Annotated in this window: 94 protein-coding genes (2 of these 94 cut by a window edge); 51 read left to right on the forward strand and 43 right to left on the reverse strand. The window is 72.9% G+C overall.

All coding sequences use genetic code 11. The features are described 5' to 3' along the window. On the reverse strand, positions 1-576 hold the 5' portion of the coding sequence (locus ACWCO8_RS06390) for an SCO0930 family lipoprotein (protein ID WP_451031207.1). 402 nt of this gene lie to the left of the window's left edge; 576 of the gene's 978 nt are visible here — the first part of the coding sequence; it begins with the start codon at positions 574-576; the stop codon falls past the left edge of the window. 208 nt (positions 577-784) lie between these two features. On the opposite strand from ACWCO8_RS06390, the gene ACWCO8_RS06395 reads away from it, so the two are divergent. The 3 genes from ACWCO8_RS06395 (at position 785) to ACWCO8_RS06405 (ending at position 2,847) form a co-directional block, all read left to right on the forward strand. Then, positions 785-1,318 (forward strand): hypothetical protein, encoded by a 534-nt coding sequence (locus tag ACWCO8_RS06395; protein ID WP_451031208.1) that lies wholly within the window; start codon positions 785-787, stop codon positions 1,316-1,318. A gap of 20 nt (positions 1,319-1,338) precedes the next feature. Then, entirely contained in the window at positions 1,339-2,103 is a 765-nt protein-coding gene (locus ACWCO8_RS06400) for a bestrophin-like domain (protein ID WP_451031209.1), read from the forward strand. A gap of 183 nt (positions 2,104-2,286) precedes the next feature. Continuing rightward, on the forward strand, positions 2,287-2,847 hold the full coding sequence (locus ACWCO8_RS06405; protein WP_451031210.1) for a hypothetical protein: 561 nt from the start codon (positions 2,287-2,289) through the stop codon (positions 2,845-2,847). 138 nt (positions 2,848-2,985) lie between these two features. On the opposite strand, the gene ACWCO8_RS06410 is transcribed toward ACWCO8_RS06405, so the two are convergent. Further along, the gene (locus ACWCO8_RS06410; protein WP_451031211.1) at positions 2,986-3,513 is read right to left on the reverse strand and encodes a hypothetical protein; all 528 of its coding nucleotides are present in this window, start codon (positions 3,511-3,513) and stop codon (positions 2,986-2,988) included. A gap of 367 nt (positions 3,514-3,880) precedes the next feature. Here ACWCO8_RS06410 and ACWCO8_RS06415 point away from each other — a divergent pair, with 367 nt between their 5' ends. Continuing rightward, positions 3,881-4,531 (forward strand): class F sortase, encoded by a 651-nt coding sequence (locus ACWCO8_RS06415; protein ID WP_451031212.1) that lies wholly within the window; start codon positions 3,881-3,883, stop codon positions 4,529-4,531. A gap of 69 nt (positions 4,532-4,600) precedes the next feature. On the opposite strand, the gene ACWCO8_RS06420 is transcribed toward ACWCO8_RS06415, so the two are convergent. Next, on the reverse strand, positions 4,601-5,467 hold the full coding sequence (locus ACWCO8_RS06420; RefSeq protein WP_451031213.1) for a polysaccharide deacetylase family protein: 867 nt from the start codon (positions 5,465-5,467) through the stop codon (positions 4,601-4,603). Between the two features lie 105 nt (positions 5,468-5,572). On the opposite strand from ACWCO8_RS06420, the gene ACWCO8_RS06425 reads away from it, so the two are divergent. Further along, positions 5,573-6,019: a universal stress protein gene (locus ACWCO8_RS06425; protein WP_362003001.1), complete on the forward strand. Its 447-nt coding sequence runs from the start codon at positions 5,573-5,575 to the stop codon at positions 6,017-6,019. A 24-nt stretch (positions 6,020-6,043) separates the two neighbouring features. Here the strand turns inward: ACWCO8_RS06425 and ACWCO8_RS06430 are convergent, their stop codons facing one another. Continuing rightward, positions 6,044-7,240: a CapA family protein gene (locus ACWCO8_RS06430; RefSeq protein WP_451031214.1), complete on the reverse strand. Its 1,197-nt coding sequence runs from the start codon at positions 7,238-7,240 to the stop codon at positions 6,044-6,046. A 261-nt stretch (positions 7,241-7,501) separates the two neighbouring features. Between ACWCO8_RS06430 and ACWCO8_RS06435 the strand changes: the two genes are divergently transcribed. The 3 genes from ACWCO8_RS06435 (at position 7,502) to ACWCO8_RS06445 (ending at position 9,203) form a co-directional block, all read left to right on the forward strand. Further along, positions 7,502-8,077 carry a sigma-70 family RNA polymerase sigma factor gene (locus tag ACWCO8_RS06435; RefSeq protein ID WP_451031215.1) on the forward strand — a complete coding sequence of 192 codons (576 nt, stop codon included), beginning with the start codon at positions 7,502-7,504 and terminating at the stop codon, positions 8,075-8,077. Between the two features lie 4 nt (positions 8,078-8,081). Beyond that, positions 8,082-8,501, forward strand: a complete 420-nt coding sequence (locus ACWCO8_RS06440; RefSeq protein ID WP_362002995.1) for a PaaI family thioesterase — start codon at positions 8,082-8,084, stop codon at positions 8,499-8,501. Positions 8,502-8,708: 207 nt separating this feature from the next. Continuing rightward, positions 8,709-9,203 (forward strand): hypothetical protein, encoded by a 495-nt coding sequence (locus tag ACWCO8_RS06445; protein ID WP_451031216.1) that lies wholly within the window; start codon positions 8,709-8,711, stop codon positions 9,201-9,203. A 5-nt stretch (positions 9,204-9,208) separates the two neighbouring features. Here the strand turns inward: ACWCO8_RS06445 and ACWCO8_RS06450 are convergent, their stop codons facing one another. The 8 genes from ACWCO8_RS06450 to ACWCO8_RS06485 form a co-directional block, all read right to left on the reverse strand. Further along, on the reverse strand, positions 9,209-10,417 hold the full coding sequence (locus ACWCO8_RS06450; protein ID WP_451031217.1) for a sensor histidine kinase: 1,209 nt from the start codon (positions 10,415-10,417) through the stop codon (positions 9,209-9,211). Then, entirely contained in the window at positions 10,414-12,180 is a 1,767-nt protein-coding gene (locus ACWCO8_RS06455; RefSeq protein WP_451031218.1) for a sodium/solute symporter, read from the reverse strand. The genes ACWCO8_RS06450 and ACWCO8_RS06455 overlap by 4 nt, the downstream gene beginning before the upstream one ends. Positions 12,181-12,195: 15 nt before the next feature. After that, complete coding sequence (locus tag ACWCO8_RS06460) at positions 12,196-12,600, reverse strand: hypothetical protein (RefSeq protein WP_451031219.1); 405 nt, start codon at positions 12,598-12,600, stop codon at positions 12,196-12,198. Positions 12,601-12,683: 83 nt separating this feature from the next. Beyond that, the gene (locus ACWCO8_RS06465) at positions 12,684-13,436 is read right to left on the reverse strand and encodes a LytR/AlgR family response regulator transcription factor (protein WP_451031220.1); all 753 of its coding nucleotides are present in this window, start codon (positions 13,434-13,436) and stop codon (positions 12,684-12,686) included. Between the two features lie 80 nt (positions 13,437-13,516). Next, positions 13,517-14,389 carry an Fpg/Nei family DNA glycosylase gene (locus tag ACWCO8_RS06470; RefSeq protein ID WP_451031221.1) on the reverse strand — a complete coding sequence of 291 codons (873 nt, stop codon included), beginning with the start codon at positions 14,387-14,389 and terminating at the stop codon, positions 13,517-13,519. Positions 14,390-14,426: 37 nt separating this feature from the next. Next, on the reverse strand, positions 14,427-15,797 hold the full coding sequence (locus ACWCO8_RS06475) for a wax ester/triacylglycerol synthase family O-acyltransferase (RefSeq protein ID WP_451031222.1): 1,371 nt from the start codon (positions 15,795-15,797) through the stop codon (positions 14,427-14,429). 76 nt (positions 15,798-15,873) lie between these two features. Next, positions 15,874-17,871, reverse strand: a complete 1,998-nt coding sequence (locus ACWCO8_RS06480) for a SpoIIE family protein phosphatase (protein WP_451031436.1) — start codon at positions 17,869-17,871, stop codon at positions 15,874-15,876. Between the two features lie 202 nt (positions 17,872-18,073). Further along, a complete protein-coding gene (locus tag ACWCO8_RS06485) occupies positions 18,074-19,183 on the reverse strand; it encodes a DUF6777 domain-containing protein (RefSeq protein ID WP_451031223.1) in 1,110 nt (369 codons plus the stop codon). Positions 19,184-19,359: 176 nt separating this feature from the next. On the opposite strand from ACWCO8_RS06485, the gene ACWCO8_RS06490 reads away from it, so the two are divergent. The 3 genes from ACWCO8_RS06490 to ACWCO8_RS06500 all read left to right on the forward strand — a co-directional run bounded on the left by ACWCO8_RS06490 (position 19,360) and on the right by ACWCO8_RS06500 (position 21,656). Next, positions 19,360-19,914: a DUF1990 family protein gene (locus ACWCO8_RS06490; protein WP_451031224.1), complete on the forward strand. Its 555-nt coding sequence runs from the start codon at positions 19,360-19,362 to the stop codon at positions 19,912-19,914. An 80-nt stretch (positions 19,915-19,994) separates the two neighbouring features. Beyond that, positions 19,995-20,165, forward strand: a complete 171-nt coding sequence (locus ACWCO8_RS06495; protein ID WP_362002975.1) for a hypothetical protein — start codon at positions 19,995-19,997, stop codon at positions 20,163-20,165. 33 nt (positions 20,166-20,198) lie between these two features. Further along, positions 20,199-21,656, forward strand: a complete 1,458-nt coding sequence (locus ACWCO8_RS06500) for a lipase maturation factor family protein (protein WP_451031225.1) — start codon at positions 20,199-20,201, stop codon at positions 21,654-21,656. A gap of 31 nt (positions 21,657-21,687) precedes the next feature. Here the strand turns inward: ACWCO8_RS06500 and ACWCO8_RS06505 are convergent, their stop codons facing one another. The 3 genes from ACWCO8_RS06505 to ACWCO8_RS06515 all read right to left on the reverse strand — a co-directional run bounded on the left by ACWCO8_RS06505 (position 21,688) and on the right by ACWCO8_RS06515 (position 24,404). Beyond that, positions 21,688-21,858: a hypothetical protein gene (locus ACWCO8_RS06505; protein ID WP_362002972.1), complete on the reverse strand. Its 171-nt coding sequence runs from the start codon at positions 21,856-21,858 to the stop codon at positions 21,688-21,690. Positions 21,859-22,145: 287 nt separating this feature from the next. Further along, positions 22,146-23,621 (reverse strand): SDR family NAD(P)-dependent oxidoreductase, encoded by a 1,476-nt coding sequence (locus tag ACWCO8_RS06510; RefSeq protein ID WP_451031226.1) that lies wholly within the window; start codon positions 23,619-23,621, stop codon positions 22,146-22,148. A 45-nt stretch (positions 23,622-23,666) separates the two neighbouring features. After that, a complete protein-coding gene (locus ACWCO8_RS06515; RefSeq protein WP_451031227.1) occupies positions 23,667-24,404 on the reverse strand; it encodes a (2Fe-2S)-binding protein in 738 nt (245 codons plus the stop codon). Between the two features lie 299 nt (positions 24,405-24,703). Here ACWCO8_RS06515 and ACWCO8_RS06520 point away from each other — a divergent pair, with 299 nt between their 5' ends. Further along, entirely contained in the window at positions 24,704-25,714 is a 1,011-nt protein-coding gene (locus tag ACWCO8_RS06520; RefSeq protein ID WP_451031228.1) for a DMT family transporter, read from the forward strand. On the opposite strand, the gene ACWCO8_RS06525 is transcribed toward ACWCO8_RS06520, so the two are convergent. The 5 genes from ACWCO8_RS06525 to ACWCO8_RS06545 form a co-directional block, all read right to left on the reverse strand. After that, a complete protein-coding gene (locus ACWCO8_RS06525) occupies positions 25,595-26,920 on the reverse strand; it encodes a transglycosylase family protein (protein WP_451031229.1) in 1,326 nt (441 codons plus the stop codon). The two genes, ACWCO8_RS06520 and ACWCO8_RS06525, sit on opposite strands and share 120 nt — an antisense overlap. Positions 26,921-27,299: 379 nt before the next feature. After that, entirely contained in the window at positions 27,300-27,944 is a 645-nt protein-coding gene (locus ACWCO8_RS06530) for an aspartate/glutamate racemase family protein (RefSeq protein ID WP_451031437.1), read from the reverse strand. Further along, positions 27,941-28,279: a GNAT family N-acetyltransferase gene (locus tag ACWCO8_RS06535; RefSeq protein WP_451031230.1), complete on the reverse strand. Its 339-nt coding sequence runs from the start codon at positions 28,277-28,279 to the stop codon at positions 27,941-27,943. Before ACWCO8_RS06535 ends, ACWCO8_RS06530 begins: the two co-directional genes overlap by 4 nt. 31 nt (positions 28,280-28,310) lie before the next feature. After that, positions 28,311-28,736, reverse strand: a complete 426-nt coding sequence (gene panD, locus ACWCO8_RS06540; protein WP_451031231.1) for an aspartate 1-decarboxylase — start codon at positions 28,734-28,736, stop codon at positions 28,311-28,313. A gap of 114 nt (positions 28,737-28,850) precedes the next feature. After that, complete coding sequence (locus ACWCO8_RS06545; protein ID WP_451031438.1) at positions 28,851-30,110, reverse strand: SLC13 family permease; 1,260 nt, start codon at positions 30,108-30,110, stop codon at positions 28,851-28,853. A 263-nt stretch (positions 30,111-30,373) separates the two neighbouring features. On the opposite strand from ACWCO8_RS06545, the gene ACWCO8_RS06550 reads away from it, so the two are divergent. Then, the gene (locus ACWCO8_RS06550) at positions 30,374-30,751 is read left to right on the forward strand and encodes a peptidase inhibitor family I36 protein (protein WP_451031232.1); all 378 of its coding nucleotides are present in this window, start codon (positions 30,374-30,376) and stop codon (positions 30,749-30,751) included. Between the two features lie 45 nt (positions 30,752-30,796). Here the strand turns inward: ACWCO8_RS06550 and ACWCO8_RS06555 are convergent, their stop codons facing one another. Further along, the gene (locus tag ACWCO8_RS06555; protein WP_451031233.1) at positions 30,797-32,341 is read right to left on the reverse strand and encodes a fused MFS/spermidine synthase; all 1,545 of its coding nucleotides are present in this window, start codon (positions 32,339-32,341) and stop codon (positions 30,797-30,799) included. Positions 32,342-32,452: 111 nt separating this feature from the next. Continuing rightward, entirely contained in the window at positions 32,453-32,905 is a 453-nt protein-coding gene (locus ACWCO8_RS06560; RefSeq protein ID WP_451031234.1) for an Lrp/AsnC family transcriptional regulator, read from the reverse strand. Positions 32,906-33,012: 107 nt separating this feature from the next. On the opposite strand from ACWCO8_RS06560, the gene ACWCO8_RS06565 reads away from it, so the two are divergent. Next, on the forward strand, positions 33,013-33,972 hold the full coding sequence (locus ACWCO8_RS06565; RefSeq protein WP_451031235.1) for an SMP-30/gluconolactonase/LRE family protein: 960 nt from the start codon (positions 33,013-33,015) through the stop codon (positions 33,970-33,972). A 79-nt stretch (positions 33,973-34,051) separates the two neighbouring features. Here ACWCO8_RS06565 and ACWCO8_RS06570 read toward each other — a convergent pair whose 3' ends face one another. Beyond that, positions 34,052-35,431: a tetratricopeptide repeat protein gene (locus ACWCO8_RS06570; protein WP_451031236.1), complete on the reverse strand. Its 1,380-nt coding sequence runs from the start codon at positions 35,429-35,431 to the stop codon at positions 34,052-34,054. 274 nt (positions 35,432-35,705) lie between these two features. Here ACWCO8_RS06570 and ACWCO8_RS06575 point away from each other — a divergent pair, with 274 nt between their 5' ends. Together ACWCO8_RS06575 and ACWCO8_RS06580 are read left to right on the forward strand one after the other, a co-directional pair. After that, on the forward strand, positions 35,706-38,999 hold the full coding sequence (locus ACWCO8_RS06575; RefSeq protein WP_451031237.1) for a right-handed parallel beta-helix repeat-containing protein: 3,294 nt from the start codon (positions 35,706-35,708) through the stop codon (positions 38,997-38,999). Next, positions 38,996-40,267, forward strand: a complete 1,272-nt coding sequence (locus ACWCO8_RS06580) for a S8 family serine peptidase (RefSeq protein ID WP_451031238.1) — start codon at positions 38,996-38,998, stop codon at positions 40,265-40,267. The genes ACWCO8_RS06575 and ACWCO8_RS06580 overlap by 4 nt, the downstream gene beginning before the upstream one ends. A gap of 21 nt (positions 40,268-40,288) precedes the next feature. Here the strand turns inward: ACWCO8_RS06580 and eccCa are convergent, their stop codons facing one another. Beyond that, on the reverse strand, positions 40,289-44,203 hold the full coding sequence (gene eccCa, locus ACWCO8_RS06585; protein ID WP_451031439.1) for a type VII secretion protein EccCa: 3,915 nt from the start codon (positions 44,201-44,203) through the stop codon (positions 40,289-40,291). A gap of 248 nt (positions 44,204-44,451) precedes the next feature. Between eccCa and eccD the strand changes: the two genes are divergently transcribed. The 11 genes from eccD (at position 44,452) to ACWCO8_RS06640 (ending at position 67,900) form a co-directional block, all read left to right on the forward strand. After that, a complete protein-coding gene (gene eccD, locus ACWCO8_RS06590) occupies positions 44,452-45,861 on the forward strand; it encodes a type VII secretion integral membrane protein EccD (protein ID WP_451031239.1) in 1,410 nt (469 codons plus the stop codon). Positions 45,862-45,965: 104 nt separating this feature from the next. After that, positions 45,966-47,429, forward strand: coding sequence for a type VII secretion protein EccB (gene eccB, locus ACWCO8_RS06595; RefSeq protein ID WP_451031240.1), 1,464 nt, complete (start codon positions 45,966-45,968; stop codon positions 47,427-47,429). A gap of 192 nt (positions 47,430-47,621) precedes the next feature. Beyond that, positions 47,622-47,972: a hypothetical protein gene (locus ACWCO8_RS06600; RefSeq protein ID WP_451031241.1), complete on the forward strand. Its 351-nt coding sequence runs from the start codon at positions 47,622-47,624 to the stop codon at positions 47,970-47,972. Positions 47,973-48,077: 105 nt separating this feature from the next. Continuing rightward, positions 48,078-48,401 carry a WXG100 family type VII secretion target gene (locus ACWCO8_RS06605; protein WP_451031242.1) on the forward strand — a complete coding sequence of 108 codons (324 nt, stop codon included), beginning with the start codon at positions 48,078-48,080 and terminating at the stop codon, positions 48,399-48,401. A 67-nt stretch (positions 48,402-48,468) separates the two neighbouring features. Continuing rightward, positions 48,469-48,930: a type VII secretion system-associated protein gene (locus tag ACWCO8_RS06610; protein WP_451031243.1), complete on the forward strand. Its 462-nt coding sequence runs from the start codon at positions 48,469-48,471 to the stop codon at positions 48,928-48,930. 4 nt (positions 48,931-48,934) lie between these two features. Beyond that, positions 48,935-51,616 (forward strand): AAWKG family protein, encoded by a 2,682-nt coding sequence (locus ACWCO8_RS06615; protein ID WP_451031244.1) that lies wholly within the window; start codon positions 48,935-48,937, stop codon positions 51,614-51,616. Between the two features lie 104 nt (positions 51,617-51,720). Continuing rightward, complete coding sequence (locus tag ACWCO8_RS06620) at positions 51,721-52,191, forward strand: YbaB/EbfC family nucleoid-associated protein (RefSeq protein WP_451031245.1); 471 nt, start codon at positions 51,721-51,723, stop codon at positions 52,189-52,191. Then, complete coding sequence (locus ACWCO8_RS06625) at positions 52,184-52,528, forward strand: hypothetical protein (RefSeq protein WP_451031246.1); 345 nt, start codon at positions 52,184-52,186, stop codon at positions 52,526-52,528. Before ACWCO8_RS06620 ends, ACWCO8_RS06625 begins: the two co-directional genes overlap by 8 nt. Positions 52,529-52,533: 5 nt before the next feature. Next, positions 52,534-66,216: a WXG100-like domain-containing protein gene (locus ACWCO8_RS06630; protein ID WP_451031247.1), complete on the forward strand. Its 13,683-nt coding sequence runs from the start codon at positions 52,534-52,536 to the stop codon at positions 66,214-66,216. Next, positions 66,213-66,800 carry a type VII secretion system-associated protein gene (locus tag ACWCO8_RS06635; RefSeq protein WP_451031248.1) on the forward strand — a complete coding sequence of 196 codons (588 nt, stop codon included), beginning with the start codon at positions 66,213-66,215 and terminating at the stop codon, positions 66,798-66,800. Before ACWCO8_RS06630 ends, ACWCO8_RS06635 begins: the two co-directional genes overlap by 4 nt. Further along, positions 66,797-67,900, forward strand: coding sequence for a ricin-type beta-trefoil lectin domain protein (locus ACWCO8_RS06640; protein ID WP_451031249.1), 1,104 nt, complete (start codon positions 66,797-66,799; stop codon positions 67,898-67,900). The genes ACWCO8_RS06635 and ACWCO8_RS06640 overlap by 4 nt, the downstream gene beginning before the upstream one ends. 283 nt (positions 67,901-68,183) lie before the next feature. Here ACWCO8_RS06640 and ACWCO8_RS06645 read toward each other — a convergent pair whose 3' ends face one another. Both ACWCO8_RS06645 and ACWCO8_RS06650 read right to left on the reverse strand, forming a co-directional pair. Further along, positions 68,184-68,924 carry a dienelactone hydrolase family protein gene (locus tag ACWCO8_RS06645; protein WP_451031250.1) on the reverse strand — a complete coding sequence of 247 codons (741 nt, stop codon included), beginning with the start codon at positions 68,922-68,924 and terminating at the stop codon, positions 68,184-68,186. A 342-nt stretch (positions 68,925-69,266) separates the two neighbouring features. Further along, complete coding sequence (locus ACWCO8_RS06650; protein ID WP_451031251.1) at positions 69,267-69,836, reverse strand: ATP-binding protein; 570 nt, start codon at positions 69,834-69,836, stop codon at positions 69,267-69,269. A 212-nt stretch (positions 69,837-70,048) separates the two neighbouring features. Between ACWCO8_RS06650 and ACWCO8_RS06655 the strand changes: the two genes are divergently transcribed. After that, positions 70,049-71,020: an alpha/beta hydrolase fold domain-containing protein gene (locus ACWCO8_RS06655; protein ID WP_451031252.1), complete on the forward strand. Its 972-nt coding sequence runs from the start codon at positions 70,049-70,051 to the stop codon at positions 71,018-71,020. 85 nt (positions 71,021-71,105) lie between these two features. On the opposite strand, the gene ACWCO8_RS06660 is transcribed toward ACWCO8_RS06655, so the two are convergent. The 3 genes from ACWCO8_RS06660 to ACWCO8_RS06670 form a co-directional block, all read right to left on the reverse strand. After that, positions 71,106-72,113, reverse strand: coding sequence for a LacI family DNA-binding transcriptional regulator (locus ACWCO8_RS06660; protein WP_451031253.1), 1,008 nt, complete (start codon positions 72,111-72,113; stop codon positions 71,106-71,108). Between the two features lie 217 nt (positions 72,114-72,330). After that, positions 72,331-73,932: a carboxylesterase/lipase family protein gene (locus tag ACWCO8_RS06665; RefSeq protein ID WP_451031254.1), complete on the reverse strand. Its 1,602-nt coding sequence runs from the start codon at positions 73,930-73,932 to the stop codon at positions 72,331-72,333. A gap of 125 nt (positions 73,933-74,057) precedes the next feature. After that, the gene (locus tag ACWCO8_RS06670; protein WP_451031255.1) at positions 74,058-74,783 is read right to left on the reverse strand and encodes a phosphatase PAP2 family protein; all 726 of its coding nucleotides are present in this window, start codon (positions 74,781-74,783) and stop codon (positions 74,058-74,060) included. Between the two features lie 609 nt (positions 74,784-75,392). Here ACWCO8_RS06670 and ACWCO8_RS06675 point away from each other — a divergent pair. The 3 genes from ACWCO8_RS06675 (at position 75,393) to ACWCO8_RS06685 (ending at position 79,598) form a co-directional block, all read left to right on the forward strand. After that, a complete protein-coding gene (locus tag ACWCO8_RS06675) occupies positions 75,393-76,649 on the forward strand; it encodes an MFS transporter (RefSeq protein WP_451031256.1) in 1,257 nt (418 codons plus the stop codon). Between the two features lie 215 nt (positions 76,650-76,864). Further along, positions 76,865-77,779, forward strand: coding sequence for a 5'/3'-nucleotidase SurE (surE, locus tag ACWCO8_RS06680; RefSeq protein WP_451031257.1), 915 nt, complete (start codon positions 76,865-76,867; stop codon positions 77,777-77,779). 196 nt (positions 77,780-77,975) lie between these two features. Beyond that, entirely contained in the window at positions 77,976-79,598 is a 1,623-nt protein-coding gene (locus tag ACWCO8_RS06685) for a carboxylesterase/lipase family protein (protein ID WP_451031258.1), read from the forward strand. A gap of 66 nt (positions 79,599-79,664) precedes the next feature. Here the strand turns inward: ACWCO8_RS06685 and ACWCO8_RS06690 are convergent, their stop codons facing one another. Next, complete coding sequence (locus tag ACWCO8_RS06690) at positions 79,665-80,762, reverse strand: endonuclease/exonuclease/phosphatase family protein (protein ID WP_451031259.1); 1,098 nt, start codon at positions 80,760-80,762, stop codon at positions 79,665-79,667. A 185-nt stretch (positions 80,763-80,947) separates the two neighbouring features. Here ACWCO8_RS06690 and ACWCO8_RS06695 point away from each other — a divergent pair, with 185 nt between their 5' ends. The 5 genes from ACWCO8_RS06695 to ACWCO8_RS06715 all read left to right on the forward strand — a co-directional run bounded on the left by ACWCO8_RS06695 (position 80,948) and on the right by ACWCO8_RS06715 (position 85,487). After that, positions 80,948-81,730 carry an aminotransferase class IV gene (locus ACWCO8_RS06695; protein WP_451031260.1) on the forward strand — a complete coding sequence of 261 codons (783 nt, stop codon included), beginning with the start codon at positions 80,948-80,950 and terminating at the stop codon, positions 81,728-81,730. Positions 81,731-81,775: 45 nt separating this feature from the next. Further along, complete coding sequence (locus ACWCO8_RS06700; protein WP_451031261.1) at positions 81,776-82,378, forward strand: hypothetical protein; 603 nt, start codon at positions 81,776-81,778, stop codon at positions 82,376-82,378. An 81-nt stretch (positions 82,379-82,459) separates the two neighbouring features. Beyond that, a complete protein-coding gene (locus tag ACWCO8_RS06705) occupies positions 82,460-83,134 on the forward strand; it encodes a 2-phosphosulfolactate phosphatase (RefSeq protein ID WP_451031262.1) in 675 nt (224 codons plus the stop codon). Between the two features lie 134 nt (positions 83,135-83,268). After that, complete coding sequence (locus ACWCO8_RS06710) at positions 83,269-84,384, forward strand: hypothetical protein (RefSeq protein WP_451031263.1); 1,116 nt, start codon at positions 83,269-83,271, stop codon at positions 84,382-84,384. Continuing rightward, entirely contained in the window at positions 84,381-85,487 is a 1,107-nt protein-coding gene (locus tag ACWCO8_RS06715) for a hypothetical protein (protein WP_451031264.1), read from the forward strand. The genes ACWCO8_RS06710 and ACWCO8_RS06715 overlap by 4 nt, the downstream gene beginning before the upstream one ends. On the opposite strand, the gene sigJ is transcribed toward ACWCO8_RS06715, so the two are convergent. After that, positions 85,484-86,419 carry an RNA polymerase sigma factor SigJ gene (sigJ, locus tag ACWCO8_RS06720; protein WP_451031265.1) on the reverse strand — a complete coding sequence of 312 codons (936 nt, stop codon included), beginning with the start codon at positions 86,417-86,419 and terminating at the stop codon, positions 85,484-85,486. The two genes, ACWCO8_RS06715 and sigJ, sit on opposite strands and share 4 nt — an antisense overlap. A gap of 124 nt (positions 86,420-86,543) precedes the next feature. Here sigJ and ACWCO8_RS06725 point away from each other — a divergent pair, with 124 nt between their 5' ends. The 6 genes from ACWCO8_RS06725 to ACWCO8_RS06750 all read left to right on the forward strand — a co-directional run bounded on the left by ACWCO8_RS06725 (position 86,544) and on the right by ACWCO8_RS06750 (position 91,658). Beyond that, on the forward strand, positions 86,544-86,960 hold the full coding sequence (locus tag ACWCO8_RS06725; protein WP_451031266.1) for a hypothetical protein: 417 nt from the start codon (positions 86,544-86,546) through the stop codon (positions 86,958-86,960). 85 nt (positions 86,961-87,045) lie between these two features. Further along, positions 87,046-87,501 carry a hypothetical protein gene (locus tag ACWCO8_RS06730; RefSeq protein ID WP_451031267.1) on the forward strand — a complete coding sequence of 152 codons (456 nt, stop codon included), beginning with the start codon at positions 87,046-87,048 and terminating at the stop codon, positions 87,499-87,501. A gap of 79 nt (positions 87,502-87,580) precedes the next feature. After that, positions 87,581-88,267 carry a GntR family transcriptional regulator gene (locus ACWCO8_RS06735; RefSeq protein ID WP_451031268.1) on the forward strand — a complete coding sequence of 229 codons (687 nt, stop codon included), beginning with the start codon at positions 87,581-87,583 and terminating at the stop codon, positions 88,265-88,267. A gap of 137 nt (positions 88,268-88,404) precedes the next feature. Beyond that, positions 88,405-89,700, forward strand: a complete 1,296-nt coding sequence (locus tag ACWCO8_RS06740) for an amidohydrolase family protein (RefSeq protein WP_451031269.1) — start codon at positions 88,405-88,407, stop codon at positions 89,698-89,700. Positions 89,701-89,998: 298 nt separating this feature from the next. Beyond that, entirely contained in the window at positions 89,999-91,324 is a 1,326-nt protein-coding gene (locus ACWCO8_RS06745) for an amidohydrolase family protein (protein WP_451031270.1), read from the forward strand. 100 nt (positions 91,325-91,424) lie between these two features. Next, entirely contained in the window at positions 91,425-91,658 is a 234-nt protein-coding gene (locus ACWCO8_RS06750; protein WP_451031271.1) for a hypothetical protein, read from the forward strand. Positions 91,659-91,706: 48 nt separating this feature from the next. Here the strand turns inward: ACWCO8_RS06750 and ACWCO8_RS06755 are convergent, their stop codons facing one another. Continuing rightward, on the reverse strand, positions 91,707-92,270 hold the full coding sequence (locus ACWCO8_RS06755) for a DoxX family membrane protein (RefSeq protein WP_451031272.1): 564 nt from the start codon (positions 92,268-92,270) through the stop codon (positions 91,707-91,709). A 203-nt stretch (positions 92,271-92,473) separates the two neighbouring features. On the opposite strand from ACWCO8_RS06755, the gene ACWCO8_RS06760 reads away from it, so the two are divergent. The 3 genes from ACWCO8_RS06760 to ACWCO8_RS06770 all read left to right on the forward strand — a co-directional run bounded on the left by ACWCO8_RS06760 (position 92,474) and on the right by ACWCO8_RS06770 (position 95,162). Continuing rightward, complete coding sequence (locus ACWCO8_RS06760; protein ID WP_451031273.1) at positions 92,474-93,880, forward strand: M20/M25/M40 family metallo-hydrolase; 1,407 nt, start codon at positions 92,474-92,476, stop codon at positions 93,878-93,880. 17 nt (positions 93,881-93,897) lie between these two features. Continuing rightward, entirely contained in the window at positions 93,898-94,563 is a 666-nt protein-coding gene (locus tag ACWCO8_RS06765; protein WP_451031274.1) for an HdeD family acid-resistance protein, read from the forward strand. Between the two features lie 176 nt (positions 94,564-94,739). Then, positions 94,740-95,162 carry a DUF350 domain-containing protein gene (locus tag ACWCO8_RS06770; RefSeq protein ID WP_384511382.1) on the forward strand — a complete coding sequence of 141 codons (423 nt, stop codon included), beginning with the start codon at positions 94,740-94,742 and terminating at the stop codon, positions 95,160-95,162. Between the two features lie 27 nt (positions 95,163-95,189). Here the strand turns inward: ACWCO8_RS06770 and ACWCO8_RS06775 are convergent, their stop codons facing one another. From ACWCO8_RS06775 to ACWCO8_RS06785, 3 genes are all read right to left on the reverse strand, one after another. After that, positions 95,190-95,702 (reverse strand): hypothetical protein, encoded by a 513-nt coding sequence (locus tag ACWCO8_RS06775; RefSeq protein WP_451031275.1) that lies wholly within the window; start codon positions 95,700-95,702, stop codon positions 95,190-95,192. Positions 95,703-95,746: 44 nt separating this feature from the next. Then, positions 95,747-97,273 (reverse strand): glycoside hydrolase family 71 protein, encoded by a 1,527-nt coding sequence (locus tag ACWCO8_RS06780; protein WP_451031276.1) that lies wholly within the window; start codon positions 97,271-97,273, stop codon positions 95,747-95,749. 137 nt (positions 97,274-97,410) lie between these two features. Continuing rightward, the gene (locus tag ACWCO8_RS06785; RefSeq protein ID WP_362002909.1) at positions 97,411-98,388 is read right to left on the reverse strand and encodes an LCP family protein; all 978 of its coding nucleotides are present in this window, start codon (positions 98,386-98,388) and stop codon (positions 97,411-97,413) included. Positions 98,389-98,724: 336 nt separating this feature from the next. Here ACWCO8_RS06785 and ACWCO8_RS06790 point away from each other — a divergent pair, with 336 nt between their 5' ends. Next, entirely contained in the window at positions 98,725-100,200 is a 1,476-nt protein-coding gene (locus tag ACWCO8_RS06790; RefSeq protein ID WP_451031440.1) for a sugar transferase, read from the forward strand. Between the two features lie 21 nt (positions 100,201-100,221). On the opposite strand, the gene ACWCO8_RS06795 is transcribed toward ACWCO8_RS06790, so the two are convergent. Continuing rightward, the gene (locus ACWCO8_RS06795) at positions 100,222-101,190 is read right to left on the reverse strand and encodes a GDP-L-fucose synthase family protein (RefSeq protein WP_451031277.1); all 969 of its coding nucleotides are present in this window, start codon (positions 101,188-101,190) and stop codon (positions 100,222-100,224) included. 126 nt (positions 101,191-101,316) lie between these two features. On the opposite strand from ACWCO8_RS06795, the gene gmd reads away from it, so the two are divergent. The 3 genes from gmd (at position 101,317) to ACWCO8_RS06810 (ending at position 106,015) form a co-directional block, all read left to right on the forward strand. Continuing rightward, positions 101,317-102,330, forward strand: a complete 1,014-nt coding sequence (gene gmd, locus ACWCO8_RS06800) for a GDP-mannose 4,6-dehydratase (RefSeq protein ID WP_362002905.1) — start codon at positions 101,317-101,319, stop codon at positions 102,328-102,330. Positions 102,331-102,516: 186 nt separating this feature from the next. Continuing rightward, positions 102,517-105,240, forward strand: a complete 2,724-nt coding sequence (locus tag ACWCO8_RS06805; protein WP_451031278.1) for a CBM96 family carbohydrate-binding protein — start codon at positions 102,517-102,519, stop codon at positions 105,238-105,240. 79 nt (positions 105,241-105,319) lie between these two features. Beyond that, complete coding sequence (locus ACWCO8_RS06810) at positions 105,320-106,015, forward strand: hypothetical protein (protein ID WP_451031279.1); 696 nt, start codon at positions 105,320-105,322, stop codon at positions 106,013-106,015. Between the two features lie 69 nt (positions 106,016-106,084). Here the strand turns inward: ACWCO8_RS06810 and ACWCO8_RS06815 are convergent, their stop codons facing one another. Both ACWCO8_RS06815 and ACWCO8_RS06820 read right to left on the reverse strand, forming a co-directional pair. After that, the gene (locus tag ACWCO8_RS06815) at positions 106,085-107,230 is read right to left on the reverse strand and encodes a glycosyltransferase (RefSeq protein WP_451031280.1); all 1,146 of its coding nucleotides are present in this window, start codon (positions 107,228-107,230) and stop codon (positions 106,085-106,087) included. Beyond that, positions 107,227-107,763, reverse strand: coding sequence for a WcaF family extracellular polysaccharide biosynthesis acetyltransferase (locus tag ACWCO8_RS06820; RefSeq protein WP_362002897.1), 537 nt, complete (start codon positions 107,761-107,763; stop codon positions 107,227-107,229). The genes ACWCO8_RS06815 and ACWCO8_RS06820 overlap by 4 nt, the downstream gene beginning before the upstream one ends. 158 nt (positions 107,764-107,921) lie before the next feature. Between ACWCO8_RS06820 and ACWCO8_RS06825 the strand changes: the two genes are divergently transcribed. Then, positions 107,922-109,490, forward strand: a complete 1,569-nt coding sequence (locus tag ACWCO8_RS06825; RefSeq protein WP_451031281.1) for a hypothetical protein — start codon at positions 107,922-107,924, stop codon at positions 109,488-109,490. Here ACWCO8_RS06825 and ACWCO8_RS06830 read toward each other — a convergent pair. From ACWCO8_RS06830 to ACWCO8_RS06840, 3 genes are read right to left on the reverse strand one after another with little or no spacing between them, the layout of a single operon-like run. Continuing rightward, a complete protein-coding gene (locus ACWCO8_RS06830; RefSeq protein ID WP_451031282.1) occupies positions 109,463-110,704 on the reverse strand; it encodes a hypothetical protein in 1,242 nt (413 codons plus the stop codon). The two genes, ACWCO8_RS06825 and ACWCO8_RS06830, sit on opposite strands and share 28 nt — an antisense overlap. Further along, on the reverse strand, positions 110,701-112,434 hold the full coding sequence (locus ACWCO8_RS06835) for a lipopolysaccharide biosynthesis protein (RefSeq protein ID WP_451031283.1): 1,734 nt from the start codon (positions 112,432-112,434) through the stop codon (positions 110,701-110,703). The genes ACWCO8_RS06830 and ACWCO8_RS06835 overlap by 4 nt, the downstream gene beginning before the upstream one ends. Next, positions 112,431-113,636, reverse strand: a complete 1,206-nt coding sequence (locus tag ACWCO8_RS06840) for a glycosyltransferase (RefSeq protein ID WP_451031441.1) — start codon at positions 113,634-113,636, stop codon at positions 112,431-112,433. The genes ACWCO8_RS06835 and ACWCO8_RS06840 overlap by 4 nt, the downstream gene beginning before the upstream one ends. A gap of 197 nt (positions 113,637-113,833) precedes the next feature. Here ACWCO8_RS06840 and ACWCO8_RS06845 point away from each other — a divergent pair, with 197 nt between their 5' ends. Next, positions 113,834-114,325, forward strand: coding sequence for an adenylyltransferase/cytidyltransferase family protein (locus ACWCO8_RS06845; protein WP_451031284.1), 492 nt, complete (start codon positions 113,834-113,836; stop codon positions 114,323-114,325). On the opposite strand, the gene ACWCO8_RS06850 is transcribed toward ACWCO8_RS06845, so the two are convergent. Further along, on the reverse strand, positions 114,306-115,064 hold the full coding sequence (locus ACWCO8_RS06850; protein WP_451031285.1) for a CDP-alcohol phosphatidyltransferase family protein: 759 nt from the start codon (positions 115,062-115,064) through the stop codon (positions 114,306-114,308). The two genes, ACWCO8_RS06845 and ACWCO8_RS06850, sit on opposite strands and share 20 nt — an antisense overlap. Before the next feature lie 88 nt (positions 115,065-115,152). Beyond that, on the reverse strand, positions 115,153-115,343 hold the final stretch of the coding sequence (locus ACWCO8_RS06855; protein WP_451031286.1) for an ABC transporter ATP-binding protein. It continues 508 nt past the right edge of the window; the window shows 191 of its 699 coding nt (coding positions 509-699); its start codon lies beyond the right edge, outside the window; it ends in the stop codon at positions 115,153-115,155.

Below are 115,343 nucleotides of genomic sequence, written 5' to 3' on the forward strand. Positions count from 1 at the left end.
CTCCTCGGCGGCAGGTGCGGCCTTCTTCCCGTCGGGGGCGGAGGCGAACCAGGTGCCGCCCACACCCTGCCCGTTGAGGTCGCCGGGCTTGGTGTCCTTGGCGTACCGGTACATCGGCCAGCCGCCGATGGTCAGTTGCGTGCTGCCGTCGGAGCGGGCGACCTCGCCGAGCAGCGAAGGGTCCACCCCGGCCGGGGGCTTGGCGCCCTCGGCGCCGACCACGGGCCACACCGCGGCGCATTCGCCCTCGCAGGTCGCCTTCGGTGGGGAAGCGGAGTCCTTGTCGAAGCGGTAGAGCGTGAAGCCCTCGCTGTCGGTGACCACCTTGCCGAGCTGCTTGGTCGTCGACACCGCCAGCTGCCCGGCCGGTTCGGCCCCGCTCCCGTCGGCGGCACCGGAACCGGAACCGTAGCCCCCGGAGGCGTAGCCGCTGTCGGCGGGCGCTCCGGCCGGGTTCGCGGCTCCCGCCGGCTGACCGCCGAGCGTCTGGTCGCCCTTCTCCTGACCGCACGCCGTCGTCAGCGCGAGTACGGCCGCCGCCGTCAGTGCGAGCGCCGCGTTCCGCCAGGTCTTCATCTCAACTCCCGTTGTTTCCTTGCCAGTTGATGCGGCCGTCGCGGCCGCTTCCCGGCATGGAGTACGGACCGCGCGGGCGTCGCACTCAACGGGTGTCGAAGAATCTTTCGGAGATCGTCAAACCGGTGCGCCCGCAGATCCCCACCTTCCGGGGAATCCGGGCCGATTCGGAGCGTGCGGCGCCAGGACTGTGATCATGCTCTTCGGCGTGTCTCTGTACGGATCTCTCCTCGCGCGGGCCCTGGCGACCGGCGCGCTGCTGTGGCTGCTCGCCGCACCGGCGCCCGCGACCGCCGACGCCTGCGCCTACGCCACGACCGGGCCCGGTGGCTCGAACACCTCGGTCGCGGTCATCGGGCCGGGCGCGTGCTCGCCCACACCGACCCCGCCCCGGCCGCCGCGGCCGACGCCCACGCCGCCCCCCGCGCCGCCGAAGACCGCCCCGCCGCCTCCTCCCGTACGGGCGGACCCACCACCCCCGCCCCGGCCCGCCCCGCCGCGGCCGGAACCGGCACCGACCCCGCCGGCGAAGCCCGTGCCGGCGCCCGAGGCGCCCAGGCCCACTCCCCCGCCGCCGTCGCTGCGCCAACGCCCGCCGGCCGCCACCCCCGTCGCCCTGCCCGCGTACCGCCGCACCGCCCGACCGCAGCCCGAGGGCGGCACCTCGCCCGTGACGATGATGCTGCTCGTCACCGCCCCGGCCGTGCTCGCGACCGCGATCCTGCGTCCCCGTTCCCGCTGAGTCCCGCCGAAGGAATCACCATGTCCGAATGGCTCGTCCTGACCATCGCGATGGCCGCCGCCTGCGCGGTCGTCCTCACCATCGTCGTCATCAACAACCGCCGGGTCCCGGACGACGACGACCCCAGCGAGACGCCCGACGTCATGGAGTACATGACGATGATGATCGGCGTGATCTACGCGATCGTGCTGGGCCTCGCGATCGCCGGCGTCTGGGAGGCACGCGGCGCGGCCCAGGAGACGGTGCGCCAGGAGGCCCAGGCGCTGCACGAGATCTCGGCGCGCGTCGAGGTGTACCCGGCGGACGTACGGACCCGGATCCGCGCCGATGTCGACGCGTACGTCGCCTACGTGGTCGACGAGGAGTGGCCCCACATGTCCGAGCACGGCGAGCTCAGCGACGAGGGCACCCGGCTCCTGGAGCAGGTGCGCCGGTCCGTGACGGACTACCAGCCGGCCACCGACCACGAGGGCCAGGCGTACCAGCCGCTCGTGGACCAGGTGGCGGTGGTGGACGACGCGCGGGGCTCCCGCGGCGAGGGGGCGGGGGCGACCATGCCGGGGGTGGTGTGGTTCGGCCTGATCATCGGGGCCCTTGTGACGGTCGGGCTGATCTTCACCCTGCAGATCCGGCGCACCGGCAGGGAGCTGCTGCTCGCGGGGCTTTTCAGCGCGCTGATCGCCTTCCTGCTCTTCCTGATCTGGGACTTCGACGCGCCGTTCGGGCGGGGGATCTCGGCGACGGCGGGCCCGTTCACCGCTCTTTTTCCGCACCTGACCCAGTAGCGTCCGCCCAGCGGCGGCCGGGCGACACGCGTGTGGACCATGCGGGGGACATGAATGCCCCATTCGCCCGTCTGGGATCGCGGCTGTGGTAGTGCGCTCCTAGCGTCTCGGGTATCGAGGTGCACGCCCTGTCCTTGTGCGGAAACCGCTTCCGCTGCTGCTCCTCGGGGACCGGAGGACTCCATGCGCGCGATACGTGCCGCATCCACTGCCCTGCTGGGGGCGGCCACCCTCGCCCTGGCCGCCCCCATCGCCGTCGCGGCGGACGGTGCGCCCGCACCGATGCCGCAGGCGGCCCAGGCGAAGGCACCGGGCGATTTCGTCGTGACGCCCTCGCTGGTGGCGCCGGGCGGGCGGGTGACGTTCACCGCCCCGGGCTGCGCCAGTACGGCGACGGCCTCGGGGGGCGTCTTCGACACGGTGACGATCGCCCCCGGCTCCTCGGCCACCGCCCTGGTGGACCTGGACGCCCAGCGGGGTGCCGTCTACACGGTCACGTTCCGCTGCACCGGCGGGATCACCGACACCGTCAACCTGACCATCAGCGGCACCACCACGAGCCCGACGAGCCGCTCCACCGTCCTGACCACCCCGCGCGGCGTGCAGGGCGGCCTCGGCGGCTCCGTCGAGGGCGTCTCCACGGGAACGCTGGCGGCCGGTGCCGGTCTGGTGGTCGCCGCGGTGGCGGGCACCGTCCTCACCGTACGCCGCAGGTCGCAGTCGTCCAGCGGCCGTCGCCACTGACGGCGGGGCCGTGCGAAGGCCCTGGGTCCCCCGTCCGCGAAACGCGCACCGGGACCGCCGTACACGCCCGTCGCCCCCGAATCCTGAACCAGGATTCGGGGGCGACGGGCGTTGCGGCCGACCGGGAGGTTCGGCCGGTCAGACCTTGGCGCCTGCCATGCGGCGCCGGCGGACGATGAAGAGACCGCCGCCGAGCGCGGCCGCGGCGACGAGCGAGCCGCCGACGGCCATCTCCGTGGAGCTGGGAGCGAGCGAGCCACCGATGCCGCCCTGGGCGCCCTGACCGGACAGCACCCGGAACGACTGGGTGAGCGTGCGGTTGCCGCACTGGACGGCCAGGTTGTACTGACCGGGCGTGACGTTGTTGTGGATGCGGACCGTGGCGGTGGAAGCGCCATTGGTGTTGCCGGAGAGGGTGGTCGTCGGGAAGGCGTTGGACGTCACCGTGCCACCGGCGCAGTTCCGGACGGAGATGGTGAGGAGTCCCCCCTGGTGGACGGCGGCGGGGGAGACCATGACTCCGTTGTTGCCGTCGCCGCCTCGCGGGGCCTCGAAGGCGTCGACGGAGACGTTGACGGGCTCGGTGGTGGCAGCGGCGAGGGGGGCGGCGAGCCCGACCGCCGCGAACGCGGTGGCGGTCACCGCCAGAGTGCGTGCAGCACGCATGGTTGAACCTCCAGTGGAAGACGCCCCAAAGCGGTGCTCCGGGAAGTTCGACGAGTACGCCTTCCACGACGAACATTCACAAGTAGTGGCAATCCCCGCATTTCGGCACTGGTCCACCCTGGTGAGGCGACACGCCGCGGAATCGGCCGCGAATCTGACGGAGCCGCAGGTCACAGACTGTCAGGGGGATTATCTGACGAATACTCGGATGGGTCATCGTCCTCGTCACCCTCCCGCACGCCTGGTATCACGAAATCCCGGAACCCGCCGGTGCGGGCGGCCCTCGCCCGCCACCCGTTCGCCCTGCTCCGATCGCCGGTCCGCCGGTCCGCCCTTACCGTTCTGACGACGCCACGAAGGGAGAACCATGAGCCCCAAGGACTTCAGCGTCCTTGTGCCGAGGAGACGCCAGCCATGGGGCGTGCTCGCTCTCGTCATGCTGTCCGGCCTCGCGATGATGCGCAACGGAGTCGAGACGGACCTTCCGCCGCAGCCGACCGCCGCCGCGCGACCGCAGCCGAACGCGTCGCCGCCCACCGCGCCCGACGGACTCGAACCCCTGCCGTACGCTCCCGCCTCGCGCGTGACCATCCCGGCCATCCGGGTCGCGGCGCCCCTCATGGACGTCGGCCTCGACCAGGACGGCTGGATCGCGGCGCCGCCTCCGGAGGACCCGAACCTGGCGGGCTGGTACCAGAACGGCATCGCGCCCGGGCAGCGCGGCACCGCCGTCCTCGTGGGCCATGTCGACAACTCCGCGGGCCCCGCGGTCTTCTACGGCCTCGGGTCACTGGAGAGGGGCCAGCACGTCGAGGTGGAACGGTACGACGGCCAGGTGGCCGTCTTCGAGATCTACGGCGTCGAGGTGTACGCCAAGAACAACTTCCCCGGAGTAGAGGTCTACTCCGACACCGGGGCTCCCGAACTGCGCGTCATCACCTGCGGCGGCGGCTACTCGCGGGCCACTGGCTACGAAGGCAATGTGGTGGTCTACGCCCGGATGGTCGGCTCGCGCTGAGCCGCCGTACCACCCCATGTGGAAGGCCCCCGGAGGAGTCCGGGGGCCTTCCGCGTGCGCGGGGTCCGCTCAGCGTCGCGGCACGGTGATGCTGTAGCCGGCGTCGAGGAGTTCGGGCAGGTAGCGCTTCAGCGCCGTGACGCTCTGGGAGCGGTTTCCGCCCGCGTCGTGCGAGAGCACGACCACTCCGGGCGCCGCCCCGTCCAGGACCCGGCGGACGATGCTGTCGGTGCCCGGTTCCTGCCAGTCGAGGGTGTCGACGGTCCAGGCGAGCGGCTCCATGCCCAGTTCGGCGCCGATCTCGAAGGAGTGCCGGTTCCAGGCCCCGAAGGGGGCGCGGTACCAGAGCGGGGCGGTGCCGACGACGGACTCCACGAGCTCGCTGGTGGAGCCGAGTTCGTCGCGGATGCGGGAGGGCCGCAGCTTGGGGATGAGGGGATGCGACCAGGAGTGGTTGCCGATCACGTGCCCGTCCTCGGCCATCTCCCGTACCAGGTCCTGGTTGTCCTCCACCATCTCGCCGCAGACGAAGAACATCGCCCGGCAGTCGTACCGCCGCAGGGTGGCGAGGATCTCGGGGGTGTAGCGGGGGTCGGGGCCGTCGTCGAAGGTCAGCACCATCGAGTGGCCGACGCCGGACATCTGGAGGAACGGCCGCTGCCGGACGGGCGGGACCGCCCGGCGGACGGCCGGGGGCGCGTACGCCGTCATCGGCTGGAGCCGGTACGCGGAGGGCTTCAGGCGGGCGCTCGCGGGTGCGCCCGGGGCGGGGCCGCCGCCGGGTGCTCCGGGGGCGGGCCCGCCGGCGGCCTCCGGGGCGGTGGCGGGCGGGGCGCCCGGTGGGGCGCCGAAGCGGTCGGCGGTGAGGACTCCGACCGTGGCGGTGGCCCCCAGGGCGGCGGCGAAACGCAGGACCGTCCGGCGCCCGGTAGGCATCTGATCCTTTTTCATGACTAATAGCTCGCATGGCCGAAGCTCCGCACCCCTCATCCACACCGGCCGGGCATCCGAATGCACCCGATGAGCCGATAGCCTCGAAGGGTGACGGCATTCGAACGCGGTACGGACGGCCCCAAGGTGATCGTCGCCGGAGTCGACGGTTCCGACTCCTCCCTGCGGGCCGCGTCGTACGCGGCAGGTCTCGCACGGCGGCAGAACGCCCTGCTCGCCCTCGTCTACGTCCAGCCGGTGATGGCCGCGGGCGCGGCGCTCGGGGCGCCCGTCGCCGTGACGACAGACGAGATCGCCGAGGGCCTGGTGGCGGAGATCCGCGAGGCGGCGGAGAAGGTGCGGGACATCTGGCAGGTGCGCTGGGAGTTCCACACCTTCCGGGGCGACGCGTACGCGGGGCTCGTGTCGGCGGCGGACGAGCTCAAGGCGGACGCCGTCGTGGTGGGCGCGTCGGAGTCGGCGGGCCACCGCTTCGTCGGCTCGGTCGCGGTCCGGCTGGTCAAGGCGGGCCGCTGGCCGGTCACGGTCGTTCCGTGACCGGCTCCGGCATCTCGGTGCGCACTACTCCCCCATCACCAGGCCGTCCTTCGCCGCGCCCCGGCCGAGGACGACGTCGCGGATGGTGTCGCGTACGGCGGTGAGGTGTTCGCCCTTCCTGATGGCCGCGTTGAGGTCGACGACCCGGCCGCGGCCCGTGTCGTACCACTGTGGGAGGAACTCCGCCTTGGCGACCTCCCAGCGCGCGCCGGGGGTCCTGGGCGGGGTGAAGGTGAAGCGCCCCAGGCTGGACTGGTTGCCCCGGGGGTCGTGGGCGCCGGCGTGGTTGATCATGTCGCCGGCGATCTGGTCGCCCATGCCGTAGATCACCCAGGTGCCGTTGACCTTCTCGTAGGCCTGCGGCACGTGCGCGTGGGTGCCGAGGATCAGGTCGATGTCCGGCCTGCCGTCGGTCTGCGATGCAGTGAGGGAGCGGGCGAGCGTCAGCTGGCGGTCGTCGGGGGCGGTCTGCCACTCCGTACCCCAGTGAATGCTGACCACGACGACGTCCGCGCCGGCCCGGCGGGCCGCCCGGGCGTCGGCGACGATCTTCCCCTCGTCGATCAGGTTGACGGCCCAGGGCTTCCCCTCGGGCAGCGGGTAGCCGTTCGTGTCGTAGGTGTACGCGAGCTGGGCGACGGTCGCGTCGCCCGCCTTGAGCAGGGTGGGGCGGGCGGCCTCCTCGGCCGTGCGGGCCGAGCCGGCGTGCTGGACGCCCGCCTTGTCGAGGGCGTCGAGGGTCCGGACGAGGCCGGCCGGGCCGTCGTCCAGGGTGTGGTTGGAGGCGGTGGAGCAGGAGTCGTACCCGGTCTCCTTGAGCGCGGGGGCGATCTCCGGCGGGGACTTGAAGGCGGGGTAGCCGGTGTAGGGCCCGCCCTCGGCTCCGTACACGGTCTCCATGTGGCAGAGGGCCAGATCGGCGCCGGAGACGACGCTCTTCACCCCGGAGAGCATCGGGCGGAAGTCGTATCCCTGGCCGTTCGCGTCGGCGGCGGCCTTCTGGATGACCGAGTCGTGCGGCAGGACGTCACCGGTGGCGACGAGCGTGAAACCGGTCCGCGCGGAGGCGCCCCCGGGGGCGGCCGACGGGGCAGACGGACTGCCCGGGTCCTGGCGTGAGGGTGGGGTGTCGGGTCCCCCGGTGCCGCCCGAGCACCCGGTCGCCGCCGTGAGCAGGACGGCCGCGAAGGCCACCGCCCCCTGTCTCGTCCGCTGGGCCATCTGCCGACTCCGCCTCATTCATAGGACAATCATCTGACCTGATGAATTGACAGGGGATGAATGCCCTAGTCAAGAGTCAAAGCCGCATCAGCCCCTAAACCCCGCTGAATCGGATGAAGGGCCTCCGCCCGACCGCTCATCGCACCATTCGCCGCTCGGTGCGACCGCTCGTCGCAGACCCTCGTTCGTTCCCTGTCCCTTGTCGCCCGAATGCGTTCGTATACGCCCCGGGACGACGAGCCGGCAGGAGAGGTGTGGACCATGACGACGGCGACCGCGACGAGAACGGCGACCACGGACGAGCGGCACCTCGCGAAGCTGCAGCGGGACCACGGCCCGGCGCTCCTCGGCTTCCTGCTCGGCCTGACCTACGGCGACCGGCAGCGCGCGGAGGACCTGGCCCAGGAGACGCTCGTACGGGCCTGGCTCCACCCGGAGGCCTTCGACGGGCCGTTCGAGTCGATGCGCCCCTGGCTCTTCACCGTGGCCCGGCGCCTCGCGATCGACGCCCGCCGCTCACGGCTCGCCCGGCCGGTCGAGACGGGCGACGGGATGCTCGCCTCCACCCCCGACCCGGCGGACGCGACCGAGTCGGCGGTCGCCGCCCTCGACGTCCGCGCCGCGGTCCGCGGCCTGAGCCCGGAGCACCGCGCGGTCCTGGTCCGGCTCTACTTCCACGGCCTGACCGTCAACGAGGCCGCGGCCGACCTCGGCATACCCGCCGGGACGGTCAAGTCCCGCTCGCACTACGCGCTCCGCCAGCTCGGCCACCGGCTGCCCGGCTACCGGCCGCGCCGACGCGCCGTTGCCCGCCCGCACGCCGCGGCCGCACAATGACCCGGTGACGCCGACGCTGACTCCCGCCGCCGCGGACAAGGTACTCGCCGACAACTTCGCCCCCTGGGTGCTCGATCTGGGGCTCTCGGTGGTCTCGGTCGACGGTCAGGAGGCGGTGCTCCGCCTCCCCTGGTCGGACCGGCTGGCCCGCGAGGGCGGCGGTCTCTCCGGCCAGGCCCTGATGGCCGCCGCCGACACGGCGACGGTGATCGCGGTCGCGGCGGCCCGCGGCGGCTTCGTCCCGATGACGACGGTGCAGCAGTCCATCAGCTTCCAGCGGCCGGTGCTCGGTACGGACGTCCTGGTGCGGGCGCGGCTGACCAAGGCGGGCAAGCGGATGGCCTTCGCCGACATCACCATGACGGCCGAGGGCACGGAGGAGACGGCCGCGCACGCGACCGCGGTGTACGCGCTCCTCGGCTGAGCCACCACGGACACGGCTCCCTCCCCTCGCACCGATCGCCCCGGCAGCCCCCGGCTCCCCCTTGGTGCGCACGGGCACCGATCCGGCGGAAGAACGTATCCGAAACCACACCGGCGAGTTGAGTAAAGAGCGACCCGCGCGCGTCTTCCTCGGTGGAGGCTCGTGGTCGGGATCGCCGACCGACATGTCCGGGAGAAGGTGGGAGCGTTGCTGCCCGAGAGTTCCAACGGCACCAGCGGGGGCGGACTCGCCGTCCCGATGGCCTGGCTGTGTGCCGAGTTCATAGCCGACGATCTACTGCGCGCGGGCTGCCTGGTCGAGCCGGGCACCCTGGAGTACCGGGCCGGCCGACAGACACTCGCGCTCACCATCCACCTCTGCGAGGGCACGGACTCCCACGGCGGGGCCCGGACCGCGGGCCGGCTCGACGAGTGGCTCTCCCGGACCTCGTACGACCACCCCTGGCCCGAGTGGGTACGGGAGCGGCTCGCCGAGCGGACCCGCGCGGGCGAGGACGGGCCCGATCTCGCCATGGCCAGGGAGACCTGGCGACTCCTGGAGGCGACCAGCGTCCGGGCGGCCGACCTGGGCGGCCTGCCGCCCGCGGGCTTCGGCTTCCCGGTGGACGAGTGCGACCAAGTGTGGGTCCCCGCATGGCAGTTGGGGCTCCCACTGGGCCATCTGGCCCTGCATCTCTACTGAGGAGGTCAAGGGGCCGTCGGGTGCACTCCCGGGCGGTACTTGGGGATCCGTACCGTCACCTTCATGCCCGCGCCGACCCCGGTCTCGATGACCAGACCGTGCTCGGGGCCGTACACCTGCCGCAGCCGCTCGTCGACGTTGGACAGGCCGATGCCCGAGCCGGAGGGCCGCTCCCCCAGCAGGATCGCGCGCAGCACTGCCGGGTCCATGCCCACACCCTCGTCCTCGATCACGACGACGGCCTCCGAGCCCGCGTCGCGGGCGGCGATGGTGACCCGGCAGTCGTGCACGCTGTCCTCCAGGCCGTGCTTGACCGCGTTCTCCACCAGCGGCTGGAGGCAGAGGAAGGGCAGAGTCACCGGCAGCACCTCCGGCGCGATCTGGAGCGTCACCTTGAGGCGCTCGCCGAAGCGGGCCCCGGCGAGCGCCAAGTACTGCTCGATGGCCCGCAGTTCGTCGGCGAGCTGGGCGAACTCGCCGTGCCGGCGGAAGGAGTAGCGGGTGAAGTCGGCGAACTCCAGGAGCAGTTCCCTGGCCCGTTCGGGGTCGGTGCGGACGAACGAGGCGATGGCGGCCAGGGAGTTGAAGATGAAGTGCGGGGAGATCTGGGCGCGCAGGGCCCGGATCTCGGCCTCCACGATCCGGGTCCGCGAGCGGTCGAGCTCGGCCAGTTCGAGCTGGACGGAGACCCAACGGGCGACCTCGGTCGCGGCCCGGACGAGCACGGCCGACTCCCGCGAACCGTAGGCGACGAGTGCGCCGAGCACTCCGTCCTCGCCGGTCAGCGGGGCGATCACCACCCAGCGCAGCGGGCAGGCGACATCGGCGCAGTCGGTGTGCGCGGAGAGGCTGCGGCCGGAGTCGAGGAGGGGCGTGACGCGTTCCATGACCTGCGCGCGGTGGTGGCTCTCGCCCGGCCCGTCCCAGGCGAGGACGGCGGACCGGTCGGTCAGACAGAGCGCCTCCGTGCCAAGCAGCGGGCGCAGCCGTCGCACCGCCTTGCGCGCGGTGTCCTCGGTGAGCCCCGCGCGCAGCGGCGGGGCCGCGAGCGAGGCCGTGTGCAGGGTGTGGAAGGTGGCGCGCTCGACGGGTGTGCCGAGGTCGAGGTCGGCCGCCTTGTCCCCGCGCCGCGTGGCGAGCCGCCCGAGGGCGAAGCCGAGCGTGAGGAGCACGGCCCCGGCGGCGGCGATCGCGGCGAGTTCGATCCCGGTCATCCCTCTCCCCCTCGCACCTCGACGCGGCCGCCCGGCTCGCCGCGCACCGGTCCCGGACGGCCCGTGAACTCCTCCGGCAGGTGGAGCCGGGCGAGCAGCGCCGGGGTGCCCGCCGGGATGTGCCGGGGCGTGGCGAGGGAGACCAGGATCATCGTGAGGAAGCCCAGCGGCACCGACCAGACCGCGGGCCAGGCCATCAGGGTGTGCGGCCACCCCTCGTCCGGCAGTCCCGCGCGGGTCGCCATCACGGCCGTCAGCGCGGAGCCGCCGCCGAGCAGCAGCCCGGCCATCGCCCCCGGCGGGGTGAGCCGGCGCCACCAGATGCCGAGGACGAGCAGCGGGCAGAAGGAGGAGGCGGAGACCGCGAACGCGAGGCCGACGGCGTCGGCGACCGGGACCTTCGAGGCGAAGACCCCGGCGGTCAAGGGTACGGCCGTGGCCAGCAGGGTCGCGAGCCGGAAGTGCCGAACGCCCCGGGAGGGCAGCACGTCCTGGGTGAGAACCCCGGCGACGGCCATCGTGAGCCCGGAGGCGGTGGACAGGAAGGCGGCGAAGGCCCCGCCGGCCAGGAGCGCGCCCAGCAGATCGCCGAGCACCCCGCCGAGCATCCGCTCGGGCAGGACGAGCACGGCGGCGTCGGCCGCGCCGGTGAGCGCGAGCTCGGGGGCGTAGATCCGGCCGAGCGCCCCGTACACCGGCGGCAGCAGATAGAAGGCGCCGACGAGCCCGAGGACGACCAGCGTGGTGCGGCGCGCGGCCCGGCCGTGCGGGCTGGTGTAGAAGCGGACGGCCACGTGGGGCAGGCCCATGGTGCCGAGGAACGTGGCGAGGATCAGACCGTACGTGGCGTAGAGCTGATGCCCGTCGCGCCCGCCGGCCAGCGGCTGGGACCAGCCGAGGGGGTCGGCGCCGTCGGAGGCCCTGGTGGGGACCGGCGCGCCCTCGGGGAAGGCGAGCGCGGTGCCGCCCTCGACGCGGTGCGGGCCCTCGTCCAGGGTGACGGTCCTCCCCTCGTACGGCAGGGAGTCGACGCGGCCGGTGACGGTGAGCGTGAGCGGCGCGTCGAGCTCGATCCGTACGGTGTCGGCGACCTTGACGACCGTGTGCTCGCGGAAGACGGCCGGGGCGTCGAAGCGGACGCGGGGCGCGTCGTCGCCGAACCAGGCGGCGGTCAGGAAGAGCGCGGGCACGAGCAGGGCGGTGAGCTTCAGCCAGTACTGGAAGGCCTGGACGAAGGTGATGCTGCGCATGCCGCCGGCCGCGACGATGCCGGTGACGACGACGGCGACGAGGAGGCCGCCGACCCAGTCGGGCGCCCCGGTGAGGATCTCCAGGGTCAGCCCGGCGCCCTGGAGTTGCGGGAGCAGGTAGAGCCAGCCGACGCCGACGACGAAGAGGCTGGCGAGCCGGCGGACGGTCGCGGACTCGAGCCGGGCCTCGGCGAAGTCGGAGAGGGTGTACGCCCCCGAGCGGCGCAGCGGGGCGGCGACGAGGACGAGCAGGACGAGATAGCCCGCGGTGTAGCCGACGGGGTACCAGAGCATGTCCGGGCCCTGGACGAGGACGAGGCCCGCGATGCCGAGGAAGGACGCGGCGGAGAGGTACTCGCCGCTGATCGCGGCGGCGTTGAGGCCGGGCCGCACGGTGCGGGAGGCCACGTAGAAGTCGGAGGTCGTCCGGGATATCCGCAGGCCGAGCGCGCCGATGAGCACGGTCGTCAGGACGACGACGGTGACCGCGGTCACCGCGTAGGTGTGGTTCACGTCCGGCCCCCGCGCTCAGCGGCCCTCGACGAGGCGGGTGAAGTCGCGTTCGTTGCGCTCGGCGCGGCGGACGTACCAGTGGGCGACGACCCAGATGACCGGGTACACGCCGACGCCGAGCGCGATCCAGACGGCGGCCTCGGGGGCGGGCAGCGCGAGGAGCAGCGGCAGCGGGCCGACGCACAGGGCGAGCGCGCCGAGCGCGGTGAGGGCGGCCCGCAGCTGGCTCCGCATCAGGGAGCGGACGTAGGTGTGGCCGAGGGTGGTCTGCTCGCTGATCTCGGAACGGGCCGGCGGCGGATGGCCGGGGAAGCGCCGCGCGGGCACCCCGCCTGCGCGGAGCGCGGAGGCGCGCGTGACGGTCTCACGCCGGGGCTTGCGCGGCGTGGGGTCCTCGGACGTCGGTGTCCGCTCCGGCATCGGGCGACCTCGCAGGGGCTGGGAAGTGTCCGGAGTCTACGCAGCGGTGTTCACGCACGGTAGAGCCTCGGGGCACGTACCGGTCAGCCGCCCGCGCGGCGCATCAGCAGGTCTCTCAGCTGGCGGGCGTGGCGGCGGCTGACGGCCAGCTCGGTGGTGCCCAGGCGGACGGAGGTGGCCCCGCCGTCGAGCCGGAGTTCGTCGACGCGGGCGAGGGCGACGAGGTGGCTGCGGTGGATGCGGACGAAGCCGCGGGCGGCCCAGCGCTCCTCCAGGGTGGAGAGCGGGATACGAACGAGGTGGCTGCCCTCGTCGGTGTGCAGGCGCGCGTAGTCGCCCTGGGCCTCGACGTAGGCGATGTCGTCGACGGCCACGAAGCGGGTGACCCCGCCGAGTTCGACCGGTATGTGCTCGGGAGCCGCGGGCGAGGTGGGTGCCGCGGAGGCGTGCACCAGCTCGCGGACCCGGCGGACGGCCTCGGCGAGCCGTTCGCGGCGCACCGGCTTCAGGACGTAGTCCACGGCCTTGAGGTCGAAGGCCTGCACGGCGAAGCCCTCGTGCGCCGTGACGAAGACGATCAGCGGCGGCCGGGCGAAGCCCGCGAGCAGCCGGGCGAGGTCGAGCCCGGTGAGCCCGGCCATGTGGATGTCGAGGAAGACGACGTCGATGGCCTCGTCCCCGTCGGGCCCCGCCTCCAGGGCGCGGCCGATCCTGCGCAGGGCCTCGGTGGCGTCGGTGGCACCCTCGGCGCTGCGGATCCGGGGATCGGCACGGAGGAGGTAGAGCAGTTCCCCGAGGGCGGGTGCCTCGTCGTCGACGGCCAGTACGCGCAGCATGCGGCGGATTCTAGGGGGTGTCTCGTCGATCAGCCCGGCATGATCGGCGAGACACCCCCTAGGGGAGTGCTCCGAGGGGGCTACTTCAGGAACTTGGACGTACGGCGGTCTGCGAGCGGCTTGCCGCCGGTCTGGCAGGTGGGGCAGTACTGGAGGGAGGAGTCGTGGAACGACACCTCCCGGACGGTGTCCCCGCAGACCGGGCAGGGTTCGCCGGTGCGGCCGTGGACGCGCAGGCCGCTCTTCTTCTCGGCCTTGAGCTTGCCCGCCGCCAGGCCGTGGGAGCGCTCGACCGCCTCGCGCAGGGTGGTGCGCATGGCCTCGTAGAGGAGGGCGGTCTCGGCCTCGGTCAGGTTCTGGGTCGGCTTGAACGGGGATGTCTTCGCCGCGTGGAGGATCTCGTCGCTGTACGCGTTGCCGATGCCGGCGATCAGGCTCTGGTCGCGCAGGGCGCCCTTGATCTGCCGCCGCTCTCCGGCGAGCAGGGCGGTGAAGGCGGCCAGGTCGAAGTCCTCGGCGAGCGGGTCGGGGCCGAGGCGGGCGACGCCGGGCACCTCCTGCGGGTCGCGGACCAGGTGGACGGCGAGGCGCTTGGTGGTGCCGGCCTCGGTGAGGTCGAAGCCGTCGCCACCGGTGAGCGCGGTCCGCAGGGCGAGCGGCCCCTTGCCGGGGCGCGGCGGCCCCGAGGGCAGCGGGTCCTTCCACTGGAGCCAGCCCGCGCGGGCCAGATGGACCAGGAGGTGCAGCCGGCCCGACGGTCCTTCGGTCTCCAGGTCGAGGAACTTGCCGTGCCGGGCGACACCGGTGACGGTGGCGCCCTCGACGGCGCTCAGGGGCGGGTCGTACGTCTTGAGCACGCTGATCGCGACGGGCAGCGCGCGGGCGATCTCCTTGCCCACGAGATGCTCGTCCAGGAACGCGCGGAGCGCTTCCACCTCGGGCAGTTCGGGCATGGCACCACCCTGCCTCAGCCGTCGTCGGGGCGCGCGCTCAACCGGCCGCCCCGTCGAGCAGGTCGAGTTCGTCGGCGAGGGCGGCGGCCAGCGCGTCGAGGTCGGGGACGGCCTTGCCGTCGGCGACCAGGCCGATGTGGACCCGGCCGCCGTACGGGGACATGGCGACGGCGAGCGCCTGGCCGCGGGCGAGCGGGGCCATCGGGAAGAGCGTGCGCAGCGGCGCCCCGCCGAGGGAGAGGGCCGAGCGGGGCAGCGGCACGTTGGTGACCAGGACGTCGAAGAGGAGCCGGGCGGCGCCCCCGGCCAGCGGGGCACCGAAGCGGTGCGCGAGCGGCGGCAGTTGGTCGGCGAGGACGGCGACGGCTCCGGCGCCCCGCATCGGCCCGTCGGCCTTGTTGCGGTCCATGTCCCGGCGGACGGCGGCGAGCCGGGCGGCGGGGTCGGGCTCACCGACGGGGAGGGCGAGGAGGTACGCGGAGAGGCTGTTGCCGGTCCCGGCCGGGGCGCCGGGGCGCCTGCGCGAGACAGGTACCAGAGCGCGCGGGTCGACGCCGGGGAGGGGCTCGCCGCGCCCGTCGAGCCAGCGCCGCAGGGCCCCGGCGACGACGGCGAGCAGCACGTCGTTGGCGGTGCCGCCCGAGTCGCGGCGGACCCGCTGGACGCGGTCGAGGTCGAGCACGGCCGTGGCGACCCGGCGGGTCCCGCTGGAGTCGGCGGCGAGGGCGGCCGTCGCGGGCCCCTCGATCCGGCCGGCCCGGGCGACGGAGGCGCCGACCACGGAGGCCCCGACCTCGACGGCCCGGCCGAGGTCGCCGATCCGCTCGCGGGCGGCGCCCATGATCCGGCCGGGGCCGGGGAGCCAGGAGCGCGGCGGTACGGAGCGGGACCTGCGGACGCCCGCCGCGCGGCCCGCCCGGCGGGTGAGGGCGGCGATCTCGTCGAAGATCCCGGCGCCGATCGCGACGGCCCGCATGCCGTCGGCGAGGGCGTGGTGGAGCTTCACGAGGACGGCGAACGAGCCGTCCGGCGCGCCGGTGAGCAGGTACATCTCCCAGGGCGGCAGCCCTCGTTCGACCGGCCGCTCCATGAGTTCCCCGGCCAGGCGGGCGGTCTCGGCGCCGAAGTCGACGCCGGGCAGCACGATCTCCCGCACGTGCCGGCGTACGTCGAACTGCTTGTCCGTGCTCCAGGCGGCGCCGCCGACGGGCAGCAGGACGTCGCGGACCCGCATCCGCAGCCGGGGAATGGCGGCGGCGCGGCTGCCGAGGAGCTCCAGGACGGCGGACGGGTCGCCGTCGGCGGGGAGCGGGCCGAAGTGGGCGAGGGCGCCCAGGTGCATGGGGTGGTCGGTGGACTCGAGGTGCCAGAAGGCCAGGTCGAGAGGTGCCAGTAGCTCGCTGCTCAAAAGGTCCCCATCAACGGGTGTGGCGCGGGAATCGGGTGGCCGGAAACCGCAGTCAATCGCGTACGGTCGGTTACGGTCAAGTACGGTCTGTATACGCGGGGTTAATATTGAACTCGCACCAGACGCACTTGCCGCTGCCGCGCGACTCGACGCCCCACACGTCCGAGAGCATGTCCACGAGCATCAGGCCCCGGCCCGAGACGCCCGCCTCCCCGGCCTCGCGGCGGCGTGGCAGGGCACTGGAGCGGTCCTCGACCTCGACCCGCAGCCGCCGTTCCGGGCCCGCCAGCATCCGCAGGGTCACGATCGCCCCGCCGTCGGTGTGCATCAGCGCGTTGGTGATCATCTCGTCGGCGACCAGCTCGATCTCGTCGGAGCGCTCCCCCGCGCCCCAGGCCCGGACGGCGGCGCGGATCATGTGCCGCGCCGAGCTGAGCGCCTCCGGGTCGCTCTGCGCCACGTGCTGCTGGAGCCGGCCGCCGGACTGCGGGAAGTACGCCCCCTGCCGCCGCAGCAGCAGGATCGCCACGTCGTCCTCGCCGCCCCGCTCGTCGAAAACCTCGCAGAGGTGGTCGGCGAGCTGCTGGAGGTCGCGCGGCCCGCCCCGGACGAGCGAGGAGAGCCAGCGCAGTCCGTCGTCGAGATCCGAGCCCGGCTTCTCGACAAGACCGTCCGTGTACAGCAGCAGGGTCTGTCCCGGGGACAGCTCCAGGGTGGTAGCCGGGTAGTCGAGGCGGTCGAACTCGGCCGACAGGCCCAGCGGAAGCCCCCCGTCCACCGGCAGGCGACGGCAGCTGCCGTCGGTGTCCTGGAGCAGCGGGTCGACATGGCCCGCGCGGACCACGTGCAGCGCGCCCGTCGTCAGGTCGGCCTCGACGTAGGTGCAGGTGGCGAACCGCTCGGTGTCGAGTTCGTGCAGGAAGACGGAGGCGCGGGCCATGACCGTGGCGGGGCTGTGCCCCTCGGCGGCGTAGGCGCGCAGCACGATGCGCAGCTGCCCCATGACGGCCGCCGCGTGGGTGTCGTGGCCCTGGACGTCGCCGATGACGGCGCCGACCCGGCCGCCGGGCAGCGGGATGATGTCGTACCAGTCGCCGCCGATGTCCCGGCCGAGGCGGGCGGAGCGGTACCGGACGGCTATCTGGGCGCCGGGCACGTCGGGGATGCGGCGCGGCAGCATCGCCTGCTGGAGCCCCTCGGCGAGGTCGTGGTCCTGCTCGTAGAGCATGGCGCGCTTCAGGCTCTGCGCGATGCTGCTGCCGAGCGCGACCAGCAGATTGCGCTCGTCGGCGCTGAAGCCGGTCCGGTCGCTGTACAGCAGCCCGAGCGCGCCGATCGGCCGGGCCTGGGCGATCAGCGGGAGATAGGCCGCCGACGTGATGCCGAGGCCGCTGATGTGCGGCCAGAGGATCGGGTACGACGAGGCGAAGTCCTCGGGCGACTCGATGAACCGGGGCGTGAGGGTACGGATCACCTCACCCATCGGGTACGGCTCGTCCACCCGGGTGAATCGCGTGCCGGGGACGAAGGCTCCCTGGGGTCCCTCGGCGACGAGGTGGATCCGGCCGGCCTCCAGGAGCCCCATGACCAGGCTGGTGGCGCCGAAGTACTCCAGGCCGTGCGAGTCGTTGAGGAGGTCGATGACGTCCTGGACGGTCCGGGCGTGGGCGAGGGCCGCGGTGGTGCTCTCCACGACGCTGGTGCGGGCGCGCCGGCCCTCGTCCAGGCCGAGCCGGGCGGCCTGCTCGGTGACCTCCTCCGAGGCGTCCCTGACGATGCCGACGATGCGGACGGGCCGGCCGGTGTCGTCCCGCTCGATCTGGCCCTCGGTGTGCGTCCAGCGCGGTGTGCCGCTCCGCAGCCGGACGCGGAAGTACGCGCCGTAGTGGTCGCTGCCGTCCTTCAACGCGTGGCTGACGAGCGTGTCGAGCTGCCGGCCCTCGTCAGGCGCGACACGCGAGCCGAGGGTGGCCGGGTCACCGTCGTACTCGTCGGGGCGCATGTCGAAGACCCGCAGGGCGCCCTCGTCCATGGTCATGACGCCGCTGAGCAGGTCCCAGTCGAAGCTGCCCATCCGGAACGCCCGGCCGTAGTCCCGGAGGAAGCAGCACGTCAGACCCCCGGGGCCCGAATCGCAGCGGCAGGGCACCGTCGCCTCGCCTCCCCCACTTCCCGCGCTCATGGGGCCACGCTAGGCCCAGCCCCGGCGGACCGCACGGCGGAGATCATCGCTCGCGGACTCGGCATTTCTCGCGGCCTCGGCATTCCTCGCGGACTCAGCCTTCGAAGGTCTCCGGCTGCTGGGGAGCCGGGTCGCTCGGGAACAGGTCCTCGAAGTCGGGCACGTCCGGTTCGGGCACGGTCTCGGGCACCGGTTCGGTCTCCGGCCGGGGCTCGGCGGGCGGTTCCTGGGCGGGCGGCTCGCTCCAGGGGCCGTCGCTCTCCGGGGGCGCGGGCGAGGCGGGGTCTCGTGGGGCCGTCGGGTCGCGCGGCGGGTTCGGGCCGTCGGTGACCGTGGGGGACGGTACGGAGGGGGAGGGCACGGGCGCGGGCGTGTCGGTGAGGTCGCAGTCGGCGGGGGCGCAGGGCGGGGTCACGGACGGGCGGGTGTCCTGCTTTCCGTCGGTGCCGGTCTTCCGCTCGATCCAGGTGTTGTCGACGACGTTCACGATGACCAGGCTGGTGACGACCGTGGTCGTCGGCCTGATGATCACGACCCGGTCGGGGTGGTAGCCGTCCCAGGGCCGCCCCTTGTCGGCGGCCCCCTTGACGGCGATCGGTGAACGCAGCGGGTTCCCGCAGGCGCAGCGGACGCGGGGCGTGCCGTACTGGTCGACGAGGACCGCCGTACCGGCCTGGAGGACGGACTGGAACGGGGTGGGGACGCCGTCGCGGTAGCCGTGGCCGGTGACCCGGGTGTCGGTGCGCAGGACGACCGGGGTGAGCTCGCGCAGCCAGCCCGCGAGGGAGCTCTCGGGGATGCCGGCCGCCTCGGCGAAGGCGCGGGCCTTGGCCCGGTCCTCGGCGAAGAAGGCGACCTGCTGCTCGACGTCGCAGCTCGGTACGGAGCGGGTGCCGCCGTAGAGCCCGGGCGTGGAGCCGGTGATCTCGCGGACCGTCCCGGCCGTGCCCGTGGGCGCGGGGGTGCCGGCCGGGGCGCCCGGCGTCGTCGTGGAGGCGGTGAACGGGTCGGGGCCCCGGGCGGCGACCGGCTGGAGGACGACCTCCTGGGCGGCCGTGGCGGTGGACCGGTCCGCGCCGTTGCCGCCGCCCCGGTCGACCGACGAGCAGCCCGCGAGCACCAGCGCCGCCGCCAGCACCGCGGCGGCCAGCGTGGGGCGTGCGGCGACGTGGGTCCTTGATGACCGGCTTGTGGGTGAGCGCACCTGGTTCTCCCGCCTCTTTCCACCCCCGAGACATTCCTTCATGTCTGTCGCACCGCGCGTACGCCCGCAAGCCAGGCGGGTCCGACCGGGCGAGAAAGCGACTTGAACACGTTCAAGCAAGGCCCTACCCTCGGAACCCAGTCGGTTTGAACACGTTCAAGCGGAGGAATCGCCCCATGGCCCGTCTGATCCGCGACCTCGCCACACCCGCCGCGCCCGCCACCCCGGCGTCCCTCACCTACCGCGAGGTCGGCGCCACCGCACACGACTTCCTCCCCGGCGGCTACCAGCACCTCCACCACATGGTCCGCGTCGGCCGCGGCCGGGACGACTTCGAGACCGCCGGAGCCGCCGTCACCACCTGGCGGATGCACCGCGCCTCGGGCGCCCGGGTGCGCACCGAGGCCGTCCGGGCCGCACCGGGCGCCTTCGTCGAGGTCTCGCTCGGCCTCGGCCCCGTCCGATTCACCGCACCGTGCGAGGTGATCTGGACGGCGTACGAGCAGGACCGCATCGGTTTCGCGTACGGCACGCGCGCGGGGCACCCCGAGAGCGGCGAGGAGTCCTTCGTCGTCGACCTCCACCCCGACGGCACGGTCTGGTTCACCGTGACGGCCTTCAGCCGCCCCGTCGCCTGGTACACGCGGCTCGCGGGACCGCTCGCCCCCGCCGCCCAGCGCGCCTACGCACGCCGCCTCGGCCAGACGCTGCGACACGTCGTCGCGGGGTGAGGCCCGGGACGACGGCGCCACGGATCAACCCCGGGGTTACGCTCCTTCTATAGGCAAACGTTCCCACCCGGGAGGCGGCCGTGAGCCAGTCCCAGTACGACATGTACAGCACTCCCTCGCAGGCGGAGGGAGAGCGGCAGGAAGAGGACATGGACGCGCTGCAGCGGGACCACCGGCACCCCGCGACCGAGCGCACCACACCGTCGCAGGCCGAGGGCCAGCGGGCACGCGACGAGGACGAGAAGGCCTGACATCCGGCCGGGACGGCGCCGACACCGGCAGCGATGGAGTGGTTCAGCGCACCGGACTACTGGCTGAGCCGGATCGTCTTCCAGCGCGGGCTCGCCGGGCTCTACCTCGTGGCCTTCCTCGCGGCCGCGCTCCAGTTCCGGGCCCTGATCGGCGAGCGCGGCATGCTCCCCGTACCGGAGTATCTGCGCCGGGTGGAGCCGCGCCTGGCCCCCAGTCTCTTCCACTGGCACTACTCGGACCGGCTCTTCTCGGTGGTCGCGTGGAGCGGCGCCGTGCTCGCCCTCGCCCTGGTGGCGGGCGCGGGGGACGCGGTGCCGCTGGCCGTCTCGATGGTGTGGTGGGCGGTCCTCTGGGGCCTGTACCTGTCGATCGTCAACGTCGGTCAGACCTGGTACGGATTCGGCTGGGAGTCGCTCCTCCTGGAGGCCGGGTTCCTCGCGGTCTTCCTCGGCAACGACGACACCGCGCCGCCCGTCCTCGTCCTGTGGCTGCTGCGCTGGCTGCTCTTCCGCGTCGAGTCCGGCGCCGGGCTCATCAAGATCCGCGGTGACCGCTGCTGGCGGAACCTGACCTGCCTCTACTTCCACCACGAGACCCAGCCGATGCCCGGGCCGCTGAGCTGGTTCTTCCACCATCTGCCGCGCCCGCTGCACCGGGTCGAGGTGGCGGCCAACCACGTCGTCCAACTCCTCGTCCCGGTCCTGCTCTTCACCCCGCAGCCGGTGGCGACGGTGGCCGCCGGGCTGATGGTGGCGACCCAGCTCTGGCTGGTGCTCTCCGGGAACTTCGCCTGGCTGAACTGGCTGACGATCGTCCTCGCGCTCTCGGCGATGGACGGCTCGCTCGTGGTGGGCGAGCACCCGCAGCCCGACCCGCCGCTCTGGTTCGTGGTCGTGGTCGTCGCCGTGACGGCCCTGGTCCTCTTCCGCAGCTACCGCCCGGCCCGCAACCTGCTCTCGCGTCGCCAGGCGATGAACCGCTCGTACGATCCCTTCCACCTGGTCAACGCGTACGGCGCGTTCGGCACGGTCGGCCGGATCCGGGACGAGATCGTCGTCGAGGGCACCGACGACCCGGTCCCGCACGCGGGCACGGTGTGGAAGGAGTACGGCTTCAAGGGCAAGCCGGGCGATCCGCGCCGGCTGCCGCGCCAGTTCGCCCCGTACCATCTGCGGCTCGACTGGCTGATGTGGTTCGCGGCCCTCTCCCCCGCGTACGCCCGCGACTGGTTCGGGCCGTTCATCGAGCGGCTGCTCGACGGGGACCGGGACACCCTGCGGCTGCTGCGTCACAACCCCTTCCCCGACGCTCCCCCGGCCCTCGTCCGGGCCCGTCTCTACCGCTACCGGTACACGACCTGGCGCGAGCTGCGGGAGACGGGGGCCTGGTGGCATCGCACGCTGGTACGGGAGTACCTGCCGCCGGTCGGGCTCGGGGCCCCCGGACACACCCGTGCCCCCGGGCGCGGGGGCGGCCGGGGGCACGGGTGAAGCGGTACGACTCGGTCGGTACCTGAGCGGGTCAGTCGATACCCGGCAGGATGTGGGGCTCCGCGAGGTCGTCCTCGTAGCCCGCCAGCCGGATCGGGGCCGCGTGGGCCCAGACGTCCAGGCTTCCCAGCTCACCGGAGCGGTGGGGCCGCTCCGGACGTTCGGCCGGTGAGGGTTCCTGCTTCGTCAGTTCTGGTGTCACCGCGCACTCCCTTGTGTCGCGTACCTATGTGGACATGGCCGTTCGGTCGCGGTGGCGCCGTTCTGCGGGCGGGACCGCGGCCTTGGTGGCAGGCCAGTCCCCAGGCCGACCGTGAGGGTTTTGTGAAACCCCGGTGGTCGACCGTGGACATCACAGTAACCAAATGAGCGCGCCAGCGCTCTATGGGGCTCGGAAGTGTGACGCGATCGAGTGAATTCCGGACACCAGAGCGATGGAAATCGGGAGAACTGGGGGTACGCGAGGGGCCGGGGTGACGAGCCGGGTGGCTACCAGTTGCCGGGCTTGTAGTCCTTGAGGAAGCAGCCGTAGAGGTCCTCGCCCGCCTCGCCGCGCACGACCGGGTCGTAGACGCGGGCGGCGCCGTCGACCAGGTCGAGCGGGGCGTGGAAGCCCTCCTCGGCCAGGCGCAGCTTGTCGAAGTGCGGACGCTCGTCGGTGATCCAGCCGGTGTCGACCGAGGTCATGAGGATGCCGTCGGACTGGAACATCTCCTGGGCGCTGGTCCGCGTCACCATGTTCATCGCCGCCTTCGCGGCGTTGGTGTTCGGGTGCCCGGCGCCCTTGTAGCCGCGACCGAAGACGCCCTCCATCGCCGAGACGTTGACGATGTACGCGCGCCCGCTGGCCGCCTTCTTGGCGGCGTCGGCCATCACCGGGCGCAGCGCGCTGATGAGGATGAACGGCGAGGTGTAGTTGCACAGCTGGGTCTCGAGCAGCTCCACCGGGGAGATCTGGTCGATGGTCTGCACCCAGGTGTTGCTCTCGACCACGTCCGGGACGAGCCCGCCCGCGTCGATGGCGCTGCCGTCGCGGTGGCGCTCGACGCTCGCGTTGCCCGCGACGAGCGCGAGGTCGGCGACCTTCTGCGCGTCCAGGCCGCTCACGCCGACGGGCAGCGCGGTCAGACCGTCGACCGCGCCGGAGTTGAAGGCTCCGATGACCTGGTGCGCGGGCAGCTCACCGGCGGGCAGCGGAGCGCTCTCGCCCTCGACGAGGGCGGCGTACGCGGAGGGCAGCCGGCGGACGGTCTGCGTCGCGTTGTTGATCAGGATGTCCAGCGGGCCGCGCTCGGCGACCTGCTCGGCCAGGGCGACCGCCTGCGCGGGGTCGCGCAGGTCGATGCCGACGACCTCGAGCCGGTGCATCCAGTCCGCCGAGTCCTCCATGGCCTTGAAGCGGCGGATGGCGTCCTTGGGGAAGCGGGTGGTGATCGTGGTGTGGGCGCCGTCGCGCAGCAGCCGCAGCGCGATGTACATGCCGATCTTGGCCCGGCCGCCGGTGAGCAGCGCGTGCTTGCCGGTGAGGTCCGCGCGGGCGTCGCGGCGCATCCGGTTCTCGGCCGCGCACGGCTGGCAGAGCTGGTGGTAGAAGTAGTCGACCTCGATGTACCGGGTCTTGCAGACGTAGCAGGACCGGGGGCGCTGGAGTATCCCGGCGATCTTCCCGGCCTCGGTGACCGACGAGGGCAGCAGGCCCTCGGTCTCGTCGTCGATGCGCTGGGCGGAACCGGTCGCGGTCGACTCGGTGACGGCCTTGTCGTTGGCGGTCTTCGCGGCCCGGCGCTCCTGGCGGCGGCGCTGCTTCACCGTGCGGTAGATGCCGGCGGTGGCGCGGCGTACGGCGATCGCGTCGGGGTGGTCGACGTCGAGCTTGTCGAGCTCGTCGAGCACAGCAAGGCAGACGGCCAGGCGATCGGGGTCGATACCCGGCCCGTACCCCTGGGTTTCTTCGGTCACCGTCATGGCCTCTGCCGTTCCTCGATCGCCGGTCATTCCAAAAGAAGAACTTTACGGAGACTTGGGCCCTGTCTCCAAACCCGTGGACCGTGCTCGGGCGGGCGGGTGGTCGAAGACACAGTCGCCGCAGAGGCCCCCGCCGGGGCAGCGGTAGTAGAGGCAGCAGCTGGTACGGCGGAGGGCGGGCCCCTCGACGGTGCGGGCGAGATCGGGGTGGGCGAAGAGCCCGGAGACGAGCTCGGCGGCGCGGGCGGCGACCTCGGGCCTGCCCTGCGCGCGGGCCCAGCGGGTGAGTTCGCGCAGCGCCCCGGCGAGGGCGGAGCCGGCGTTCCCCCAGAGCAGCCCGGGCGAGATCCGGCCGTCGCGCCGGAAGGCCTCGTGCAGCGGGACGAGGTGCGCGAACTGGACGGCCTCGCGCAGGTCGTCCACGGTGGCGGGGCGGGTGGCCGTGCCCGCCCACCACAGGTCGTCGGGCGAGGTCAGCGCGGGGTCCCAGGACAGGTCGGCCGGGTCGAGGTCGGGGAACCGGCCGAAGAGCGCGGCTGGTCCGAGCGCGATCGACCAGAGCCGTGCCGCGATTCCGAGGTGCGCGATGGAGGCGGCGACCCGCCGCTCGGGAGCGCCGAGGCGGTCCCCGACCCGGTCGACACGGGCGGTGAGGGGCGCGAGGTGCGGCCCGCTCTCCGCCGCGTACAGACGCGCGAGCGGCACGTGCGCGACGGGTGCATCGGGCGCGGTCGTCCGCAGGGCGAAGAAACCGCCCACGGAACCGCTCTCCACGAGATCCACCGCGACAGCCTCCTGCTGTTTTCGACCGCACCGACCGGTGATCACCGTAGCGCTCGGGAGAGCGGGCCAATGTGGCCCGGAGAAGGCGGCGACTGGCTCGGGATGGGACGTACGTTCGGGCGCGATCATGGCCGCCCGCTTCGACCCGGATACCGGAAAAGTTCGCAATGCACCCCTGCTGACCTGCGCAGTCGTACATCCCCAGGCGTACGTCACGGGCCCGTACTGCGACCGTAGTACGGCCGAAGGCGTTCCCAGGTCTGACGACGTGAACGCTCGGAAGAGAGATCGTTGTAGGTATGAGCCCCCTCTTGGTGTCCGTGCTCCTGTCCCTGGTCTCGGCGGTCGCCTACGCGGCCGCGGCGATCGTGCAGGAGCGGGTCGCGGCCTCCGCCGCCGGCCTCACGTACGCGCCGCTGCGCAGCCCGGCCTGGTGGGGGTCCGTGCTGCTCAACGGTCTCGGAGCGGCGCTGCACGTGGCCGCACTCGCCTACGGCCCGCTCAGTGTGGTCCAGCCGCTGGGCGCCCTCACCATCGTCTTCGCGCTGCCGATGGCGGCCCTCTTCGTCGGCCGCAAGGCGGGCCGCACGGCCTGGCGCGGCGCGCTGATGGCCACCGTGGGTCTCGCCGGGCTGCTCAGCCTGACGGGCGGCAACGACGGGCAGCCCCTGGCGGACGCGGAGCGCTGGCTGCTCGCCGCGGGAACGTTCGGCCTGGTGGCCGTGCTCTTCACGGCGGCGCACCTGGTGGGCCGCTCGGTGCTGCGCGGCATCGTCCTGGCGGCAGCGGCGGGCGTCGCCTTCGGGATCGCCTCGGTCTTCACCAAGACCGTGGCCGAGGAGTGGACGGCGAGCGCCCCGCTCGCCCAGTGGCCGAGCCTCCTTGTCCTCTCGGCCCTCGCCGTGACCGGACTCCTGCTCTCCCAGGCCTCGTACCGGGGCGCCGGGCTCGCGGCCCCGCTGGCGACGGTCACGGTCGTCAACCCGGTGGTGGCCGCGACGGTCGGCCTCACCCTGTTCGGCGAGAGCTTCCGCTACGGCGCGGCCGGCACCGTCGCGGCGCTGATCTGCGGCGCGGTGGCGGCCCTCGGCATCGTCCAGCTCACGATGGAGCGGCTCGCGGGCCGGTCCGACTCCCTGTCGGTGTCAGAGTCGCCGGAGTCGGACACGGCGGTGTCAGATACGTCGGTCTCAGATCGAGACACCCCGGGCCCGCAGGTAGGCGAGGGGGTCGATGTCGGACCCGTACCCGGGACCCGTGCGCACCTCGAAGTGGAGGTGCGGCCCCGAGCTGTTGCCGGTCGATCCTGAACGGGCGATGCGCTGCCCGCCGTTGACCCGCTGGCCCTCACGCACGGTGAGCGCGGAGAGGTGCGCGTACTGGCTGTAGCGCCCGTCGTCGTGCCGGATGACGATCTCGTAGCCGTACGCCCCGCCCCACCCGGCGGAGACGACCTTGCCGGGGGCGACGGCCTTGACGGACGTACCGGTGGGGACCGGGAAGTCGACGCCGGTGTGGTAGCCGCTGGACCAGGAGGAACCGGAGACGCGGTAGCGGGTGCCGATGGAGGCGGAGACGGGCGCGGAGAAGCTCTCGGCGCGCGTCTCGGGCTTGGCGGCGGGCTTCGAGACGGGCTTGGTCTTGGCGACGGGGGCCTTGGGGGCGGGCGCCTTCGTAACCGGCGCCTTGGTCGCGGGGGCCTTCGTCTCAGGGGCCTTGGTGGCGGGCGGCTTCGTCACCGGGGGCTTCGTGGCGGCCGGGGGCTTCGTGGCTGCGGGAGGCTTGGGCGCGGCCGGGGGCTTCGTCTGCGGGGCGGCCGTGCTCGGAGCCGTCTTGCCGGGGGCCGCGGGCTTCTTCGGGGCGGGGGCGGTGATCCGGAGGGTCAGCTTCTGGCCCGGCAGGATCAGGTCGGGGTCGTCGCCGACGACGGCGCGGTTCGCCTCGTACAGCCGCTGCCAGCCGCCCTTCACCCGCTCCTCGCGGGCGATGCGGGAGAGCGAGTCCCCCGGGGTGACCGTGTACATCTCGCGGACCTGCGGCACGGTGGTCGGGGTCGCGCGGGTGGCCGGGGTCTTGGTCTGCGGGGCGGTGGCGGTCCGCTGCCGGGGCAGGGAGGCGGGGACGACGCCCGTGTTCCCCTGCTGGGTGAGTCCGGCGCGCGGGGAGCAGGTCGGCCAGGCTTCCGGGCCCTGTCCCTTGAGGACCTTCTCCGCGATGGCGATCTGCTGGTCCTTGGAGGCGAGGTCGGCGCGCGGCGCGTACTGCGTACCGCCGTACTGCTCCCAGGTGGACTGGCTGAACTGGAGCCCGCCGAAGTAGCCGTTGCCGGTGTTGATGCGCCAGTTGGAGGAGGACTCGCAGGCCGCGACCTTCTCCCAGACGTCGAGGGAGGCGGCTTGGGCCGCCCCGGCGGCGACGAGCGGGAGCGCGATGCCGGCGCCGCCCGCCGTGACGGTGAGCGAGGCACGGTTGATCCGGCTCGGCTGGTACCGGCGGTGTCGTCCCCGTAAGGCCATGGCCCCCCCTTGAGCGCGTCCGCTGAACGCATCAGCAGTCGCCCAAGGTAGGGGAAGGTCACAGCCCGTGACAAGGGTTCAGGGCTCGTTCGAAGCGTGTTCAGCGCCCTGCGGGCCCGGGTTGGGGCTGCGGTTCGGGCTCCGGCAGAGGCGCGGGCCCGGGCGGCTCGGGGACCGGATTGGGCGGCGGTACGGGAGGGGGCTCGGGCACCGGGGCCGGTGGGTTGGGGGGCGGGCCGGGCGTCGGGATCGGTCCGGGCGGGACCGGATCGGGGAACGGGTGGGTCATGACGGGGTCGGGCCTCTCGGTCGACGACGGGGCCGTACGGCTACGGCTCCAGGCTCTCCCGGAGCGTCTGCCCGCGCCCGCCGGGGCCATTCATCCGTGGTGGGGCATCGCGCTCGCGGCAGCCGCCGCCAGACCGAGGCGAGGGCTGGAGAGGACGGGCAGTGGGGTGGTGGTGCGCTCGGCGGCATCGGCCATCGACGCCTGGGCCAGGACGATCACACCACCGTCGGTGGGGTCGACGCGGTCGACCGCGGCCGCGACGGCGTCCAGGTATCCGTCGTGGTCGCCGGCGAGGAAGCGGTCCCAGGCGCCGTCCACGAGCAGGGTGGTGATGCCCGGAGTCCGGTCGCCCGCCTCGTCCCGGAGCAGGTCGAGCGTGGGCGCCAGGGTCGACTCGACGGCCGCGACGACCACGATCCTGTCGGCACGGACGGCCTCGGCCGCCATCGGCCGGTCGACCCGGACGACGGGCACGCGCAGTTCGGCGGCGTGGCGTTCGGCGACGCCGCCGAGGGTGGAGCAGGTGCAGAGGACGGCCGCAGCACCCTCGGCGACGGCCTCGGCGAGGGCGTCACGGACGGCGCCGGCCACGGCTTCCGGGCCCTCGGCCCGTGCCCGTACGAGCAACTCCTCATCGACCACGTGCCGCAGGCCGAGGCCGGGGTGGTGGCGGTCCCGGAGCCCGTCGAAGACGGGCACGTGGACCGGGGAGGTGTGCAGGAGGGCGAGGGTCACCACAGCTCGGGCGTGGCCTTGAGCTGGGTCTTGGCCGCGCGGACGACGTCCTCGGGCGGGACGGGCGCCTCGTCGGGGTGCTTCTCGGCCCACTTGGCGGCGTAGGGGCAGAGGGGCACGACGGGGACGCCCTCGCGGGCGGCGATGCCGTAGAACTCCCGTACGAGGGACCCGGCGATGCCCTTGCCCTCGTTGCCCTCCTCGACGACGGTGTGCACGGCCACGAGGGCGTGGGGTGCGGTGTCCAGGACGAAGTAGACGACGACACCGACGTACCGGTCGTCCTCGAACGCCTCCAGGCGTCCCTTCTCCCGGTCGTCACGAATCTCGAGCATGCGGAACCTCTCGCTCTGTACGGTCGATCGGTCAGGCGTGCGCGGCCACGGTGTGCGGACCGCGGCGGGTGTCGCTCCCGGGCACGGGCGCGGAGGCGTCGTCCCCGAGCTCGATGATCCGGTTGTCCGCGTCCACGTGCACCACACGTGGCACGAGCGCCCGCGCCTCGGCGTCCTCGACCTGGGCGTAACTGATGAGAATCACCAGGTCCCCGGGGTGCACCAGATGCGCGGCGGCCCCATTGATCCCGATCACCCCGGAGCCCCGCTCCCCCTCGATGACGTACGTCTCGAGCCGGGCTCCGTTGTCGATGTCGACGATGTGCACCAGCTCCCCGGGCAGCAGATCGGCCGCCTCCATGAGCTCGGCGTCGACGGTCACGGAACCGACGTAGTGCAGATCGGCCTGGGTGACGGTGGCACGGTGGATCTTGGACTTCATCAGAGTGCGCAGCACTTTAGACTCCTGAAAAGACGGCTCCCCGCCGGCTTTCTGCAGGTCAGGGGCGGCCTTCACTGTACAACGGGACACCTTCGAATCGAAGACCTTCCCGAACATCGTGCGCCGGGGTCAGCCCGCTCCGATGACGGTCAGCGAGAGCCAGAGCGCGAGGACGGCGGCGGCCAGGCTGGCGGGTACGGCGTACACGCCGAGCCGGGTGAACTCCTTCAGCTCCACCTCACCGTCGTGCGCGTGGACGATACGCCGCCACAACAGGGTGGCCAGCGACCCGGCGTAGGTCAGGTTGGGGCCGATGTTGACCCCGAGCAGGACGGCGAGAACGGCGCCGGGTCCCGACGGGGCGGCCAACGGCAGCAACACCAGGACGGCGGGCAGGTTGTTGATGACGTTCGCGAGGACGGCGGCCAGAGCGGCGAGGGCGAACAGCTCCGGGAGTCCCGTGCCCTGGGGGATCAACCGGCCCAGCGCGTCGTCGAGACCGTTCTCCACCACCGCGAGGACGACGATCCCGAGGGCCAGCACGAAGGCGAGGAAGGGCACGGAGGCGGAGCGCACCAGCGCCCGCGGAGTGGTGCGGCGCCGGATCAGGGCCCGTACGGCCAGGGCCAGCGCGCCCGCCAGGGCGGCCCACGCCGCGTCGATGCCGATCACCGAGGTCAGCACGAAGCCGGCGAGCGTGCAGCCCACGGTCAGGAGGGCGAACAGCGGCAGCGGCGGCGGTTCGACGGCGGTCGGGGCCTCGGCTCCGGCGTCCAGGTCGGTGGCGAAGAACCGCCGGAAGACCAGGTACTCGACGGCGATCGCCGCCGCCCAGGGCAGGGCCATCAGCGCGGCGAACCGGGTGAAGGTCAGTCCGCTCGCCGCGAACGCCAGCAGGTTGGTCAGGTTGGAGACCGGCAGCAGCAAGGAGGCCGTGTTCGACAGGTGGGCGCAGGCGTGGACGTGCGGCTTGGGGCGTGCGCCGATACGGGCGGCGGTGACGAACACGACGGGCGTGAGCAGCACCACCGTGGCGTCCAGGCTGAGCACGGCCGTGATCGACGAGGCGGCGAGGAACACCTGGGCCAGCAGTCGGCGTGGCCGGCCCGCCGCCGTACGCGCCATCCAGGCCCCGCAGGCCTGGAACAGCCCCTCGTCGTCGCAGAGCTGCGCCAGCACCAGAACGGCCGCGAGGAAGCCGATCACCGGCCCCAGTCGTTCCGCCTCGGCCAGCGCCTCGTCGAAGGAGATGGCCCCGGTCGCGACCACCACGACCGCGGCCGGGACGGCCACGACCGCTTCCGACCGACCGAAGGGCCGGACGACCGCGCAGGCGAGGACGAGGACGAGCAGGACCACGGACAGCGTCTCCGCCGACTGGGCGTTCAGGATCGGTCCTTCCGTAGCGGCGGGTCGGGCCGCCTGCGCCGCCGCGAACTTCTGACTGCTCGTGGTGGTTCCGAGCGAGCCGCCGCGTCGATCACCTCTTCCGCGGCAAGAGTTCGCTACCGTACGCGACGGCGCGCGGGCCTCGTCCGGCGCCTGCCCGCGGCCGTGGAGAGCGCCGTGCACCGGGTCGCCTCGGGGGCGCTCACGACCACCGTCCGGCGTTCAGGGTCAGCTCGACCCGCCCACCGAACCTGGGAGCTCTCATGCGCGTCAGGAACGTTCTGACCACACTGATCACGACGGTGGTCGTGATGTCCGCCACGACGGTCGCCCACGCGGCTTCCGCACTGCCGTCGGCACCGAGGGCGGATTGCCCGGCGGGCCACATCTGCCTGTGGGAAGGCGCGGACTTCCAGGGCTTCCGGTGGGGCGGCCCGGCCGAGCCGAACGAGGAGCCGAACGGCTGTGTCGACTTCGTCGAGAAGTCGCCCGGATCGGTCATCAACAACTCCGGGCGGGCGTACTACGTGTTCCGGGAGGGCACGTGCACGAACCCCGGTCGCTCCTTGGAGCTTCCCCTGGGGGAGTCTCCGCGGTTCCCGTGGCGAGTCGGCTCGGTCTCGTGGTGCCGCGGCTGCTGATCCGCGTGCCGAGGGTCGGGGGTGTCCGGCGGGCCTCCCCTACCGCTACCGCTCCGTGGGCTTGTAGGGCTGGAGGAGCTGGTCGACGGGTGCGTGATCGTCGGTGAGCTGTCGGGCATCGCCGACCCAGGAGGTCAGGTCGTCGCCGGTGGCGATCTTCCAGCCGGTCCGCCGGGCGTCCAACCCTTCCTGGGCCGCGCGCAGGTCGACCTTACGGTCGGAGGCGAGCACGATCAGATTGCCGCCCCTGGAGGTCGCGGTCGGATCGAGGCCGATGTCCGCGGGTTCGCCGACGACGGCGACATGCTCGAAGGTCGCGCTGAGGGTGGCCACTTCGGCACGCGCGAAGGCCAGAGCGCCGTGATCGATGAGGTTGGCGACGTACACCCCGTCCTCGTCGAGGACCCGCCGTACCTCGGCCATCGCTTCCGCCGTGGTGAGGTGCCACGGCACGCTGACTCCCCCGAAGGCGTCGCCGACGACGACGTCACGGCTCGCGGCGTCCAGTCGCCGCAGGCCGAGCCTGCCGTCCTCGACGCGTACGTCGATGCCGTCCTGAGCTTTCAGCCCCAGGTCGTCGCGGTCGATGGCCACGACCCCGCCGTCGATCTCGGACACCAGGCTGTGCGTTCCGGGCCGCGTTGCCGCGAGGTACCGGGGGAAGGTGAGCCCACCGCCGCCCACGTGGTGGGCGGCGAGCGGCTCACGCGCCGGGAAGGCGGCGTCGACCACGGCCGCGATGGCGCGCACGTACGCGAACTCCAGGTGGGTCGGGTCGTCGACGTCGACATAGGAGTGCCGCACGCCGTCCAGAACGAGGGTCCGGCCGCCGCTCCGGTCGGGGTCCGCGACGACCCGTGCGCAGTGGTACCTGGTCTCGGTGTCACAGCCACCGGGCGCGACCAGGGTGGCGAGGCCGCCGGCCACGACCGCGAGGGCCAGGGCGGACGTGCCCCTCCAGCCGCGCGTCCGCCACTCGAACAGGGCCGCGCCCACGACCAGCATCGATCCCAGGCCGATCAGGATGCCGCTGACCGGCAACCGCGCGACGAGGACGAACCCGGTGAGGACCGTACCGACGATGGCGCCGAGGGTGCCGACGCCGGACAGTCGCCCGACCACCGTCCCCGTCTCAGCGAGGCTGGTCAGACGCAACTTGGTCACGAACGGCGTCACCGCCGAGAGAAGCCCGCCGGGCACGAGGATGGTCAGCATCGCGGTCAACAGGAGCAGCCCCGGCGCCCACTCCGCGGTGGTGCGCAGCGCGGCGGGGGTGAGCGCGACGACCACTCCCGACACCCCGAGCGAGGGGCCGATGAGCCTGCGCGGATCGAGCTGGTCGGCGAAGCGTCCACCCAGCCAGGAACCGGCGGCGATGGCGGCGAGGGCGATCCCGATCACCACGGTGCTGGTCTCGAGGGTGAGGCCGAGGTAGGGAGCCAGGAGCCGCAGAGCGACGATCTCCACGACCAGGACCGCGGCCGACGACCCGAACACGAGCACGGCGGCGGTGCGGGGTCCCATGCCGCGGGCGGGAGGAGGGCTGGTTTCGGCGACGGGCTCGGAGGACAGTTCAGTCACGATCGACATCCTGGCATGCGGCGGTTCGACAACATGGCGAGCATTCTCGCTCGTTGGCACACGGAGCGGCGAATCCCGGGCGGGACGCCCCGAGTCGTAACGAAGGCCCGGTCGAGGAAGTCACACCTGGTCGGCGGTGAGCGGCGAGAGCGGTCGCTCGAAGAAGGTCTCCAGGACCACGGTGGCCTGCGTCCCGCTGACCCCGTCGATGGCGTAGATCCGGCGCAGCACATCCTGCAGTTGCTCGGTCGTCGCGGTCCTGACCTTCACCAGCACCGAGGCGCTCCCGGCGATGACGTGCGCCTCCAGGACCTCGGGGAGCGCGGCGAAGTCCTGTCCCGAATCCCCCATCCACGACGTCGAGTCGACCATCACGTAGGCCAGGACGGCGCTGCCGACGGCGGCCGGGTCCACATCGACGGTGGTACGCCGGATCGCGCCTCGCTCGCGCAGCTTCCGTACCCGCTCGTGGGCGGCGCCGGCGGACAGACCGACGGCCCGGCCGAGTGCGGCGTAGGACTGGGTGGCGTCCTGTTGGAGTTGCTCCAACAGCGCCCGATCTATGTGATCCACAACTCTCCGTTCGGGTGGGACTGGCCAGAACAGTACGTCATCTTGCAACATGCCGCTGAGGCCGATTCAGATTCGGTACGTGGCAGGTTTCGTGAGGAGTGGACTCCATGAGCGGCGAGCGCCCCGGGCTGTACGAGATGCTGGACGACCGGTTCCGCACGGGGAGGTGCATGAACGGTGACGACGCGCTGGAGGTCCTGTTCACCGGCTGCCGTTGGGCCGAGGGACCGGTCTACGTGCCCGCCTGGCGCCAGCTCGTCTGGAGCGACATCCCCAACGACCGGATGCTGCGGTGGGACGAGGAGACCGGCGCGGTCGGCCATTTCCGCCGATCCGCCGGGTACACCAACGGCAACACCCTCGACCGCGAGGGCCGGTTGATCACCTGTGAGCAGGGCAATCGCAGAGTGACCCGGACCGAGCACGACGGCACCGTCACCGTGCTGGCCGACCGGTGGCAGGGCAAGCGGCTGAACAGCCCGAACGACGCGACCGTGAAGTCCGACGGTTCGATCTGGTTCTCCGATCCGGACTTCGGCATCACCAGCGACTACGAGGGATACCGCGCGGAGAGTGAGATCGGCGCCAACAACGTCTACCGGATCGACCCGGCCACGGGCGAGGTGCGGCTGGTCGCGGACTGCTTCGGCGCCCCGAACGGCCTGGTCTTCTCCGCCGACGAGCGGCAGCTCTTCGTCTCCGACACCCGGGCGGGCGTCATCCGGGTCTTCGACGTACGCGACGACGGCACCCTTTCCGACAGCGACGTCTTCGCCGAAGCGAGCGCCCGCGAGACGGCCCGCTTCGACAACCTCCGCTTCGACGACGGCGGTCGGCTCTGGGTCGCCGCGATGGACGACGGCGTGCACTGCTACGACCCCGACGGCACCCTGATCGGCCGGCTCAACGTCCCCGAGGCGGTCGCGAACATCTCCTGGGGCGGTGCCAAGCGCAACCGTCTCTTCATCACCGCGGAGACCAGCCTGTACTCGGTGGTCATGGGCAACACCGGGACCCACCCGACGGGTCCGGGACGCCGGCCCTGGTTGGACATGGCGTCCGGCTGACCGACGCCGAACTCCAGGGCCTGGCCGTGGCCGTGCCGCCGTCCCTCCACGGCGTCAGGACACACACCCGTGCCAGGGCTCACGCCGACCGCACGGCTGCGGACTCCGCCGCCTCGCCCAGTGCGGCGGTGAGGCGGGACTGGCTCAGTCGGTTGTACGGGCTGTCCGGTCGCAGTCCGATCCGCTCGCTGATCAGGAGGCGGGCCAGGTCGTGCCGTCCTGCGCTCAACGACGATTCGAGGAGGGTCTTCTGGACGGCGTCACGCTGGGCGTGGCTGCCTCCGAACTCGTGGAGCCGGCGGCGCAGCGGCCAGAGCAACTCCACGACGCCGGCGTGGTCGCCGCGCGCGTGGGCGAGTAGGGCCCGGCAGACCGGAAGGCCGATCTCCGCCGTCATCGTGTCGTTGGTCAGGACGCCCGCACGGGTCTGCTCCAGCCACCGCCTGCGGTCGGCGATGAGCCGCTCGGCCTCGGCCTGACGGTCGGCGCCGACGTACGCCATGACGGCGTGCACGTCGTTGAAGGCGTAGAACGGCGGGTCGGCCCGCGCCGACCACGCGTCGGCGAGCGCCTCCCAGCGCGGAGTCTGGTCGGAGCCCGCCAGGCGGAAGCGCCACAACAGGGCGGCCGCGTCCAGGAGTTCCATGGCCAGGCTGGCGGACGTCTCGTTGTGCAGGGTCTCGTCGTAGACGCGCAGCGCGGTCTCGGTGTCGCCCGCCTCCAGCGCGAACAGCGCGTAGTGCCACCAGTTGTGCACCGCGAGGAAGTTGTCGCCCGACCAGTCCCCGGTCCGCATGTCGAAGTAGGCGATGCCGTCGGCGTACCGGCCCCGCATCTCGTACGTGTGCGTGACCGCGTGGATGGCCCACACGTCGTCGGGATGGCGTTCGACCGCGGCCCTGCCGACCTCCTCGGCGCGGTCGTAGTGTCCCGCCTCCTCCAGACCGAAGGCGTACATGCCAAGGAGCGGCCCGAGGTGGGGATCGTCCGGGTCCCAGGCGGACAGGGCGCCGCCGACCCGGTCGCGCAGGCGCACGGCGTCGCCGGTCAGGAAGTCGAGCTGGTGTCCCACGAAGAGGGCCAGCGCGTCCCGCGGGTACGCCAGGGTGAGCTGCTCCAGGACGCTGCCGGCCCCCAACAGGTCCCCGGCGAGGAGGCTTTCGGCCGCGGCCGTGTGCAGACGCTCACGCGATGGGAGCGCCGTACGGTCCAGTCCCGAGGCGTACGCGGTGAACCGGCGCCGCGCGGCCGCGGCATCGGTCGGCTCGGTCCCCAGCACCCCCAGGTAGGCCGCGAAAGCCTGCCCCAACGGCGAGGCCGGGTCGGCCGCGAGCAGGCCCTCGACGGCCGGGGTCACCGCGGGGCGGAAGAACAGCAGGGATTCCACGGCCCGGTCCAGGTACGCCGCCCCCTCCGCCGTCCCCTCGTACAGGAAGTGGCCGTACCTGTCGGTCGCCATCTCAGGATCACCTCACGCGAAGTCTCGGGAAGAACACGTGCGCCGCCACATGCGGGACACCGGGCCCATGAAAGCCAGCTCCGGGCCACCGCGCACAGTCCCCGATCAGGTGAAACCTGATCACAGCGTGCCTCTTCCTCGGAACGATCGGCTGCCGGCCGCCTCCCCCGCTCATGTCTCGGTGATGAGGCGGCATGATGTGCGTGCGTACCCATACAGGTGGGCCGTCCGGGGGCAGCGCGCGTCGCCGGGGGCCAGATCAGGAGGTCCCGGCGTGTCTCGCCAGCTACTGACCGTCGGCCCCGAGCCGGGACCCGAACGGTGCGCCACGATCGGCGAGGCGCTGGCGCGTGCGCGCAACGGCGCGGTGATCAGCGTGGGGCCCGGGACGTACGCGGAGAACCTGGTCGTCACGGTGCGGGTGACCATCGTCGCCGAACAGGCGCGCGGCACCGTCGAGATAGCCCCGCGTGACGGTGTGGCCGTCGCCCTGCGGGCCGACTCGGTGATGCTGACCGATCTGGTGATCCGGGGCCGGGACGAGGAGTTGCCCGTCGTCGACGTCCCGCGCGGTCAACTGGCCATGGACGGCTGCGAGGTGAGCGGGGCCGCGTGGACCGCGGTGCTCGCCCGGGGTTCGGGGTCGGTCGCGATACGGGACAGCCGGGTCAGCAACCCGGGCGGCGCGGGCGTCGTCGTCACCTCGTCCGAGGAGAGCTCCGTCGCCTCCTCCGTCCTCGAACACCTCGGCACCACCGGCATCGTGGCGGGCGAGCAGGGCAACGTGGTGGTCCGCGACTGCTCCGTACGCCACGCCCGCGCCAACGGCGTCCTGGTCAACGGTGACGCCCGCGCGACCGTGGAGGACTGTGAACTCTCCGGCACCGACAAGCCCGCCGTCGCCCTGGAGGAGCGCTGCTCGGTGACGGTCGCCCGCACCGCCGTCCATGACACCGCGACCGCCCTGCACATCACCGGCTCGGGCCGCATCCGGGTCACTGACCTGCAGGTCACCCGGACCAGCGGGCCCGCGATCGTGCTGTCCGGCGCCGCCGACCCGCAGGTGACGCGCTGCCGCACCGCGCGCACCTCCGGGCACGGCATTCTCGTCACCGATCGCGCGCGGGGGACGTTCGAGGACTGTCTGATCGAGAGCGCGCAGAGCCCTGGGCTGCGGGTGGCCGACACGGCGGGCCCGGTGTTCCTCGGGCTGACCGTACGGGACTGTGAGTCCACCGCCGTGCTGCTGGAGGGGGATTCGCTGGCCGAGCTCGACCGGCTGGCCGTGGACGGTGCGACCGAGGCGGGGGTACGGGTCGGGGGCGGGGCCGGTCCGCTGGTTCGGCGGGCCAGGATCAGTGGCGTCCAGGGGCCGGGCGCCGAGGTTCTCGGCGCTGCCCGGGCGCGGCTCGAGGACTGCGAGTTCCTCCAGCCCGCCGGCGACGGGGTACGGGTCGGGGAGGAGGCGGCCGTCCATCTGGCCGGCGCTGCCGTGCGCGGCCCTCGGGGTGCGGGGCTCGTCGTCGGTCAGGGGGCCACGGCCACCGTGCGCGACTGCGAGATCGGCGCGGCCACGGGCGCGGGCGTCGAGGTGGAGAAGGGTGGCGCGCTGACCGCCACGCGGGTTCGCGTCTCGGAGGCGGGCGGTCACGGGTTCGTTCTCGCCGACGGCTCCACGGGCGCGCTGAACCTCTGTGAGGCGTCCGACGGCGCGGCGGACGGTTTCCGCGTGGAGTCGACCGGTCGTGTCACGCTCACGAGCTGCACCGCGCGCGACAACCGGGGCAGTGGCCTGGTCCAGACCCGGCCCGGCGACCGGCTCTCCGTCGAGGACCTGACGAGCACGGGCAACGGCGCCCGCGACGCCTGGGGCAGCGGCGACGCCGCCGGCACCGACCCGGCCGGCGCCGCGAGGGCCGGTGTCGACCACGGGCCGCTCGCCGAACTGGAGGCGCTGATCGGCCTCGAGAACGTCAAGCAGCAGGTCCGTACGCTGGTCAGCCTCACCCAGCTCGCCCAGCGCCGTGCGGGGCTTGGCATGCCCGTGCCGCCCATGAGCCGCCATCTGGTCTTCGCCGGCCCTCCCGGCACCGGCAAGACGACCGTCGCCCGGCTCTACGGAGCGGTCCTGGCCGAACTCGGCGCGCTGCGCTCCGGGCATCTGGTCGAGGTGGCCCGGGCCGACCTCGTGGCGCAGATCGTCGGCGGGACCGCCATCAAGACCACCGAGGCGTTCCAACGGGCCCTGGGTGGGGTGCTGTTCATCGACGAGGCCTACACCCTCGTGTCGGGCGGGCGGGGTTCGGGCGCCGACTTCGGCCGGGAGGCGGTGGACACGCTGCTGAAGCTGATGGAGGACCACCGCGAGGACGTGGTGGTCGTGGCCGCCGGGTACTCCGCCGAGATGCAGTCGTTCCTCGGCTCCAACCCCGGTCTGGCCTCCCGGTTCTCACGGACCGTCGAGTTCGAGAACTACACCGTCCCCGAACTCCTCGCCATCACCGAGACGATCTGCGCCCGGCACCGCTACGAACTGGCCGATGCGACCCGCCGGGCGCTCGCGGTCCACTACGAGCGGATGCCGCGCGACGCCACGTTCGGCAACGGCCGTGCGGCGCGCGGGGTGTTCGAGGAGATGGTGGACCGGCAGGCGGTGCGGCTCGCCGCGCTGCCCGCGGCCTCCGAGCACGACCTCACCCTTCTTCTCCCGGAGGACGTCGGGGTCGAGGTCCCCGGCTCCACCGGCGACGGCACGGAGGAGGACCCGCTCGCCCGGCTGCGGTCCATGGTGGGCCTTGAGGCCGTGAAGAGCGATGTGACGAGTCTGGTCAACCTGATCGAGGCGACCAGGCGTCGTGAGGCGGCCGGGCTGCCCGCACCCCGGCTCAGCCACCATCTCGTCTTCACCGGTCCGCCGGGTACGGGCAAGACGACCGTCGCCCGGCTCTACGGCGAGCTCCTCGTCGGCCTGGGCATCCTGCCGCGCGGCCAGGTCGTGGAGGTCGCCCGCGCCGATCTGGTCGGCCGCTACGTCGGTCACACCGCCCAGCTCACCAAGGAGTGCTTCGAACGGGCCCTGGGCGGCGTGCTGTTCATCGACGAGGCCTACACGCTCACCCCGGGCGGCAGCGGGTCGGACTTCGGGCAGGAAGCCGTCGACACCCTGCTGAAGCTCATGGAGGACCACCGGGACGAGGTCGTCGTCATCGTCGCCGGGTACACCGAGGAAATGGACGGGTTCCTCGCCTCCAACCCGGGCCTGTCCTCGCGCTTCTCGCGCCGGGTGCGGTTCGCCGACTACAGCTCCGAGGAGCTGGTGACCATCGTCGCCGAGCAGGCGGCTGTCGGGGGCTACGTCTGCGCGCCCGGCACGGCCGAGGTGCTCCGGGTCCACTTCGACGCGCTGCCCCGTGGCCGGAGCTTCGGCAACGGGCGGCTGGCGAGGCGGATGCTGGAGGAGATGATGACCCGTCAGGCGGGCCGGATCAGCGTCCTGGACGCGCCGACCGTCGACGACCTGAGCCTGCTGCTGCCCGAGGACGTTCCGGCCGTCGCGGGGCACGCGTGAGCGCGGCGGGACGGGTCCCGGGCGTCGCCGCGCGGCTCGTGGCCGTACGGTTCGTCGCCGCGCTCGCCCTCACGGCGGCCGGCACGGTGCCGGCCGCGGCCGCGAGCGGGACGACACCGGCCCTGGACGGTGGGCTGTCCGCGGCGCTGCCCGGGCGGGACACCGTTCTGCTGCCGGTGCTGGCCTCGGCCCTGCCCGACAAGGCGCCCTGCGCGGCCGCCTCCCAGCAGGAGGCCAAGGCCGTGCCCTGGGAGCAGCGGTCCCTCGCGCTGGCCAGGACCTGGCCCCTGACTCAGGGGGACGGGGTGACCGTCGCCGTCGTCGACACCGGTGTCTCCACGGCGGCGTCGGCCCTCGCGGGCCGGGTCACCGCGCTCGGCACGGCGGGCCAGGACTGTGTCGGGCACGGCACGTTCGTCGCGAGCCTGATCGCCGCCGGGCCCGTGAAGGGCGTCGGCTTCGCCGGGGTCGCCCCGAAGGCCCGCGTCCTTGCCGTGTCCGGTACGGGGCCGCGCGGCGGTGCCACGGCTCCCGCCGTGGCCGCCGGCATCAGGGCGGCCGTCGACGCGGGCGCCCGCGTCCTGACCGTGTCGGCCGCGTTCCCGGCCCGGGACAAGGCCGTCGGCGACGCCGTGGCGTACGCGCGCTCCCGTGACGTGCTGGTCGTCGCCCCGGCCGTGCCCGACGCCGCGCCCACGCCGCCGCCCGGTGCGGCCACCGCGGATCCGGCACCGCGCGCCTACTGGCCGGCCGCCGAACCCGGGGTACTGGCCGTGGTGGACGTCGGTGTGAAGGGCGCCCGGCCGCGCGGCGCCCTGCTCCCGCTCAGTGCCGACCTGGCCGCGCCCGGCTCCGGGGTGATCGGCTCCGGGCCCTCCGGCCCCGGGCACTACATCGGCTCGGGCGCCTCGCTCGCCGCCGGGTACACCGCCGGGGCGGCCGCCCTCGTACGCGCCGCGTATCCCGGGCTCGACGCCGACGGGGTCGCCGCCCGGCTGACGGCCACCGCCTACCCGGCCGACGTGCCACGCCTGGACCCGTACGCGGCCGTCACCGCCGTCGGCACGACCGGCCCGGCGGCGAGCCCGGCGATCCCGGCGGCCGGTCCCGTCACCCTGCCCGACACAGGCGCGGCGGAGCGGGCCGTTCTCCGCGGCCGCCTCCTGGCGGCCGGGGCGGTGGCGGTCCTCCTCGCGGCGGCCTGGGCCACCGCGGTCGCCCGCGCCCGCCGGCGCCGACGCGCCCCCGCCACCGCCTCCGTCCCGTAACAACGCCCCTCGGCCCGGCGCCTACTCGACCAACCCCGTCTGGATGAGCCCCGACTTGCGCCGTACGAAGTGGAGTGCCCGGCCCGGGGGAAGGTTGCGGGGGCGGACCGTGCCGAAGACGAAGCCCTCCGACGGGGGGCACGACAGCAGCAGGGACGGGGTGTTGACCTCGCTCAGGCGGCGCAGGAGTGGGTCGTTCATGCCGCGGCCCGCGCCCGTCGCCGAGCGGGCGACGACGATGTGCACGCCCACCTCGTGGCCGAGGGCCAGGTGGTCGAAGAGGGGGGCGAAGGGGTGGTCCAGGGTGCTGCCCGACGCGCCCACCATGTCGTAGTCGTCCACGAGCACGAAGAGCCGGGGCCCGCGCCACCAGTCCGCGAGCCGCATCCGGTCGGGAGAGATCTCCGGTCCTGGGCGGCGGGTGTCGAGCGCGCGGGTCACGCCGCCGACCAGTTCCTTGAGCACGTTCATGGAGACGGCGTGGCCGAGCCGGTACTCCGGTGGGACCGCGTCGAGGAGTTCGCGCCGGTAGTCGACGACGAGCACCCGGACCTCGTCGGGTCGATAGCGGTCGGTGATGGCGCGGGCCGCGAGTTTCAGCAGGTTGGTCTTGCCGCTCTCGGTGTCGCCGACCACGATCAGGTGCGGGGTGCGCGCGAAGTCGTGCCAGACCGCCCCGAGGTTCTCCTCGTCCAGGCCGAGCGCGAGCCGCAGGCCCTCCGTCCGCTCAGGGGCGGGGAGTTCACCGGCCGGGAGCCGGTGCGGAAGCATCCGTACGGGCGAGGCCGGCGGGCCCTGCCAGGCCTCGGCGACCCGCTGGACCAGGTCGGCGACCCCTTCGGTGAGGTCGTCGGTGGTCTCCAGGCCGTCCACCCGGGGCAGCGCGGCGAGGAAGTGCAGCTTCCCCTCGGTGGTCAGTCCCCGGCCGCCGGTGCGCGGCACGGACGCGGCCTTGCGGATGTCGACCACCGAGTCCATGGTGTCGCCGAGGCGCAGTTCGAGGCGGGTCGCGGACTGGTCGCGGATCTGGGCCGACAGTTCCACCCACCGTGTGGTGGTCACGATCAGGTGGACACCGTAGTTGAGGCCGCGGGTGGCGAACTGGTTGAAGGTGGCCACGAGGGTGTCGAAGTCCTGCCGGACCGAGGCCCAGCCGTCCACGATCAGGAAGACGTCGCCGTGCGGTTCGTCGGGGAACTCGCCGGCGGCCCTGCGCCGCCGGTAGGTGGCCATCGAGTCGATGTCGTGGTCGAGGAAGAACTGCTCGCGGTGGGCGAGGACCGCCGACACCTCCGCGACCGTCCGGTTGATGCGTTCCCCGTCGAGGCGCGAGGCGACCCCGCCGACGTGCGGCAGTCCGGCGAGGCGTGACAGCGTGCCACCGCCGAAGTCCAGGCAGTAGAACTGCACTTCGCGCGGGGTGTGGGTGAGGGCGAGGGCCGCGATCAGGGTACGGACGAGGGTCGACTTGCCGCTCTGCGAACCGCCTGCCACCGCCACGTGCCCGCCGGCCCCTGACAGGTCGACGAGGAGCGGGTCCCGGCGCTGGTCGAAGGGCTTGTCCACGAGGCCCACCGGCACCCGCAGCCGCCCGGCGCCCGGCCATCCCGCCGCGCACAATCCCCGTTCGGGGTCGGCGGTCAGGGCGGGCAGCAGCCGGTTCAGGGCCGGCGGGAGGTCCAGCGGGGGCAGCCACACCTGGTGGGCGGCGGGACCGGAGTCCCGCAGCCGGTCCAGGGCCGCCGACAGCAGGGTCTCGGCCTCCTCCTGACCCTCGGCCGGCTCGGATTCGGGTGCGGGGGCGGGGGCGCGGCTGATCACCCATCCCGCCGTCCACGGCACGACCTGGCTGGCCACCTGGGCCTGGACGGCCGCGCCGCCCCGCCTGCGGTAGGGCCCGGAGACGTACGCGGCGCGGAACCGGGTCAGTGCCTCCACCCCGCTCTTGAGGTATCCGGCGCCCGGCTGCGGGGGCAGTTGGTGGGCGTCGGGGACGCCCAGCACGCCGCGGCTCTCGATGGCGGAGAAGGTCCGCAGGCCGATCCGGTAGGAGAGGTGGCTCTCCAACTGATGCATCCGGCCCTCGTCGAGGCGCTGCGAGGCCAGCAGCAGATGGACGCCGAGGGAGCGGCCGAGCCGGCCGATCATCACGAAGAGGTCCATGAACTCGCGGTGTGCGGCGAGAAGTTCGCTGAACTCGTCGACCACGACGAAGAGGCTCGGCAGCGGGGCGAGATCCGCGCCGGCCGCCCGCGCCTTCTCGTACTCGAGCGCCGAGGTGTAGTTGCCGGCAGAGCGCAGCAGCTCCTGACGGCGTATCAACTCGCCGTGCAGGGCGTCCTGCATCCGCTCGACCAGGGCCACTTCGTCGGCGAGGTTGGTGATCACCGCGGAGGTGTGCGGCAGTCCGTCGAGTCCGAGGAAGGTCGCGCCGCCCTTGAAGTCGACGAGGACGAAGTTGAGCGTCTCGGAGGAGTTGGTGAGGGCCAGGCCGAGCACCAGGGTGCGCAGCAGCTCGCTCTTGCCGGATCCTGTCGCTCCGATCAGCATGCCGTGCGGGCCCATGCCGCCCTGCGCGGACTCCTTGATGTCCAGCTCGACGGGGCGCCCGTCCGCGCCGACGGCGACGGGCACCCGGAGCCGGTCCGCGCCGGTGGCCCGCCGCCAGAGCGTCGCCGGGTCGTGCCGGTGCAGGTCGGGGATGCCCAGGAGGGTCGTCAGCTGCACGTCCGAGGAGAGCGGCTCGGTGGCGTCGGTCGTCAGGCCCATCCGGTACGGGGCCAGCATCCGGGCCAGCGACTCCGCGGCCATCGGTCCGACGGTGTCCGGGCGTCCGAGGAGCGTCGCCTGTTCCTTGCGGCTGCGGTCGGTCCGTACGAGCCGTACCGCGCCGGGCGCCATCTCCAGGCGCAGGGTGGTCCGGCCCGGCCGCCAGCTGAGCGCGCCCGACAGGTCGAGCACCACCGCGTTGCGGAAGCCGACGCCGTCGATCCGGTGCCCCGCCGGTACCGCCACCCCGTCGAGGACGATCACCGTGAACGGCTCGTCCCGCCCGGGTGGCGCCTCCGGGTCGAAGTGCTGCCGCTCGGTGAACTCGGCGCCGAGCCGGTCCTCCAGGTCCTCGAAGGCCGAGGTCACCATCCGGGCGGGGCCCGCGCCGTCCTGCTCCTGCGGATGGAGGTTGTGCGGGAGCCACTTCACCCACTCCCACTCGCCCCGCCGCTCGTCCGAGGCGCACACCGCGATCCACAGCTCCTCCGGCGCGTGGAACAGCGCCAGTTGGCTGAGCATGGCCCGGACCGCCGACCGCGTCACGGCCGCGTCGCCGCGCAGCAGCACCCGGGACCAGGACCGCAGGTAGACGCCGATGGGCTGGTCGGGAACGGTGCCGTAGGCCCGCATGAAGCGCCGCAGGGCGTGCGCCGAGAGCGGTTCGAGGTCCTCCACCGGACGCGTCGACAGGGGGATGAGCCGCATCGCGAGCTGCTGGTCGCCGACGGCGATCCGGACCTCTCCGAAGTCCTCGTCCTTGGGCCGCCGCTCCCAGAGCCGGGTGGTGCGCACCATGGACCGCAGCGCGCGCGGATCGGGGTGGCGCCAGGCGAGCGCCAACTGCTGTTCCACGACGGTGCGTTGCACCTTGCGCCTGGTCTGGGCCAGATAGCGCAGGTAGTCGCGGCGTTCGCCGCTGAGCCGCTGCTTGCGCTCCCCGTTGCGGCGCATGACCTGGCCGACCATCATCGCGCCCGTCGCGAGCACCATCATGCCGATCGCGAGGTACGTGAAGACGCTGTTGGAGCCGCCGGGCCGGACGAAGACCAGCATCATCGAGACCGACATCATGGCCATCGGGAGGTACGTCCACACCGCCGAGGTGTCGGGCACCGTCTCCGGGAGGGTCGGCGGCTCCTGGAGGTGCAGCTCGCCCTCGGGCATGTCCGGGCCGCGGCGACGGGCGGGACGGCGGAACAGGACCACGCTCAACGCACAGGCTCCTCGGTCACGTTGGGGAGGGTGCAAGGGACATCGCCCAAGGTCAGTGCCGGGGGCAGAGTACCGAGTACTCTGCATCCGCCCCGCGCGGGGCGGCTCTGGCGGACCGATCCGACCCGGCCGGCGCCGCACACTCTCGGACAGACCACCACCGACCACCACCCATCGCACACACCTTGGGAGTTGACCCGATGACGGACACCTCGGTCGCGGGCCTGTGCCGCCTGACGGTACGCGCCCCGGCCCGGACGGTCGACCTCGCCGTCCCGGCCGACGTACCGGTGGCGGACCTGCTGCCGACCCTCCTGCGGTACGCGGGCGAGGAGGGCGCGGAGCTGGAGGAGGAGGGCCTGGAGCACGGCGGCTGGACCCTTCAGCGGCTGGGCGGGCGGCCCTTGGAGGAGGAGGGCACGCTGGAGACGCTGGGGGTGCGCGACGGTGAGGTGCTGTTCCTGCGGCCGATGCGCGAGGCCCTGCCGGACGTCCGCCTGGACGACCTGGTCGACGGCATAGCCAATGTCACCCGCGACCGGTTGCACGGCTGGTCCCCCGCCGCCGGCCGGCGGCTGCTGATCGGGATGACCGCCACCGTGCTGTCCCTGGGGCTCGTCCTGCTCGCCTGGCCAGGCGGTCCCGTCACGACCCGGATCGTCGTCGCGGGGGCCGCCGGGCTGCTGCTCCTTGCCGGGGCGGCCTCCGCATCCCGGGCTGTCGGCGACCACGGCGCCGCCGCCACCCTCGGCTTCCTCGCCGCCCTCCACCTCGCGCTCGCGGGCTGGCTGCTGCCCGGCGGGGAGATCGCCGGGCCCGACGCCCACCATGTGCTCGGCGCCCGGCTCCTGGCGGCCGGTGCCGCCGGCGCGGCCGGTGCCGTCCTCGCGCTGGCCGCGGCCGCCGTCACTCCGCCGTTCTTCCTGGCGGGCGCCGTCGCCGCGCTCGCCACGGCGCTCGCCGGGGCCCTCATGAACACCCTCGACGTCCCCGTCGACGGCGCCGCCGCCGCGCTCGCCGCGGCGCTCGCGCTCACCGGTCCGTTCGTCCCCGGCCTCGCCTTCCGGCTCTCCGGGATGCGGATGCCCGCGCTGCCGGCCGACGCCGCGCAGCTCCAGGAGGGCATCGAGCCCTACCAGGGCCGGGACGTCGCCACCCGCACCGAGATCGCGAGCGGCTGGATGACCGCCCTGTACGCGGCGACCGGCGCCGTGTGCGCCGCCGCGCTGACGCCCCTCGCCCGGCACCCCGACCTCGCCGAGGTCCTCACCGCCTCCGTACTGAGTCTGCTGCTCCTGCTGCACGGCCGCGGTCTGGTCAACGTCCGGCAGCGGCTCGCGCTGGTCGTCCCCGGCATGTGGGGCGCCGTCCTGCTCGGTCTGGCCGCCGGCGCGGCGGTGGGACCGGAGGACCGGCCGCTGCTCCTCGCCGGGGTGTTCGCGGTCGCCGCGGCCCTCGCGGTCGCCTCCTGGACCGTGCCCGGCCGCCGGCTGCTGCCGTACTGGGGCCGCGCGGCCGAACTCCTGCACTCCGCCCTGGCCATCGCCCTGGTGCCGCTCACGCTGTGGGTGCTCGGGGTCTTCGGCGCGCTCCGGTCCGTGGGCGGCTGAGAAGCCCGTCAGGCGTGGAGAAGCCCTGACGCCCAGCGGCTTCCCTGCCGAGAGGCTCCTCACGCCGAGCAGCAGCCCGTCACCTCCCCGCAGGAAAGGCTCCCGTGCAGTCCAAGCGCGATCAGGTCCAGGCCCACGCCTTCGTCATGGGCCGCCTGACCTCAGGCATGCTCCTCGCCGACCCCGACGCTCCCGAAAGCCCCCTGAGCCGTACGACCCGGGGCGCGGTCACCGGTCTCGTCATCGCCGTGCTGATCAGCGCGGGCGCCGTCGTCCTCGGGCTCATCTCGCCCCGGGGCGACGACTCCTGGCGCAAGCCCGGCACGCTCGTCGTCAACCGGGAGACCGGCGCCCGCTACCTCTACCTCGACGGACGGCTGCGCCCCGTGCGCAACTACGCGTCCGCGCTGCTCGTCGGCGGCCGGAAGCTCGCCACCGAGGACGTGGCCACCGCGTCGCTCGTCGGCACGCCCCTCGGCGCCCCGGCCGGCATACCGGGCGCGCCCGACGCGGTCCCGACCGCCAAGAACCTGGACAGCGGCGCCTGGCAGGTGTGCGCGGCCGCCACCGGCTCCCGCCCGTCGACCGTTCTCACCGCGGGGTCGCCCGCTCCCGGCACCGGTCTCGGCGCCGGACAGGGTCTCGTCGTGAGCGGCCCCGACGGCGTCCGCCACCTGGTCTGGCAGGGCAGCCGCCTCCGCCTGGACCAGGCCACCGGGGCGGCGCTCTCGCTCGGTTACGGTTCCGTCGCCGCCCACCCCGTCAGCGCCGCCTTCCTCGACGCTCTGGCCACCGGGCCCGTGCTCGCCGCCCCCGCCGTGCCCGGCCGGGGAACTCCGGGCCCCGCACTGGGCGGCCGCCCGAGCACCGTCGGCCAGGTCTTCCGGGTCGCCGTGCCCGGCACCACCGACCAGCCGTACTATCTCCTCGGCAAGGAGGGCCTGGCGCCGCTGACCGCCACCGGGGCCGCCCTCGTCCTGGGCGATCCGGCGACCCGTACCGCGTACGCCGGCGGGGCGCCCGCCGCCACCACCCTGGGCGCCGACGTCCTCGCCCAGCACCTCGCACCCGGCGCCGAGGGCCGTCCGCCCGCGACGCCCGGGCTGCCCACGAGCCCGCCCGCCGCCCTTCCCGTACCGGCGGGTTCGGCGCTCTGCGCCCGGATCACGCCGGGGTCCGGCGGCCCGCAGGTGACCGCCGAACTGGTGCCGGTCCAGGGGCTCGCCCTCGCGACACCGCCCTCCGCCGACAGCACGGCCCCCGCCTGCCTGAAGGTGGACGCCGTCCTGGTCCGTCCGGGCCGCGGCGTCCTCGCGCGGGCCCTGGGGGCCGACGGGCGGCCGGTGGGAGACACCACGTACCTGGTCGCCGACAGCGGTGTGAAGTTCCGGGTGCCCGACCAGGCGGCGCTCACCGCCCTCGGCTACGGGGAGGGCAGCGCCGGGGCCGTACCCTCGCGGCTCCTCGCGATGCTGCCGTCCGGTCCCGACCTCGACACCGGCGCGGCCCGCGGTCTGCGCCCGCCCACCACCACGGGGCCGGACTGCGGTTTTTCGAGCGGGAGTTGAACCTTTCGCCGGTTTTCCTCGTATAGCCGATCGAGGGCTGCGGGAGAGGATCCGACCACCCGTGACCGGGGCGCGGGCACCCGAGCGCGGCCTGGCTCAGAAATACCTCAAAGAGCAGAAGTATTGAGGTCACAGCGCAGGCGATGGCCATAGCATCACTCTGCCCAACTCCAACGACGGAAGGCCGGTTTCATGTCCGAAGCGACTGTGGGGAACGGTCAGCAATCTGAGGAAGGTGCCACCCGGAACGGGATCCAGGCACTGGAGCTGGCCTTCAGCGGCATCGTCAAGTGCCGCCAGGACGTGGATTCCACCCGCTCCGGCCTCGGCACGGGCTACGGCGGCAGCGACGGCGGTCAGTTCGGCGGTCTGCTGGAGCAGTGGGGCGACCAGACGGAGGTCATCCTCGCCAACCTCCAGGACATGATCGAGAAGTTGAACATGAGCCTCGTCGAGCACGGCAAGGCGCAGGGATCCGCCAACGAGGCCATCAACCAGGCCTATTCGCAGTCGCAGTCCGCGTTCGACCAGATGATGGGCTGACGGTCCGCCACCGCGACGCCATCACCCGCCGGCTCGACGACGCCCTGCCCTACGACGCCCCGCTCGACGAAGCCCCGCTCGACGACGACACGAAACCGAGGGACCGTGCCCGAGAACCTGACCGACGGTTACATCTACGTCGACTACGCCCACATGAACAACGCCGCCGACGACCTGGTCCACCAGACCCGGGCCATCGCGCGCACCCTCGCCTCCCTCGAGGCCGAGCTGAACGAGCTCGCCAAGACCTGGTACGGCAACGACGCCAGCATGTACCAGCAGAAGCAGGCCGCGTGGAACCAGGCCGTCACCAACATGGAGACGATGCTGACCTCGCACGCGAGCCTGCTCACGGACATCTCCGGCAACTACCGCTACAGCGAGAACTCCCTGACCCAGATGTGGGAGAGCGTGCGCGTCGGCCGCTAGGGCCTGTCCCCTGGGACCGTACCGCCATCCGTTCAGGACCTTCCGACCCTCCGAGGACGCAGTCGCCATGCCCGACCTGACCCATCTCGACGCCGCCACCCTGCGGACGTTCGCGGACCAGGACCTCGCGGCCTTTCTCACCGCCCTCGCCGCGATCCGCAAGGACTCGCAGGGCACCGAGATCCGCGCGCTGAAGAGCATCCTGGACGGCCGTACGTATCCGAACACCCTCCAGCAGAACCCCGTGCTCGGCATCGGTCTCATGGCCGCCGACGACGCCGTGCACGGACAGTCCCTGATCGCCAACGTCCGCAAGGCCGCGGAGTCGGTCGACAACGTCTTCGCCGACCAGGAAGACCTGTTCGAGGACATCGACCGCAATCTCCGGGAGACCCTGCGGACCCTCCTCAACACCCAGGGCTCCAGCCTGATGTCGATCGACGCCGCCGAGTTCCTCGACGTGTTCGCCGACGTCGACGACAGCCTCGGCGGCGGCGAGCGGGAGACCGACAGCCAGAGGGAGAACTGACCCGGTGCCCGCCAACCACGATCCGGACGACTACTGGGGCCAGGCCGTCACCCTCTTCACCGGCTTCCCCATGCCCAGCCGCCAGAAGCTCTTCGAGAACCTCAAGAGCGTCGAGGGCATTCCGCTCTTCCGCCTGGACATCCAGAGCGAGAACAGCATGCGTGCGGTCACCGCGGCCGACTACTCGGCGATCAGCGGCTGGGGCAAGAGCAGCGGCCAGGACTACGACCTGGTCTTCTACCACACCGGCAAGGGCAACGGCGCCCATGACGCCAGCAACACCGGTGTCCGGATGCTCAAGGCCCGGATCATCATGATCGGCGTACAGACCGACAGCAACGGACGTGGCCGGCTGCTGTCCGCCGGAGAGACCGTCTCGGGCGGCCCGTTCCGGGGCAGCTACACGGGCACCGAGTGGAACAACGGCCCGGTGGCGCAGTACGTCAGCGGCTCGAAGATCGCTCTCGACGCGCTGCTCAGCGGCTCGCTCACCACACGCGGCGTCTCCTGGAGCGGTGCGAACGTCGTCGACTCCGAGGCGGTCAGCCTGGCGTCCTTCGAGACCACCGCGGCGGCGTTCGACCGGGCCAAGCAGTTCCTCGTCGACCAGGCCGCCGTCCTCAAGACCTGGGAGGACGGATTCGGCAGCGACGGCGCGGCCTGGCGGGGGCAGGCCGCCGGCATCTTCCACCAGTTGATCCACCAACTGCGCCAGAACTACGACAACTACGTGGATCAGCTCGGCGGGACGGAGTTCACCAGCACCCAGACCGGGCTGAGCGGGTACGCGCCCCGTTCCCACTACAGCGAGTCCGTCCTCAAGGCCCAGCGCGATCTCGCCGCCGCGGGCGAATCCCTCCGCACCGCCTGGACCTCCTGGGCCTCCACCGGACGTCACGACCCGCACCGGGGGCTTCTGGAGATCCTCGACGAGATCAGCGCCTGGGTGATCACCAACAACGCCGCGTACATCCTGGCGAAGACGAACGCCGACGGCGGCACGGAGTACTCCACCGACACCGGGTACGTCGAACTGCACCCCGCCTACGGGGACCTGGACAAGATCGAGAACTGGAAGAAGGTCGGTGACGCGGCCGTCGCCCGCTGGAACCACTACGTCGACGTCACCCTCATCACCGCGGCCAGCCTCGCCCTGTCCAGTCTGAACAACAACTGGATCACCGACGCGGGTGAGTTCGAGGACCTGTTGGAGACCCGGAACACGAACTCCCTCACCGAGAACCACGAGCGGAATCAGAACGAGAACAACCAGAACCAGCTCAACGAGACGCTGAACAACCTCAACGACAATCTCGGCGAGAACATCGAGAACCTCAACCAGAACCTGAGCAACGGCCTGGGCGACTTCGGCAACAGTCTCACCGAGAACCTCAACAGCCTCGGCAACGGCCTAGGAGAGGGGCTCGGGGACCTCGGCAACGGTCTGGGCAACAGCCTCACCACCGCACTGAACGGACCCGGCGGCCTGGGCGGCCTGGGCGGTCTGGGCAGCGGGCTCGGAAACCTGGGCAGCAACCTCGGCAGCGGCCTGGGGAACCCGCCGACCGCCCTGAACGGCCTGGGGAATCTGGGGAACCTGGGTGATCTGACCGGCGGCCCGCTCACCAACCCCGGCGGCGGCACGACGTCCCTCAACCCGGACGGCACCCTCACCACGCGCTTCCCCGACGGCAGCATGAGCGTCTTCGACCCGAAGACCGGGAACATGACCGTCACCGGCAAGGACGGCAGGAAGACCGTCACCTCGCTCGACCCGGGCGAGACGTTCACCAACCCGGACGGCAGCACGACCCGCCTCAACGCCGACGGCACCCTCACCACCACCTTCCCCGACGGCACGCTCCGCACCGTCGACCCCGACACCGGCCGCGTCACCACCACGAATCCCGACGGCACGAGCACCGTCCAGCAGCTCAACCCGGGCCTGTCCGTGACCGACCTGAACCTTCCCCGCCCGGGCATCGACGTCTACCGCGAGCTGAACCAACTGGACGACCTGCGCGGCCTGTTCGAGCGAAACGGGCCGAACACGGTCTCCGGTGTCGGTGACGCCCCCGGCACCACGACCTCGCTCAACGGTCCGACCGGCGGCCTGAGTTCCGGTGTCGACGGCTCCGCCTACGAGGAGTACGACAGCACTCCCTACGAGGGCGGTGCGCTGCGCTCGGGACCCGACCCGGCCACCAGCCTCTCGGCGGCCCCGACCGCGCGGACGGACGGCAACCTCCTGAACCCCCTCGCGGCGTCGGGACTGTTGGGCGCCTCGGGCGCGCAGGGCGCCGACGGCACGGGACCCATGGGCCCGATGGGGGCGCCGATGGCCCCGATGGGCGGCGCCCCGGGCGCGGCCGGCGGGCAGGGCGGCACCAACGAACGGACCCGCAACGTCCTGGCCGAGCCCGGCTCCGCCCCCGACTCCCGGCGCCGTGGCGGAGCCCGTAACGGCTCCTCGGCCTCGGACGACGAGGACCTCGCCGACGGCTCGCGTCGCCGCCCCCGCACCACCGGATCCGCCGTCCCCTTCGCTCCTGCCACCACTCGGCGACCCGCCACCGAGAGCGACGACGGCACCCCGGACCGGGAGCGGGCCAGCTGGCTCGCCGAGGAGGAGGACGAGGACGTCTGGGGCACCGATGAGGGCGCCGCACCGACGGTGATCGGCTGAGTGGCGGAACGGCCGAACTGCTGGGCGGCTGAGCGGCTGAGCGGCCGACGAGCGAGAGGGGTGCACGGAATGACGAGGAAGGTACGAGGGTGAGCGGAGCGTCGATGGAGCAGCGCATCGCGCAGGCCATGGCGGAACTCGAGGCCGTCCAGAAGGCGGTGGCCGAGGCGGAGGCCGAGCTGAGCGAGGCCAGCGTGACCGTCCGGTCCAAGGACCGGTCCGTCGAGGTCACCGTCGGCCCCCAGGGCGAACTGACCGGCCTGCGCTTCCTCGGCACGGCCTACCGCACCATGGAGGCCGGAACGCTGGCCGTCGCCGTCCTGGACGCGGCGGGCCAGGCGCGTTCTCAGATGGCCCGTCAGATCAAGGACACCTTCGAGCCGTTGACCCGGCCCAGTGCCACCGTGCCCGAACTCCACGGCATCGACGTGGACTGGACGAAGATCTTCGGTCCTGACGTCCTCGACGAGGACGGGGACGAGGCCGACGACCCGGCCGCCGCCCGCCGCCGGCGCGGCGGACGCCGACTGCGCGACGAGATCCACGAGGACCCGGAGGGGGACGACCGTGCCTGAGGGAGACGTGTACTTCGCCGTGCCCGGCCGGCTTCAGGCCGGCGTACGGCAGATCGACCAGATCAGCTCCCTGGTCCAGGACATCGCCCGGGACTTCGTCTCCGAGGTGAACGCCGTCCGGGACTGGCCGGGCCGCGACGACAGCTTCGCGCGCGAGGTCCTGCCCCAGGAGAAGGACGAACGCGAGACGGCCACGCGAACGGCCGAGGCCATCGCGGAAGCCGTCGTGGAGATCGCCAACGGCACCCACGACAATCTGCGCAACATCGTGAACACCCAGGACGGTGCGCTCGACGCCATCGGCTCCGCCGCCCGCGGCCGCCGCGGAAGCCACTGACCCCCATGCCGATCCAAGCGTCGCCGGCTGTCAACAACCTGCTGTTCGCGCTCGTCGGGGAGCGTCTCCCGCAGGCGGACGAGGACAAGGCCTACCAGAGCCGACTCGCGTACGAGCGGATGGCCAGGTCATTCCGGGAGCTCTCGGACGTCATCGAGGGCTCCGTCGTCGGCGTGGGCCGCGCCCTGCCGCCGCAGGTCGGACCGCGCTACGTCCGGGCGATGAACCTGTTCGTCGACGACAACGGCACCAATGTGCTGCGGGACTTCGCCGACCAGCTCGACCGGATCGCGGACGGCCGGACCCAGACCTCGATGGACATCACCGAGGCCAAGTGGCAGATCATCGCCGAGGTCGTGCGCCTGGCCATCGAGCTGGCCGTCACCGCGATCCTGGCGTTCTTCAGCGGCGGCGCCTCCGCCGGCCGGGCGGCCGTGGCACGCGCCCAGAGCCGGGTCGTCATCCTCACCATCCTGGACCAGCTCCTCAGCCGGACCCGGCTCATGCCGACCCTGACGTCGGCCTTCGAAGAGGCGTTCATGACCTTCGTGGTCCGCCTCGCGATGATGGTCGCGGGCCCCGACGGACGGCGCCCCGACTCCTTCGACTGGCACCAGATCGGCCAGGACGCGGCCTTCGGCGCGCTCGTCGGCATCTTCTCCGAGCTCTTCAGCAACGCCACCCGGAACATCGACGACTACTTCGACCGGCGGTTCTTCAACGACAACGTGCGCCGAAACGACGACGACCTGGACGACATCACGAGCCATGTCGACCGTGACGTCGACGGCCCGCGCAACAGCACCGACGGTCCGGGCCCTGGCCCCCGCCCCGACCGCGACCTGGACCGACTCCCGGACCCGGACCCGGACCGAGTCCCGAACCCGGACCGGAACGCGCACCGCGACAACGGCCCGGACGGCGGCGGCATCGGGGAGCCGACCGAGTTCGTCACCGAGGCCCTGGCCGAGGTGCTCGCCGAACTTCTGATGACCGGCCTCATGCACGGCAGTTGGGCCTTCAACTGGGACACCTTCTACGGCTCCCTGATCAGCAACAAGACGGGGGAGATGCTGGAGGCCGGTGCGGAGGGGATCGGCACGACCCTGGCCGAGATACGCCAGGCCAACACGGCGACGACCCAACAGCGGGACGGCGACCGCCCTCGGACGAGCAGCAGCGACAGCGACAGCGACGTCGTGACCCCGGGCACGGACGCGGACACGGACACGGATGCGTACGCGGACCGAGGCAGGGACACGGAGGCCGGCGGGCGACCGGGCGCGGAGACCGGGGGCGGCGCCGGCGGCCGTCCTCGTACGGTGTCGGTGTCGGACCCGGACCCAAGCGGTACGGACAGCAACGGCACGGTCTCCCGCGACCTGGAGGAGCCGGCCCGTGGCGTCCTGACCGAGAGCGGGGGTGCCGACGTCGAGGAGGAACTGACGGCGGGGCAGGAGCAGGGGGCCGCCGCCCCGACGGCGGCCCCGGCCGCGACGATCCCGGCCACCAGCTCCACCACGGGCCCCACCGGATCCAGCGCCGTGGACGGCCATCAGGTCGACACGACGGAGGACGCAGCCGGCGAAGAGGCGTCCGTCCATCAGCCGGACGAGGTCGCCCCCGCTCCCGCGCCCCTCCCCAACCCCGTCACGAGCGGTGGCCCGGTCCCGTCCCCCGCCGGGCGGACGCCCGAACACGAGCTGTGGCAGCGGCTGTCGAACGCCCCGGCCAACGAACACCGCGCGATCCTGGACGAGATCGCGGCACGCAGGAACGGCACCGTGCCGTCGGCCGAGGAGATCGCTCAGCGCGCCCGCGTCGGCGCGTACCTCAAGGACGTCCCCGGCGTCACGGTCGTCGTCGACGACGCGGCCAACTTCGGCCACCAGGCGGCCGCCACCATGCTGATCGCCTCCCTCGACGAGCTCGGCTACGAGGGCCCCATCCGCGTCATCGCAGAACCGGCCGTCAGAGACCGGTTGAGGCTGCTCGTCCCGGCCGAGTCCTGGGACCGGATCACCTGGGTCTTCGACAGCTTCGAACCGGGGAGGGAGAACCCGGTCAAGCGGGAGCGGACCGATCACCTGGTGCTCCTCGCCGCCAGCGACCGCATCGACCCGGACGGTACGACCCCGGGCGAGTTCCTGGACTTCGCCGGTGCCGACCAGGCCATCGTCCTCCAGCCCTACGCCTGGCCCCTGGGCGCCCGCATGGTGCTGAGCCGGTCCGGCGCTGACGGTACGACGACGGTCACCGACCTGGGAACCCTGCTGGACGTCACGGGCGAGGGTGCCGCCGAGGGCGAGTCCGAGGGCCACCGACCGGTCGGGCGCTCCGGCCTCTACCGCTTCCACGTGCCCGAACTCACCCCGGCCGAGCTGGAAACGCTCATCCACCGGACGATGGAGCCCGAGGACGGCCCGACGCGACGCGGCACGAACCTGCGCGCCCTCGTACGGGCCGTGACGGCCCCGGAGCCCGGCACCGACGGCGACGGCAGCGGCGATGGCGACGGTCGGACCCCGGCAGCCACCGCCCCCGTCGACCTGATGCCCGCCTACGGAATGCACAACCTCTCCCCCGCCGCCGGCTCCGGCACCCTGGGCACCCTCGCCGAGGGCATCCACGCCTCCGCCCCCGAACGCCCCTCGGTGATCCTCGCCCTGGGCCGGGCCACCGTGGAAGGCGCACCCCGGCACACCGCGCCCTGGCTCTCGTACGCGAGTCTCGACGGCGAGGACCTCACCCAGCGACTCGCCACCATGGCGCCGGGCGATGTCCTGGTCCTGGAGGCGGGCAACCTGGCGCAGGACGTGTTCCGTCAGATGTACCGCCTCGGCAGCCTGCCAGCTGTCCTGGAGGGCGCGAACACCGCCAACCTGGCCCAGTTGCTGGGCCGCCCGTACTTCTCCGTCCTCACCAAGCACACCCCGTACGACCGCTTCGACGAGCCGGCCGCGAACATCCTCTCCGAGGTCACGACCGTCCTCGGGATGCGCACCCAGTGGGGTCGCAACGTCCCCGACGCCCTGCTCGAAGCCCTCGACCGCCAGCGGACCGCGCTCAAGCTGCTCGACGGCGGACTTCCCTCCGCCCCCGGGACGACGGACGGGACGGTCGTGGTGACCGTGGACGAGGTCCAGCGCCTCGTCACCGCGCTCGAGTCCGACGACGCGGCGGACCGCATCGAAGCGATCCTCGGCCCGAACCACCCCGACGCCGCGAACATCAGCCGGATGGTGCGGTACTCGGGCTGGACGTCGGATGCCGACGCGAAGAAGTGGGAGGCGGTCCGGGCGCGGATCGGCCCGCAGGAGAAGGCCGCCCTGCGGGCAGCCGTCGAGGAGGTGCGCCTGCGGAACCTGGACAAGCTGCGGGACGCCACCAAGCAGTACTCGGTAGCCCCCGTACCGCAACAGGTGCAGGTCGTCGCAGACGCCCTCCGGCAGGCCAGGACTCCCGGCACACAGCTGCACACCTACTTCGACGGCCTGGCCCAGCGGGCCCGGGACCCGCGCAACGACCAGGTGCTCCAGGCGCTCGACGTCGCCCGGGCGGAGGCTCCGCTGCCGCTGCGGACGGTCTCCGCCGACCTCGATGTCCAGCCGAACGACGACCCGTACATCCGTGGCCTGCGGACCCCGATCACCCCCACGACGAACCCGAACACGGGCACACCCCCGTCCCCGACGGACACCTCACAGGAGCCCGACGCCCCCGCACCCATCGCCACGGTGTCGATCGGTGTCGACGCACCGGCGAACCCGTCCCCCACCCCCGCACAACCGGTGACCGAGGACGCCGGCGGCGACAGCGACATGGACATGGACGACATGGACATGGGCGACTTCGACGGGGACGTCTTCGACCTTCTGGGCGGGCCCACATCGGAAAGCCCCGCGCCTCCGGCCGTGGCGCAGGAGCCCGTCTCCATCCCCGTCCCGCCGCCGCGCACGCCCCTGCGCATCGTGGTCACACGTCCGGCGTCGGACCCGGTCGAAGCCGGCCCGTCCCCCACAGGCAACGCCCCGACCTCCCCGGCGCCGCTCCTCCTTCGCAGCCACACCGTCGACAACGGCAAGGTCACGGAGGTGAGCGTGCCGGACACCCGGGTCAGCCACCAGACGCTCCCGGGAGACGTCGGTGTCGCCTCGTACCTCCCGCCGGACTGGAGCCAGCGAGAACCGCGATCCGGCCAGGTCACCGGCGCCGACACCTACACCGATCTGCGACCCGGTACCCATCCCGGTACGGGCACGCTCGTCGGGGCCCGCAAGCCGGTCGCCTGGCAACCCGGCAAGGCGAGCTTCTTCGCCGCGCACGGCACGCCCACCCAGATCACGCTCGCCCTCGACGACGGCCAGGTGATCAAGGTGTCGGGGCGGGAACTGGGCCGCTTCCTGGCCCGGCAGCCCGGTCTCGGCGCGCCCGACCGGCCGCTCGTCCTGGTGTCCTGCTCCACCGGGCAACGGCCCGACCACGGCGGTCTTTCCGCGGCCCAGCACGTCGCCAACGTCACCGGCCGCAGGGTGTACGCCCCGACCACCGACACCGGGACGGCCCTGGACAGCGCGGACGGCATCCGGTCCGTCCTCCACCTGGACAGGGACGGCACCCCGGGGCAGTGGGCCGTCTTCACCCCGGAACCCAGCGGGGCCGAACTCGACGCCCTCGCGACGGCCGCCGGGCTGGGGACCGACGGGGAAGTCACCGCCTTCGACCAGGCGTTCACCCTCCAGTTCGTCCGTACGCTGAGGGACACCTTCGGCCCGAACGCCGAGCAGGGTACGGACGGTCCCGAGCTCCTGCGTGGTCTGGCCGCGCTGAACTCCCTGCGCTGGAACACCCCGCTCCAGGCACCCGGACCGGCCTTCACCGACTCCCGGATGAGCGCCGGCCTGCTGGACCGCATCACCCGTTCCGTGCTGGGCACCCGCCCTTCCGACACCCCGTCGCCCGACGACTTCCGCGCCGTGCTCGCGGCCGCGCACGCGACCCGTACGGCCGACCCGGGGGCGCGCGTCGAGCAGCTCGCCGCGCGTCTGCCCTCCCCCGCCGCCCCTCCCCCGCCCACCGCGACGCCCACCCCCTCGGCGCCGACGCCGTCCGACGCTCCCGCCGAATCCCCCGCGTCGGGCCTGCTGACGGACGGCCGGCTCATCGAGCGGCAGGGCGGCCGGTACGAAGTCCTCCGTACCCACGCGGACGGCAACTGCCTGTTCCACGCGGTACGGCACGGTCTGCAGAGGGTCCGGCCGGACGGGCTCGGCAGCCAGGTGAGCATCCACCGGCTGCGGAACCTGGTGGCCGACGCCTTCCACGACGGCCCCATGACCCAGCAGCTCAACCAGGGCGACCCGGTGGACACGGTCCTCGCGGAGCTGAACGCCGACGCCCTGAGCCTGCACCTGGGCATCCCGGTCCCCGCCCTGACCGACCAGGAGCGGCAGGTCGTCGACGCGCTTCCCCAGGCCCAGCGGGCCGCCCGCAGGGCGCGCTACCAGGCCGAGGCCCTGCGCCCCTTGCTCGCACAGCAGCTGTCCGTCACCAACCGGAACACCGAGGCCCTCTGGCGAGCCGTCGTCGCCCGACGCTTCCCGGCCTGGGGGCCCGCCGCGCCCTCGCTCGCGGACATCCGGAGGATGACGACCTCCGACCTGGTCGAGGCGGCGATCCGGGACATCCGCATGTGGAACACCCCCTTCTTCGACGCGGCACCGGAGGCCGTCGGCCGGGCGCTGGGCATCGAACTGGTCCTCGTCCAGGACCGCGCTCCGGACCGTGCCGTCGGCGCGCCCGGCGGAACCCGACTGCACGTGCACTACAACGGCTTCAACCACTATTCGGCGGTCGACGTCCACGGAAACCCGGGGAACCTCCCGTCGGCGGGAACGTCGGGCGGTGGTACGTCGTCGGGTGGCGGTACGTCGTCCGGTGGCGGTACGTCGTCGGGCGCCAAGGCCCCGGCCGCCAAGCCCATCCCGCCCGTCCCTTCCGCCCCTTCGGCCTCCGCCGCGCCCTCCGGCGGCGCTACGAAGCCGAAGGTGCACTTCGCCCTCCCCCATCCCGCCCTCGCCCACCCCCTCGGCGGCGACGACGGTGACAGCGACAGTGACAGCGGTTCCGACAGCGGCTCCGACAGCGGAGACAGTGACACTGACAGGGGAACTGACGACGGTGGTGACGGCGGCGGAACGGGTCCCGACCCGGCTGCCTTCGAGCCCGTCGAGGCGGCCCTCGAACTCCACCGGCCCCCGCGTCTGGACCGCTCGATGGTGCCGCCCCCCGCCCCGGCCGGTCCGGTGACCTTCACCGACGGCTCCCGTCTGCCCTCGTACCTCAGCGGTGACGAGACCTCCTACGGTCACAGCGCGGTCCGCCTGCGCGGAATCGACGCCGTCGCCACCGAGATCGGCGACCGCACCCACATACCCGACGAGACCCGGGCGCACTTGGAAAGCGCCCTGCGGCTGCGCCCCCGTACGTTCGACGGCGAGGGGTACGCCTCCCCCCCCTTCACGGACGACACCGGCCGGGTCCGTGTGCTGCACGTGCGCACCCGCCCGCACGGAGTCTGGGAGCGCTTCACCGACGTCCACGGCAACCCCGTGAGGATCGACGAGGCCCAGCGCAGCCAGGTCACGACCGGCCCGACCCGCTCCGTCACCCAGAGCACCTCGGTGTCCGGCTCCCTGCCGCTCGGGCCTCCGTCCGGCCACGCCGGGTTCGGCCGGATCGGCGGCTCCCTCGGCTACGCCAAGGGGTTCGACTACAACCTCCAGAACCAGACCCTGAGTCAGGTCGAGACCCGTATGTGGGACGGCTCCCATCTGCACCTGGACGACGTCCAGTACGAGGTCTGGTTCACCGGCGACCCGCAGGGGCCCGCGCGGGGGGCCGCGCACGCCCTGAACCCGGGCCAGAGTCATTTCACGTTCGGCGTGCACTCCGGTGTGTCCGTACGCCTCTCCGACAGCGAGACCGGGCCCGCCACCCCCGGCAGCGCCCCGCGCCACATGAAGCTGGGCGCCGAGAACGACTACCGGCTCGTCCACACCGAGGGCTACGGCCCGGTCGGGGGCATCCGGGAGTGGGCCCTGCGGCGGGTCGGCGCCCGGCACGGCAGTGCCGCCCACGCCGAGGTCTCGTCGTTCTTCACCACGGAGAACTTCCACCGGATGGCGGACCGGTTGGCCCGTGGCCCGGTCGCGGGGCGCCAGTTGCTCGGCGAGGACGCGCGGCGCTCGCCGGTCGGCGCGTTCGTCGTGGAGCGGGTCGAGCCCGGCGAGGCCGTGCTGCTCAGCGAGACGGCGGCCGGCGAACTGCGCAACACCATCGTCCAGACCGTGAAGGCCGAGCGGAGCCTCTCCAAGACGTACACGCAGGAGCTGAACGCCGCCGCCGGTCCCAGCTTCGACCTGTTGGGGGGCGCGCCGGCCCCGATCACCCTGCGCGGGGTGCTGGGAGCGGTCGGCCGCTACGTCCGATCCGCCACCTACGGCGGGGTGTTCGGCGGTTCGGGCGGCCGGCGCATCGCGGGCCGGGCGAAGAAGGTGCCGACGGCGCTCTACCTGGTGAAGAAGACCGTGTACGTCCGGGCCACCGGCGACGCCGAGCCGACCGCCTTCGAGACGTGGAGCCTGGACCGGATGACCCGGACCGAGGCCCGTCGGCACGCGGGCTGGGACGACGCGACGACGCTGCGGGCCCGGAACGCCAACCCGCCCTTCGCGCCCGCCTATCTGACGCCCGACGCACCGGCCGTGCTCGGCATGAGCCGCCCCGAGGTGTTCACCCACGCCGACGGCCGGCGCATCGCCGACCCCACGCGCCCGGCTCCGGACGCAGACCCGGACCCGGACCCTGACGCGAAACCGGGCCCGGACGCGGAACCGGGACCTGAGCCGGAGCCGGCGGCCGCCGCCGGCCCGCGTGGCCCGGGGCGCACCCTCCTGGAGGAGTTCACCGACCAGGTGATCCGGGCGGCGGCGCGTCGCCATCCCGACATGATCGCCCCGCTGGAGGAGCTGGACCCCACCTCGCGGCGGTGGAGCGACCCCGAGCGCTACCGGCTTGCCCTGCACAACACCCTGACCGTGATCGACCAGTTGTCGCACCACAGCATGGCGGGCAACCTGGAGACGATCACCACCACCGGCCTCCGGATCGATCTGACCGGACCGGGCCGGTTCGGCCGTTCCCACCGCCACATCTGGATCGACGGCACCCTCGCCAACCGGCGCTACGAGGGAACCCAGAACGACCTCATCCACCGCTCCGGCATGCCCGGCACGGACCGTCTGGACGGCTCGCGTTCGGCGAGCCACAACGTGGAGGGAGGGTTCGAGGCGCGCCTGGGCGGCGGTTCGGCCCAGGAGGACCCGGGCGATGCGGCCTGGCACGCCGTCTCGGTGTCCGCCGGTCCTCGATGGGGCCGGCAGAAGTCCCGCAAGACCACCTACGGGGCAGCGGCCTCCTTCGAGGGCGTCGTCGCCGGCGCCGCCCCCTCCCACCTCCACCGTTACGACCTCGAACTGCGGGCGTCCAGCGGCGGTATCTGGCGCCCCCGCAACCTTCTGCGCGGCCTGCCCACGCTCGGCCTGCTCGGCACCCGTCTGTTCGTCGTCGGGGAGCCGGAACGCGATCTGGTCGGCGGGCGGGCCGGGCCGCCCGTGCGGGGGCGCGTGCTGCTCTCCGTACCCGACGAGCACACCCCGAAGAGCGACCCCCACGGTGCGCCGCGCGGCGGGACGGCCGGGCCGCGGCCGGGCACGCTCGTCAGCGACGAGCGGCTCGGCGGGGAGCAGGCCAGGCGCCTTGCGACGGGTGACACCCGGGGAGCCGCGACCGGGCACGCCATGCCGTTCGGGGACCACCCGGTCCAGACGCTCGGGGTCGGCGGGCACAGGGAGCTGGCCTCGGCGGTCGAGGACGTGATGTCCCGGACGTCCGGCAACTCCTGGCACTTCACCCGTACCGGGGCTCCCGCGCACGACGCCATGCTGCGTCCCTTCCAACCCCCATATCTGGCGGCCGAGTTCGACCAGACCTCCGGTACGAGCGGCTCCCGGATCGGCGGCCTGTTCGGCAAGGGTCCGTACCTCAACCGGATCGGTGCCCTGGTGCACCGCACGCGGGTCGTCGACCCGAAGGTCGTCTCGCCGCCGGTCAAGCTGGAGACCGAGCTGGTCATCGGCAACGACCTCCAGTCCGGCGGCGCGGTCACCACGACCCGGACCTTCACCGTCGCGGGCGGTGCCTCCTACTCCCACCCGCACCAGGCCGGGCCCTCTCTGGTCGGCAGTTACGGCGTGACGGGGCGGTGGGGCCGCTCCCGCGCCACCACGCACAGCGTCACCCGTACGGTGACCAGCGAGGTCGACCGGGACGACGAGGGGCACGTGGTCCTCGTCTCCGGGGACACCGAGCACGACGTGCTCGGCGAGTCCCACGCCGGCGGTGTGCTCGCCCCCGCCCACGGTCTGGCGACCGCGCTGCGCACGAGCTGGGCCGGGCGGCGGCTGCGGTTCGCCGCCGACTGGCTCGGCCATCTGCCGGAGAAGGCCGCGCACGAACTGCGGCTGATCCGCGACCGGATGGGCGAGGTGCCGCGCTACACCAGCCGCCTCTGGAGCCAGCCGGCCTGGTTCCGCGCCAACCCGTTCGGCTCGTACCCGGTCAACAACCTGGACGCGAGCGAGGTGTTGGCCGACTTCGACCGGGAGCTGCGCCGCCTCGGGGTCGACGACGCGAGCCGCGACCGGGTGCACGCCATGGTCACCCCGCGCGCGCTGAAGGCCCTGCGCGAGGAGATGACGGGCGCCGGGGCCGGGGCCCGTACCCGGATCGGCGGCTGGGGCTGGCGCTCGGTCCGGGTCGGCGCCCGTACCGCCGCGCTTAAGGTCGAACTCATCGCGGGAGAGCCGGAGTTCGACCGGCTCGACCACAGCGTCACCTTCTGGGACACCCGCACCGCGACCGAGACGGTCGAGGACGCGGTCACCACGGCCCGGACGAAGGGCGCCGGCATCTCCGTCACCCAGTCGGTCCGTACCGGGGACGGCAAGGTCCCCGGCTCGGGACCGTCCTACGGAGAGTCCGGCAGCAGCACCCAGTCGGCGGCGACCTCCAAGGCGTCCACCCGCATGAAGTCGTACACCTTCGTGCCGAACGAGCCACACGCCGACTACCTCACGCCCTACCGGCTGAGGCTGACGCTGGATCTCGGGGACGGCACCACCGTCGCCACGGCCGTCGGCGACGTCGGACGGCTGCGCGAGCAGGTCCCGCTCAGCCTTACGGTGCCCTCCCCCGCCGCTACCCCTGGTTCCGACGCTCCGGCCGCCCCGGACCCGTTGGGCCCGCCCACCCTGGACGACGGCCCGCCCACCGCCACCGTGTGGGGCCGGGGGCAGGTCACCGAGGAGCGGATCGCCGCCTGGCGTAACGCCGGTGGTGCGGGAGGGAGCGACGGCAGCGGCAGCGGCAGCGGCAGCGGCAGCGGCAGCGGAGGGAACGGCGCGGGAAGCCCGTTCGAGATGCCCGTGAACGGCTTCCACGTGCGCCGGGTCACCGACCTCGGGACGCTCCGCGACGGCGCCGACCTCGCCGTCGCCCTGGCCTACGGCGCCCTGGCGGTCGGCGCGTCGCGGAACCCCCGGACGCTCACCGGGAATCCGCTCACCGCCGCGTTGCGCAGGGCCCGCCGCACCAACCTGACGCGGCCCGGCACGGCCTCGGCCTCCGCCCTGCACGACGGCATGAGCAACGCCGCCCTGTCCGCGTTCTTCCGCGACAGCAGCGGCCCGGGCGGGCACGCCGTGCCCGGGCTGAGCGAGAACACCTTCGCGGGCGGTTCCCAGGGCGACTTCCGGCTCTTCGCCCGTCCGCACCTGGCCGGTGCCCAGCTGCTCACCGTCGTCCCGGACAGCATGGTGGAGAGCGCCGAGCGGCAGACCGACGTGGAGGACGTCTCCGCCGGCCGCGGGGGCGCCCAGGAATCGACCCTCGGCGGCCAGGCCACCGTAGGCGCCGGGTCGGCGGGCAGCACCGTCCCGGGCCTCACCGGCGCGGTCGTGGGCTCCGGCGACACGGCGACGGCGAAGCACACCGGTGCCGAGGGCGCCCAGTTGAACGTCAAGCCGAAGGGCGGCCGTTCCTTCCTCTTCGCGGTCCCCACCGACTGGCTGGGCGTCGCCGAGGTGGAGCGGAGCTTCAAGGACACCAAGGTCGGCAGCTGGCTGGGCCGTGCCCTCGGCCCGCTGGGTTACGTCAAGCCCGGCCCGCAGGCCGTGGAGACCAGCGGGCACGTCCTGGCCTGGGTCCGCGAGGACGTGGCCCGCGCCCACGGCCTGATCACGGACGCGAACTACCCTCAGCAGGTCGCCGACGCCTGGACCGACACCGGGCGGGCCGGCAGCGCCTGGGCGGACGCCGACCGCGCGTACTGGACGGCCCGCCGCGCCATGCCCGAACTGCGCGAGCGCCACGCCGAGGCCCGCAGGGCGGTCACCGCCGCCAAGTGCCGGCTGTGGAGCGCCCTGGCCGCCGACGAGCCCTCGCCGCAGGAGACGGCCGACGCGCGCGTCGCGGTCCGGGCCGCCCTGGACGCGCTGCGGCAGGCCCGGCACGCCTCCGACGCCGGCTACCTGTCCTTGCGGACCAAGCAGGACGCGGCGGTCGCGGCGGCCGAGGAGTTCCACACCGTACGGGCGGCCACGGACCGCCTGACCCGCTGGCACCGCCTGCCCGAGGAGCAGCCCGCCACGGGCCCGCAGCCCACCACCACCACCACCACCACCACCACCACCGCGTCCTCCGGTGGAGCCGACGGGACGGTCGCAGACGGGGCAGCCGGGGACGGGACTGCCAGGGAAGGAGCGATCGGAGATGGGACGGTCGGGGACGGGTCGGCCGAGGACGGAACGGTTGGGGACGGCACGGTCGGTTCGCCGCCGCGACGGGCGGGGCTCGTCGAGCCGCCCGCCCCGGTCTTCACGCCGCCGGGCGCCGCCAAGCCCCCCGTCGTCCAGCCCGCGTACCGCCTCCGGCGCGGCCGCCGCGGCGGGCCCGACCTCATCACCTCCCCCGAGGGCGCGAGTCATGCGTTGTCCCCGGCGACCGACGCCGACCAACCCGGCGACGGCGAGGGTTTCTACGTCGCGTTGGCCGAGGGCCTCCGGGTCAGCGGCGCCGCACGGCCCGAGGAGCTGCCCACCGACTCCCGCGCCGAACTCGCCCGACTCCTGCGTCACCGGTTCGCGGACTCGCTCGAAGGGCCGGACGCGCTGAACGACCCCGTGGTCGCGGAGCTGCTCGAGTTCACGGCACCGGACAGCACGGACAGCTTCGAGGAGCGGGAACTCACCGCGAGCGACGTCGACCTGGACGGCGCGGGTTCGGCGCGGCGGCACGAGTTCCAGGACTCCGGCGGCAGGCTCCCGCTCCACGAGGAGTTCACCGCCGAACAGCGTGCCGCCCTGGCCGCCGCGCAGCTGCGCCGACCGGGCACGGCCGACGCGAGGCGGGGCTGGGACACGGGCGCCGCCGACCTGCTGCCGACCCTGGCGGCCCGGTCGTTCGGCGTCACCGTGGTCGTCGTCCGTGAGGACCTGACGTTCCAGGACTTCGCACCGCCGGCGGACCACGACACGGGCGAGCGGGTCACGCTGTACCTCGGCGGCGGCCGCTATCGCGCCGCCGTCGACCCGAACGCGTACGACCGGCTCTCCCCCCTCGTCCACCGGGCCCAGGACCCGTCGGCCCACGCGCCCGAAGACGACTCCGAGTCCGAGACCGCCGTCCCTGTGGCGCCGGTCGTCCCGGCGCCGCGCACCGCGCACGTCCGGGCTCCGTGGAACGCCCCACGCGGTGCCGCGGACTGGCGCCGGGACCCGGACCTTCCGGGCACCCTCACCGCCCCGGACGGCACCACGTCCGACCTGGTCGAGCCGAGCGGCGACGGCAACGGCTTCTGGGACGCCCTGACCGGGCGCCCGGGGGCCCCGGAGGAGACGGCCTCCCGGCTGAGCCGGACGACGTTGCCCCCGGACGTCGACATCGACCCGGAAGCGGTCTTCACCGGTGCCGAACTCACCGGCGCGGGCATCCGACTGGACCGGGCGCAGTCCCGCGCGTTCAGGGACATCGGCGACCGGCTCCCCGCCGACCTGCGGCTCACCCAGCGCCAGCGGCACCGGCTGGTCCGGGCGCAGTTGCTGGCGGGCCGGCAATGGAACGAGGAGACCACGGACCTCGCGGCGCAGACGGCCGCGATCGCGCACATGGCCCGGATCACCGTGGTTGACGAGACGGGCGCCGCGAGGACCTTCGAGCCGCCCGGCGCGAGCGCGCTCCCGAATCTGCCCACACTCACCGTGTTCCGGCGCGGCCGGGAGTTCCTGGGGCTCCGCCCCCGCCCGACGCACGTCCCGCCACCACCTCCGCCACCCCTGCCTCCGGAGGCGGACCCCGGCTGGCGGCTGGCGGCCTTCCGCACCCGGGAGGTCACCCGTGACGACGTCCTCGGTCTCGCCTACGGACACGGGGCGCAGGCTTCGTGGGACCTCGACCCCACGCTGCCCCTGAAGATCGCAGATCTGTTCCTCTCCGACGACGACGCGCGCACCCTGTACGAGCGCCTGAACCCCCTTCCACCCTCCGCTTCGGAAAGCAGCCCCGCATGAGCGACGCCGCCCCGCCCCCGGTCCAGGACGACGTCCGCGAGGCCGCCCGACTCGCTCCCGACCACTGGCTCGGCATGGTCGACCCCGGCTGGCGCGGCGAGGGCGCTCCGCCGCGCTGGGCGCTGGTGGGCGAATGGCGTTCCGCACCCGACGGCGAGGTGGCCGAGTGGCAGGCCAACGAGGAGTACCGGCCCTCGCCGCAGGCCCTCGGCTGGCCGGCCCCGACCGACCCGGTGGACGAGGCCGTCCAGTTGGCCGTGACGGGCTACGGCGGGTGGGAGGACGCGGTCCGTGCCCTGGCCGCCGCCGATGTCTCCGTACTGCTCACCCCCGACGGCGAGCCGCTGCTGCCCGCGGGCCCCGACGGCCGTCCGACCGTGCCGGTGTTCACCGCCGATCCGCACCAGCCGTTCGCCGGAGTCCTGACCCACCGGAGCCTGCCCGCCGCGGAACTGGCCCGTTCCCTCGCCGCCGAGGGCGCGTTGCTCGCCGTCAATCCGGCCGGACCTGCCCGGCTGACCGTTCCCGCGCAGGACGTCGTGTCCGCCGCTCCCGTCCCGTCGACCCCTGGAGCCTCCTCATGACCACCTCGGCATCCGCGGCCGCGCAGCCGCACGAAGAAGAAGCGCAGGCCCCCGAGGAGTCCGCCGGGACGCCGACCGCCGCCCTTGCGGCCCCGGACCTGGACGCGTCCCTGGACACGTCCCTGGAGACGTCCTTGGACCCGTCCTTGGACACGGACGCGGACTCCGCCGAAGCCGAGGTGCGGACGAACACCGAGACCGGCGCGGACGCGGACACACATTCGGATACGGAAACAGAAGCGGCTGCGGCCGCGGCTGCGGCTGCCGACGCGGAGGCGGAGGCCGAGCCCGACCCCCGCCGTCCCAGGAAGAGCATGCTGGCCGCCGCGGCCCTGGCCGGACTGGTCCTGCTGGGCGTGCCCTTCCTTGTCAGCACGAACACGGACGACGACGCGAAGCCCGGTAAGGCCGCCGAAGCCGCCGGTACGACGCTGGGCGAAGGGCAGGAGGGAGCCTCGGGCGAGTTCGGCTCGGCGGCCCCGAGCCACTCGTCGTCGCCCGCCCCTGGTGGGGGTACGGAATCCGGCAAGGAGAGCGCGTCTCCGACGCCGAGCGGCTCCCAGGGGGCGAGGCCTGGTCCGGCCACCGACAGCGCTGTTCCGGTCGACCCGCCGACCGGCGCGAACCGGCCGGCACCGTCTCGCTCCGCCGCCCCCCAGCCGAAGCCCGCCAAGCCCGTCCAGGTCGCCCCGGCAGCCTCACCCACCCCGGCGGTGAAGACGTACCAGATCTCCGGTCACGCCTCCGGGCGCTGCATCGCCGTGTCAGGCGGCAAGAGCACCGACGGGGCACCCCTGGTCCTGGCCGACTGCAATGGTTCGTCCGCGCAGCGCTGGCAGTTCATGTCCGACGGCACGCTCCGGTCGATGGGCAAGTGCATGGACCTCGCGTGGGGCGAGACGTACAACGGCACCCAGGTCCAACTGGCCCGCTGCAACGGTGGCCAGGCCCAGAAGTTCCGCGTCAACACCTCCCACGATCTGGTCACCCCGAACGGCAAGTGCGTGGACGTCAAGGACATGGGCACGGCGGCCGGCACCCGTCTCCAGCTCTGGGAGTGCGGCGGCACGGACAACCAGAAGTGGAGCACGCGTACTTGACCCGTCGGGGCGGGTGCGGGCAGGCCCCGATCCCGGGGGGAGTTGGTACCGGGACCTGCCCGTGTGCGCCGGGTCAGGGAACCCGGGAACGCGCACCACGGTGGACTACGGACGGGGGCGGGGGCAGGTTCAACCCCGCCGGGGCGTACTCTCCGGCCCGACTCGGCGTCCAGGCCGGTTCGGATCGGTTCAGGTCGGTTCAGGACGGTTCAGGCCGCTCACCGTCCGCTGAGTGGGACCCAGCCCCAGGTGGTTGCGGCATTGCCGCCTGTGCCCCGGAGCCTCAGCTGGTGCCCAGGGTGCGGTTCAGGAGAGGGAGCAGGTGGTCCCAGTGGCGCTGCAGCCCGGAGGCGCTGAAAGCGTCGGTGTCGGACATGGTGAAGCCGTGGATCGTGCCGGGGTAGATCGTGGAGGTGTAGCTGACGCCTGCGGCATCCAGGTCCTGGTTGAGCGCGCCAAGGGCCTCGGGTGTCACGTCGCCTTCGGCGTGGCCGAGGTGGACCTGGGCGGTGAGCTTGGAGAACGGACCGGGCCCATCGGCGGCCACGGGGGCGTGGAACGCGGCGAGGGCAGCGACCTGGCCGGGGTGGGCCGCGGCGGTACGCATCGCCAAGAGGCCGCCTATGCAGTAGCCGGTCACCGCGACCGGGCCCACACCGACCTCGGGCTGGGCGGTGAGGAACCTGAGGTAGGCGTCGGCGTCGCTCAGCACGCGGTCGGCGGTGTGCGCCTCGATCAAGGGCATCAGCCGGTCGAAGATCGCGGGCCTGGCCTCTTCTCCGATGTGCTCGGGAAGCTCGATCACCGGTGCCGGGCCGTGCCGGTAGAAGAGGTTGGGGACGAGCACGTAGTACCCGTGGCCGGCCAGTTCGCGGGCCATCTCCCGCAGTACGGGCCGGATGCCGAAGCCGTCCGCGTACATCAGCACCCCCGGGTGCTGCTCGCCACGGTCGGGGAACGCGGCGAATGCGTCGGCTTGGCCGTCGGCGGTGGGAATCTGGAACGTCTTGGTGGACGTGGACATGAACTCTCTCCTGTCGTGGTTGATCTGTCGAACCTCTGATCAACACGACGGAGGCGGAGCCCGCGCAGCGGCGCAGGATCCTCGATCGAGCAACGGGCCCGCACCGGCCCGTACGGCGCTCAGAAGAGCACCGGGTCACCAATCCGTGTGTGGCGCGATGCCGTCCCGGTAGTCATCCCCACAACATAGTCCACAGCCCTCGATCGTCCGAGCTGTTTGCGGCCGGCACGGCGGGCGCCCCACGGTCGTCGGCGACGACATGGCCGCCTACGCACGGTCCTTGCGGGCCAACGGAGTTGGCCCGTATCGCAGATCACGCGGAAGCCCGTCAGGAGGCAGCCGTCAGGCGATCGGGACACGAATCCGCACGACCTTCCCCGTCGCCGCGCGGAACGCCGCCAGCTGGCCGCCCGCCTCGTCGACCAGGAAGCTCGTGATCGCGAGCCCGCGACCGCCCTCCGCCTCCGCGTCGACGTCCATGTCGGCGTCCGGGTCGGCGTCCGAGTGGGCGTCCTGGGTGAGGCACGGCAGGTGAGGGTCTCCGTCGGCGACGTCGAGCTGCAGCCGGCCGCCCCCGAGGGAGACCGTGACCCGCAGCCGGCCGCCCGCGTGCCGGACGGCGTTGGACAGGAGCTCCGTGCCGGCCAGGAGCAGCAGGTCGACGCAGGGAAGCGCGACGCCCCAGGCTTCGAGCGTCCGGCGCAGGCGCGCCCGCACCCGGGGGACCTCGAACGTCGCACCCCACGCCGCCCAGCAGGCGAGGCGGCGCCCCGGAGACGGCGGGGCGGGCACGGACGGCGGGGCGGACGGGGCGGACGGGGCGGACGGGGCGGACGGGGCGGGCGACCCAGCGCGTGAGCGCGGCAGCGGGACGGCCGGGGACTGCGCGGCGACGAGCATGGGACCAGGCATGGGAACTCCCTGACGAGGGGGCGACGCACGCCGCGATATCTCGTGTAACCTCCGGGTCACACATCAGCCGACTCAATCGACGTCCGAGACGTTTACTACGCCGCACATATTGTGTTACACGTGTAACACCGTACGACGGACCGCCTTGAGATCACAAGGCATTTCGGACATTCAATGGAAATTCGGCCACACACCCGCAGAAAGAGGCGGTCATGACGCAGTCACCTCCCCTTGCCCCGGCCGTACAACCGGCCCCCGGACCCGATTCCGGATGGCCGCCGCCGCCCTACCGCGCCCCCTCTGCGCCGCTGGTCGGCCAGGACGGCGTGCGCCACTTCGACGGACTGACCTACGCGAACACGGCGGGATACCGGCCCTGCCTGCTCGATGTCCACGTGCCGGCGTCCGAGGGGCCGGTGCCCGCCGTCGTGTGGATCCACGGAGGCGGCTGGCTGGAGGGCGACCGCCGCTACCCGCCGCCGACCGTGCCGGTCGAGCTGCTGCACGGCACCGTCCTGGGCGCCGGCCTCGCCCTGGTGAGCATCGACTACCGGCACGGGCTCGAGGCTCCGTTCCCGGCGCAGCTGCACGACACGAAGGCGGCCATCCGCTACGTCCGCCAGTTCGCCGCCGAGCTCGGCATCGACGGAGACCGGATCGCGGTCATGGGCGAGTCGGCGGGCGGCCACCTCGCCGCACTGGCCGGACTCGCGCGCCCGGGCGCCACCCAGGACACGGCGGCGCTGGAGGGCGGCGTCGGCGTCCGGGACCAGGACAGCGCCGTGCAGGCCGTCGTCGCCTGGTACCCGGCCACGGACATCGGCCCGCTGCTCGGGCACCCGCTGCCGATGCCGCCCACGCCCGACGGCTGCGCCTACCCCAACCCCTTCGACGCCCTGCTGGGCGGCACGCCCGAGCAACGGCCGGGGCTCGCCCGCGCCGCGAGCCCGGTCACCTACGCGGGCGGCACGACCCCGCCCCCGTTCCTGCTGGTCCACGGGACCGCGGACCAGCTGCTGCCGTACAGCCAGAGCGAGGTCCTCGCCGAGGCCCTCCGCGAGGCGGGCGGAGACGTCACCCTGCGGCCGGTGGAGAACGCCGACCACATCTTCCTCGGCGCTCCGGACGTGACGCCGATCGTCAGCGAGAGCGTCGACTTCCTCGCCCGCCGCCTCGGCGCCTGAGCACCGCCGTCGCCGAACACCCCGCGCGGGGCGCCGACATGACGGCGCCCCGCGCTCCGTACAGACAAGCACGGGGGCCGATGGCTCACGAGGACCGGCGGTGCACCAGGACGGGTTCCATGCCCGGCACCTGCGGCGACGTGCCCCGGTCCACCAGCTCGTGCAGGGCGTCGGCGACCTGCGCGGGCGTCGGCAGGTCGAGCCGTACGGACGTCAACGGCGGCTGCTGCATGGACGACAGGACCAGGTCGTCACAGCCGACGACCGCGACGTCCTCCGGGACGGCGACGCCCGCGTCGCGCAGGGCGTGCAGCAGCAGCGCGGCGTACTCGTCGTTGTAGGCGAACACCCCGTCCAGGTCCAACTCCCGCCAGCGCCCGGCGAGTTCGGCGGCTGACTCGTGCGTGTAGGACATCTCCACCGGGGTGATCGTCGCCGTGCTGCGGGCGGCCACACCCTCGGCGCCGACGAGGCGCGGCCGGGCGAAGGTCTCCAGGCCGCGCTCCTGCGGCATGACCACGCCGATCCTCCGGCGCCCCTGCGCCAGCAGGTGCTCGACGGCGACCGCGCCGATCCGCGTCTGGTCGAAGTCGACGACGTGGGCGCCGGCCACTTCCCGGGACGCGAAGGCCAGCACGCCGCGCACCCCCGCCCGGCTGAGCACCTCCACGGCCTGCCCCGACAGACTGTCGCCGTCCAGGGCCACCACCGCCGCGGGACGGAGCTCCGCCCAGGCGCGGGCCGAGCTCACCGCGTCGGGGAACCGCCCCGCGTGCAGCACGAGGACGTACCCGTGGCGCTCCAGCTCGCTCTCCAGGTCGTCGACCCACATGCTGACGAGGCGCCCGGCCGCGGAGACCGACGCGGGGATGAGCACGAGGTTGCTGCGGCCCGCCCTGAGCGACCGGGCCGCGGCGTGCGGTACGTAGCCGAGCTGCTCGGCCGCCGCCAGCACCCGGGCCCGCGTGGTCTCGCCGACCCGGTGGGCCTGCGTGTTGTTGAGGACGAAGGACACCGTCGCCCGCGACACTCCCGCCAGGCGCGCCACATCGGCGCTCGTGACGGCCGCCCCGGCGGTCGGCTTCTTGCCCATGACGTCCCCTGCCCGGTCTCCTCGTCGGCCGGTCGGCCACCGTCCAGGTTACACGCGTTAGCGGCGGGGCGTCCGGGGACGCCGACGGCCCCGGGCTCGCTCTGGCAGCCCGGGGTCGGCAGGGGTGCGGGTCGTAGGTGATCACGATCGGTTGGTTACACGTGAAACGTCCGAGCGTGAGGCGATACGAGACGTTGGGACGACCGTGACTCCTCGCCTACTCGGCCACCGCCGGGCGCCGGCCGTGCAGGCGCCGGGCATGCCCGGCGAGGTCGTCCACGGGGAGGGTGACGGAGTCGAACCGCATGGTGGTGCGTCCGTCCTTCCGGTACGGCTCCCAGGTCGGCAGTCCCGCATGGTTCGGGTCGCCGGTCCGGGCGAAGGCGATCCACGCCCGGTGCATGCTCCGCGCGAGCCCCTCCCCCACCGTCGGGTCGATCCCTTCGACGAGCGGAGCGTGCGCCCAGTTGGCGAAGTTGTCGAAGACGAAGGGGAGTTCCAGACAGTGGGCGGCGGCGAGCCTCCCCTGATGGGCGGGGGTCGGGAAGTCGAACTGGTACGCCCACACCGGGCGCCCGGACGCCGCCCTGGCCTCGGCCAGTTCCAGACAGGGGACACGGAACAGCTCGTCCGTGATGAGGTCCATGAGCACGTCCACCGGCCGGGCGCCGGGGCGGGTTCGCGCGTACTCCTCGTACACCTCGGCCGCCTGCCCCGCGCCGAACGTCTCCGCGATGCGGTCGACGACCTGCTCGCGGGTGGCCTGCGCATATCCCGGGTCCAGGGCGAAGCCGAAGTTGGCCTCCTCCCGGGTCCAGCCGATGAGGACGTCGATGTCGTCCGCCGCCGGCCCGTCGAGGAGGGCGTGCGCGGGATGACGGAAGAGCGTGACGTCGTCCCGTACGGGAAGGAACGGGGTGGGCCAGTACCCCCAGCGCATGGTGTGCCCGAAGAGCGCGCCCGCCGCCTCGATCAACTGCGGCCAGGGCAGGGCGCGGAGTTCGTCGGCGTCCTTCACCCCGGCGAACCGCAGGTAGGCCTCGACGCGCTCCTCGTACTCGACGGGGGTGGGGATGCGCAGCCCGAAGGGCGGGCTCTGCAGGATGACCCGCTGGAACAGCTTCCGCGCCTCGGGGTGTCCGGCCAGGGCGGCCGTCGACATCGCGCCGCCCGACTGGCCGGCGACCGTGATGCGGTCGGGGTCCCCGCCGAAGTGCTCGATGTTGTCGCGCACCCAACGCAGCGCGGCCAACTGGTCGGTGAGCCAGAGGTTGGCCGGATGCCCGTCCGAGCCGGCCTGGGCGTCGGACCCCTCGGCCTCGTCGGCCTCGTCGACCTCCCCGCTCTCCACGAAGGAGAGGTAACCGAGCGGCCCGATACGGTAGTTGAGGGTGACGACGACCAGGTCACCGTCGCGGGCGAAGGTCTCGCCGGAGTAGATGGGCAACGATCCCGAGCCGGAGACGAACCCGCCGCCGTGGATCCAGACCAGCACCGGCCGCCGCGCGGCGTCGGGAGCCGGCGTCCAGACGTTCAGCGTCAGGCAGTCGTCGTCGAACGGCGGGTTTCCGTGGCCACCGAGAACGGGGTCGCCGCCCTCGATGTACATCTGCGGCGCACTCGGGCCGTACGCGGTCGCATCCCGCGTACCGCTCCAGCCGGGGTGCGGCCGGGCGGCGCGCCAGCGCAGGTCGCCCACCGGGGGCTCGGCGTACGGCACGCCCTTGAACACCGCGACGCCGCCCTCGGTCCGGCCGCGCAGCCGCCCAGCCGGCAGCCCGACGACGAGGGAAGCCGCCTCCTCTTGCATGTCAGTCATGCCTGTCCTCCTTGGTCCATCGTTCGCCGGGCGCATCCGCGCCGCCACACGGGCCGGACAGCGAGACTATGCAGCACTCATGACGATCGTCAATCATTCACTATATGGGAGACCCGGGCGCAGCCTCAGTCCCAGAGGCGGCCCGACGCCGAACGGGCGGCCTCCTCCTCCAAGAGGCGGGCGAACGCGCACCACACCAGCAGGGAGACGCCCGCCCCCAGGGCGGCACCGGCCACGGCGTCGCTCAGCCACTGGGCGTGCAGCCAGGTGCGGCTCCAGATCGTGGCGGCCACCAGGGCGGCGGCGAAGAGCCACCACCAGCGCCGCGCGACCGGCGGGAACAGCACCACGCCGGCCGTCACCACGAGCGCCGTCACCGTGAAGGCCTGGCCGGACGGGAAGGAGCCGCCGCCCACCAGGACCCACGGCTCCGGTGGGCGCGGGCGGTCGATGAACTGCTTCACGGGAAGTACCACCAGGATGTCGGCCACCACGCAGGCGGCGAAGACGAACGCCCCCGATCTCCAGCGCCCGTAGACGGCGAGACAGCCCGCGAGGACCAGCGGCACGACCATGCCGAGGGGCCCGCCGAGGACGTCAAGAGCCTGCGCGAGCCCGGTCACCGCGTCGCCCGGCGAGCCGTGGATCGCGCGCATCCAAAGATCGTCGACGCGCTGGAAGAACGGCGCGCCCTCGCCGAGGGTGGCGAGCCCGACCGCCAGGCCGGCGGCCGTCAGCGCCGATCCGGCCAGAACGGCGCGCCGGGGCGGTGCGGCCAGAACGGGGTGCCGCGCCGGCTCGGGAGGAGGTGGCGGAGGCGGCGGGACGGGAACGGCGGGCGAAAGGGACATGGCTGACCTCCGGGAAATGCGGGGGAACCGCGACGCCGACGCGGCGTGGCGGTGCAGTGCGGCGCGGTGCGGTGCGGTGCGGCGGTGCAGTGCGGTGCGGCGGTACATCGCAGTGCAGTGAGGGAGATGCGAGCGGGAGCGGGCGGCGACGGTGGCCGCGCGGCGAGGGAGAGCAGGGAGCGCGCGGGGCGGTCCCGCCGTGCGCGGTGATCGACCCGCACGACGTTTTCAGGCCAAGGCTGAACCTTCGCGGCACTCGACACAAGAGCGACCCGTGAGTAGCTACACGTGTTAGCAACGGAGCCACTCCGCGCGGTCACAGTCGCCATTCAAATGCCTCGAACCCCTATCCAAAGGAGTTCACGAGTGCTACACAATGCTGCAAGCCGGAATTAACACGTGTAACTAGGTGGTCGCATCACCGCGTCCCTCCGTAGTCGCCGTCACGCGAAAGCCCCAGGCGCGAAACACGTCCCCCGGCCGTCATCCCCTCATCGCTCCAGCTCGTAGCTCAGCGCTCACCGCTCAGCTCCGTCCCCCGAGGAGTCGCCATGCACGCCCCGATCCCCCGCCGCGCGGACGACGCGCCCGCATCCCCCGGTGGTCACCGTGACTGCAGATGAACTGATCCAGCCGGACGCGGCAGCGCAGGCGCAGGAGCCCGCGCCGCGGCAGCGCGGCCTGATGCTGCTCCTCCTGCTCGCGAACGCCTCCATGCTCGCCGTGTACATGGGCGTCGGCTCCGTGCTTCTGCCGACGCACATCGCCACCCTCGATCCGGCGAACAAGGTCGCCATCCTCGGCATCGTGGGCGGGGTGAGCGCGGTGTTCGCCACCGCGTTCAACCCGATCGCCGGCGCCCTGTCGGACCGGACCGGGCGCCGCAACCCGTGGATCCTCGGCGGCGCGCTCGCGTCCCTCGCCGGCCTCGCCCTCCTCGGCAGCGTCCAGACGGTGCTGATGGTCGGCATCGCGTGGTGCCTGGTGCAGGCGACCATGAACATCTACCAGGCCGCCGTCACGGCCATCGTGCCCGACCGCGTCCCCGCCGCCCGCCGGGGCACGGCCTCCGCCCTGGTCGGCCTGGCGCTGCCCGTCGGCGGCACCGCCGGCGTGATGATCGCCTCGCAGACGGCGGGCACGCCGACGATCGGCTACCTGGTGCTCGGCGCGCTGGCGGCCGGGGCGGCGCTGCTGCTCACGACCTTCTGCCGCGACGTACCGCGGCGCGCGGCCGCGCCCTCCCCGTCCGTACGGAAGCGCGAGCGCCTGGGCGCCTTCCTGTCCGCGCTGTCCCACCACGACTTCCGGTGGGCCTTCATCGGCCGCGCGCTGATGGTGCTCGGCTACTTCTCGGTGATCGGCTACCAGCTGTACATCCTCGACGACCACATCGCGCTGCCCGACGGGCTGACTCCGCCCGAGGCGATGGCGATCCTCACGCCGGTGTCGATGGCAGCGATGGCGCTGTCGACGGTCGTCGGCGGTCTGCTGTCCGACCGCTGGGACCGGCGGAAGATCTTCGTCGGCGTGTCCGCGGCGCTCGCCGGGGCCGCGATGGCGATCCCCGCGATCAGCCCGACCTGGACCGGCATGCTGGTCTTCAGCGCCCTCAACGGCCTGGGCTTCGGCTGCTTCATGGCGGTGGACACCGCGGTGGTGACCCTGGTCCTGCCCCGGGCCGAGGACGCCGCCCGGGACATGGGCGTCCTGAACGTCGCCAACGCGGGGCCGCAGATCGTCGCCCCGTTCGTGGCCTCCGCGATCGTGACCGCGCTCGGCGGCTACACGCCGCTGTTCATCATCGGCGGCGCCCTGTCCTTGCTGGGCGCGCTGTCCGTGATCCTCATCCGCGGGGTCCGCTGACCGGCCGTACCGCCGCACTGGTCCTACCCGGTCCTACCGGCCCTACCGGCCACACCGGCCACACCGGTCTACCGGCCGTACCGCCCGCACGAGGCATCGGCCGTACGGCCGCACCAAGCCCGCCGGGCGCATGTCGAGGGGGCGTGCGCCCGGCGATCTCCACCCCTCCCCCTCCTTCCTCCCAGCTTCTCCTCCCGCATCGAAGGAGCAACTCCGTGAGACGCAAGCGCGCTCTGCCCCTGGCCGCTCTGCTGCTGTGCACGCCCGCCCTGGCCGGCACGGTGCCGACGAGCGCCGCCGCGGCGGCCGCACCCGCCGTCCCGGCCGGCCCGCTGCGCATCCTGCTGACCAACGACGACGGCTACAACGCCCCCGGCATCCGCCTGATGTTCCAGCGGCTGACCGCCGCGGGGCACGACGTCACCATCGTGGCCCCGCTCACCAACCAGAGCGGCGCCGGGACGAAGCTGATGAGCGGCAGCACCGTCAAGGTCGAGCACCCCGAGCCGCGGGTGTGGGCCGTGGACGGCACGCCCGGCGACTCGGTGTCGTTCGGACTCGCCGCGGTGTTCGGCGACCGCGCCCCTGACCTGGTGGTCTCCGGCACCAACTTCGGGCCCAACGTGGCCGCCCTGGCGACCCATTCCGGCACGGTCGGCGGCGCAATCGCCGCCGTGGAGCGCGGTGTGCCCGCGATCGCGGTGAGCACCGGCGAGCTCGCGGTCCCGGTCCCCGAGCAGATCTTCAACGCCATGCGGCCCACCAACGACTTCACCGTCAAGCTCATCGACCGGCTGCGCGCGCAGGCGAGGAACGGCCGGCTGCTGCCGGAGGGTGTGGGCCTGAACGTGAACCACCCCGTGGTCGGTGCGGACGGCACGGGCACCGCCCGCGGTGCCTCTGTCACCACCCAGGATCCGCAGCCCGGCCTCGCGGCGGAGTACACCGACAACGGCGACGGGACCTGGAAGGTCGGCGTCGGCCTGGTCACGGCGCCCGACCGGAAGGGCGGCGACGTGGAGGCGGTCCGCGCGGACAAGGTGTCCGTCGCCCCCATCTCCCCCGACTGGAACACCGGCACCGCGGAGTTCGCCAAGGTAGCGACGCTCCTGGGCGGCCTGCGCCCGTAGGCAGGCGCTGCGTTCGTAGGCGGGCGCTGCGCCCGTAGGCGGGCCCGCACGCCCGCTCACGCCCGCGCACGCCCGCTCCCCGTCCCGGCGGACCGCGTCCGCCGGTCCACCGGTCCGCCGGTCCACCGGTCCGCCGGGACACCGCCCCACGACTGTCATGTGCTCGACACCCCCTCATGGAGGAGAGTTGACAAGGATGACGCGCTCGATCGTTCCCTCGGTGGCGCTGGCTCTGGTGCTCGCCGTCGCCGCCCTGTTCACGCACCCGGCGGTCGCCGCCCCGTCCCGGCAGGGCGTCGCCACGGCGCGCCCGGTCGTCGCCACGGACCAGGGCCGGATCGCCGGCCAGGTCAACGGCCGGGCCGAGGAATTCCTGGGCGTCCCGTACGCCGCACCACCCGTGGACGACCTCCGGTTCCGTCCGCCTCGGCCGGCCGCGCGGTGGTCCGGGACACGGGAGGCCACCCGGCAGGCTCCCGCGTGCGTGCAGTTCCTGCCCGTCGGGCTCAGCGACCCGGAGTACGTCAGCGAGGACTGCCTCTACCTGGACGTGTACCGGCCCCGTCACTCCCGTCCGGGTGACCGTCTGCCCGTACTGCTCTGGAACCACGGCGGGGCCTTCGTCATCGGCACCGGCACCCAGTTCGGCGGCCGGACCATGGCGGACCTCACCGGCAGCATCGTGGTGAGCGTCAACTACCGCCTGGGACAGCTCGGTTACCTCGCCGCGCCCGAGCTCACCCGGGAGAACGGCCTCGGCTCCGGGTCGTACGGACTCATGGACCAGATCGCGGCCCTGAACTGGACCCGCGACAACATCGCCGCCTTCGGCGGCAACCCCGCCAACATCACCCTCTGGGGTCAGTCCGCCGGCAGCGCCTCGGTCTGCGCCATGCTCAGCTCCCCGCGCGCCGCCGGGCTGTTCTCCCGCGCCGTGCTCCAGAGCGGACCGTGCACGCTTCTCCGCGCGCCCGGCTCCGCCCAGGCCGCCGAGGCGGCGGGCGACTTCGCGGCCGCGGCGGGCTGTCCGGACCCGGCCACCCGCGCCGCCTGCCTCCGTACGGTCCCGGCCACCGATCTGATCGCCGCCGCCCGCACCCGTACCTCCGCCGGGCCCGCCTACGGTGACGGCCTGCTCCCGATCCAGCCGTCCGAGGCGATCGCATCCGGCCGGTGGAACAAGGTCCCGGTCATGATCGGCAGCACCCGGGCCGAGGCCAAGTTCTTCCTGGCCGGGACCCATCCGTACCTCACGGCGTGGGAGTACACGGACCAGATCAACGCCACGTACGGTCCGGCGGCGCCGCAGGTGCTGGCGCGCTATCCCGTGGCGGGCTACCCCACTCCGTTCGACGCGATGTCGGCGGTCGTCACCGACTCCACCTTCGCCTGCCACACGCTCGACACGGCGCGTTCCTTCGCCTCGCAGGTGCCGACCTACGTCTACGAATTCGACGACCCCCGGTCCCCCACGCTCCTCGGGGTCCAGCCTCCGGGGGTGGACATGGCCAACGCGCACAGCGCGGAACTCGCCTACGTCCACGACTTCAGCCTGACCGACCGCCCGCTCACCGCCGAACAGCGCGCCTTCGCGGACGACATCAAGCGCCGCTGGGGAGCGTTCGCCCGCACCGGCGACCCCAACATCCCGGGTGCGACCCGCTGGCCGGCGACCCTCGGGCGGCACACGGTCCTGACCCTGAACCCCGAGCGCACCCGTACGTCCACGACGTTCGCGGCCGACCACCAGTGCGGCTTCTGGGCGGGCGCGGCCTCCCCCGGCAACGGCGCCGACGGCGGCAAGGGGAAGAGGAGCTGAACCCGAACGCCCTGCTCCGGGCGAGGTTCCGGAGCAGGGCGGCGGGGTGTGGCGGCTGCCGGGGGGTCAGCCCTTGTTACGGGACGTGGACACCCGGAAGGTGCTGAGGACGGCCTTGTGGTCCGTCGGCCAGGTCCAGGTCGGCTCGTGGAACGGCTCCCGTCCCGTCTCCTCCACCCGCTCGTTGCGGACGATCGAGGTGGACGGGCCGACGATCACGCTGTCGAGCAGGCGGATGCGCCGGTCGGGGTGGTAGAAGACGAAGTCGATCCGGTCGCGCTCGTCGGCCTTCGGCGCCCAGGTGAGCTGTCCGGGCTCGGCGCCCGCGTTGTCGCTGGGCCAGGTGAAGCCGGGCGTGCGGACGGGGTCGGGGTGGATCTCGCGGTAGCTGTCGCGGAATCCGGCGTCCTCGATCGCCTTGGTCGTCGTCCACCGGACGACGGTGCCGTTGTGGTCGAACAGGTTCCGCGTCTTGCGGGTCCAGTCCAGGTGGGACGGCTCGTTGAAGTCGCCGGCCAGCATGGTGAGGCGGCCGCGGCGGCGCTCCTTGGCGGCGTCCGCGAGGACCGTCTTGGTGACCTGCGTACGGCCGGAGGCCTCGTTGATCCGGTTGATCAGGTCGACGTCGGTGATCGGCCCGGTCGGTATCTCGTCCCAGCCGTACTCGGAGGTCTCCAGGGGCGCCGGGGTGCCGCCGCCGTACCCGCGCGGCAGGTAGTTGGCGTAGTAGCGGTACTCGAGGTGCCCGGAGTAGGCCGCGACCTCGGTGCCGTCGACGTCGATGACCGCCTTCGACCAGGACGGGAAGGACTGGTGCTCGATGATCGGGTAGCGCGAGATCACCGCCGGGTCGGTCGGGTTCTGGTTGTCGTAGTAGGTCAGCCCGCGGGCCGCGAGGTCGGCGAGGGTGTTGGCGACCCGCTCCGGGTTCGACTCGCTGAGCATGACCACGTCCGGCTCGACCGCGGCGATCGTGTCGGCGATGCCCGCCCGGCCGCCGGCGACCTGGCTGCCACCCAGCCAGATGTTGAACTGCAGGACCTTCAGCGTCCGGTGCGACGGCTGCGGCCGACCGCCCCGGGACGCGGCCTGGGCCGTGCCCGCCCCCACCACTCCCGCACCGACGGTCGCGCCGACCACCCCGAGCAGCTCACGACGCCTCATCTTGCACGACCTCCGTCAATCGTCATATGCCAATGGCCTTCGGACGCAGTGTTGAGGCGCCCCGCGTCCGGCGAGTGAACCTGGGTGGAACCCGCGGGGTGATCGCCGTGTCCGAGTCCCGCGCAGGCACCTGCCGAAACCCTGCAATGCGCCAGGTGGGCGCGGCGGCGGGGGAGACTCCCGGCATGGCCACTGTCAATGGAGAACCCGCGTCCGTCGCTCAGCTGACGGCCCTCGCCCTCACCAACTACGGACACTTCACGACCATGCGAGTGGAGGACGGCGCGGTCCCCGGACTCTCCCTCCATCTCGACCGGCTCGTGCGGGACTGCGCCGACGTCTTCGGGGCGGAGCTCGACACGGCGCGGGTGCGCGGCTGGGTACGGGAGGAGGTCGGCGGGCGGGTCGGGGCGACGACCGTGCGCGTCACCGTCTTCGACCCCGCCCTCGACATCGCCCGCCCGGGCGAGGGGGCCGACCCACATGTGCTGGTGACCACCCGCCCGGCGGGCGTCCTGCCCGCACCTCCGCTGCGGGTGGCGGCGCTCCCGTACGTCCGGGACGCCGCCGAGGTGAAGCACACGGCGCTCTTCGGTCAGCTCAGGATGCGGCGCGAGGCGCGGCGGGGCGGGTACGACGATGTCCTGTTCGCCGGGCCCGACGGTCTGGTGTCGGAGGGGTGCACCTGGAACGTGGGGTTCGTGGACCGGGCCGGTCGCGTGGTGTGGCCGGAGGCGGACGTGCTCCCCGGAGTGACCATGCGCCTGCTGCGCGCGGCCCACCCCGGCTCCACCGCCCGCCCCGTCCACGTCGACGAACTGCCCTCCCTGCGCGCCGCGTTCGCCACGAGCGCCGGGATCGGGGTGCGCGCGGTGGAGGCCGTCAACGACGTACGGTTCGCCGCCGACGACCCGGTGCTCGTGGCGCTCCAGGAGGCGTACGCGGCGCTGCCCGCCGAGCGGCTGTGACGGTCCTCCGTCCTACGACTTTCCCAGGGGTGGCACCCTTGCGTCGTGCTGATTCAGGGATACGACGACAGCCCGCTGGTCGCGGGGGAATCATTGCCGGCTCGCCCGGGCTTCTGGTCGAACCACCTGCTGGCGATCCCCGGTGACGGAACGCGTGCCGAGCGTCCGGTGCCGGAGTGGTTCGGGGGCGACGACGCCGATGCCGACGCGATGAGCGAGGTCCTCTTCGACCCGCAACGCTGGCCGGTGTTCCGCGTGCCCGCCGATGACGGCCCCGAAGCCGTGGTGATCTACCGCAACCTGGTCGGCGACTACGGCATCGACTACCTGCTCACCCACCCGGGCGGCGGCTGCGAAGGTCACGTGTCCGGCAGCGGGCTCACGTGGCACGAGCTGGTCCGGATCGCCGACAATCCGTCGACGACGGCCGAAGGCGTGAAGGACACGGCCGCACGCCTCCTCCTTCTCCTCCCCCTCCTCAACGACATGGACGTACCGGATGAGGCGCTGCCCCGGCTCAGCGCCGACCTGGTCTCGGCCGGAGCGCCGCAGGAGACCGCTGACACCGCGGCGGAGTACCTGCTCGGCAACCTGATGCAGGGACCGTGGCACGATCCCTCGTGGGCTTCACCGCTGAGCAACGGCTAGCGGGGACCACTCGCCGACAGCCGACGTGATGCGCATCAATCTCCCGGCGCTACGGAGTGGGCATGCGCGATCATGAACGGCATGGACGCTCGTTTCCTCGGTATCGCCGAGCTCGCCGAAGTCCCTTCCGTGGCGGTCGTGGTGGACGTCATGCGTGCGTTCACCGTGGCTGCCTGGGCCTTTGCCCAGGGGGCGGAGAAGATCGTTCTCGCCGAGTCCCTGGACGGAGCCCTGGCGCTCAAGGGTGATCACCCGGACTGGGTGGCGATCAAGGACGGTCCGCCCGCGCCCGGGTTCGACGCCGTCAACTCCCCGGCGCTGCTGAGGTCCATGGACCTCGGCGGGCGGACCGTCGTGCAGAAGACGACGGCGGGGACGGTCGGCGCCCTCGCCGTCAAGGACGCGCCGCTGGTGCTGTGCGCGAGCTTCGTGGTCGCGGAGGCGACGGCCCGACTCTTGCGGACGCGCGCGAGCGACGGCGTCACGTTCGTGGTCACAGGCGAGGACGGGCGCGCCGAGGAAGACCTGGCGTGCGCTCAGTACATCGCTCGCAGGGCCACCAAGGCCAGGACGGACGCCACCGAGTTCCTCCGCCGCGCCGGCGAATCGCGCGCCGCCGCCGATCTGGCGAACGGGGTGCGGCAAGGATCCCATCCCGACGACGTCGCGCTCTGTCTTGAGGTCGACCGCTTTCCCTTCGCCATGGTGGCGGCACAGGAGGGCTCGCTCATGGTCCTGCGTCCCCGCATGTCCTGATGCCGAGGGCCCGGGGAAGGCGGTCGGGTCGGTGGGATAGCGTGCCGTGGTCGGTTCGCACGTGCGATGCCGGTGTACGAGCCGGGGGCCGGGGCCGGGGCGGGGACGTGGGCGAGACGGGGACGGGGGCGGCGATGGGTGATTCGGTGTGGGCGCGGTTCCGGCGGCATCGGTGGTTGCCGCAGGCCTCGGTGACCCTGCTGCTCGCGGTGCTGGTCGGGGGCTTCGTCCTCGTACGGGGTGAGCAGCGCGACCGGGACAACCAGGGCGTGCTGGCCCGGGCGTGTGGCGGGGCGCTGCCGCGAGCGGACGCCGCCGGGTTGCTGACCGACGACTCGTCGTGGACGTTGCGGACCGGTCCAGGGCCGCGGGGACTGGTGTCGTGCACCGTCGGTGGGTCCGGCGAGGACGAACCGGAGTTCACCGTGACGGCGGAACCGGTCCTGGACCCGCCCCTGAAGAGCGTCCGGGTGGGGCACCTGCTGGACCCGTCGCCGTACGAGGAGGCGCCGGACTGGGCCGAGGAGCACAAGCGGGCGGACAAGCTCGTCACCGTCCCCTGCCCCCACGGCCTGCCCGGGTACCCCAGGCCCGTCACGTCCTTCCGGGTGTACGCCTCGGCCTACGACCGGGCGGACCACGTGGCGGACGACGCGGCGCAGGAGCGGCTCGGCGCGCTTGTCGCCGCCCTGGCCGAGGACGTGCGGGCGACCCAGCGCTGCGGCGGGGCTCCGGTCCGGGAGACGGACGTACGGCCCGTATCCCCGTCCGGGCCGGAGGAGGACTCGGACGCGCCTCCGGCCGAGTGCGCCTGGTTCCGCCCCGCGCTGCTCGGCCCGGCGTCGAAGGGCGCCGAGCAGTCCGCCGACGGGGCCACGCACGCATGGGCCCGGGCCTGTTCCGTCACCTTCCAGAAGCCCGGGAGCGTGGTGACGGTGAGCTCCGCGAGCTGGTGGGGCGAGGTGCTGCCGGAGGTCCGTACCGAGTACGGAGGTGAGCTCGCCCTCGCCCAGGCCGGCCGCGGCTCCTCACCCGAGGGTCAGCCCGACGCGCGGGGGAAGGTCCATTCGCTCGTCGTCTGGGCCGAGTCCCGGTGCGCCGGCGGCCCGACCCTGCACCGGGTGGATCTGACGGGGGCGGACCGCGAACTGCTCCTCGCCCGCACCGACTCGCTCCTCACCCACTACCTCGACGCATCCGGCTCCGGCGACTGCGACGACACGAAGGTCCTCGGAAAGGTGTGGCGATGAGCGACGAGACCAGGTGGTCGACTTTCGAACGGCTCCGCCGCCACCGGCGGGCCCGGCTCGCGGCGGGCCTGACGGCCGGCGCGGTACTGGTGGCCGGCGGCCTGTTCTGGCTGTCGGGCGGCTGGGACGCCTGGCAGCACGACCGGGCTCTGGACTCCGCGTGCGGGGGCACGCTCGCCGCCGATCCGGTCCGGGAGCTGGTCGCCGGGGCGGAGGTCGAGGCGGGCATCAGGACGGGCCGCGACTGGTGGCAGTGCCGGGTGAGCGAGGTCGACGACGAGGAACACGGCCGGATCGACGTGCGCGTGACGGTGAGCGGAGGGCGGAGCCTCACCGTCCTCTCGGACGCGGAGTGGAAGGACGCGCCCCTGGGCCACGGGTGGACCGGCGGCTTCTCGTTCGACCCCGACGCCGAGGCCCGGGGCCGCGCGTACGCCTCGGTACGGCTCGAATGCGCCGATCGGACGTCGGGGCAGCCGGCCGCCCCGGTCGTCGCCACGGTGCGCGCCAGGATCGACCGCGCCGACTTCGGCCGCCCCGAGGTCCGATCGGCGCTCACCTCCGTGCTGACCGGCACGACGACGGCCTACGCGCGGCAGTACGCCTGCCGGGTGGCCGAGGGCGAGCCGGTGCGCGAGGTCGGCGTCTCCGTGAACGCCTGGGACTACAAGCCCTTCACGTCCGTGTCGGGCAGCTGCGCCGGGATCGTGGACGAACGGACCGCCGCCCGCTGGGGAGTCCGTACGGCCGTGGAGACCGCACCGGGGCCGAAGACGGTCGAGGGCTGCACGCTGGGTGGCCTGCGGGGCGCGCCGCTGTACACGTTCCGCGCGTCGTACGGCGGGGCCCTGGAGTGGCTCGAACGCGAACGCCTGGAGGACCTGGCCCAGGAGCCGCCGGGCGACGCCCCGGACGGCCACTACGTCCTGTGGGCCGACTGCCCCGGCAGTGAGGACCGGGCCGCCTACTCCCTCGCCCCCGACGGAACCCGCCAGTCGGAGGCCTCCGACCTCGCCCTCGACCACCCCGGCCTCCGGGCAGCCCTGCGCGCCTTCGCCGAACGCTCTGCGAAGGAGCACGGCTGCCACCTCAAGACCGGCTAGCCCTCGTTGGATTCGCCGCCGGGCGCGTTCCACGAGCGGAGCTTCTCCGGGTTGCGGACGGCCCAGATGCGGGTGATGCGGGTGTCGGTGACGTCGAAGGCCGCCACGGTGACCGTGACGTCGGTGTGTTGGGCGACCAGGCCCGGGCGGCCGTTGACCGTGCGTTCCAGGAGGGTGAGGCCGGGGGCGAGGGAGGCGATCTGGATCAGGTACTCGGCGATGCGCTCGGCTCCCTCGACCGGGCGGAGGGCCGTGCCGACCTTGCCGCCGCCGTCGGCGATCATCGCCGCGTCGGGGTCGAGGAGGCCGACGAGGGCCCCTATGTCCCGTGCCTCCCACGCCTGCTTGAAGTGCCGTACGAGACCGGCCTGTCCGGCCACCGGAGGAGACGGGTCCTTCGCGGCGCGCATGCGCCGGCGGGCCGAGGACGCCAGCTGCCGGCAGGCCGCGGGCGTCCGGCCGACGATCTCGGCGATGTCGGCGAAGGGGTACTGGAAGACGTCGTGCAGCACGAACGCCACCCGCTCGGCGGGCGTCATCGACTCCAGTACGACCAGGAAGGCCATGCTGACCGACTCGTCAAGGGTGATCCGGTCGGCCGGGTCGGCCCCGGTGTCCGACGAGCGGGCGCCGCTCCACTCCGTACGGTCGGGCAGCGGCTCGGGTATCCACGCGCCGACGTAGCGCTCGCGCCGCGCCCGCGCCGAACCGAGCACGTCCAGGCAGACACGGCCGGCCACCGTCGTCAGCCACGCACCGGGGGACTCGATCGCCTCGCGCTTCTGCGGCGACATCGCGTACCAGCGGGTGTACGTCTCCTGCACGGCGTCCTCGGCCTCGGCGAGCGAACCGAGCAGCCGGTAGGCGAGGTTCGTCAACTGCCGCCGCTCCGCGACGATCGCGCCGAGGCCCGGCTCGGTCAGGTTGTCCATGGTCGTTGCCGCTCCGCTCCCCGTAGTACGTCGTCTCGTCCGTCTCCGCTGCCGCGCCTCACATTTCGCGGGCCTGCGTCGTCGGACTTCCGAGACAGTACCGACAGAGAGAAGAGGACCCGTCATGGCCACCACCCGGACGACGGAAGTACACGACACCACACCGTTCTTGCGGGTCTCGATCGTCCTGCAGACCGCCGCTCTCTTCTTTCAGGCGGTCACCGCCGGAATGCTGCTGTCCTCGTCGCTCGGGGCAATGCTGCACGATGTCGGATCCCGCGTGATGTACGGAGCGTCGATGCTGTACGTCCTCGCCGCGATCCTCGCGTGGCGGCCGGGCGGCGGTTCGCCCCGCCCGATCCTGTACGCGACCGGCTTCCTCGTTCTCGCCTCGGTGCAGGTGATCCTGGGCATCGCGCACGTGCCGTCGCTCCATGTTCCCCTGGGAATCCTGATGTTCGGGCTGAGCCTGCTGGCGCTCGGCCAGGTGGTGACCCGTGGGTCCCGTCGGTCGTGGGGGCGCGCCGGCACGGGGGCGTAAGGGCGGGGCGGTCGCGTTCACTCGTCATGGTGGCCGGGGGCCGTGCGCGCGGCCTCGGCGGCGGGGTTCGGGCAACGTGAGCCGCATGGACCGCCGAACGACTCTCGTCCTGCTCACCGCGCTGCTCACGAGCGGCTGCGTCGCCGTCCCGCATCCTTCCGCCCCGGGTCCGTCGACCCGGGGCGGTGAGGTCTCGCCTGCTGCCGTACGTCCTCCCTCGCCGCTGCCCGAGTGGCCCGCGCCGCGGGAGGCCGAGCCCCGGGAGACGCTCGCCGCCACGGGGCCGGAGGGTGATCGCGAGGCCGAGCCCGAACGGACGCGCGCGACGGTGAAGGCCAAGGGGCGGGCGTCGGCGCCCGCCTCGTCCTCCCGGTCCAAGGGCACCCAGCCACCGCCCCCTCGCCGACAGCCGAAGAAGTCCGCGAAGCCCACGCGCACCGAGTCGCCGACCGGGTTGCGGGCCCTGTGCCGGCAGGCCGAGGGGTCCGGCGCCGTCCCTTCCGGCGTCGTCGAGCTCTGCCGGAAGACGTACGGCCGCTGACGTACAGGAGCGACGTATTCTCGCCACGGGCAGGCTCCCGGTGAGGGGCCCGTGGCGAAGGACGGAAGAAGGCGGCGAAGTGGCAGAGCGCGGCAGCAGTGGCTCGGCGGCGGGCGGATCGGCCTCGCTCAGCGCGCGGGCGCGGGGCGCCGTCCTGCAGCGCATCGTGGACCGGCGGTACGCGCAAGGGGCCCGGCTCGTCGAGCGCGAGGTCGCCGAGGAGCTGAGCATGTCGCGCGTACCCGTACGGGAGGCGCTGCGCGCGCTGGTCGCCGAGGGGCTGCTCGAACTCCTGCCGAACAGCGGTGTCCGCGTACGGCGGCTCGAACGCGACGACGTGGAGCACCTGTACGAGGTGTGGGAGCCGCTCGCCGTCCAGGCGTCGCGGCTCGCCGCCCGGGCTGTGGTGGCGGGCGGTGACAAGGGGCTGCCCGGTCTGGCCGCCCTGGAAGCGTCCCTGCGCCAGGCCGAGTCGGCGGCCGCGGCGGACGAGGGGACGCGGGAGGTGGCCGCGCACACGGCGTTCCACGAGGGCGTCGTGGAGCTGGCGGGCAATCCGCTGCTCGCGCGGACCATGGAGCAGCTGAGCTGGCAGCTGCGGCTGCTCTTCGGCCTGCGCGAGGAACCCGCGCACATGCGGGCCCAACACGCCGAGATGTACCGGCACATCGCCGCCGGGGACGCGGAGGCTGCGGCGGCGAGCACGCTGCTGCACGTGCGGGACAGCAGGGCGGTCGCCCTTCGCTCGCTCTTCGGCCCGGAGTGAGGTCTTTGTATACCAGGTGAGGGTCAGAGCTCGCCTCCACCTCGGATTTCCTGCTCTTATCCTTGCCACCCTTGCTGGCTCTTCCCGGCTTGGTATACAAAACGGAGTGCCACTGTCCCCTTTCCCAGTGAGCCCCCATGTGCGTCGAAGCCACGCCGCCGCCCTCCAGCCGGCTGACCCGCCGCGGTGTCCTCGCCGGTGCGGCCGCGCTCGCCGGGACCATGGCCGTGACCACCGCCACCGGGCCCGCTACCGCCGCCACCGCCTCGGCCACCACGGCCTCCGCCGCTGACGCCCGGCGGTCCGGCGGGAGCCTCCTGATCCGGGGAGGCTCACTCCTCGATCCGGACACCGGCGCGGTCGTCGAGGACGCCTCGGTCCTCATCATGGACGGGACCGTACGCGCCGCAGGCCCCCAGGGCAGCGTCACCGTCCCCCGTGGTGTCGAGGTCCTCGAAGCGCACGGCCGGTGGATCCTGCCGGGCCTGATCGACGCGCACATCCACCTCAGCACCGCCGCCGAAGCCCGCGACGCCGTCCGCAAGGGCGCGACCAGCGCGCGCAGCGGATCGACCTCGTTCTACCAGGACATCGCCGTCCGCGAACTCGCCCGCCACAGCCCCGCGCTCGCGCCCCGGCTGACGGCCGCCGGCGTCTTCGTCACCCCCGACCTCGGCGACACCGTGCTCGCCGACCCCGACCTCACCCCGCTCGCCCGACTCAAGGAGGGCGTGCGCTCGGCCGAGGCCCTGCGCCGGGTCGTCGAGGTCAACCTCGCCCGTGGCGCGGACGTCATCAAGACGCGGGTCAACGAGCGCGCCGGCCTCCCGGAGCAGGACCCGCTCGCCCAGGTGTACTCGCACGAGCAGCTCTCGGAGATCGTCGCCGCGGCCCGCCGTCGCGGCAAGGGCGTCCTGTGCCACAGCTACAGCGAACAGGGCTGCCACGACGCCGTCACCGCCGGCATCCGCTCCCTGGAGCACGGCGCGTTCGTCGGCGAGCGCACGTTGGACGAGATGCGCCGCAGGGGTACGTTCTTCACCCCCACCCTCACCGCCATCGCCAGCCTTGCCGAGTCCGCCGACCCCGTACTCGCCGAGCGGGGCCGCACGTACCTCCCCGTCCTGAAGCGCGCGGTCCTCGCGGCGTACGAACTCGGCGTCCCGCTCGCCGCCGGCACCGACTCCTCCGGCGGGACCGTGCGCCCGATCGGCCGCGAGGTCGAGTTGATGCACGCGGCCGGCCTTCCGGCCCTGGCCGCGATCCGCACCGCCACGACGGGCGCGGCCCGCCTCCTGGGCCTCGAACGCACGGCAGGCCGCCTCGCACGCGGCTACACCGGCGACGCGATCCTCGTCGACGGCGACCCCCTGACCGACGTCACCGTCCTCAAGCAACCGACACGAGTGGTACGGGCGGGCATCGCCCTCTGACCACGCCGCGCGGGCTCGCGAACAGGGTCCTCCGCTGACGCCGCCACGCGGCCGTAGCAGGGGTTCGCCCTCCGACCCAGCCGCACGGACTCGCGTACGGGTTCGCCCGCTGACGTCGCCGCGCGGCCCAGACCAGGCTCGCCCTCCGACCTCCTCGCCCCGCGACCCCGCTACGGGGTCGTCGCACAACCTCCCGCGTACAGGCCCCGGTACGGCCCGCCTTCTCCCAGCCGCAGCCGCGCCGCCACCAGCCGAAGGCCTGGCCGGATGTACCCCGCCCCCTCCCCAAGGAGTCCCCATGCAGCCCACCTCCCCCTCCCCCAGCGCGCTCTCCCGCCGCACGATGCTGGCCGGCGCCGCCGCCCTCGCCGGGGCGACAGCCACAGCGGGCGCCGCAGCCGCACCCGCCACCGCCGCGGCCTCCGGCCGCGCCGACCGGCGCAGCAAGGCCGTCGTCTTCCGTAACGTGCGCGTGTTCGGGGCCGCCAAGGCCACCGATCTCGTGGTCGTCGACGGGCGGATTGCGAGCGGTCCCGCGCCGCGTGGGGCGAAGGTCGTCGACGGGGGTGGGCGGATCGTGCTGCCCTCGCTCGTGGATGCGCACATCCACCCCGACAAGACGACCTGGGGCGGCTCCTGGGTCTCGCGGCGGCCGGCGAGCGGGATCGCCGACTACGTCGCCCAGGACGTGGAGTTGTTCCGCAGCCAGCACCGCCCCGTCGCGAAGCGGGCGTACGGGCTCATGGCCCATGCCGTCACGCGCGGGACGCGGGCGATGCGCGCCCACGCCGATGTGGCCCCGGCCTACGGGCTCGCGGGTGTCGAGGGCGTCGCGGAGGCCCGGGCGCGGCTGCGTCACGCTCTCGACGTGCAGATCGTGGCCTTCCCGCAGCACGGTGTCGTCCGCACGCCGGGCACGGCGGAGCTGCTGGAGGAGGCGGCGCGTTCGGGGGCCATCGACATGATCGGCGGTATCGACCCGATCGGCTTCGACGACGCCCTCGACGAGCAGCTCGACCTCGTCTTCGGCATCGCGGAGCGTCACGGCATCGGGGTGGACATCCACCTCCACGACCGCGGCGACAAGGGCATGCGGGCCATGCGCGGCATCGTCGAGCGGACGCGCGCCCTGTCCCTCGCCGGCAAGGTCACCGTCAGCCACGTCTTCTGCCTTCCGGGCCTGACGGACAAGGAACTCGGCTCCATCGCCGCCGACTTGGGCGAGCAGGACATCGCGCTCACCACGGTGGCGCCGTCCGACTCCCTCGTGCTGCCGATCGCCCGGCTGCGCGAGCACGGCGTCCGCGTCGGGCTCGGCTCCGACGGTGTGCGCGACTCCTGGAGCCCGTTCGGCAACGCCGACATGCTCCACCGCGCGCACCTGCTCGGGTGGGTGACGGACGTGCGCCTCGACGAGGAGCTGGCGAACTGTTACCGCGTCGCCGCCCACGGCGGCGCGGACGTGATGGGCCTCGCCCACGCCGACCTCGCGCCCGGCGCCCCGGCCGACTTCGTGCTCGTCTCGGGCGAGTGCCTGCCCCAGGTCGTGGTGGACATGCCCCGGCGCGACATGGTCGTCCATGGCGGGGTCGTCGTCGCCCGCGACGGGGAGTTCCTCGACTGACGCGTGCCCGCGCGCGTGCGTGAGTGCGCCGGTGCGTCACCATGGACCGGTGGTGTCCGTGATCGGCACGGCGCCGGAAAACTGGTCAAGGGGACGGCAGTTGGCTTCGCTCGTCTATTTCCGCAAGGTCACCGAGGCGGAGGGCTCGGTCGAGTACGCCTTCGGTTCCGCCCCGGCGGAGACACCCCGGCTCCTCGCCATGGACACGGCCAGCCGCCGAGCCCACCCGGTGGACGGCACGGTCGACTACACGTTCCTCAAGGCCTCGCGCAAGATCAACGCCTTGTACGACGCCTCGGGGCGATGGCCCGAGCACGGAATGAGCGCGAGCTGAACGTGTGACGGCCACGCCCGACCGGAACCCGTGTCGGCCGTCCTCACGTCAGGCGGTGCTCTCCTCCGGCGCCCCGCCCTCCTCCGCCTCCGCCTCGTGCGCCGCCTCCGCCCTCCCCTGGGCGCGGCGGCCCACGACGGCGGCGGCCGCGAGGGCGCTGCCGAGGAAGGCGGTCGCCACGACCCAAGGCCGGTCCAGAACGTGACCGGTGGCGTGGTCGAGGGAGTAACGGCCGGCGCCCGCGATACCGATGGCGGCCGCCGAGAAGCCGAGGAACGCCGGGTACTCGTAGCCACCGCCCGCGGCGAAGAAGCCCGCCGGTGCGTGGACGGCGACCGCGCCCGCCATCGCCCCGGCAGCGGCGGCGCCGGCCGCCGGGGTGGCCAGGCCCAGGGCCAGCAGGACCCCGCCGCCCGCCTCGCCGAGGCCCGCGGCGATCGCGCTCTCGCGGGGCGGGTGGAAGCCCATCGCCTCCATGCCCTTCGCCGTGGCGTCCAGGCCGCCGCCCCCGAACCAGCCGAAGAGCTTCTGCGTCCCGTGCGCGGCGAGTACGGCACCGGTGCCGACCCGGAGGACCAGAAGCCCGAGGTCGCGTCGGTTGAGGGTGGTCATCTGGGGTCTCCCTGGGCAGAGCCGAAGGCGTACGTACGTCTTCCACTGTCGCCGCGACCCGCCCCGAGGCCTCGCTGTTGTTGCTCCACATGGGGATGTTTTGCGGCTTTTCTCCCGCGCTGCTTGAGTGGGAGGGCTCATGCCGATCGGGCGATCGGGCCACTCGGGCCGCCCAGGAGCAGGCCGCAAGGAAGTGGGTGCACATGTCCACCGAGTCCACGGAGTCCGGCGTCGGCACGGAATCCGCCGCGACCGCCACCCTCCGCGCGCGGGTCCGGGCGCTGATGCCCCGGGCCAAGGAGGATCTGACCGCGCTGGTGTCGATGCGCTCGGTCGCCGACCCCCGCCAGTTCCCGCCCGAGGAGTGCGCGAAGGCCGCCGACTTCCTGGTCCACGCCTTCACGGACGCGGGGCTGCAGGACATGCGCCGGGTGACCACCCCGGACGGGACCGACGCGGTCGTCGGGCACGCGCCCGGCCCCGAGGGCTCCCCCACCGTGCTCCTCTACTGCCACTACGACGTGCAGCCGCCCCTCGACGACGCCGCCTGGACCACCCCGCCGTTCGAGCTCACCGAGCGCGACGGCCGCTGGTACGGACGCGGTACGGCGGACTGCAAGGGCAACATCGCCATGCACCTCACCGCACTCCGGGCCCTGCAGGCCGGCTCGGGCGGGCGCGGCTTCCCGGTCTCGCTGAAGTTCGTGGCCGAGGGCTCGGAGGAACAGGGCACGGGCGGGCTTGAGCGGCTGGTTCCGATGCAGCCCGAACTCTTCGCCGCGGACTGTCTGTTGATCTGCGACACCGGCAACTTCGCGCTCGGTCTGCCGACCGCCACGACCTCGCTGCGCGGTCTGGCCAATGTCGTCGTCACCGTCTCCACGCTCAAGGGCGCCATGCACTCGGGCATGTTCGGCGGCCCCGCGCCGGACGCGCTGGCCGCGCTGGTACGGATCCTCGACAGCCTCCGCGACGAGCGGGGCGCCACGGCGATCAAGGGCCTGGCCGGTGACGGGGTCTGGGACGGGGTGGCGTACCCGGTCGACCAGTTCCGTACCGACGTCGGGGCCCTGGACGGGGTCGCGCTCCTCGGCTCGGGCTCGGTGGCGGACGAGTTGTGGGCCCGGCCCGCGGTCACGGTCCTCGGCATCGACTGCCCGCCGGTGGTGGGTTCCTCCGCGGCCGTCCAGGCGAAGGTACGGGCCCGGGTGAGCCTGCGGGTCCCGCCCGGTCTGGACGCGGACGTCGCGCTCCGCGCGCTCATCGACCATCTGACCTCGGCGGCGCCGTGGGGTGTGCGGGTCGAGGTGGAGGCCGAGGGCACCGGGCAGCCCTTCCGGGCCCGTACGGACGGGCCGGCGTACCGGGCGCTCGGCGCGGCGATGCGCGAGGCCTACGGGACGGACATGGTCCAGTCCGGGCAGGGTGGTTCGATCCCGCTCTGCAACGTGCTTGCCGGGCGGTTCCCGGACGCGGAGATCGCCCTGATCGGGGTGGAGGAGCCGGGCTGTCTCATCCACGCCCCCAACGAGAGCGTGGACCCCGGGGAGATCGAGCACATGGCGCTGGCGGAGGCGCTCTTCCTCCGTACGTACGCGACACCGCGCTGAGCGGACGGGAGTGTTCCATGACGCAGACCCCTCACCAGTCCTCCGGAGGTTCCGACCCCTACGGTTCCGATCCCTACGGGTCCGACCCCTACGGGAGCGGGCGCCCGGACCGGGATGTGCTGCCCGGGCCGCTCGGCGCGCTGGCCGGTGCCGCCTGGCAGGCGCTGCTCGTCGCCGGTCTCGCCTCGCTCGTCCTCGGAGTCCTGGTCCTTGTCTGGCCGGGTGCCTCGCTGTTCGTGGCGGGAATCCTGTTCGGCCTGTACCTGCTGTTCAGCGGTGTGATGCAGCTGGTGGCGGCCTTCGGTACGCACGCCTCGACCGCGCTGCGCGTGATGGCGTTCATCAGCGGCGCCCTGTCGATCCTGCTGGGCCTGTTCTGCTTCAAGGGCGCGACGCAGTCGATCCTGCTGCTCGCGATCTGGATCGGTATCGGCTGGCTGTTCCGCGGCATCACGCAGACCGTGGCGGCCGCCTCCGACCCCGCGATGCCGGCCCGCGGCTGGCAGATCTTCCTCGGGGTCGTCAACGCCCTCGCCGGCATCGTCCTGATCGTGTCGCCGCTCGAATCGGCGGCGGTGCTCATGGTCCTGGGCGGTGTGTGGCTGCTCGTCGTGGGCGTCGTCGAGATCGTCACCGCGCTCCGGGTCCGCTCACGGGCGAAGGACCTGCCGCCGGGCGTCTGAACCGTCCACCTTGGTCTCGCGGACGACGCCACCCTTGTCCCACGGACGACCCACCTCGCCCCCGCGGACGACCTGGGCCCCGGCCACCTGGCCGGGGCCCTCGGCGTATGCGCTACATTTTGCCGGTCCTTGACCGCGATCACTCACGATCCCTCATTTCTCGGAGCCGGCAACCCATGAGCGACATCATCAACGGCCTCGGCCGGGCCTCCGCCTACGGCGCCCTCGGCGTGGTGCTGCTGATACTCGGCATCGTCCTGGTGGACGTCCTCACGCCGGGGAAGCTCGGGCGCCAGATATGGGAGGAGCGCAACCGCAACGCCGCGACCCTGCTGAGCTCCGCGCTGCTCGGTATCGGCGGCATCGTCTTCACCTCCATCTGGACGACGTACGACGACTTCGGCAAGGGCCTCGCCTCGACGGCCGCCTTCGGTCTGCTCGGCCTCGTCATGATGGCCGTCGCCTTCCTCGTGGTCGACCTGGTCACGCCCGGCAAGCTCGGCGCCACCCTCGTCGACCCGCAGCCGCACCCGGCGGTCTGGGTGACGGCCTCCTGCAACCTCGCGGTCTCCGCGATCGTCTCCGCCTCCATCGCCTGAGACCGGGCGCCTTGTGCGCGCCCCCCGCTAGGCGCTCGGCGCGCCGCCCCCCAGCGGCTCCACCTCCAGGAACCGTCTGCGGCGCGGCCCTCGATACAGCAACGCCTCCCAGCCGAGCCGCTCCAGCGCGGGGACGCAGCCGCGCAGGGCGGACTCCTCCTCCTGCGCGGCCCCGCCACCGGGCGGTCCGACCCACTCCACCACGGTCGTGCCGAGCCGCTCCCCGGCCGTGACCCGGTATCCCGTCAACACCCGTACGCCCGAGGCGTCGACTGCGGAGGGCCTGATCCCCGCCGCTTCCAGGGCGAGCGCCACCGCTCTCACGGGCTGCCTCCGCTCCCACTCGGCGGGCCGCCGCCGCTCGTCGTCCGCGCCCGCACCGACGCCCGCGCCCGCACCCGTCCCGCCGGACAGCCGCCGGATCTGGAGCAGCCCGTCGAGGGCCGCCCGCACCTCACGCGATCTCTGTTCCACGTCTCCCTCCGGCAGCGGCGGTCCGTCCCCCGTCGCCGCCTCGAAGACCCCCCGGTTCGTCGTCATGTCCCCACGGTAGGACCGGCCACTGACAACCGCCCGCACAGCCACTAGCGCTGGGCTCGTCCGCTCGTCACCGCGTAGTACTGCAGGTCCTGTCGGTCGACCGGGCGGCGGACCGGGTAGCGGCTGGTGACCGTGGTCGTGGTCGTGCCGTCCCGTACGGCGGTCGCGGAGCTGTGTCCGGTACGCAGCGGCAGCAGGCGGGCGTGCACCCCGGAGGGCGCGCGGTAGCTCCCGGCGGTGGTGCCCGTCCTGGTGCGGACCTCGGCCGGGGCGGTGAGGAAGGAGAGGACCTCGACGGTGTCGCGGGGTGTGGCGGTGCCTTCGCGGGGCCGTATCACCTGGGGCTGGAGCGTGGCGGGCGGCAGGTCGTCGACGAACTGGACGCGCGCGGTGAGGTAGAGGGTGTCGCGCAGGATCTCGGGCCAGGCGCCGGTCTTGAACCGGGTCAGGTAGTAGGAGGAGAGGTCCAGGTAGGCGTGGCCGTTGTGCAGGGAGGGCGCGACCTGGCTGCCCTCGGAGTAGTCGTTCCAGGTGGTGAGCTGGACCCAGTCGGCGCGGGAGTCGATGGCCGCCTGCCAACTCGCGCGCAGCGTCCCGGTGTTGCCGGCCTCGTCGAAGACGCCCTGGTTGGGGCGGGCGTCCTGGACGGAGACCGGGTGCATCCAGATCTTGCCGAGCCGGTGGGCCCGTTGGGCGTCGGCGACGGCGCCGGCCTGCCGGTCGGGGCTGCGGGCGCCCCACTCGGAGAGGCCGTGGCTGATCGCCGCGTAGCCGTCCCGGTCGGGGGTGAAGTCGAGGAAGAGCGGGACGAGCGCGGTCCTGATGCCGTGCCGGGTCTCCAGCTCGCGCATCATCTCCCGCCACCAGTCGGGGTCCTTCTCCTCGGCCTTGAACGGGGAGGCGACGAGCCGGCCGTCGGCCAGCCGGTGCGCCGAGGGCGAGCGGGCCAGTTCCGCGAGGAGGTCGGCGAGGGAGCTGGGCGTGGCGGAAGTGAGGGCCGTCATGTCCGGCATGAGCTGGATCCGGAAGCCCGGGTCCTCCTCCTGCGCGGCCCTGAGGAGCAGTTCGGCGCGGTCCCGGTTGCGTCCCCTGTCGGAGAGCAGGTCGAGGGTGAAGCCGTCGAGTCCGGCGTCGCGGGCTGTGCGGATCTCCTGGCGGAGGTGGGCGAGTTCCCAGTTCCCGCTCTCGGGTGCGGCGGGGAGCGGGCGGTCGCGGAGGAGGCCTCCGTAGGCGCTGTGCTTGCCCTTCTCGCCGTCCGGGGTCAGGTAGTTCCTCGTGTAGTAGTCGCGGTCGGCGGGCTCGTTGTCGAGGGAGAGGGGGTACGGGGTGAAGTAGTGGGCGAAGACCAGCTTCTCCGAGCGGCGCAGTTCGGCCGTCGGCGGCAGGTCGAAGGGGAGCGCGGTGCTGTACGCCTTCGACGGCGCCGACGCGGCGGGTGCGTCGGCGCGGAGTACGCCCGCCGCGCCGATGCCGGCCCAGGCGCCGAGGAGCAGGACGCCGAGGACGATTCCCGGGAGGATCCTGCGCCGTCCGGGTGCCCGATGGTCTCGGCCTGAGGACCTGTCAGCCATGGGCGTCCTTAGGGTCGTTCGGAGCTGTTCGCCGGTCCCGCGGGCGGCTCCGGCTCCGTGCGGGCTGGCTGTAGTACAGCCGATGACCGGCGGGGGAACAACCACCGTCGGGCGCGTGGCGGGCGGGTCCCGGCTACCTAGGGCGTACCGCTTCCGAGGCGGTCGGTGCGGTGAGCGGCGACGTAGGCGGCCATGGTGTCGTTCCGCATCGCGGCCCACAGCGCGCCGGATTCCTTCGCGTCGAGGAGGACGACGGACTGCCCCTTGATCGTGTCGGTGCCGGTGACGGGGGCGTTCATGAAGACCATGTCGCCGGGGCGAACGGACTTGTTGTCCCAGAGGAGTTCGCGCAGATCGCCGTCGCTGAGGCGGTCGTCGACGCTCACGCTCGCGGTGAGGTCGTCGAGCAGTTCCGCCGTCCTGACCGGGTTGGTCAGGTTGCGGGTGGTCATGGCCTTGGTGAGGACGGCGCGCAGGAAGTTCTGCTGGCGCTGGGTGCGGTCGAGGTCGCCGCGCGGCAGGTTCTTGCGCTCGCGTACGTAGACGAGGGCCTGCTCCCCGTTCATGTGGCGGACCGTGCCGTCGACGCGGAGGTCGACCCCGCCGACGGTGTCGGTGAGTTGCTTGAACCCCTCCCAGTCGATGATCGCGAGGTGGTCGACGCGGACGTCGGTGAGGCGTTGGACGGTGTCGATGAGGAGGGGCGGGCCGCCCCAGGAGAAGGCGGCGTTGAGCTTGGACGTGCCGTGTCCGGGGATGTCGACCCAGGAGTCGCGGGGCAGCGAGACCACGTAGGCGCCCGAGTGGTCGGCCGGGAGGTGGACCAGCATCATCGTGTCGCTGCGCTGGGCGCCGTACGTCCAGGTCGGGGCCTTGGCGTCGCGTCCGGTGGTGGGCAGCTCGGAGCGGCTGTCGACGCCGATGAGCAGGAAGGTGAGGCCGCCTTTGGAGGGGGCGGGCTGTTCGGCGGGCGGGACGTGGGTGGGGAAGGCGCCAGGGATACGGTCGACCTTGCCGGTGTAGTGCTCGACCGCCCACCAGCCGGCGCCGCCCGCCAGCAGGATGCCGATGCCGAGGAGGGCGAGCGCGGCCAACAGGACGCGTTTCGGGCTCACTCGACGCTTACGCGGCGTGACGGGGGGTGTGCTTTCCGCCACATCTCTGTCGCTCTCCCCCACGCCGACCTCGTCCCCCTCCACCACATCCCCACCCCTTCTTTTCATGTCCTCACGTGCGTCAACTCCCTTTGCACAGACGTATCATGCGTCCGGCCGTGTCCACACCGGCCCCGATGTCACGAGATGAATACGCCATCACCTTCTGAGGTCGTTCGCGTGAACTGCAGCGGACGTGCGCGTGTATGTCGTACTGTTCCGGCGTTGCGACGCTTGTTCGTCGATCAGGGGGTCGACGAACAAGATGGCGAACGTCAACACGTGCCTGGGGGGTACATGTGGCATGCCCGCACCACTGAGACCAACTCCACTGGATCCGCAGCCGGTTCACCGGCCGCGGCGACGCGTTCCCGTACGAAGGCGGGCTGGTATCCGGTCGTCGCGCTGACCGTCGACGCCCTGGGGGTGGGCGTGCCGGTGGCGCTGATTCTCCGGCTCCAGCATCAGCCGTACGCCTACGCGGGCGCCCTCGTCGCCGCCCTGTCCTGGGTCGCGGTGCGGGCGCTGCGCCGGAGGTACGCACGCCGTGAACTCGGGGAGTCGCGGGGCAGTCTGCCCGTGCTGCACGACTGGCTGATCCTGCTGGGCGTCCTGGCCGTAATGCGGGCCGCCGCCGATCTGCACCACCCGGCGCTGCTCTGCCTCGCCGTGCTGCTGCCCGCGCCCGTACTCACCCTGGTCTGCTCGAAGTTGACCTGGCATCACCTGGTCGCGGCGCGCCGGGAGGCGCAGGTGGTCACCCGCGTCCTCGTCCTCGGCGAGCCCGCGGCCGCCGGTGACGTGGCCGAGCACCTCGCGGGGCGGACCGAGCACCCGTACGTGGTGGTCGGCGTGGTCGCGATCGGCGAGGGCCCGGTCCGCACCGGGGCCCCCGTCGCGGGCCGCCTGGGGACCGCGACGCCGGAGACGGCGGACGGCGACACCTGCCATGTCCTCACCGCGGCACGGGAGTTGGAGGCAGACATCGTGCTCGTCGCGGCCGGACCCTCGATGGCGGGCGAGCGGTTGCGCCGACTGTCCTGGGGGCTGCACGACGCCGGGACCGAACTCGCCCTGGCGCCGGGCCTGGTGGAGTGCGCGGTCAAGCGCCTGGAGACCACCTCGGCGGCGGGGCTCGCCCTGCTGCGGGTCGCTCCGCCGCTGCGCAGCGGCGTCCAGCTGGTCCTCAAGTCCGTGATGGACCGGGCGGGGGCGGCCTTCGGTCTGCTGATGCTGTCGCCGGTGTTCCTGGCGATCGGCGCGGCCGTGCGGCTCGGCTCGCAGGGTCCGGTGTTCTACCGGCAGGTGCGGATCGGACAGGGCCGGGAGCCGTTCGTGATGTGGAAGTTCCGCACGATGTTCCTGGACGCCGATGCCCGCAAGGAGGAGCTGGAGCGCGCCAACGAGCACGACGGTCTGATGTTCAAGATGCGCCGCGATCCGCGCGTGACGCGGGTGGGCCGGCTGCTGCGCCGCACCTCGCTCGACGAACTGCCCCAGTTGATCAACGTCCTGCTCGGCTCGATGTCGCTGGTCGGGCCGCGTCCGCCGCTGCCGGAGGAGGTGGCGCGGTACGGGGACGTGGAGCTGCGGCGCCTCGCCGTGCGGCCGGGGATGACGGGGCTCTGGCAGATCAGTGGCCGTTCGGACCTGTCGTGGGACGAGACGGTCGAGCTCGATCTGCACTACGTGGACAACTGGTCGTTCACCAGTGATGTGGATGTCATGGCCCGTACGTTCCGCGCCGTCGTCGACGGTCGCGGAGCGTACTGACGGGCCGGCCGCCGCATGAGATCAGCGCTGTTCCCGCCACCAGGCGTAGGTGGCGGCGATGCCGTCCGGCAGGGCGACGGCCGGCTTCCAGCCGAGGCCGGTCAGCCGGGACACGTCGAGGAGTTTGCGCGGGGTGCCGTCGGGCTTGCTCGTGTCCCAGGCGATCCTGCCCTGATAGCCCGTCACCTCGGCGACTGTCTCGGCGAGTTCACGGATCGTGAGGTCCTCGCCGCAGCCGATGTTGACCGGCTCGTCGCCGTCGTAGCGGTCGAGCAGGACGGCGCAGGCGGCGGCGAGGTCGTCGACGTGCAGGAACTCGCGCCGCGGGGTGCCGGAGCCCCAGAGGGTGATCTCCTCCCTGCCCTCTTCGCGGGCCTCGTGGAAGCGGCGGATCAGGGCGGGCAGGACGTGCGAACTCTGCAGGTCGAAGTTGTCGCCGGGGCCGTAGAGGTTGGTCGGCATCGCCGAGACGTAGGAGGCTCCGTACTGCTTGCGGTACGCCTGGATCTGCACGATCCCGGCGATCTTCGCCAGCGCGTAGGCCTCGTTGGTGGGCTCCAGCGGACCCGTCAGGAGGGCGTCCTCGGTGATGGGCTGGGGGGCGAGCCGGGGGTAGATGCAGGACGAGCCGAGGAAGAGCAGCCTGGTGACGCCGGCGGCGTGCGCGCCGGCAACGACGGCGAGCTGGATCCGGAGGTTCTCCTCCAGGAACTGCACCGGGTAGGTGCTGTTCGCCATGATCCCGCCGACCTTCGCCGCGGCGAGCACGACGGCGTCGGGGCGGGTCTCGGCGAGGAAGGCGGCGGTCCGCTCGGCGTCGCGCAGATCGAGTTCGGCGCGGGTCCTGGTGATCACCTCGTGCCCGTCGGCGGTGAGCCGGCGGGCGATCGCGGAGCCCACGAGACCGCGGTGGCCCGCGACGAATATCCGGGCCCGCTCGGGCAGGTACGACGTCGTTGCTCTCAGGGCTGCGGTCGTCGATTCAGTCATGGCCCGGATCATGCCAGGCCGAGGGGGGCTCTAGTACACCAGATCGGGAATTACGGCCTGTAACACACCATTTCCGTATGACACGGACTGGCTGGGGGCCGGTCCGTCAGGGAGGGGCAGCAACGTATGGGCAAGACCGCACTCATCACCGGCGTCACCGGGCAGGACGGCTCGTATCTGGCCGAACTGCTGATGTCCAAGGGCTACACGGTGCACGGCCTGGTCCGCCGCTCGTCGAGCTTCAACACCGAGCGGATCGACCACATCTACCAGGACCCGCAGCAGGCGAACCGCTCGTTCGTCCTGCACCACGCGGACCTCTCGGACGGTGTGGCGCTGGTGAACCTGCTCCGCGACATCCGCCCCGACGAGGTCTACAACCTGGGCGCGCAGTCGCATGTGCGGGTCTCCTTCGACGCCCCGCTGTACACCGGTGACGTGACCGGTCTCGGCGCGCTGCGGCTCCTGGAGGCGATCCGGGCGAGCGGGATCGACACGCGGATCTACCAGGCGTCCTCCTCCGAGATGTTCGGCGCGACCCCGCCGCCGCAGAACGAGGGGACCCCGTTCCACCCGCGCAGCCCGTACGGCGCCGCGAAGGTCTTCGCGTACTGGGCGACGGTCAACTACCGCGAGGCGTACGGGATGTTCGCGGTGAACGGGGTGCTTTTCAACCACGAGTCGCCGCGCCGGGGCGAGACCTTCGTGACCCGCAAGGTGACCCGGGCGGTCGCGCGGATCAAGGCGGGGCTGCAGGACCGGCTCTATCTGGGCAACCTCGACGCCGTGCGCGACTGGGGGTACGCCCCCGAGTACGTCGACGCGATGTGGCGGATGCTCCAGCGGGACGAGCCGACCGACTACGTGGTGGCGACCGGAGTCCCCTCCACGGTACGGCAGTTCGTGGAGACGGCGTTCGCGCACGTGGGGCTCGACTGGTCCGAGCACGTGCGGTACGACCCCAAGTACGAGCGTCCCAGCGAGGTGGACGCGCTGATCGGCGACGCGAGCCGGGCGCGGGAGCTGCTCGGCTGGAAACCCGCCGTCCAGGTGGAGGAGCTGGCCCGGATCATGGTCGACGCCGATGTCCGGCTCGTGGAGGACCAGTTGGCCGGCGCCACGGTGCGCATCGACCGCTGACCTGCGGCTTCCGGCCCGGTGGACGCCCGTGGGGCGGTGGCGGCCCAGGCGGCTGCGGGGCCGGATGGTACGGGATTCGCCAAGTGGCCTTATCCGGTTGTCAGTTCGTCGTACAGTTCGCATTCATCAGATGGCAGTTGCACCACTTCACGCCACATTGACTGGGCTATCACGCCTGGGGGGAACATGCGTAGATCCTGGGGGCTCACCGCTGCCCTCGTCCTGACCGTCGCGGCCGGAGCCGGGGGCTCGTTGGCCCCGACGGCCGCGGCCCTGACGCCGCCGGTGGCCTTCACCGCGGACGATCTGCCGACCTGGCAGACCAACGGTGTCGTCTGGGCACTGGCCGAGACGAACGACACCGTCTTCGTCGGCGGCACCTTCTCCGAGGTGCGCCCGCCCGACGGCACCGCCGGCGCTCCCAAGAGCGCCGTCAACTTCGCGGCGATGGACGCGGCCACGGGCGCGCCCACCGACTGCACCCTCTCCTTCACCGTCGGCAGCGGCACCGCGACCGTGCGGACGCTCGTCGTCTCGCCGGACAAGCAGACGCTGTACGCGGGCGGTTACTTCGGTGCCGTCAACGGCGTCCCGGTCTCCAGCCTCGTCGCGATCGACGTCGCCACCTGCACACCGAGGCCCTCCTTCACCCCGAGCTTCCCCGCGACCGTGCGGGCGCTCGCCGTCACCGACACCACCATCTACGCGGCCGGCGACTTCGGCACCGTCGAGGGGCAGACCCGGGAGCGGTTCGCGGCCATCACCACCGCCGGTGCGCTGCTGCCGTTCACGGCCAACGCCGACGAGCCGGGCCGCGCGATCGAGGTGACGCCGGACGGGCAGAACGTCCTGCTCGGCGGCGACTTCTTCTCCGTCAACGGAGCCAACTCGCACGCCCTGGCCGTGGTGAACGCCACGACCGGCGCCGTGACGAAGGCGTACCCCAACGGCTGGATCCCGCAGAACTCCGTCGTCAAGGACATCGAGACCGACGCCACCGGCTTCTACACCGGCAACGAGGGCACCGGCGGCGGCGTCTTCGACGGGCGGATCGCCCTGAACCTGTCGAACTTCGAGCAGCGCTGGCGCGACACCTGCCTGGGTGCCACGCAGGCCGTCCGCTCGTACGAGGGCGTGCTCTACAGCGCCTCGCACGCCCACGACTGCTCCAGCGTGGGCGAGTTCCCCGACGGGCGCCGCTACCACTTGCTCGCCCAGCCGACCACGTCGACCGGCAAGCTCGGCTGGTTCCCCGACACCAACGACGGCATCGGCGAGGGCATCGGCCCGCGCGCCTTCACCATCTCGGGCACCGGCGCCACCAAGTACCTGTGGGTGGGCGGCGAGTTCACCACCACCAACGGAGCGCCCGCGCAGGGTCTGACCCGCTTCGCCTCCGGCCCCGACACCGGCGCGCCGACCGTCCCGGTCGCCAGCGCCGCCGCCGTCGGCCCGAACGCGGTCCAGATCCGCTGGCGTTCCAGCCTCGACCTGGACGACTCGAGGCTGACGTACAAGGTCTACCGCAACGGTGCCGCGACCCCGATCGCGACCGTCCAGGGCAACTCGCTGCACTGGTCGCGCCCGCAGGTGTCCTTCAAGGACACCGACGTGACCCCGGGTCAGACGTACAGCTACCGGGTGACCGCCGGGGACGACGCCGGCAACACCAGCGCGCTCTCGGCGACGTCCACCGTGACCGTGCCGACCTCCCCGGAGCCGTACGCCTCCCGGGTGATCGCCGACGGTGCCTCGCTCTACTGGCGCTTCGACGAGTCGACCACGCCGTACGCGGCCGACTCCTCCGACGGCGGTGACAACAGCGGTCTGTACGTCAACGCGCCCGCGCTGCGCCAGACCCCGGGAGCCGTCTCCGGTGCCTCCACGGCCGTCGCGCTCAACGGCACGGACGAGCAGATCCACAGCGACCGGCGGCAGTCCGTCACCGGCCCGTTCACCGTCGAGACCTGGTTCAAGACCACCACGAACCGCGGCGGCAAGCTGATCGGCTTCGGCAACAACACCACCCGCAACAGCGGCAGTTACGACAAGCACCTGTACATGACCAACTTCGGCACCATCGTCTTCGGCGTGTACAGCGGCTCCACGCGCACCCTCACCTCCCTCGGCTCGTACAACAACGGCGCCTGGCACCACGCCGTGGGCACCCAGGGCCCCGAGGGCATGCGGCTGTACATCGACGGCAAGCTGGTCGGCTCCAACAGCGTGACCACCAACCAGAGTTACGACGGGTACTGGCACGTCGGCGCAGACAACCTCGGCAGCTGGCCGCTGCGCCCGACGAGCTCCTTCTTCGCCGGCCAGCTCGACGAGGCCGCCGTCTACCCGAAGGCGCTCACGGCCACGCAGGTCGCCCAGCACCACAGCCTGGCCTCCGCCCCCGCCGACACGGTCACCACCGTCACGGCCACGGAGGACACCTACGCCAACGCGGGCGCGCCCGGCACGAACTACGGCACGTCCAGCTCGCTGGCCGTCCGGGGCACCTCGGCGTACGAGTCGTACCTGCGGTTCCCGCTGCCCGCCGCCCCGGCGGGCAAGGTCCTCAAGAGCGCCAGACTCGCGGTGAAGACGACCACGATGACCGGCGCGGGGTCGACCGACTCGATCTCGGTCGTACCCGTCACGGGGGCCTGGGCGCAGAACACGGTGACGTACAACAACCGGCCCGCGCTCGGCTCGGGTGCGGTCGGGACGCTGAGCGGGGCCGTGGACGGCTCGACCGTCTACTCGGCCGCGCTGGACACCCCGGCGGTCGCGGCGGCGCTCGGCAGCTCGTACAGCCTGGCGCTGACCAGCACCGGGACCGATCCGCTCTGGCTCTGGTCGTCCGAGGCGACGGCGGCGGAGGGCACTCCGCAGCTGGTGCTCACCTTCGGCGCGCCGTAACCGGTCACCGTCCCTCCACCACCGGATGCGGGGCCCGGCCGACCGGGCCCCGCATCCGACGTACCACGGGAGTTCCCTCATGCGTCGACCTCTTCACCGGCGCCCGGCAGCGGCGGCGGCCGTGTTCGCCGCGCTGCTCGCCCTGACCGCCTGCTCGTCCTCGGGCGACGGTGGACCCACCGAAGGTTCGCCCACGGCGGCCGGGCCCACGCGGTCCGCCGCCGTTCCCGACCGGCAGGCCGTGGCGGCGGAGAGCGCCGGTCCGACCGCCTCCGCCTCCGCGTCCAAGGGGCCGGTCGTGCCCGACGCGCAGCTGAAGCCGGTCACGGGTTCGTTCACGGAGAAGGAGAAGAAGTATCTGAGCGGGCGGGTGCCGGTGAACACGGACCCGGCCGCCGTGCTCCAGACCGGGCAGGAGTCCTGCCAGCGGCTCGAGCGCACCGCGAAGCGGGACAAGGACGCGGCCGTCGGCGCGATCGTCGCCGGGGACATCCCGGACGCCGAGGCGGTGATCACGCACCTGTGCACCGCGCAGCAGCCGCTGCTCACGACCGCGAGGACGGGCTTCGGCGAGGGTACGGTCAAGGCCCCGAAGGCCGGCACCTACCGTGCCCTGACCACGAACCCCGCCTGCGCCTGGCAGGCCCTCGGAGCGGACGGCAAGGTCCTCGCCTCAGGGCCCGCGCCCGGCTCCCAGGGGCCGGTGCGCGCGAACGTCCCCGCGGGGACGAAGGAGTTCACGTCCAGCGCGTGCTACGCCTGGCTGCCGGCATAGCCGTCTCACGCGGAGAGCCCGGTGTCGGTCCGAGGACCGCACCGGGCTCTCCCGCGTCCGGAGCGTCGGTCAGCGCGGGCCCGCGGCCCGCTCGTACACCCCGAGCAGGGTGTCCAGGACCGCGTCCATCGAGAAGGCCTCGGCGGCCAGCTTCCGGGCCGCCGTCGACGCGGCGTCGTTCTCGCCCGGCTCCAGGAGCTCCCGTACGGCCGGAGCCAGGCCCGCCGCGTCCGTGACCACCCGGCCCGCGCCCGCCTCCGTGATGTCCCGGGCGAGCCCGTTGGAGGTGGTGACGACGGCAGGGGTGCCCACCGACAGGGCCTCCAGGACGGACATCGGGAAGGGCTCGTCGACCGAGGGCAGGACGTACACGTGCGCCCGGCGCAGCTCCTCCAGCATCCGCTCGGAGGTCAGCGGGCCGGGCAGGCTCACCCGGTCCCCGACGCCCAGTTCGGCGACGAGCGCGTCCACTGCGGCCCGCTCGCCCTCGTCGGGGCCCGCCAGCACGAAAGCGGCATCGGGGTGGTGGCGCAGGATCTCCGGGACGGCCGCCACGAAGTCGGTCGGCCGCTTGCGGGCCTGGAGCCGGGCCGCGTACAGGATGCGCGGCGGCCCGGTCGGCGCCGGGCGCGGCTCCTGGGCCGGCACGCCGTTGACCAGGCGTACGGCTCCGGTGAGCGGGGCACCGACGACCGCGTCCAGGTCCCTGCGCTCGCGGTCCGTCAGGTACAGGACGGCGGAGGCGCCGCGCAGCACACGCCGGACGGCGACCGCGTCGAGGAGCTTGGCGAGCGGCTTGTCGCTCGGGTCGACCATGCCGTGCGTCTGGAGCACCAGCGGGCGCCCGGCCCGGAGCGCGGCCAGGGCGACGGGCAGGGTCACGAGGTCGCGGGCGAGGTGGACGTGGACGACGTCGGCGTCCTTGACCATGGCGGCGGCCCCGGCGAGGAGCGCGGGCGAGGTGATGCCGCTGAAGCCGAGCGGGAGGACGGAGCGGGCCCGGTAGAGCCGGGCGGGCACACCGTCGACGTCGGTCGGCAGCGGGCCGGGGAAGCCGTCACCGAGGGCGGTCAGCCGGACTCGGTGGCCGCGTGCGGCGAGGCCCTTCCCGAGGTTCACGGCGACCCGGACCGGCCCGCCGAAGGCGTGCGTGGGGCTGTGCAGGGTGACCGCGTGCAACACCTTGAGGCTTCGGGCTCCCCCGGGGCCGCTCACGCGGGCACCGGAACCGGTCGGCGGCCGTCGGCCGTGTGCAGGGTGAGCTCCGGGAGGTCCTTGTGGAGCGTCGTACCGGCGGCGACGACCGCGTGCCGGCCGACGGTGACGCCGGCCAGGACGGTGGCGCGGGCCGCGACCCAGGCGCCGTCCTCGACGGTGATCGGTGCGTTGCGGTAGCGGAAGTCGGCGGCCCGGTGGTCGTGGCTGCCGGTGCAGAGCAACGCCTCCTGGGAGACGCAGACTTGGGCGCCGAGCGTGATGGGCTCCAGGTTCAGCAGCCAGGCGCCCTCGCCGATCCAGGTGTGGTCGCCGACGGTCAGCTTCCAGGGCCACAGGACCCTGACCCGGTGCCGTATGAGCACGCCGTCGCCTATGGTCGCGCCGAAGGCCCGCAACAGAGCGACCCGTAGCCGGGCCGGGCAGAACCAGGCCATGAAGACCGTGTTCATCACCGCGAACCACAGGGCCTGCACGAGTCTGCCGCGGCCCTTGTCGTATCCGGCCAGAGTGAAGGCCGGTAGATTCCGCATGAGTTCACCCCCACCGGCGCCTCCCCAGGCGCCCGCCGATCAGACTAACGGTTGACGGGAGATGACAGGGGGGCGTCGGTAGACTGGCGCGAAGTGATGGTCCGGGGTGGGGACTTCGAGATCCGTGGAGCCGTGGCTCCCGGGCTCCAGGGGGCGCGATGACGACCGAAGTGCGCGGCGGAACGAACACCCCGGCGCGACCGGATTCCGCCGGACCTGACCACGACGGGTCCGACCCCGCCGAATCCGATCCCGGCGGTCCCGGCCCCGTCGTACCGGCGCCCTTGCTGCTCGCGCCCGCCGTGTCTCCGCGCACGCTCCTGTCACGGGCGCTCTCGATCCCGCTCGTGCTCGGCTTCACGGTGTTCCTGCCCCTTTTAGTGGCGATCCAGCCGGGCGCAGGCGTGCACGACGCCGCGTACTTCCTTCAGATCGCGCTGACCATGTACGCCGGGGCGCGGCTCTCGGCGATGATCCTCACCAGCCGGCGGAAGTTGCTGCAGGGCTCGTTCTGGCTCTTCGTCTACATGGCGATGGGGGTGGCGCCGCTCGCCCAGGCCGTCCTGGGCCGGGTGCCGACGCCTGTGGTGGGTCCGCGCTCGGATCTGACGATGGCGGTGGCGCTCGTCCTGGTCGGCTGCGCCGCGTTCGACGTGGGGTCCCTGCTGGCGCGGGGGAGGCCCGGGACGTCCCGACGGGCGGAGGGGCGGCCGGCGCTCGTGCACCGGCGGCGGCTGTATCTGCTCGTGCTGCTCGCCTTCGCGTGCAGTGGTCTGTTCGTCATGAAGCTCGGCGGGCCCGCCGTGTTCTTCTCCAGCCGTCAGGAGATCATCGCGGGGATCGAGGAGGCCGGCGTCTCCCAGGCGGACTCGCAGGCCGGCCAGGCGTTCCTGCGCGGATTCGGCACCGTGCCCGCGCTCTTCGCGCTGCTCGTGTACAGCCGCTGGCTGGTCACCTCGCGGCGGGCCAGGCGCCGGCCCATGGTGGTCGGTGTCTTCCTGGCCCTGGTGGCACTCAACCTCGTCGTGAACAACCCCATCTCGAACCCCCGTTACTGGTTTCTGACCGTGATGTTCTCGCTGCTGTTCACGGTCTTTCCGGTGAGCGCGGCGATGTACCGGTCGGCGCTGAGCCTGGGGGTGGTGATGGCGCTGATCGTCTTCCCGTTCTCCGACCGCTTCCGGTACGACGAGAAGAACTACCGCCCGGTCGAGACGACATCGGTCCTGGAGCCGCTGGCGCTCAAGGACTACGACCAGGTCGGCATGTTCGCCAACACCATCACGCTGGTCAACTCGGGCAGCCGGCACCGATACGGGCGACAGCTGGCCGGATCCGTGTTCTTCGCGGTGCCGCGTTCGGTGTGGCCGGGCAAGCCGCGCGACACCGGGGTGATGGTCGGGCAGTGGATGGGCACGGTGAACACCAATCTCTCCTCCCCCGTCTGGGCCGAGCTGTGGATCGACTTCGGGGCGGTGGGCATGGCGGCCGGGATGACGGGGCTCGGCTACGCGGCGGCCCGGGTCGACGGGCGGTTCGCCCGCCGGGGTACGCGCAGGGCTCCGCCGGGCAGTCTGATCTCCCTGGTGGTGCCGCTGGTGGCGGGGTACTCCTTCATCCTGCTGCGCGGGCCGCTGCTCCAGGCCTCGGGCCGGGTGGCGATCGCGCTGATCTGCATCGCCCTCGTCATGACCTGGCGTCAGGACAAGGGCGCGGCGCTGCGCTGATCCTCCGGATTCGTCGCGACGGGCTCCGGGCGGGTGCGCTTCACCCGGATCCACGCGGCCACAGCCTTCAGTGCCGATCCCGCGGCGAGGCCCCAGGCGGCGCCGGGGGCGCCGGCGAGGGCGTACCCGGCGAGCATCAGGGCGACGGAGAGCAGGGAGAAGACCACCTGGACCCCGAGCGTGGCGCGGGGGCTGAGGACGCGCAGGGTGACCAGGGCGCAGGTGCCGACCGCCATCACCGCGTACTGTCCGCCCGTGGCGGGCAGCAGCTCGGCGGTGGACTGCCAGGTGGCGCCGAGGAGTTGGCGGCCGACGCGGTCGGGCAGGGCGTACAGGACGGCGGCCCAGCCGAGCGCGACGAGGGCGAGGACGGCGGCGAGCGCGGTGGCGGCCCGTACGGTCGCGCGGCGGGAGCCGGTCCGGCCGAGTAGCGGCGGTCCGAAGGCGTTGACGGAGGTGAAGAGGGTGTTGAGCGGGCCGAAGAGGGTGGTCGCGCCGCGCAGCGCGCCGACGACGAGGGGGCTCGCGAAGAGCCCGAGGCCGAGGACGGCGAGCTGGCTGGAGCCGCTGCCGACGGCGAACTCCACGACGAAGCGACGGCCCAGGTGGTCCCGGCGCAGATAGCGGCGGGGGGTGCCCGGCCGTTTCCGTACGTACGGGTGCAGCAGTGCCAGCCCGAGGAGCGCGGCGGGCAGGGCCGAGAGGCCCCAGACGAGGACGAGGCGGGCCGGTGAGCTGCCGTGCGGCTGGAGGAGCAGGGCCGGTACGACGGAGGCGAGGCGGAGCAGGTCGGCGGCGAGGGCGCGGTGGGGCGTGCGCAGGGCGGAGAAGCCGTAGCGCAGGCCGTCCTGGACGAGGACGACCGGGAGGACCGCGCCGAGGGCGAGCACAGCGAGGCCTGTGGGCCCGCCGATGAGGGCGCCGACGGCCAGGAGGAGGACTCCGGTGGCCGTGGAGGCGGCGGCGGTGAAGGTGACGGCGGACCGGACCGCCGCGCCGACCTCGTGCTCCTCGCCCTTCTCCAGGACGACGCTCTGGCCGACGAAGGCGGCGCCGAGGCCGAGGAGCACGGTGAAGACGATGTACACCATGGAGAAGGCGGCGAAGCCGTCCGCGCTGGAGGCGCGCGCCGCGATCACCAGGACGGCGATGTTGGTGAGGCTCGCCGCCGCCTGGTCGAGGACCGAGGCGGCGACGGTCACGGCACGTCTCAACGGTCGCCCGCGCGGATGTCGCCGGTGCGCACGTCCTCCGCGCGGAGCGCGCGCAGGGCGACGGTGTCGGAGCCGTCACCGAGGAGGATCTGCTCGGGTTCGGCGGCGAACTCGTCGGGGGCGGGCGGCGGCACGTGCCGTCTGCCACCGCCGGACCCGCGATGGCTCTTCTCCTGCTTGGCGGAGCGGCGGCGCCGGCGCCCGGAGTGCACGACGGCGCCGAGGACGGTGCCGCCCGCGCCCGCTATCAGCTCGCGGATGCGCTGGAGATCCGTACGGTGGACGGCGCGCGGGTCGCAGACGACGAGGACGCCGTCGACGCGGTCGACGAGCGCGAGGGCGTCCGCGTAGTTGAGGACGGGCGGGGCGAGGACGACGACGGTGGCGTTCGGCGAGTCGGCCTCGGCGATGAGCCGGGTGACGCGGGGACCGGTGAGGGCGCGTGCCACGTTCCGCACCCGCTCGCCGGGGACCAGGCCGAAGGAGCCCGACTCGCCCGCGTCGACGGAGAGTTGGCGCCCGGTGGGCCAGCCGTTCTCCTCGTGCTCCGGCTTCTCCACCGGGCTGCTCCAGCGGGGCGCGGTCGCCGCGTGGGCGCGGAGCCGGCCCTTGAGGGTGGGGTCGCGCAGGTCGGCCTCGATGAGCAGGACGTCCTTGCCGGTCTCGGCGAAGGAGGCGGCGAGGTGGGAGGCGACGGAGACGGCGGCCTCGTTGCAGCCGCGCGGGGCGACGACGAGGAGGCGCCGGCGGTCGGCGAACCGCTGGTCGTAGGCGAGCCGGAAGGCGACGGAGCGGTACTCCTCGGCGGCCCGGGCGTCCGTGTGGTCGTCGGCGAGGAGGACGTCGGTGGCGCCGCGGGGCAGGGTGCCGAGGACGGGGGCGCGCACCGCGCGGGCCACGTCGCCGGCGGAGCGCGGCGCGGGGTCGAAGACGAGCCGGACCCAGGCGGCGAGCAGGCCGAGCGCCACGCCGACGAGGGCACCGAGGCCGAGGCTCATGGGCAGCCCGGGGCCGTCGGAGTAGCCGGGGGCGGTGGCGACGCGGATGACGGTGCCGGGCGACATGTCGAGGGACTTGAGCTGGCTGATCCGGGCATCGAGTTCGTTGATGCGGTTGAGCAGGTTGGTCTTGACGCCGTACTCGGCGTCGCGGGCCGCCCCGTCGGGCATCCGGTCGAGTTCCTTGGTCTTCTGGTCGTGCTTCTTGGCCACCTCGTCGAGCTGCCGCTGCTGCCCGGCGAGCATGGTGGCCCGCACGTCGGTCCACTGCTTCTGGCGCAGCGCGAGGTAGGCCTGGGTGACGGCGTTGGCCCGGTCGGCGGCGGCCTGGGGGGTGTCGGCGGTGTAGGTGAACTGGAGGACCTGGCTCTGCGGCGGGTTGGTGACCTGGAGGTCCTTCTGCAGCTTGCCGATGGTGCCGGTCCAGCCAAGCTTCTTCGCGGCCTGTTCGGCGACGCTGCTGCTGAGGGCGGTCTGCCGCTCCGACCCCATGTTGAGGGTCTTGTCCTGGGAGATGCTGGGGTTGAAGGGGTCGTTGACGGGGGCGCGCAGCACGACCTGGCTGGTGGCCACGTAGGTGTCGGCGTTGGACATGCCGAACCAGACGCCGCCGAGCAGTCCGATGCCGATGCCGCAGGTGATGATCGCGCGGTAGCGCAGGAGTTGGCGGAACTGGTCGCGCAGCAGCTCCGGTTCGTCGTCCTCGACCGCGGTGACGTGCGAGTGTGTCACGTGCTCGGACCCCCCAGAGCCTCGTCGATCAGTGCGTCGATCCGAGCGAGGCCGGCCGCTCGGGTCAGATGGGCCTCGACGTGGCGGGGCCCCTGGGCGCCGAGCGCGTCGGCGGCCGTCGGATCTGAGCCGAGTCTACGGATTTCGGCCAGCAGCGCGTCGGGATCTTCCGGAGGTACGAGCACTCCGGCACCGGAGCGGAGGACTTCCTGGGCGGTTCCGCCCTCGGCGGCGACGGAGGCGACGACGGGGCGTCCGGCGGCGAAGTACGAGGTCAGCTTGGACGGCACGCTCATGTCGAGGACCGAGGCGCGCTGGGTGACGGCGAGCACGTCCGCGGCGGCGAGGGTGTCGGGGAACTCGTCGTCGCCGACGGGCTCCATGAAGTCGAGGTTGGGGACGTCGGCGCCCAACTGCTCCAGGTGGGCCCGCTGGTTGCCGTCGCCGAGGAGGACGATCCTGATCTTCGGCTCGCGCCGGGCCGCTTCGACCAGGACGTCGAGCCCCTGCTTGAGCCCCATGTTCCCGGAGTGCAGGACGACGGTCTCGCCGTCGCCCCAGCCGAGCCGGTGCCGGGTCTCGGCGCGCGAGCCCGAAGGACCGTGCACATGGGACCAGTTGGGGACGAGCCGGATGCGGCGGGGGTCGACGCCCATGGCGGCGACCTTGTCGACGAAGGTCTCGTGGATGACGCCGACGAGCGCGGCCCTGCGCAGCGCGTACGTCTCCGCCCGGGCGGCGAGCGCGGCGGCGCGGTCACCGCCCCGGATGCCGCTCTGCGCGGCGGCCGCGCCCATCAGGTCCTGGACGACGGGAACGTACGGAACGCGCCAACGGGCCGCGAGGTGGGCGCCGATGACGCCGCCGGCGAGGCTGGGCATCTGGGCGAGCACGGCGTGCGGGCGGGCCATGCGCGGCGGCGCGAGGAGTCCGTGGGCGAGCACGCTCGCCTCGAACGCGGCGCGTTTCAGGGCGGTCTGGCGAGCGGGGACGGTGTGACGCCGGCGGTGGACGACGACCCCCGCACGCTCCTCGGTGCGGCGCCAGACTCTGGCGTAGGCCGGGTCCAGGGACCAGGCGGGGTAGTGCGGCATGCCGGCGAGGACATGGGTCTCGTGGCCGCTCGCCGCCCAGTGCTCGGCGATCTGCGTGGCGTACGGCCCTATCCCGGCGTGCTCAGGAGCGTAGTTGGTGGAGACCACGAGCAGCCGCCTGCGCGTCGCCGGATTCCCCAAGTCACCGCTCCCCGCCGTCACTTCGCCCACGCGACCGCCCCTCTCCCCCAGTGACGCGAACCGGACTTCACCCTAGTCGTTCACCCACTCTCAACGGAACGTGCACGCTATCGTCGGAACTCCTTCGCGCTGGGGAGCGCGAACGCACCTGGGGGGTTTGGCACATGACCGCAGGAAGGCCGTACCGCGTCGGCTACGCACCGGGGGCCTACGACCTCTTCCACATAGGGCACCTCAACATCCTTCGCCACGCGCGCAGTCAGTGCGACTACCTGGTGGCGGGGGTGGTCTCGGACGAGATGGCGGAGCTCGCCAAGGGCCGCCGACCGGTGATTCCACTGGTCGAGCGCCTGGAGATCGTGCGCAACGTGAAGTACGTCGACGCGGCGTTCGTGGAGACGGTGCCGGACAAGCTGGAGACCTGGAAACAGGTGAGATTCGACGTGCTGTTCAAGGGTGACGACTGGCGCGGCACGCCCAAGGGGGACCGGCTCGAGCGGGACTTCGCGGGGGTGGGGGTGGAGATCGTCTACTTCCCGTACACGATGCACACCTCCAGCACGCAGCTGCGGCGCGCGCTCGACCTCCTGACGCAGGAGGTCGAGCCGGGCACCGGAGTCGGCGGGATCAGCGGGATCAGCGAGGGGCTGCGCTGAGTTCGCGGAACCACTTGGCGAGGAAGGCGAGGAGGAACACGGCGCTCGCGACGGCGAGCGCCGTGTAGCCCCAGCGGAACGCGGTTCCGCCGCCGAGGAGCAGGAAGACCAGGCAGAAGACGCCGTGGTCGACGGGGAGCAGCGCCACCGCACGGAGGGTCGAGGGCTGCGCGGCAGGGGTGCCGGGCGCCGGGCGGGGCTTGAGCTTCTCGGTCAGCAGTCCGCCGAAGAAGGTGACCACGGCGGTGAGTTGGAAGCCCAGGGGGACCAGGAACCAGACGTCGTCGGCGGTGCCGAAGTGGCCGGGGTGGCGGTAGAAGGCGATCAGCACGGCGAGGTGCAGCGCGGTGATCTTGGCGCAGTCCACGACATGGTCGAGCCACTCGCCCGCGGGGCTGCCGCCGCCGCGCAGCCGGGCGAGCTGCCCGTCGGCGGAGTCGAAGGCGAAGCCGACGGCGAGCCCGAGCCAGACCAGCAGACCGAGCGTCCAGGAGGGGGTGCCCAGGGCCAGGGCGGCGACAGCGACGAAGCTGAACCCGGCGCTGATCAAGGTGACTTGATTGGGCGTCAGACCGAGCGCGTACGACCCTGCCGCGAGGAGGCGGCCCACCGGGCGGTTGACGAATCGGGAGTAGAGCGAGACCCCCTTCGCGGACTTCTGGGCGGATCGCAACTCGCTCAGCGCGGTACCGATCGTGCCCGCTCCCGCTCGTGCTTCCGTTCCTGTTCCCGTTCCCACGAACCCCCCAGGACCTTTGTGCGAGTTTCGTACTTTCGTACGTGATGGCGCACATCATGGCATCACCAGGGGGTTCGCGGTGGCGGACCTATGCCTCCACGGCCTCCGCGTGGCGGTTTTCCTTGATCGTGATGCGGCCCTTGCGGATCGTCGCCAGGCGCGGGGCGCGGCGGGCGATCGCGCTGTCGTGGGTGACCATCACGAAGGTCAGGCCGTGCTCCTTCCAGAGCCCTTCGAGGAGGTCCACGATCTCGTCGCGCATGGACTCGTCGAGGTTGC

The organism is Streptomyces sp. NPDC001927 (genome assembly GCF_053594455.1).

What these genes read in the sequence shown, in the direction of transcription:
- ACWCO8_RS06400 (WP_451031209.1), top strand. Translation starts at nt 1,339, where the DNA reads ATGTCCGAATGGCTCGTCCTGACCATCGCGATGGCCGCCGCCTGCGCG.
- ACWCO8_RS06405 (WP_451031210.1), top strand. Translation starts at nt 2,287, where the DNA reads ATGCGCGCGATACGTGCCGCATCCACTGCCCTGCTGGGGGCGGCCACC.
- ACWCO8_RS06410 (WP_451031211.1), bottom strand. Translation starts at nt 3,513, where the DNA reads ATGCGTGCTGCACGCACTCTGGCGGTGACCGCCACCGCGTTCGCGGCG.
- ACWCO8_RS06415 (WP_451031212.1), top strand. Translation starts at nt 3,881, where the DNA reads ATGAGCCCCAAGGACTTCAGCGTCCTTGTGCCGAGGAGACGCCAGCCA.
- ACWCO8_RS06420 (WP_451031213.1), bottom strand. Translation starts at nt 5,467, where the DNA reads ATGCCTACCGGGCGCCGGACGGTCCTGCGTTTCGCCGCCGCCCTGGGG.
- ACWCO8_RS06430 (WP_451031214.1), bottom strand. Translation starts at nt 7,240, where the DNA reads ATGGCCCAGCGGACGAGACAGGGGGCGGTGGCCTTCGCGGCCGTCCTG.
- ACWCO8_RS06435 (WP_451031215.1), top strand. Translation starts at nt 7,502, where the DNA reads ATGACGACGGCGACCGCGACGAGAACGGCGACCACGGACGAGCGGCAC.
- ACWCO8_RS06450 (WP_451031217.1), bottom strand. Translation starts at nt 10,417, where the DNA reads ATGACCGGGATCGAACTCGCCGCGATCGCCGCCGCCGGGGCCGTGCTC.
- ACWCO8_RS06460 (WP_451031219.1), bottom strand. Translation starts at nt 12,600, where the DNA reads ATGCCGGAGCGGACACCGACGTCCGAGGACCCCACGCCGCGCAAGCCC.
- ACWCO8_RS06465 (WP_451031220.1), bottom strand. Translation starts at nt 13,436, where the DNA reads ATGCTGCGCGTACTGGCCGTCGACGACGAGGCACCCGCCCTCGGGGAA.
- ACWCO8_RS06470 (WP_451031221.1), bottom strand. Translation starts at nt 14,389, where the DNA reads ATGCCCGAACTGCCCGAGGTGGAAGCGCTCCGCGCGTTCCTGGACGAG.
- ACWCO8_RS06480 (WP_451031436.1), bottom strand. Translation starts at nt 17,871, where the DNA reads ATGGGCAGCTTCGACTGGGACCTGCTCAGCGGCGTCATGACCATGGAC.
- ACWCO8_RS06490 (WP_451031224.1), top strand. Translation starts at nt 19,360, where the DNA reads ATGGCCCGTCTGATCCGCGACCTCGCCACACCCGCCGCGCCCGCCACC.
- ACWCO8_RS06500 (WP_451031225.1), top strand. Translation starts at nt 20,199, where the DNA reads ATGGAGTGGTTCAGCGCACCGGACTACTGGCTGAGCCGGATCGTCTTC.
- ACWCO8_RS06510 (WP_451031226.1), bottom strand. Translation starts at nt 23,621, where the DNA reads ATGACGGTGACCGAAGAAACCCAGGGGTACGGGCCGGGTATCGACCCC.
- ACWCO8_RS06520 (WP_451031228.1), top strand. Translation starts at nt 24,704, where the DNA reads ATGAGCCCCCTCTTGGTGTCCGTGCTCCTGTCCCTGGTCTCGGCGGTC.
- ACWCO8_RS06525 (WP_451031229.1), bottom strand. Translation starts at nt 26,920, where the DNA reads ATGGCCTTACGGGGACGACACCGCCGGTACCAGCCGAGCCGGATCAAC.
- ACWCO8_RS06535 (WP_451031230.1), bottom strand. Translation starts at nt 28,279, where the DNA reads ATGCTCGAGATTCGTGACGACCGGGAGAAGGGACGCCTGGAGGCGTTC.
- ACWCO8_RS06550 (WP_451031232.1), top strand. Translation starts at nt 30,374, where the DNA reads ATGCGCGTCAGGAACGTTCTGACCACACTGATCACGACGGTGGTCGTG.
- ACWCO8_RS06555 (WP_451031233.1), bottom strand. Translation starts at nt 32,341, where the DNA reads ATGTCGATCGTGACTGAACTGTCCTCCGAGCCCGTCGCCGAAACCAGC.
- ACWCO8_RS06565 (WP_451031235.1), top strand. Translation starts at nt 33,013, where the DNA reads ATGAGCGGCGAGCGCCCCGGGCTGTACGAGATGCTGGACGACCGGTTC.
- ACWCO8_RS06570 (WP_451031236.1), bottom strand. Translation starts at nt 35,431, where the DNA reads ATGGCGACCGACAGGTACGGCCACTTCCTGTACGAGGGGACGGCGGAG.
- eccCa (WP_451031439.1), bottom strand. Translation starts at nt 44,203, where the DNA reads ATGCCCGAGGGCGAGCTGCACCTCCAGGAGCCGCCGACCCTCCCGGAG.
- eccD (WP_451031239.1), top strand. Translation starts at nt 44,452, where the DNA reads ATGACGGACACCTCGGTCGCGGGCCTGTGCCGCCTGACGGTACGCGCC.
- ACWCO8_RS06600 (WP_451031241.1), top strand. Translation starts at nt 47,622, where the DNA reads ATGTCCGAAGCGACTGTGGGGAACGGTCAGCAATCTGAGGAAGGTGCC.
- ACWCO8_RS06610 (WP_451031243.1), top strand. Translation starts at nt 48,469, where the DNA reads ATGCCCGACCTGACCCATCTCGACGCCGCCACCCTGCGGACGTTCGCG.
- ACWCO8_RS06620 (WP_451031245.1), top strand. Translation starts at nt 51,721, where the DNA reads ATGGAGCAGCGCATCGCGCAGGCCATGGCGGAACTCGAGGCCGTCCAG.
- ACWCO8_RS06630 (WP_451031247.1), top strand. Translation starts at nt 52,534, where the DNA reads ATGCCGATCCAAGCGTCGCCGGCTGTCAACAACCTGCTGTTCGCGCTC.
- ACWCO8_RS06635 (WP_451031248.1), top strand. Translation starts at nt 66,213, where the DNA reads ATGAGCGACGCCGCCCCGCCCCCGGTCCAGGACGACGTCCGCGAGGCC.
- ACWCO8_RS06640 (WP_451031249.1), top strand. Translation starts at nt 66,797, where the DNA reads ATGACCACCTCGGCATCCGCGGCCGCGCAGCCGCACGAAGAAGAAGCG.
- ACWCO8_RS06645 (WP_451031250.1), bottom strand. Translation starts at nt 68,924, where the DNA reads ATGTCCACGTCCACCAAGACGTTCCAGATTCCCACCGCCGACGGCCAA.
- ACWCO8_RS06650 (WP_451031251.1), bottom strand. Translation starts at nt 69,836, where the DNA reads ATGCCTGGTCCCATGCTCGTCGCCGCGCAGTCCCCGGCCGTCCCGCTG.
- ACWCO8_RS06655 (WP_451031252.1), top strand. Translation starts at nt 70,049, where the DNA reads ATGACGCAGTCACCTCCCCTTGCCCCGGCCGTACAACCGGCCCCCGGA.
- ACWCO8_RS06660 (WP_451031253.1), bottom strand. Translation starts at nt 72,113, where the DNA reads ATGGGCAAGAAGCCGACCGCCGGGGCGGCCGTCACGAGCGCCGATGTG.
- ACWCO8_RS06665 (WP_451031254.1), bottom strand. Translation starts at nt 73,932, where the DNA reads ATGACTGACATGCAAGAGGAGGCGGCTTCCCTCGTCGTCGGGCTGCCG.
- ACWCO8_RS06670 (WP_451031255.1), bottom strand. Translation starts at nt 74,783, where the DNA reads ATGTCCCTTTCGCCCGCCGTTCCCGTCCCGCCGCCTCCGCCACCTCCT.
- ACWCO8_RS06685 (WP_451031258.1), top strand. Translation starts at nt 77,976, where the DNA reads ATGACGCGCTCGATCGTTCCCTCGGTGGCGCTGGCTCTGGTGCTCGCC.
- ACWCO8_RS06690 (WP_451031259.1), bottom strand. Translation starts at nt 80,762, where the DNA reads ATGAGGCGTCGTGAGCTGCTCGGGGTGGTCGGCGCGACCGTCGGTGCG.
- ACWCO8_RS06695 (WP_451031260.1), top strand. Translation starts at nt 80,948, where the DNA reads ATGGCCACTGTCAATGGAGAACCCGCGTCCGTCGCTCAGCTGACGGCC.
- ACWCO8_RS06705 (WP_451031262.1), top strand. Translation starts at nt 82,460, where the DNA reads ATGGACGCTCGTTTCCTCGGTATCGCCGAGCTCGCCGAAGTCCCTTCC.
- ACWCO8_RS06710 (WP_451031263.1), top strand. Translation starts at nt 83,269, where the DNA reads ATGGGTGATTCGGTGTGGGCGCGGTTCCGGCGGCATCGGTGGTTGCCG.
- ACWCO8_RS06715 (WP_451031264.1), top strand. Translation starts at nt 84,381, where the DNA reads ATGAGCGACGAGACCAGGTGGTCGACTTTCGAACGGCTCCGCCGCCAC.
- sigJ (WP_451031265.1), bottom strand. Translation starts at nt 86,419, where the DNA reads ATGGACAACCTGACCGAGCCGGGCCTCGGCGCGATCGTCGCGGAGCGG.
- ACWCO8_RS06725 (WP_451031266.1), top strand. Translation starts at nt 86,544, where the DNA reads ATGGCCACCACCCGGACGACGGAAGTACACGACACCACACCGTTCTTG.
- ACWCO8_RS06730 (WP_451031267.1), top strand. Translation starts at nt 87,046, where the DNA reads ATGGACCGCCGAACGACTCTCGTCCTGCTCACCGCGCTGCTCACGAGC.
- ACWCO8_RS06740 (WP_451031269.1), top strand. Translation starts at nt 88,405, where the DNA reads ATGTGCGTCGAAGCCACGCCGCCGCCCTCCAGCCGGCTGACCCGCCGC.
- ACWCO8_RS06745 (WP_451031270.1), top strand. Translation starts at nt 89,999, where the DNA reads ATGCAGCCCACCTCCCCCTCCCCCAGCGCGCTCTCCCGCCGCACGATG.
- ACWCO8_RS06755 (WP_451031272.1), bottom strand. Translation starts at nt 92,270, where the DNA reads ATGACCACCCTCAACCGACGCGACCTCGGGCTTCTGGTCCTCCGGGTC.
- ACWCO8_RS06760 (WP_451031273.1), top strand. Translation starts at nt 92,474, where the DNA reads ATGTCCACCGAGTCCACGGAGTCCGGCGTCGGCACGGAATCCGCCGCG.
- ACWCO8_RS06765 (WP_451031274.1), top strand. Translation starts at nt 93,898, where the DNA reads ATGACGCAGACCCCTCACCAGTCCTCCGGAGGTTCCGACCCCTACGGT.
- ACWCO8_RS06770 (WP_384511382.1), top strand. Translation starts at nt 94,740, where the DNA reads ATGAGCGACATCATCAACGGCCTCGGCCGGGCCTCCGCCTACGGCGCC.
- ACWCO8_RS06775 (WP_451031275.1), bottom strand. Translation starts at nt 95,702, where the DNA reads ATGACGACGAACCGGGGGGTCTTCGAGGCGGCGACGGGGGACGGACCG.
- ACWCO8_RS06780 (WP_451031276.1), bottom strand. Translation starts at nt 97,273, where the DNA reads ATGGCTGACAGGTCCTCAGGCCGAGACCATCGGGCACCCGGACGGCGC.
- ACWCO8_RS06790 (WP_451031440.1), top strand. Translation starts at nt 98,725, where the DNA reads ATGTGGCATGCCCGCACCACTGAGACCAACTCCACTGGATCCGCAGCC.
- ACWCO8_RS06795 (WP_451031277.1), bottom strand. Translation starts at nt 101,190, where the DNA reads ATGACTGAATCGACGACCGCAGCCCTGAGAGCAACGACGTCGTACCTG.
- gmd (WP_362002905.1), top strand. Translation starts at nt 101,317, where the DNA reads ATGGGCAAGACCGCACTCATCACCGGCGTCACCGGGCAGGACGGCTCG.
- ACWCO8_RS06805 (WP_451031278.1), top strand. Translation starts at nt 102,517, where the DNA reads ATGCGTAGATCCTGGGGGCTCACCGCTGCCCTCGTCCTGACCGTCGCG.
- ACWCO8_RS06810 (WP_451031279.1), top strand. Translation starts at nt 105,320, where the DNA reads ATGCGTCGACCTCTTCACCGGCGCCCGGCAGCGGCGGCGGCCGTGTTC.
- ACWCO8_RS06820 (WP_362002897.1), bottom strand. Translation starts at nt 107,763, where the DNA reads ATGCGGAATCTACCGGCCTTCACTCTGGCCGGATACGACAAGGGCCGC.
- ACWCO8_RS06825 (WP_451031281.1), top strand. Translation starts at nt 107,922, where the DNA reads ATGACGACCGAAGTGCGCGGCGGAACGAACACCCCGGCGCGACCGGAT.
- ACWCO8_RS06845 (WP_451031284.1), top strand. Translation starts at nt 113,834, where the DNA reads ATGACCGCAGGAAGGCCGTACCGCGTCGGCTACGCACCGGGGGCCTAC.